The organism is Aurantimonas sp. NFXS3, assembly GCF_049132005.1.
Classification (GTDB): Bacteria; Pseudomonadota; Alphaproteobacteria; order Rhizobiales; family Rhizobiaceae; genus Aurantimonas; species Aurantimonas coralicida.
This window is the reverse complement of record NZ_JAGDDZ010000003.1, coordinates 169584-284010: the sequence shown is the minus strand read 5'-3', so window position 1 is coordinate 284010 and position 114427 is coordinate 169584. Positions and strand designations below refer to the sequence as shown.

The window sequence follows — 114427 nt, the reverse complement described above, 5'->3', positions numbered from 1 at the left end:
ACGTCGCGATTATAGGTGATGATGCCGACGATCCGGCCCGTATGATCGCGGAACGGCGCCTTCAGCGTGTTGAGCCAGCCCTCGGAATCGTCCGGGAACACGGTCATCTGATCGGTCCGGATCGCCTTTCCGCTCTCCAGCATGGCGACCTCGTCGGCCCGAAAGCGCGTCGCCAGTTCGGGCGGGTAGAAATCGAAATCGGTCTTGCCGATCAGGTCGGCGGCACCGCGAACCCGCATCATCGTGGCGGTGGCCGGGTTTGCGGCGATGAACCGCCCGTCGACGTCCTTCACGTTGAGGCAGTCCGGAAGCTCCCGCACCATGGCGCGGTAGATGGCGTTGGTCGCCGACAATTCGCGGCGGCGTGCCTGCCATTGCAGGACGACGGCGATGAGCACGGCGCTGATGAAGGTCAGCACCAGCAAGGGTACGCCGGTGCGGGCGAGAAGCGACAGCCGCAGATCGGCCGGGATCGCCAGGAACGCCACCAGCCGGCCGAAGGCCACCGCCAGGCCGAAGACCAGGATGACGCTGATCGTGCGCGGACGCGTGCGTGTCCACCAATAGGCGGCCAGTCCGACGACGATGGTGATGACGATGTCCGCGACGCCGGCCATGGCGCCCGCGCCACCCAGATACACGCGGTAGAACAGGGCAGCGACGCCGGCGATGATGACCGCCGGCAGCCCGCCGAAGAAGCCGGCGGCGGCGACCAGCGGCGCCCGCAGATCGATCACGAAGCCGGCGATCAACGGCTGCGCCGAGGCCATGGAGACGACGGCGCCAATGCCGAGAATCAGCCCGAGCAGCAGGGACTGGATCTTCGGCGACAGCCGGGTCGTCCATTCGGTGACGAAATCCCACGCGAGCACGAGAATCGAAACAAGCGCCAGATTGGCGAAGAGGGATTGCCAGAGAGGGGTCATGCTGCTCGCAGTCTGCCGATCCGGGCCGAATGTGAAGCGCCCTCGATCTATCTGGCGCAGCGGTACCACAAGCACGGCGATTTCGGCAAAGACGGTTCACCAATCCCTTCACGCCGACCGGGCAGGACCTGTTGCCGCCCCGCCTCGTGCGACATTGCCGGTCGCAGAATGGCTGCGAGCGTTGCCTTTCCGTGACACACCCGACAAGGCGCGGCGCCGCGATATGCAGGTAAAAACCTGTCTGTCTTTACATGCAGGTAAAAAACTGCATATCATGGGCCGTCAGCATGGAAATGAGATCGATGGACGATGACAAGGTCTTCAAGGCGCTCGGCGATCCGACCCGCCGAAAGCTGCTGGACCGCCTTTGCGAAGAGAATGGCCAGACCCTCGGGCAGCTCTGCCTGAATCTCGAGATGGCTCGCCAGTCGGCCACGCAGCATCTGGGAATCCTGGAGGCGGCCAATCTCGTGAGCACCGTCAAACGCGGGCGGGAGAAGCGGCACTTCATCAATCCGGTGCCGCTGCACGACATCTACGAGCGCTGGGTGCGCAAGTTCGAAACGCACCGGCTCACCCTGTTGCACGACCTGAAGAACGAACTCGAAGGAGAACGGAAATGACGCAGGACAGGACCAGTTTTGTCTACATTACCTACATCGCTTCGACGCCGGAGAAGGTTTTCGAGGCGATCACCCGGCCGGATGTCGCGCGGCTCTACTGGGGCCACGAGAATGTCTCCGAATGGACCCCGGGTTCCACCTGGCGGCATGTCCGCGACAATGACGAGCGGCCGGTGGAGATCGTCGGCAAGGTGGTCGAGAGCGCGCCGCCGCACCGTCTGGTCATGACCTGGACCGGTGCGTCCCAGGCATCCGACCCGGACAGCTACAGCCGGGTGACATTCCAGATCGAGCCGAACGATCACGGCGTCCGGCTGAGCGTCAGCCATGACGACCTGCAGGTCGGCAGCGGCATGGCCGCCGGGGTCAGCAAGGGTTGGCCGCTCGTCCTGTCCAGCCTGAAATCCTATCTGGAAACGGGCCGGGGCTTCGATCTGTCCGGCAGGGCGAGGGCCGCCTGACGCGGCGCGGAGCGCTGCGCTTTTCGAGGATACGGAAGATGTCTGAAGCCTATACCGGCGGATGCGCCTGTGGCGCGATCCGCTACGAAAAGGCCGGCGTACCGATCGCCGCGCTTCATTGCCAGTGCCGCCAATGCCAGCAGCGCAGCGGCACCGGCCATGCGTCCTACGTGGTTCTTGACCGGCGCGAGGACCTGATCGTCCAGGGTGAGCTGAAGTCCTGGCCGGTCGCCGGTGACAGCGGCAACGTCAAGCACAACGCCTTCTGCCCGATCTGCGGCTCGCCTGTTTTCGTGACGTTCGAGGCGATGCCCGAAATGATCGCGATCCATGTCGGCAGTCTCGACGACCCGAGCTGCTTCCATCCGGGCATGGTGACCTATGCGGCCCGCGCCCAGCAATGGGACCGGGTCGGTCCGGGCCTGAAGAGCTTTGCCGAGATGCCGCCGGGCTAGACGGCAGACGAAGCGCGGGCAGCGTCGATCACAAACGAAACGGGCGCGTCCTGCGACGCGCCCGTTTCCTGTCAGGTCGATGAAGCGTCGTGCCTCAGGTGATGCGCTGGATGCTTGCGGCGATCTCGTCGCGGTCGAAGACGCGCTTCCAGTCGTCGCGCATCAGCATCGGCTTGCCGAATTCGATGGCCTTGTTGCAGGCGTCGGAGAACACGCCGTCGACCTCGTCGAAGATCACCGCGCCGAGGATGTTCATGTGGCCGAGCAGGAAGTCGCGGGCGCAATCATGCGGCACGCCCTTCTTGACCACTTCGTCCATGGCTTCGCGCATGACCACCAGCAGCGAGGCGCAGACCGTCTCCGACAGGCCCGGCTCCAGATAGGCCATCTGCTCGACGGTCACCTGGTAGGTGCGGGCCACCGGCGCGTAGATGGCGCGGGCGACCTTGTCGCCGATCTCGTAATGCTCCTGCGGGCCCTGCATCAGCGCGTTGACGACGCCCTGCTGGGCCGCGACGCCGCCGAAATGGTCCTTGCGGCCGGCCTCGGTCTCTTCGTTGTGGAAGATCGGCGGATGGCAGGGATGGGTGACGAAATAGGTGATGTCGGCCCGCTCCGGGAGATGGCCGGCGAAGGGCGCCGCGGCATCGAGCACGACGACGATGGTGCCCGGCGCGACCTTCGGAACCACCAGTGACGCGACCTTGCCGATCACCGTGTCCGGTACGGCGAGGATCACCACGTCGGCGCCGTCCAGTCCGGTCTCCTGGTCGACGCAATCGACGCCGATCGCATCCTTCAGGCGCTCCTGGCCCTTCGGGTCGACCTCGATATGGCGGACGTCGAAATCCGATTTCGCCAGATTGCGGGAAAGACGGACACCCATTTTGCCGCCTGCGCCGAACAGCGCCACAGTGGTCATTGCCTACACTCCTCCGAGGTCCGACGGGACCTTTCCTAAACTGGTATGATGAGATAATAATAGGACCGAAATGTCAACGCCCGCCACGGGCCTTCGAGGTAGCTTCATGCAAGAGACAGAGCCCGTCACGCCTTGGGTGACGTGGTACGGCGACGACTTCACCGGATCGGCCGCCGTGATGGAAGCGCTGGCCTTCGCGGGCGTGCCGACCGTTCTGTTCAGCGACGTGCCGGACGCCGAACTGCTTGCCCGCTTCAGCGCCTGCCGGGCGATCGGCATCGCGTCCACCGCGCGCAGCCACGGCCCGGAGTGGATGGCGGAGCACATGCCGGCGCCGCTGCAGTTCCTGCACGATCTCGGCGCGCCGCTGCTGCACTACAAGGTCTGCTCGACCTTCGATTCCTCGCCGCAGACCGGCAATATCGGCAAGGCGATCGATCTCGGCCTCGCCATTCGTCCGGCCGACGCGGTGCCGATCCTGACCGCCGCGCCGCAGATGCGCCGCTACCAGGCCTTCGGCCATCTCTTCGCCGGCACCTTCGACGGCGTCTACCGGCTCGACCGGCATCCGGTGATGTCGGACCATCCGGTCACGCCGATGCACGAGGCCGATCTCCTGAAGCATCTGGCCGAGCAGACGTCGCTGCCCTCGGCGCTGATCGACCTGGAGGCACTGTGGTCCGGCCCGCAGCCGCGGCTGGAGGCGGCCCTGCGCGACGGTGCGCGGCTCCTGTCGATCGATTCGATGGAGCCGGCGAGCGAGACGGCGGCAGGCCGGCTTCTGTGGGAAAACCGCGACCGGCTCGGCTTCGTGGTCGGCAGCCAGGGCATCGAATTCGCGCTGCTGCGCCACTGGCTGGAGATCGGCCTGATCGCCCCGGCCGAACCGGCCGGCAGCGCCGGGCGCGTCGACCGGATCGCCGTGATCTCGGGATCGGTGTCGCCGATGACCGGCGCGCAGCTCACCTGGGCCGCCGCCAACGGTTTTGCGCTGCTGCCCTTCGACGCGACGCGCGTCTGCGGTTCGCCGGCGGACCTTGCGGCGGAGGAAGACCGGCTCGTCGCGGCGGCCTGCGAGGCGGCCGCAGATGGCGCCAGCCCGCTGGTCCATTCGGCGCTCGGCAACCAGGACAAGGCGGTCGCGGCCTTCCGGTCGACGGTTTCGCAGAGCGGCCTGACCATCGAGATCGCCAACCGGCGCATCGGTGAGGCCCTCGGCCGGATCCTCGACCGGACGCTGAGCGAGACCGGGATCCGCCGCGCCGTCATCTCGGGCGGCGACACGTCGGGTCACGGCATGCGGCAACTGGGTCTCGACGCGCTGGTCGCCTGCGCGCCGACGATTCCGGGCGCGTCGCTGTCCACCGCCTATGGCAAGGGCGCCCATGACGGGCTGCAGATTGCCCTGAAGGGCGGCCAGATGGGCTCGGAGGATTTCTTCGGCTGGATCAGGGACGGCGGCGGCCCGCGCGGCTGAACCCCAGTCACCGGGCCCGGGCGATCAGCGCGGCGGCGTCCCGCCGTCGCCGAAGCTGTAGAAGTCGAGCGACCGGTTGAGATGGCCGCGCATGGTCTCCACCGCCTTGTCGGGATCGTGCGCGGCGATCACGTCGACGATGCAGTCGTGCTCGGTCAGGGTGATCTCCTCGTTGTTCGACCAGTGCAGCAGCGAGGTGTGGTACTGGAACAGCCAGCGCAGCATGGCGACCGAGACGGCCGAGATGATCGGGTTGGCGACGATGTCGGCGATGCGCGTGTGGAACGCCATGTCGACCTCGATGAACGGCACCGGGTCGCCACCGAGGAGCGAGCGCTGGCGCTGCACCAGTTCGCGCAGTTCTGCGACATCGGCGTCGGTGGCGTTCTCGGCGGCCACTCGGACGATGCCGAGCTCGAACATGCGCCGCGCCTGTTTCAGATGCTCCAGGTTCGACGGCACCGCGTTGAGCAGCAGGCGGGCAATCTCGTCGGTCTGGTCGAGAACCGTGCCGGCAGTGATCTCGTTGACCCGGCTGCGCTCGCCATGGCTGATGGTGATCAGACCGGCATTGTGCAGCGATTGCAGCGCTTCGCGCACCGCCGGTCGGCCGACGCCGAAGCGCTCCATCAGGGCGCGCTCGGAGGGCATGTAGTCGCCGGCGCGCAATTCGCGCGACCGGATCATGTGGCGCAATTTGTCCAGCACCTGATCCGAGAGCTTGCGCCGGACGATCTTTTCGCCCTCCTGGCCTGAATCGAGCTGGAACACCGCTTTACCTCTTCGATCTCGTCGCGCCGCCCTGCCGCAGCGTTGCGCCGACGTCGTCTCTTACCTTCCAACCAAAAGGTGGCAAGTCTTCGAAGGGTTCTAATGTGAGGTTTGCGTCGAACACGGCGCCCGACAGGGCAAGATGGGCGCGTTGTGTGTCCACTTCGCTCGCCACCACCGCCATCCCGGCGCATGCCGCCAGCGCCGCGATCGCTTCGGTCAGGGGCAGGCGGCTGCCGTCCGGCGCGAAGAGGCCGCGCGGTCCATAGAGTTCGGCTGGCGTCCAGACCGAGATCCCCGCCGGGGCCAGCGCGGTGGCGAGCCCCACCGCATAGGCGGCGGCAAATCGGCCGGCATGGCGCGGATCGTCGTCGGCCATGGCGACGCGGCGGCGATCCGGGTTCGGAATGGTGCGGGCGCCATAAGGGTTCTGCCGCATCGCGATGGTCGACGGGCCGATGCGGTAGTCGCGATCGCCGATGATCGCCCGCGCCGAGGCGGTGATGTGGGCGACGGCCTCGAGCGTCTCCATCACGGCGCGGTCGCCGGCGTCGTGGACGATCGGGCACAGCGAATGAACGACGAAGTCGAGCATCTCCACCGGCGGGCGCTTGCGGTTCAGCTCGGGAAAGAAGCTCGCCATGCCGCCGCCCATCAGGGGCACGTCGAACCGGCGGCGTGCGGCGGCATGGATCGCGTCGAGCGGCGGGCAGGGCGGCCAGGCCGATCCGGGCGGCGTCGATTGCCGGTCGACCGACGGGCAGACCATGACGCTGTCCGGCGCAAAGCCCGCAGCGCGCATGGCGTCGGCATAGCCGGCGAGGATCGGGTCCGGATCGACATCCGCATCGCCGCCGAAATCGGCGATCATCTCCAGGTCGAAACCATGGGAGGGCGCGGCGGCCTGAAGGGCGGCGTGGGCGACGAACTGCCCGGCGACATCGCCGAGGCTGGCGTCGACATGGCAGAGCAGGCGCTGCGGCCGGACCGCGTCGAGATCGCCGAGACTGGTAACGGCCCGACGGGCATGGTCGGCGGTAACAAGAATGGCCGTCTGCGGGAACGTCGTTCCGGCGGCCGGCGGTGCGGCGGTCTTCGGCGCGGCTGCCGGGACGCCCGACCATGTCAGGCGCACGGCCTGGCGCAGTTCCTCGCCATCGGCGATGTCGTAGGGCCAGGGCAGGGCGATCGGCCGGTTGTAGGTCTTGAAGGAGGCGTCGCCCCACTGGCGCTGATCCTCCATCTCGAAGGCATCGCCCTCGAAACGGCAGCGGCACTCCTTGCTCGCGACCCGATGGGTGATGCCGGCCATGTCCATGAAGGGCTGCCACGGCGCGATGCGCTGCGGGAAATGGCCCTCCTCGACCTGTCCGTCGGTATGGGTGACGGTGACGGGTGCCCCGGCCTGGCCGGTGATCGGGTGGAGGACCGTGAAGCCGGTGCGGTTGGTTTCGAACCGGCCGCTCGCCTTGCCGACCGCCTCGAAGTCCAGCCCGTCCGGCCGGACGCGGATGGTCAGGTTCACATCGAGCCGTCCCGGCGGGTTGGTGAAGGCGAGGGCGCAGCGGAGCACCAGCGCATCGCCCTCGCGGCTCTCGCGTACCGGACCCATCTCGGGAAACAGCGTGCCCCAGTCGCGGTCGCGGGCGAGGAACGCCACCTGCCGCAGGAGTTCGCGGCCTCCCACGGTCAGGTGGGAGATCGCGCCGTTGCGAAAGGCGAAGGCGACGGGGCCGAGCTCGACGGAACGCGCCGTTTCGAGCGGCTGGTCCGTGCCGTAGAGTTCGACCGGATCGCTCATATGTCGGACAGCCTCACCGTCTCGCCGGTCTCGGCCGAGCGGTAGGCGGCCTGGACCAGCGCCAGGGTCTTCAGATTGTCGGCGCCCGAGGTTTCCGGCTGGGTGCCGGCGTCGATGCAGGCGACGAAATGCTGCTGGATGATCCGCACGCTCTCCTGGATGTTATGCCAGGGACGCTCGGCCCAGGGCAGGACGGGCGGCGACACGTCGGTCACGGTCTCGTCGCCACCGGTCTGGACAACCAGGCTGTAGCCGGCGTCGAGCCGCAGCGTGCCCTCGGTGCCGTCGATCTCCAGCAGCGACTGCGGAAAGGTCTCCGGCGTGCGGCGGGTGGCATAGGAGCAGTCGACGACGGAGGTCACGCCGCCTTCGTGGGCGAGCAGCATGGTGGCCACGTCCTCGCCCTTGATCTTCGGATTGACCCGCTTCGTGGTCGCCGCGATACGCTCGACATCACCGAACAGCGCCCGCGAGATGTCGAGGATGTGGATGCCCAGATCCTCGATGATGAAGCGCTCGCCTTCGGCCAGATAGGGCTGGCCGGAATAGACGTCGTAGCCCGAACGGAAGGCGACGCGGCCGAAGAAGGGCGTGCCGATCGCGCCGCTGCGTACGGTCTCGATGGCCTTGCGCACGGCCGACTGCCAGCGGAAGTTCTCGTGCACCATCAGCGTGCGGCCGGCGGCCTCGACGGCGGCCACCATGGCGCGGGCGTCGTCCATCGTCTCGGCGAAGGGCTTCTGGCAGATGACGTGGCAGCCGGCGCCGGCAGCCATCTCGACCAGCGGCCGGTGGCTCTGGACGGTCGTCGCGATGTCGACGAAGTCCAACTCCTCGGCCGCGAACATTGCCGCCGCGTCGGTATAGGTGCGGGCGATGCCGAAGGTCTCGGCGGTGGCGGCGAGCCGCTCGGGATCGCGGTCGCAGAGCGCCACGATCTCCGCGCCGTCGATGTCGCGCCAGGCATGCAGCTGGTTCTGTGCAAAGAAGCCGCAGCCGATCAATGCGCCTTTCATGGGGTACTCTCCTTACTTGCCGAGGGCCGCCTGGGCCTGCAGGGCGACGCGGCTCTGGACGCGCTGCTGGGCCTGGTCGATGACCACGGCGGCGATGATGACGAGACCCTTGATCACGGTCTGCCAGAAGGCCGAGACGCCCATCATCACGAGGCCGTCCGACAGGACGCCGATGACGAAGGCGCCGATGATGGTGCCGCCGATCTTGCCGCGCCCGCCCGACATGGACGTGCCGCCGAGCACCGCCGCGGCGATGGCGTTGAGCTCGAAGGTGTCACCGGTGGCCGGATGGGCGGCGACGAGCTGCGAGGCGATGATGATGCCCACCAGCGCGGCGCAGAAGCCCGAGAACATGTAGACGAAATACTTGACCCGGTTGACCTTCACGCCGGACAGGGCCGCGGCCTTCTCGTTGCCGCCGACGGCATAGATGTAGCGGCCGAGCGGCGTGCGCTTGGCGATATAGGCGGCGACGCAGCCCACCGCGATCAGCATCCAGATGGAGATCGGAATGCCGAGGAAGTCGCCGGCGCCGATCATCCGGAAGGTGTCCGAGCCGTATTCGGCGTTGCCGTTGAGGTTGGGGAAGGTCCGGCCGTCCGAGGACAGCATGGCGGCACCGCGGGCGACATAGAGCGTGCCCAGCGTCGCGATGAAGGGCGCGACGTTGAGCTTGGTTATGAGGAACCCGTTGATCGCCCCGACGGCCACGCCGACGACGATGACCAGGAGGCAGATCTCGATCGTGTTGAACTGGATCGACCAGCCAAGCCCCAGATCGATGCCGTTGAGGATCAGCCAGCCGGCGACCATGCCGCACAGGCCGACGATCGAGCCCACCGACAGGTCGATGCCGCCGGAGACGATGACGAAGGTCATGCCGATGGCGAGGAAGGCGTTGAGCGCGACGTGCTTCGACATGATGACCATGTTCGCCGTCGACAGGAAGTTCGGCGCGGCGAAGGCGAAGAAGACGAAGACGAGGATCAGCGCGATGAAGGTGCGCGCCTTCAGGATGACGAGCAGCATCGAGGTGCTGTCCATCTCCCGGCGGGGAACGGCGGTGGCGGTCTGGGCGGTCATCACGAGGCCTCCTTGAAGGCGGAACTGGGTGCGTGGTCGGGGGCGTGCCCCATTGCCGAAGCCTCGACGAGCGCCGTTTCGGTCGCCTCGTCCTTGCTGAACTCGCCGGTCACCCGGCCGTTCGACATCACCAGGATCCGGTCGGACAGCGACATCACCTCTTCGAGGTCCGAGGTGACGAAGACGATGCCGAGGCCGTCGGCGGCCAGCTTGCGCATGACGCGGAACACCTCGGCCTTGGCGCCGATGTCGATGCCGCGGGACGGCTCGTCCATGAGCAGGATCTTCGGGTCGGTCATCAGCGCCTTGGAGATGACGACCTTCTGCTGGTTGCCGCCCGACAGCGAGGAGACCTCGTGCTCGGGGGAGGCGATCTTGATGGTCATGCGGCGGATGAAGTCGGCGACGGTCTCGGCCTCGCGCTTCAGCGACATGTGGATGCCGCGGGTGAAGGCGCCGAGGCTGGACAGCGTCATGTTCTCGCGGATCGACAGGATCTGCACGAGCCCGTCCTGCTTGCGGTCCTCGGGAATGAGGGCGAGGCCGCGGGCAATCCGGTCGGAGACGCCGCGCTTGGCCAGGTGCTCGCCGCGCATGAAGAAGGAGCCGGCATAGTCGCGCTGCTGCCCGATGATGCATTCGAGCAGTTCCGAGCGCCCGGCGCCCATCAGGCCGTAGACGCCGAGGATCTCGCCCTCGCGCAGCGAGAAGGAGACGTCGTCCACGGCCAGTCCGCCGCTCTTGTTGGGCAGCGAGATATGCTCGGCCCGGAAGATCTCGGCGCCGTAATCGTGCTCGACCTCCTTGGCGAAATCCTTCGAGGCCTCGCCGATCATGTTGCGCACGATCCAGGGCACGTCGACGCCGTCCATCGAGCGGGCGCCGGTGATGGCGCCGTCGCGAAGGACCGTGATGTAGTCGCCGACGCGGATCAGCTCTTCCAGCCGGTGCGAGATGTAGACGATACCGACGCCGTTGGCCTTCAGATCGGCGATGACCCGGAACAGGATCTCCACCTCGGAGGCCGACAGCGCCGAGGTCGGCTCGTCGAGGATCAGGATGCGGGCGTTCTGCGCCAGGCTCTTGGCGATCTCGACGATCTGCTGCTGGCCGACCTTGAGGTCGCCGACCAGCGTGTCGGGGTCGATGTCGTGCTCCAGCCGGCGCAGGAGGCGGCGGGTTTCCTCGCGCTGCGCGGCCATGTCGATGTCGACGCCGGCACGGGTCTTTTCGCGCGCGATGAAGATGTTGTCGCTGACCGACAGGTTGGGGAAGAGGTTGAGCTCCTGGAAGACGATGCCGATGCCGTGGCGAGCGGCCTCGTCGGTCGAGCGGAACACCCGTTCCTCGCCGTCCATCAGGATGGTGCCCTGGGTCAGCTGCTCGACGCCGGCGATGACCTTCATCATCGTCGACTTGCCGGCGCCGTTCTCGCCGACCAGCACGTTCACGGCGCCCATATAGAGGTCGAAATCGACGTCCTTGAGGGCGACCGTGCCCGGATAGACCTTCAGGCCGTTGCGGATCGACAGGCCGATCGGATGGGCAGCGTCGGCCATCTCACTCTCCGATCTGGAGCTGGGTCGGGACCAGCTCGACCGATTGCGCGTTGCCCTTCAGCGCGATGACGCCCTCGAAACGGGCGGTCTGGCCGACCACGTCGCCCTCGGGAAGCGTCAGCCGCGAATGGGCGACGGCGTTCAGCGCATTGGCGAGCTTGGCGAATTCGATCTGGTCGCGGAAATCGGTGAAGACGATGAACGGCATGGCGTCGCGCAGCGCCGTGCCGCGGATGATCGGTCCGAGCTGGACCGTGACGTCGCCCTTGCCGTCGCCGTCGGTGTCGACCTGCAGCTTGGCCGCGCGGCTCTTCAGCTTGGCTTCGACGATCTTGCCCTCGCCGGAGACGGCGAAGTTCCACGGGCTGGTCTCGCCGTCGCGGGGAAAGCCGTATTGTTCGCCGGCGGCGTCGGGATCGCTGGCCATGGCGGCGCGCAGATCGGTCAGCGGCACGACGTGGCTGGCGATCTCCGGCATGACCTTCGGCTCCCATGCCTCTTCGGCATAGGCCGCCATGCGGGTCTCGTCGGTCGCGGCGACCGCGGCGCCTTCACCGGCGGTCTTCTCGGATTCCCAGACGATGGTGAAGCCGCAGAGGCAGAGGACCGAGGCGGCGAGAATGGTGGTGCGGATGGTTCTGTTGCGCATGGCAGGCCTGCCCCTGAACGGTGATGTGCCTGGCACGATGGCCAGGCACGAGCGTGTCTTGGGAGACGAGTAGCGTCAGTCGGCGAGCGCGAAGGTCTCGAGCTTGTCGGCGTTGCTCTCGTCGATCAGCACGCAGTCCATGAGCTGCTTCTCCGGCTGGCCGGTGGAGCCCGTGGTCAGGTACTGGTCGGCCTGCTCGACGGCGAGCTGGGCCTGGCGATAGGCCGGCTGCAGCACGGTGGCCTTGATGCCGCCCTTCTTGATCGAGTCGCGCACGTCGTTGGAACCGTCGAAGCCGACGAGGATGACGTCGGTGCGGCCGGCCGCTTCCAGCGCAGCCCAGGCGCCCATCGCCATGGTGTCGTTGCCGGAGATGACGCCCTGGATGTCCGGATTGGCCTGGAGGATGGTCTCCATCTTCTCGTAGGCTTCGGTCTGCGACCAGTTGGCGGACTGCTGCGCCACCATCTTCATGTCCGGATACTGGTCGATGATGTCGTGATAGCCCGAGGACCGGATGCCGGCATTGGTGTCGGCTTCGCGGCCGAGCAGCTCGACGTAATTGCCTGCCTCGCCCATCAGCTCGACGAACTTCTCGGCACCGAGCTGCGCGCCCTGGTAATTGTTGGAGACGATCTGGCTGACGGCGATGCCGCTTTCCTTGATCTCGCGGTCGATCAGGAAGGACGGGATGCCGGCTTCCTTGGCACGGCGTACGGGCGCGACGGAGGCGTCGGCGCCGGCATTGTCGAGAATGATCGCCTTGGCGCCGCGCGCGATCGCCGTGTCGTACATTTCCGACTGCTTGTTCGGGTCGTCGTCATGGACGAGGACGAGGGTCTCGTAGCCGAGTTCCTGGGCGCGCTTTTCGGCGCCGACGGCCTCGGCCTTGAAGAACGGGTTGTCATGGCTCGGCGTGATGATGGCAATCAGGCCCTTGTCCTGGGCGAATGCCGGCATCGCGATCAGGCTGGCAGCGCCAGCCAGCGCGGAAATGAGAATACGACGGTTCAACAGCATGAAAGGCTCCTCCCGATCATTCGTGGCACCCGGTGCGGATGCCCTCCTCCCTAGATCGGCCCGAAGCTTGAGAGATCGTCATTACTATGTCAACAGGTATGATGAGTATTTGAGATGGCGTGCGACAAGAAGGATAATGCGATGGCGGACGACATGATCAGGGTGACCTATCGCATCGAATGCGCCGGCGACGTCGAGGCGATGGCCGCCAAGATCGCGTCGGACCAGTCGACCGGCACCTTCACCGAACTGCCGACAGAGACCGAGGCCGTGCGCGCCCGCTGCGCCGCCCGCGTCGAGCAGGTCACGCCGCTCGAGCCGCTGGCCGTCCCGTCGATTCCCGATCCGGCAGGGCAGGGCCCGTATCACCGCGCCGACGTCACCATTGCCTATCCGCTGGAGGCCGTCGGCACCGACATCGCCGCGCTGATGACGATCACCATCGGCGGCGTCTTCGCGGTCAAGGGCGTCACCGGCATCCGCGTGATGGACATCGACCTGCCGCAGGCCTGGGCGTGCCATCCCGGGCCGCAATTCGGCATCGCCGGCTCGCGCCGGCTGATGGGCGTGGAGGCGGGACCGATGATCGCCTCGATCATCAAGCCGTCGCTGGGGCTTCTGCCGGACGAGACCGCCGCGGTCGTCGCCGATCTCTGCGCCGCCGGCGTCGATTTCATCAAGGACGACGAGAAGCTGATGAGCCCGGCCTATTCGCCGCTCGAGCAGCGCATCGCGGCCATCATGCCGGTGATCCGGGATCACGAGCAGAAGACCGGCAAGCGGGTGATGTACGCCTTCGGCATTTCGTCGGCCGATCCCGACACGATGATGCGCAACCATGACCGCGTGGTCGAGGCCGGCGGCAACGCCGCCGTCGTCAACATCAACTCCATCGGCTATGGCGGCATGAGCTTCCTGCGCAAGCGCTCGGCGCTGTGCCTGCATGCCCACCGTAATGGCTGGGACATCCTGACCCGCCATCCGGGGCTGGGTCTGGAATTCCGGGCCTATCAGAAGATCTGGCGGCTGCTCGGCGTCGACCAGTTCCAGATCAACGGCATCCAGGCGAAATACTGGGAGCCGGACGAGAGCTTCGTGCGCTCCTTCGAAGACTGCATGACGCCGATCTTCTCCGAGGCCGACCGGCCGCTGCCCGTCGTCTGTTCGGGCCAGTGGGGCGGGCAGGCGGTCGAGACCTATGAGCGCACCGGCCGCACGCTCGACCTGATGTATCTCGGCGGTGGCGGCATCCATGGCCATCCGATGGGGCCGGCCGCCGGCGTGCGCGCCATCCGCCAGGCCTGGGACGCGGCGGCCGAGGGCCTGTCGCTGGCCAACAAGGCGCGGGACCATCCCGAACTGGCCGCTTCGCTGACCAAATGGGGCTGAGCGCCCCGTATCCGCGCTGACATGCGAAGGAGGCAGGGCCGGGCAGCAGGCTCCCGGCCCTCTTTCGTGACGTCCTACCGTTCGACGGCGGGTGCGTTCTCGCCGAGGTCCCAATAGAGACCGGCCATCATCGCCAGGCCCTCGCGCACGATGCCGGTGGGCACATGCTCGTTGGGCGCATGCTGGGAACAGCCCGGATAGGAATGCGGCACCCAGATGGTGCGCATGCCCAGGACTTCGGAGAAGGCGTCGTTGGGCAGCGAGCCGCCGAGATTGGGCAGGATCGCCGGCCTGGCGCCGGTCGTCTTGGCGATGGAATCCACTGCCCAGCCGACCCAGGCGTCGTCGGGATCGAGGCGCGTCGCCTTGAAGATGCCGTCGCTGGTCAGGCCGATCTGCACCATGCCGAGGCCCTGCCGGTCGAGATGGCGGCGGATCGCCGGCATCACCGCCTGCGGATCGATGCCGACGACGTAGCGCAGCTGCATCCGGGCCCAGGCTCGCGGCGGGATGGCATTGACCGGCGTCTTCGGATTGCCGGCCTCGAAAGCCAGGACTTCCAGGGCGCACCAGCCGAAGACCCGCTCCGACGGCGTCAGGCCCGGCTCGCCCCAGTCCCGCTCGATGATCTTGCCTTCCTCGCCGGCGGTGATGTCGCAATCGGCCAGCACCCGGCGTACCGCATCCGGCACATGGGTCGGCACCATCTCGCGAATGCGGATCTGGCCGGTCGGCCCCACCAGGCTGGCGATGGCGTGGGAGAGCTGCACCGCCGGGTTGGAGAGGAGGCCGCCCCAATTGCCCGAATGCCGGCCGCCCTCGCGGGCGTCGATCCAGATGTCGAAATTCACGCCGCCGCGTGAGCCGAGAAAGATTGTGGGCCGGTCGGCCGTCAGGCGCGGACCATCGGACGCGATCAGGACGTCGGCTTTCAGCCGGTCGCGATATGTGTCGCAAACCGCATGCAGGCCGGGCGAGCCGACTTCCTCGCCCATTTCGATCAGATATTTGGCGTTGAAGCCGAGGCGGCCGCGGGTTTCCAGCACCGCTTCCAGCGCGGCGAGATTGATGCCGTGCTGGCCCTTGTTGTCGACGACGCCGCGGCCGTACCAGCGATCGCCGCGATCGGTCACCGACCAGGGCGACAGGCCGTCTTCCCATTCGGCATCGAGACCGCGGATGACGTCGCCATGGCCGTAGCCAAAGACGGTCGGCAGCGCCGGGTCTTCAATCCGCTCGGCGATCAGGAACGGGCCCGGCGCGCTGTCGTCGGTGACGATCTCGGTGGTGAAGCCGAGCTTCTCCAGCGCCGGGGTCATCTCCTCTTCGAGATAGCGCAGCAGTTCCGCCCGCCGCTCGGGGTTCTGGCTCTCGGTCGGCATGGCCACGCGGCGTGCGAGTTCGGCGCGGAAACGACCGGAATCGAACGATTCCTGGGCAAGGGCGATGGCGGCGTCACGACTCACGGGCAGATCTCCTCCTCGACTTCGCGCGAAGCCTCGCCACCGGGCGCTCCCGCGTCAAATGCCAAAAACACAAGTGAGCTTGCGCCCCGCGCATGAACGTCAGGCCGGCTTATCTTCGGATTCGAGCCATTGCTGGTTGGCCAGCGCGGCTTCCTCGATCGCTGCGGACCGCACGAGCGAGGTCAGCCGGTTGATCGTCGGCGTGCGGGCCTGCCATTTCGGCAGGATGAACACGTAATGCAGTTCGATTGCCGGCTCGAACGGGCGGATCACCATGCCGGGCTTGAGGCTCGAGCGGGCGACGAAGCCGTCGGCGACGGCGACGCCGACGCCGAGACCGGCGAGTTCGCAGGCGACGATGCCGTTCGGTGTTTCCAGCCGGATCGTCGGCGTGGCGTCGATCTTGCGAAACGCGGCGTCCAGGGATTGCCGCATGACGGTACGCGGCGCGTTGGCGATCAGCGGCAGGTCGCGCAGATCCTCGGCGTGGATCCGGCGGCGCCCGGCCAGCGGGTGATCGTGGCGCATGACGGCGACGGCGCGGATCGAGGCGATCGGCTCGATGTCGATGGCGTCATTGTCCATCGGCAGGACGGTGATGCCCAGATCGAACTGCTCGCGGCCGAGCCATTTCTCGATGTCGAGACGCGAACGCGAATCGATGGCGGCGGTGAAGCCGGGGTCTTCCGCCGTCATCGTCGCGATGGCATCCCCCAGAAGCGCGCCGGTGATGTTCGGGGCGGTCAGGATGCGCACATGCCGGCGCTGGCGCGCCTTGACCCGCTGCGCCGCGTGCATGGCTTCGTCGAGGCTGTAGAGCGCGTGCTCCACATGGCTGTAGAATTCGCGCGCCTCGGTGGTTGGCACCAGCCGGCGCTTCGTGCGAGTGAACAGCGCGAAGCCGACCTCGTCCTCCAGCGCGGCCAGAAGCCGGCTGACCTGCGGCTGCGTGCGGTGCAGACGTTCGGCGGCCCCGTTCAGCGAACCGCCCTCCATGAAGGCGCGCAAGGCTTCCAGACCCTTCAGATTCACCGGTTCACTCCATTCGCTTTGCGCATGAGATCTTGCGAAGATCGAAATTGACGCATGGCACAGGCCCCGTACGCTGACCACCCTGAGAGGCGCGTACGGAGTTCCGATGTCTGATAGCGATACGAAAGGTGACGCCTGGCGAAAGCCGCCGTCGCGCTATCGGGACGAGCGCCCCGCGCAGTTCGCGCTGCCGGCCCGGCCGGCCTCCTGCTACATCGAGATGCGCGATGGCTGCCGGATCGCCGCCGACATCTACCTGCCGGAAGGGCCGGAACGGCCGGACCGCATTCCCACCATCCTGATCCTGACGCCCTATTACCGCCGGTTCGCGCTGCGGGACGGGGCCTCCGCCGACACCGAGCCCAGCCCCAACGCGGCGCGCTACCGCGATGCCTTCGTGCCGCGCGGCTATGCGGTGGTGGTGGTCGACGTGCGCGGCACCGGCGCCAGCTTCGGCACCCGCGACAGTTTCCGCTCCCCAGCCGAGCGCGAGGATTTCCGCGAGATCGCCGACTGGATCGTCGCCCAGCCCTGGTCGGACGGCACCATCGGCTCGACCGGTATTTCCTATCTCGGCGCGGCCGCCTGTTTCCTCGCCAGTACCGGCCATCCGGCGGTGAAGGCGATCGCGCCGCTCTTCGCGGTCTGGAACACCTGGGTCGATCACCTCTATCCGGGTGGCGTGCTCTTGAACAAACTGGCGGCGAGCTACGACGACATCATGGTCGGGCTCGACCATGACCGCCGCGACGTGCTGGCGAACCAGCCCTATTTCGACAATCCGGACTTTGCCGGTCCGCAGCCGGTGGACGAGGACGGCGACGGCACGCTCTGCCGTGCAGCGGTGCGCGAACATCTCGGCAATTTCCACATGCCGGACTTCATCGGCGAGTTTCCCTTCGCCGACGACCGGCTGCCCTACGATCCGTCCTTCGGGGCGCACTGCTTCAGCCCCTACCATTACGCCGCCGACATCGCGCCGGACGTGGCGATCTACTCGATTTCGGGCTGGATGGACGGGGCCGGCTTCGCCAATGGCGCCATCGCCCGCTATCGGTCGCTCCCCAATCGCCGGCAGCATCTGCTATTGGGTCCGTGGGACCATGGCGCCCGCACCAATGTGTCGCCCTGGCGGGATCACACCGCTCCGGACTTCGACGTCCTGGCCGGAGTGCTGCGGTTCTTCGACGAATATCTGATGGGCCTCGACACCGGGCTGAAGGACGAGGCGCCGATCCACTATTTCTCCATGCACGAGGAAGTCTGGCAGGCCGCCGACGCATGGCCGCCGCATCAACAGCGGCAGGTCCTGCATCTGGACGAGGGCGGTCGTCTGGCCTCCGCAAGGGGCGTTGCCGGCGAGGACGCCTACCAGGTGGACTATACCGTCGGCACCGGCAACGACACGCGCCATGAGCGCCTCGCCGCCCTCAACACCACCGATTATTACGCCGACTGGCAGGGCCGCGACGCGGCGATGCAGTCCTATACCAGCGCGCCGCTCGAAGCCGCCGCGCGCATGTCCGGCCATCCGGTGGTCGACCTGTCCATCGCGTCCAGCGAGGGCGACGCGGTGATTCACGTCTATCTGTCGGAGGTCGAGGCCGACGGCACCGTTCGCTACGTCACCGAGGGGGTGCTGCGGGCCCTGCACCGGCACGAGATGCCGGCGCCGGCCGATCAGGACTGGTCGTGGCCCTATCGCGATTTCAGCCGGGCCAGCGCCGTACCGATGGTGCCCGGCAAGCCGGCGCGGATGCGCTTCGCGCTGCTGCCGACGTCGTGGACGTTCGGCGCCGGAAGCTGCATCCGCCTTTCGATCGCCGGTGCGGACTGCGATCATTACGTGCAGCTGCCGCACGGGCGACCGCCCCTTTTGACGATCGTTCGAGGCGGAACCGGCGGGTCGCTGGTCGAACTGCCGATGACGGCGAGCCAGCCGCGATGAGGAAACCAGGAGAGGGAAGCACGATGAAGACGCTGAGAAATACCCTGATGGCCGCCTGCGCGATGACGCTCGCGGCCTCGCCGGCCTTGGCCGGCAAAGACAACGACACCTTCGTCTGGGCGACATCCACCGAGATGGATACCCCCGACCTCTATTACGGCAACCAGCGCGAGGCGCTGATCACCGCCTACGCCCAGTGCGACAGCCTGATCCACCGCGACCCGGAGACCAACGAGTACCAGCCGCTGCTGGCGACGAGCTGGGAATGGGTCGACGACAAGACGCTGGAGATGGACCTGCGCGAAGGCGTCAAGTTCCACGACGGCACCGATTTCGACGCCCAGGACGTGGCCGACACGCTGAACCATGTCGCGGCGCCCGACAGCGACATGAAGATCCGCGTGATCGTCGACTGGATCGACAATGTCGAGGTGGTGGACGACCACAAGGTCCGCATCCATGCCAAGGCGCCGACGCCGGCGGCCTTCGAATATCTGTCCGGCACCTCGCCGATCTATCCGGCCGGCCATTACGACAGCGCGCCGGAAGTGCCGGGTGCCGACGGCACGACGCGCCGCGACTGGGGCGCCGTCAACCCGGTCTGCACCGGGCCCTACAAGCTGACCGACTACCAGGCCGGCCAGTCGCTGACCCTGGAGCTCAACCCGGATTATTTCGAGGGCAGCCCGAAGGGCAAGCCGTCCATCGGCAAGATCATCTACCGGACCATCAAGGACCCCGAGACCCAGATCGCCGAGGTCGTCACCGGCGGCGTCGACTGGATCTGGGGCGTGCCGCCCGAGAATGCCGGCATGCTCAATGACATGGACAACCTCACCGTCGTCTCGGCGCCGACCATGCGCATGTCGTTCCTGGCGCTGGACGCCGCCGGCCGCACCGGCGAGACGCCGATGACCGACATCCGCGTGCGTCAGGCCATCGCCCATGCCATCGACCGCGAGGCGATCACCGAGAACCTCGTCGGCGAAGGCTCGACGGTGCAGAAATCCATGTGCGTGTCGGTGCAGTTCGGCTGCGAGACCGATGTCACCCAGTACCCCTACGATCCGGAGAAGGCCAAGGCGCTGCTGGCCGAGGCGGGCTACCCCGATGGCTTCGAGGTTCCGTTCCACGCCTATCGCGACCGGCCCTATTCGGAAGCGGTGCTGAACTATCTGCGCGCCGTCGGCATCAAGGGTGACCTGCAGTTCCTGCAGTGGCGGGCCCTGCGTCCGCTGATCGCCGGCGACGAGACCCAGATCGCGCATCTGACCTTCGGCTCCAACGGCATGCTCGATGCCTCGGCCTCGACCGGCTACTACTTCCAGTTCGGGCCGGACGACTACGCCCGCGACGAGGAAGTGCGCGACTGGCTGACGGAAGCCGAGACGACCACGGATACCGAGGCCCGCAAGGCGCTCTACTCCAAGGCGCTCAAGAAGATCGCGGATGAAGCCTATTACATCCCGCTCTTCATCTATGGCCGGACCTACGCCTTCAACAAGGACCTGGACTATCCGGTGACCCCCGACGAGATGGCGCATTTCTATCTCGCCAAGTGGAAATAACCAGCGTCCGCCGGGGAGCGTCAGGCTCCCCGGCCACCGACCCGAGGCTCAATGCTCTTCTTCATTCTCAAACGCCTGCTGGTGACGTTTCTCGTGGTGGCTGTCACCTCGGTGATCGCCTTCCTGCTCGTCCACATGTCCGGCGATCCCGCGGCGGCGATGGCCGGCGAGGGGGCTTCGGCCAGCGACATCGCGGCGGTGCGTGAACTCTTCGGCTTCGACCGCCCGCTGATCCTGCAATATCTCGACTGGATCGGCCGTCTCCTGCAGGGCGATTTCGGCCGCTCCTATTACCTGCGCATGGACGTTGTGGATGTCCTGGCCGAGCACGTGCCGGTCACTGCAACACTGGGCGTCCTGGCGCTGACCTTCGCGCTGGCGCTCTCCATTCCGCTCGGCGTCCTGGCGGCGCTGCGCCCCAACACAATGATCGACCGCATCTCGCTGTGGCTGGCGGTCGCTGGCCAGGCGCTGCCGTCCTTCCTCTTCGCGCTCGGCCTGATGTATCTCTTCGGCGTCTATCTGCGCTGGCTGCCGATCTCCGGCGATTCCACCTGGGCGCATTTCATCATGCCCTCGGTGGCGCTCGGCTATTACGCCACCCCGGCGATCATGCGCCTGACCCGCTCCGGCATGCTCGACGTCATGCAGGCCGACCATGTGCGCACGGCCCGCGCCTATGGCCTGACGCCCTGGCGGGTCGTGGTGCGCCATGGCCTGCGCCACGCCATTGTGCCGGTGGTCTCGCTCGCCGCGGTCCAGCTCGGCTTCATGCTGGGCGGCTCGATCGTCATCGAGACGATCTTTTCCCTCAAGGGCATCGGCCATCTCGCCTGGGAGTCCATCCAGCGCGCCGACATCGAGGTGATCCAGGCGATCCTGCTGCTGATCGCCGTCGCCTACGCGATCCTGACCCTCGTCGCCGACCTCCTCAACGCGGCCCTCGATCCGCGGATCCGCATCTCGTGAGTTCCATGCCCCCAGTCACCCACGCTCCGCCTCTCCAGATCGCGGTCTCGCCGACCCGCGTGGCCGTCGGCCGCGCCCTCCGGCATGGCAGCTTCTGGGTCGGCGGGCTGATCATCCTCGTCATCTTCCTGGCCGCCATGTTCGCGCCGTGGCTGACGCCCTACGATCCGTCGATCCAGGATCTCGGCCAACGCTTCGTCGCGCCGGTCTGGGCCGAGGGCGGCAGCTGGGCGCATCCGCTGGGCACCGACGGGCTCGGCCGCGACTACCTCACGCGGCTCCTCTTCGGCGCCCGCATCTCGCTGATGATCGGCTTCCTGACCATTCTCATCTCCGGCACCATCGGCACCGCCATGGGCGTCGCCGCCGGCTACTGGGGCGGCTGGGTCGATCTGGTGGTCAATTTCATCATCACCATCCGCCTGACGCTGCCGGTCGTCCTCGTCGCGCTGGTCGTCGTGGCGCTGGTCGGCAGCTCTTTGTCGCTGCTGGTCATGGTGATCGGGCTTCTGCTCTGGGATCGCTTCGCTATCGTCATGCGCAGCGCCACCCAGCAGCTGGCCTCGCGCGAATACATCACCTCGGCACGCACCATCGGCAGCTCCACCAGCCGCATCCTGATCCGGGAGATCCTGCCCAACATCATGGGGCCGCTGATCGTCGTCGCCTCGATCGAGCTGGCCCACGCCATCCTCCTGGAGGCAGCGCTGTCCTTCCTCGGCCTCGGCGTCCAGCCGCCGAACGTGTCCTGGGGGCTGATGGTGGCCGAAGCCAAGAGCCAGCTCCTGTTCCGCCCCTGGATGATCGCCGTGCCGGGTGCCGCGCTGGTGCTGCTGATCTTCGCGATCAATCTCGTCGGGGATGCCCTGCGCGATGTCACCACGCCGGAGGGCAAGGCATGAGCATGACCGCCCCCATCCTCGAAGTGACCGGCCTCAAAGTCGAGATCCCCGTCCGCGACACCGTGCTGCGCCCTGTCCGCGGCATCGACATCAGCGTCGCCAAGGGCGAGACCGTTGCCATCGTCGGGGAATCCGGCTGCGGCAAGAGCCTGACGGCGCTGGCCATCATGGGCCTCCTGCCGCGCCAGGCGAAGCTGACCTCCGAGCGCATCGACCTCAACGGCGAATCCCTGAGCGAGGCCTCGCCGCGGCGCTGGCGCAAGCTGCGCGGCGACCGCATCGCCATGATCTTCCAGGATCCGATGACGGCCCTCGATCCCTGCTACCGGATCGGCGACCAGATGGCCGAGATCCTGAGGCAGCACCGCAAGGTCTCGCGCAGCGCCGCCCGCGAGCGCTCGCTGGAGCTCCTGCGCAAGGTCGGCATTCCGTCGCCCGAGGAGCGGCTGACCCAGTATCCGCACCAGCTTTCCGGCGGCCTGCGCCAGCGCGTGATGATCGCCATGGCGCTGCTGTGCGAGCCCGAACTGATCATCGCGGACGAGCCCACCACGGCTCTCGACGTGACCATCCAGGCCCAAATCCTGCGGCTGTTGCGCGACATCCAGCGCGAGACCGGCATCGGCCTGATCCTGATCACCCACGATCTCGGCGTGGTTGCCGGCATGGCCGACCGCATCGTCGTGATGTATGGCGGCGAGGTCGTCGAGGCGGGGACCTGCGACGAGGTGCTTGCCCGCCCGCTGCACCCCTATACCGAGGGCCTGATGCGCTCGATCCCGGTGCCGGGCGAGACCCGGCGCGGCGAGACGCTGGGTTTCATTCCGGGCGTCGTGCCGCGCCAGACCGGCGACCTGACGCGCTGCGGCTTCCTGGAGCGCTGTCCCTATGCCCATGCGCCCTGCGCCGAAGGGCCGATCGCGCTGCGCGATGCCGGCGGCGGCCATCTGATGCGCTGCGTCCTGCCGGCCGACGGCAGCGGACGCGATCCCGAAGCCTGGACACGGCAGTCGGAGGCAAGCTCATGACCGAGACCGTTCTCAGCATGCGCGGCGTCACGCGCGACTATGCCGTCGGCGGCGCCTTCCGCAAGAAGGCAACCCTGCGGGCCCTGCGCGGCATCGATCTCAGCGTCGACCGCGGCCGCACGCTCGGCCTCGTCGGGGAATCGGGCTGCGGCAAGAGCACGCTCGCCCGCATCCTCCTCGGCATCGAGGACCCGACCGCGGGGACCGTGCTGGTCTCCGGCCGGCCGATCCAGGACTATGAGCGTCTGGCTCGGGCCCGGCTGATCCAGCCGGTGTTCCAGGATCCCTATTCCTCGCTCAATCCGCGCATGTCCGTCGAGGCGATCATCGGCGCGCCGCTGAAGGTGCGCGGCGAGGGGACGGCTGCCTCGCGGCGCGCGCGCGTCCACGAAATGGCGGGCGAGGTGGGACTGCCGCGGCATCTGGTCGAGGCCTATCCCAGCCAGCTCTCCGGCGGCCAGCGCCAGCGCGTCGCGATCGCCCGGGCGCTGATCGGCGAGCCTGAAATCCTGATCTGCGACGAGCCGACCTCGGCCCTCGACGTCTCGGTGCAGAGCCAGATCCTCAATCTGCTGCACCGGCTGAAGCAGGAACTGAACCTGACGATGATCCTGATCAGCCACAACCTGGCCGTGGTGCACCACCTCGCCGACGAGGTGGCGGTGATGTATCTCGGCCAGATCGTCGAGCGCGGCGACGCCGACGCCATCTTCGAGCGGCCCTGCCATCCCTATAGCGATGCCCTCTTGAAGGCGGTGCTGCCGCCGCGCGCCGGCGCCCGACTGCCCGAACTCGGGCTCGAGGCCGAGTTCCCCAGCCCGGTCAATCCGCCCTCCGGCTGCGCCTTCCATCCGCGCTGCCCCAAGGCCGACGCGCTGTGCGCCGAGGTCGATCCGAACCCTGCCGGCATCGACCCGGTCTTTCGCTGTCACCACCCGAACAATTTCGGCGCCGCGGCGCATCCCGCGCGCGCGGCAGGCTGAAGGGACCGCATATGGATTCCGAGATCGATTACCGGCTGGACGAGCGCTGCCTGTTCGCCGAGGGCGAGAGCTTCGGCGCCGCAGGTCCCTACGAGCGGCTGTCCGGCCGGGTGATCTTCCGGGTCGATCCCGCGGCCGAGGCCCAGCGCGTCGTGACAGATATCGGCCTTGCCCCCGTCGATGCCGAGGGCCGCGTCGTCTTCGCGGCCGATTTCTGCATCCTCAAGCCGGTCGATCTGTCGCGCGGCAATCGTCGGCTGTTCTTCGACTACGGCAATCGCGGCAACAAGCGCGCGCTGCAGTTCTTCAATGACGCGCCGTCCACCAACGACCCGCGCAGCCGCGCCGATGCCGGCAACGGCTTCCTGATGCGGCGCGGCTATTCGGTCGGCTGGCTCGCCTGGCAAGGCGATTTGTTGCCGGGCAATGGCCGCATGCTGCTCGACGCACCGGTGGCGAGCGAGAACGGCCGTTCGATCACCGGCCGGACCCGCTCGGAATTCATCGCGGTGGAGCCCGGCACGCGGGTATTCCCGCTGAGTTCGCTGGTCTCGACGCGCAGCTATCCCACCGTCTCGCTCGACACCCGCACCCCGCGGCTGACCCGCCGGCGCTACGCCCACAGCGTGCGCGAGGAGATCCCGGCCGATGCCTGGGCGTTTGCCCGCACCGAGCGCGGTGGTGGTGTCGACAATCAGGGCATGGAGGAGGCGATCATCGCCTCCGACAGCCATGTCTTCCTGCCGGATGGCTTCGAGACCGGCTGGATCTACGAGATCGTCTACGAGGCCCGCGACCCGCTGGTTCTCGGCGTCGGCCATGTTGCCGTGCGGGACTTCGTCAGCTTCCTGAAGCACGGGGAGACGACCGCCAGCGGGCAGGCCAATCCGCTGCGCGACAACGGTGTCGGCGTCGAGAAGGCCTATGCCTGGGGCCGCTCCCAGACCGGGCGCTGCATCCGCGACTTCCTGTATCTCGGCTTCAATGCCGACGCGAGGAACCGCAAGGTCTTCGACGGCGTGATGCCGCACGTCGCCGGTGCCGGCAAGATGTGGATGAACCACCGCTTCGCCAATCTGGTGCTGCTGCCGGGCCAGGAACACGAGAACCATTTCTCGCCGGCCGATCGCTTTCCCTTCTCCTATGCGATGTCCACCGATCACTATTCGGGCTGCGAGGACGCCATCCTCAAGCGGCCGGACACCGATCCGCTGGTCATCCATACGGATACCGCCTGCGAATACTGGCACCGCCGGGCCTCGCTGGTGCACACCGACACCAAGGGCCGCGACCTGGCCCAGCCCGACAATGTCCGGGTGTATCTGTGGGCAAGCTCCCAGCACTACGCCTCGCCGCTCGTTACCGCGCCCGCCAAGGGGCTGGCGCAGGAATGCTTTAACGTCGTCGCCACCTCGATGCTGTTTCGCGCCGGGCTCGACAATCTCGACGCATGGGCAAGCGAGGGCACGCCGCCCCCGGCAAGCCGCATTCCGGCGCGCGCCGACGGCACGCTGGTCGCCGAGGACATGTGGCGGGCGGCGTTCCCGCATATCCCCGGCGTCGCCCTGCCGCGTGGCCCGAGCAAGCTGGAGCGGCTCGACTTCGGTCCCGACATCGATGCCGGGATGATCGCCAACGAGCCGCCGGAGATCCTGGCCGGCGAGTGCTACCCGGTGCAGGTGCCGGCCGTCGACGGCGACGGCAACGATCTCGCCGGCATCCGCGCGCCGATGGTCCAGGCGCCGCTCGGCACCTATACCGGCTGGAGCGTGCGCCGCCGCGACGTCGGCCATGGTGCCATGGTCGGCATCACCGGCAGCTACATTCCGTTTCCCGACAGCGAGGACGAACGCGGCCAGACCGGCGACCCCCGGCGCTCGGTCCTCGCCCGCTACGGCACCGCCGACGGCTATGTGGCGGCGATCCGCCAGGCCGCGGAGGCGCTGGTCGCCGACGGGCTGATGCTGCGCGAGGACGTCTCCCGCGCGGTCGCCGATGCCGGCGAATGGGGCCGGCCGCGCCACCTCGTGCGTCTCTGACCTTTCCGATCCCCGACAGGAGCGACAGCATGCAGTCTCAGGCGATGGTCGTCTGTCCGCAGCCCGAAGCGGCCGAATCCGGCATCGAGATGCTGGAGAAGGGCGGCAATGCCGTCGACGCGGCGATCGCCTGCGCGCTGGCCCAGACGGTCGTCGATCCGCTGATGTGCGGCATCGCCGGCTTCGGCAGTCTCGGCCTCTACATGCCGGGGAAGGGGCTGCACGAATATCTCGACTTCCATGCCCCGGCGCCGAAGGCTGCCCGCCCGGACATGTGGGAAGACCGCGTCGAGGGCGAGACGCGCGACGGCTTCGGCTTCGTCCTGAAGGACCGGGTCAACGATCTCGGCTATGGCGCGATCTGCGTTCCGGCGGCCCTGCGCGCCTATGAGGAGGTGCACCGGGCCCATGGCCGCCTGTCTTGGGAAACCATCCTGCAGCCGGCGATCGAGTGGGCTGAGAACGGCTATTTCGTGCGCCCGGCCATGTACACCTTCTTCATGGAGGGCTCCAAGATGGGCCGCGCGGCGACGGCCGAGCGCCTCGCCTTCAGCGCCACCGGGCGCGCGCTCTACTGCCGCCCCGACGGCACGCCGCTGACGGTCGGCGAGCCGATCCGCAATCCCGACTACGCCGCGACCCTGCGGCGGATCGCCGAACACGGCGCCGAGGATTTCTATACCGGCGAGATCGGCGCCCGCATCGCCGCCGACATGGCCGCCAACGGCGCGCTGCTGTCGGGCGACGATCTCAGCGACTATGCCCCGCAGCGCAACGCACCGCTGACCGCCAGCTATCGCGGCCGCCGCATCACCACCAATCAGCCGCCGGGCGGCGGCGTGATGCTGGTCGAGATGTTGAACATCCTGGAGAATTTCGACCTCGCCGGGCTCGGGCACAACTCGCCGGACTACATCCGCACCGTCTGCGAGGCGATGAAGCGCGCCACCATCGACAAGGACCGCCATGTCGGCGATCCGCGCTTCCTCGACGTGCCGCTGGCGCATCTGACCGACAAGGCCTATGCGCGCGAACTGGCGGGCGAGATCCGCGCCGGCGTGCGCGCAGAGGTGCCGCGGCTTCAGGCGCCGAACGCGGTGCCGGTCAATACGACCCATCTGTCGGTGGTCGACGGCGACGGCAATTGCGTCTCCATGACCCATTCGCTGGGCATGCCCTCGGGCGTCATCACCGACGGGCTGGGCTTCCTCTACAATGGCTGCATGGGCGTCTTCGACCCGCGCCCCGGCCGCGCCGGCAGCATCGCACCCGGCAAGTCGCGCTTCAGTGCCATGTGCCCGACCATCGTCTTCGATGGGGACCGGCCCGAACTGGTGCTCGGGGCGCCGGGTGGCACCCAGATCGTCATGGGCGTCCTGCAGGCCATCCTCAACGTCGTCGATTTCGGCATGTCCGTCGGCGAAGCGGTGGCCGCGCCGCGCTTTTCCTCGACCGGCAACCCCATCGACGTCTCCAATCGCATCCGGCGCTCGGTCGCCCGGGAACTGGAGAGCGAGGGCTATGAGGTGATCCGCAATCCCTACGGACATACGATCGGCTGGGTTCATGCCGTGGGAATCCGCCCCGACGGCACGCTGGAGGGCGCCGCCGATCCGGGCCGCGACGGGGTGGCCTACGGCCTTGGCTGAAGCCTTCGCCCGTCAGTGCCGGAACCGGGGCCGGCCGCGGCCGGATGCCGCAGCGGCACACGACATGACCGAACGGAGCATTTCTTCGGAACCGGCCGGCATGTGCCGCGTTGGCACACGAGTAACAAACGAAAGATCGTGACATGCTGGCATCCGAGATCGTGAGCGCTTTGGAGCGCGGCCACATCACCGAAGCAGAAGCGATCGAGCAGTCGCTCGTCGAGAGCATCGACAGTCTCTACGCCAAGGCCGGGCTCGAACACGAGGACGCCGGCTGGGGCTGCGATCGCGTCGAATGGCCCAAGCAGATGGCCCAGGGCCGCTAGGCGGCCTCTCCCCACCCCAACATTCCTGACCGCTGACGCCGCAAACCGCGCGGCGGCGTGCGGGCTTCGGCCGGGCGGCGTCGTCGACCCTCGCCATGGACGCGCCGCAACGGTATGTCTGCCTTGGAAATTCCATCCGGGGAGGGCAGAGCGTTGGAGCATCAGGACAAGGTCGCGTTGATCACGGGCGCGGGACGCGGCATCGGGCTGGCGACCGCCAGGCGGTTCCTGGCCGAAGGCTGGCAGGTCGCACTGCTCGACATCGACGACGAGACGCTCGCGGCTGCGGTCGCGGAGATCGGCCAGCTGGACCGCACGCTCGCCGTGACCTGCGATGTCGCCGATCCCGATGCGGTCGCCGCCGCGCTCGACGCGGTGATCCAGCGCTTCGGCCGGCTCGATTCCCTCGTCAACAATGCCGGCATCGCCGTCTTCAAGCCGATGCTCGAGACGTCCTTCGAGGACTGGCAGCGTTCGCTGGCGGTCAATCTCGGCGGCCCGTTCCTGTGCACCCAGAAGGCCGCGCCGATTATGGCGAATACCGGCGGCGGCAGCGTCGTCAACATCACGTCGATCTCCGGCATGCGCGCCTCGACGTTGCGCGTTGCCTACGGCACCAGCAAGGCCGGTCTCGCCCATCTGACCAAGCAGCAGGCGGTGGAACTGGCGGGGCTCGGCATCCGCGTCAATGCGGTGGCGCCCGGGCCGGTCGACACGGCCATGGCCAAGGCCGTGCACAGCCCCGCCATCCGCGCCGACTACCACGACACGGTCCCGCTCAACCGCTACGGCCTCGAAGAGGAAATCGCCGAGGCGATCTTCTTCCTCTGCAGCGAACGGGCGAGCTACATCACCGGCCAGATCCTCGGCGTCGACGGTGGCTTCGGGGCGACGGGCATCGGCCTGCCGACCCTGCGCGGCAACGCCCGCAACGGCTGAGGGACGGGTGATGGAGAACGCCGCCGAGCGGCTCCTGTCCGCCGCCGATCTCGGCGTGCTGCGCGACCTGCGCCACGCGCTGCACCGGGCGCCGGAGGTTTCCGGCGAGGAAGCCGAGACGGCGCGCCGGGTGGCCGCCTTCCTTGGCGAAACCCAGCCCGACAGGCTGGTGACGAGCCTTGGCGGTCACGGCGTTGCCGCGGTCTATGACAGTGGCGAGCCGGGCCCCACGCTGATGGTGCGTGCCGAGCTGGACGCCCTGCCGATTGAGCAGATGTCGGACCGTGCCTGGCGCTCGACGCGGCCGGGAACCTCGCATCTCTGCGGCCATGACGGCCATATGGCAACGCTGGCCGGCGTCGCGCTGGCGCTCGGCCGGCAACGTCCCGGCCAAGGGCGCGCGGTCCTGCTGTTCCAGCCGGCCGAGGAAGACGGCAGCGGCGCGGCGGCAGTGCTGGCCGACCCGGCCTTCGACGCCATCGCGCCGGACATCGCCATCGCCCTGCACAACATGCCGGGCATCGCCCGCGGCCGGGGGGCGCTGATCGAGGGGCCGGCGAACTGTGCCTCGCGCAGCCTGCAGGTCGCGCTGTCGGGCACCACGGCCCATGCCTCCTCGCCCGATCAGGGGCGCTCGCCGATGACCGCGCTATGCGAGCTCATGCCCGGCCTGACGGCGCTCAGCCGCGGCGGCGACCTCGACGCGGATTTCTCGCTGGTGACGATCACCCATGCGTCGATGGGCGAACGCGAAGCCGGCATCGCGCCGGGGTCGGCCGAGCTCTGGGCGACGCTGCGGACCCTCACCGACGCCCGCATGGGCGAGCTGGTCGCCCGCGCCGAGGCGCTGGTGCGGGACGCCGCAAGCCGGTCCGGCCTCGGCGTCGCGATCCGCTATGACGACATCTTCGCCCATTGCGTCAACGACAGGGAGGCGACCGCCATCCTGCGCCGGGCGCTCGACGAGGAAGGCGTGCCCCACGACACCAGCCTTCTGCCCATGCGCGCCTCGGAGGATTTCGGACGGTTCGGCACGACGGCCCGTTCGGCGATGTTCCTGCTGGGATCGGGCGAAGGCCATCCCGGCCTGCACACGCCGCAATACGACTTCCCGGACGAACTGATCGGGCTCGGCGCGCGCATCTTCCTGCGCGCCATCCGCAACGTTCTCGACTGAAGACGCGGCGACCGGCCGGAACGAACCGATCGCCGCGACGAATTCAGCGGTCGCCGACGATGGCCTCGACCTCTTCGGCCACGTCGAGCACATGCCAGTCGCGGCCGCCGGGTGCGAAGATCATCAGGCCGGTCGGCAACTCGCCGGAGCGGTGCATCGACACCGTCGCGGCACAGCCGTCGAGGAAGTTGATGGTCGACGGATTGCGCAGGACCAGCGCGTTGAGCCGGTCGAAATCGTCCTCGACCTCCTCGATCAGCGGCGGCACGATGGGAACGGTCGGCGCGATGATCGCGTCGAAGCCGTCGGCGAGATCGGCAAAGGCGACGATCGCCTCGGCGCGGGTCTGCCGGGCCGCTGCAGCCTCGCCGGAGCCGAAGCTCTCGGCGGCCCGGATGCGCTTGAGAACGCGGGGATCGCCGGCCGTCTCCAGCGCGTCGAGATAGCCGCGATGGATGGCGTGGGCTTCGCTGGCGACGAGGATGCGGTTCACCGCGCCCGCCTGGGCGATCTCGGCCAGCTCCACATCGACCAGTTCGATGCCTTCGTCGCGCAGCGCCTTGAGCGCGGCCTCGAAATCGGCCTTGACCTGCTTGTCCATGTTGTCGGTCAGGAGCGTGCGCATCACGCCGAGCCGCAGCGGCTTGTCGCCTGTGGACGGTGCCGGCCGATCTTCGCCGGACAACACCGCGTGGACCGCCGCGCAGGTGGCGATGTCAAGCGCCAGCGGCCCGACGCTGTCATAGGTGCCAGACAGCGGCGAGGCGCCGTCGAGCGGGACGGCCGCCTGGGTCGGCTTGAAGCCGGCCAGCGCATTGAAGGCGGCGGGGATGCGCACCGAACCGCCGGTGTCGGAACCCAGCGCGAAATCGGCAATGCCGAAGGCAACCGCGATCGCGCCGCCCGAGGTCGAGCCGCCGGGAATGCGCTCGGCATCGTGGCTGTTGCCCGGCGTGCCGTAATGCGGGTTCAGCCCGACGCCGGAATAGGCGAATTCCGACATGTTGGTGCGGCCGCAGCCGATGGCGCCGGCCGCCCGCAGCCGCGCCACGGCGACGGCATCGCGCGTTGCCGGGGTGTTGCCGGCGAAGTGGACGGAGCCGGCGGTCGTGACCTCGCCTTCCTCGTCGAAGAGATCCTTGATCGCCACGAGAAGGCCGGCCAGCGGCCCGGCGAGGCGCGCCGGGTCCCGGTCCAGCGCCTCGGCCTCGGCGACGACGCGCCCGGCATCGAAGCGGGTGAAGATCCGGCCGGCGACATCCTCGTCGAGATCGAGAACCCGGCCGATGGCCTGGGACGCGCGATCGGCGGCACGGAAGGTCAGGCGCCCGGAGGCGCGGCGCAGGGGCGAAAACTGGTTCACGGGCATTTCCTCGTCTGACGGCCGAAGGCCGTTCCATGGCACCGGAGACTGCCTGTCGCCGACAGGGGGGGCGGGGCGTTCCGGCAGATAGGGCGGCGGGCGACGGGGTGTCGCCGCGCCGGTTGCGTCGAAAGACCTATTCGGCCGCGGCGAGCAGGCTGGCATTGCCGCCGGCCGCCGTCGTGTCGATGCACAGATGCCGTTCGACGACATAGCGGCTCGGCCCAATGATCGCGGTCTCCAGCGGAATGATCGCGCCCTTGCGGGCGGCCAGCGCGTTGCGCAGCGCGCGGGTCCAGTCCGACCGGCCCGCGGCGGCGACCACGTCGATGCCGTCGCGATGTTCGATGTCTCCCGGTGCCAGCGTTCCGTCGAACACGGCGAGGGGCGCACCCGCGGCGATCACCGGCCCGGCGAGTGCCGCGGCGCCGGGCGCCACGATGATGGCCGCACAGCCGGCGGACAGCGCCTGGACGGCCTGCGCCAGGCCGATCTCCGCCGTCGGGCCGAGACAGAGGACGGTGCCCCTCGGATAGAGGCTCAGCCGGTTGCTCTCGCCCGTCGGGCCCGGCAGGGTGAAGGGACCCGGATCGAAGGCGCCGACCGCCGAACAGGCGCGTCGGATGATGCCGCCCTTGCCGGACAGCGCGCGGCGCAGCACCGACACGCGGTCGCCGCGGGCCGCCCAGTTGCGGGCGTCGAGCCCGGCGATGGCCTCGGCGATCTTCGCGGCGGGAATCTCCGGTGCTGCGGGTGCGGGCAGGTCCTCGGCGGGCTCGGTGCGGCGGAAGCGGGCGACGTAGAACGGCCCGCCGGCTTTCGGCCCGGTGCCCGACAGGCCTTCACCGCCGAAGGGCTGCGAGCCGACGATGGCGCCGATCTGGTTGCGGTTCACATAGGTGTTGCCGACTTGGATGCGCTCGACGATCTGCTGCACCCGGTCGTCGATTCGGGTGTGCAGGCCGAAGGTCAGGCCGTAGCCGCGCGCATTGATGGCGTCGACGACGTTGTCGATCTCGCGGGCCTTGAAGGTCGCCACATGCAGCACCGGCCCGAACACCTCGCGTTTCAGGTCGTCTATGCCGCCGACGCTGACCACCGAGGGCGCGGCATAGAGGCCGTCCTGCGGTACCGGCAGGGTCTTCAGCACCTGGCCGGCGGCTTTGCGGCTTGCGACATAGCGGGTGATGTCGTCGCGGGCGTCGGCATCGATGACGGGCGAGACGTCGGTGTCGATCCGCCACGGATCGCCCACGACGAGGGCGTCCATCGCCCCCTCCAGCATGTGCAGCAGCCGGTCGCGCGCGTCCTCCTGCACATAGAGCATGCGCAGCGCCGAGCAGCGCTGGCCGGCGCTCTGGAAGGAGGCGATCAGGATGTCGCGCACCGCCTGTTCGGTCAGCGCGGTGGAATCGACGATCATGGCGTTCAGTCCACCGGTCTCGGCGATCAGCACCGCATCGGGGCCGGCATTGGCGGCCAGTGCCTTGTGGATGATCTGCGCCACTTCGGTGGAGCCGGTGAAGCAGACGCCGGCGATCCGCTTGTCGGAGGTCAGCGGGCCGCCGACATTCGGACCGTCGCCGGGCAGCAATTGCAGCGCTGCGGCGGGAAGGCCGGCCTCGCGCATCAGCTCGACCGCGCGGGTGGCGATCAGCGGCGTCTGCTCGGCCGGCTTGGCGAGGACCGCGTTGCCGGCGGCCAGCGCCGCGGCGATCTGGCCGGTGAAGATCGCCAGCGGGAAGTTCCACGGGCTGATGCAGACGAAGATGCCGCGCGGCGTGCCGGGCTCCTCGATCTCCAGCCGCTCGGCCTCGTCGGCATAGTAGCGCAGGAAATCGACCGCCTCGCGGATCTCGGCGATGCCGTCGGACAGCGTCTTGCCGGCCTCGCGGGTGGCGATCACGGTCAGCTCGGCGATGTTGGCTTCGTAGAGATCGGCGATGGCGCGCAGGATCGCCGCGCGCTCGGCCACGGGAACGGCCGACCAGGCGGCAAAGCCCGCCTCGGCGGCGGCGAGCGCCCGGTGGACGTCCTCGGCGCTCGCCTCATGCACCGTGCCGACAATACGGCCCGGATCGGCCGGCGAAGTGGCCGTGCGCCCTTCGCCGGAGACCGGGAGATCGTCGGCCAGCATCGGCCGGGCGGTCCAGACCGCGTCGGCAAAGGCCTGCCGGGCCTCGATCAGCGGGGTGATCGAGGCGGGCTCGTTGACCCGGAAGCCCTTCGAGTTCCTCCGTTCGGGCGCGAAGAGTTCGGCGGGTGTGCGGATGGTCGGGTTGGCGATGGCCTCGCCCAGCGCCTCGACCTCGGACAGCGGGTCGCGGGCGATGTCTTCCGGCGCGATGGCCTCGTTGACGATCTGGTTGACGAAGGAGCTGTTGGCGCCGTTCTCCAGGAGCCGGCGCACCAGATAGGCGAGGAGATCGCGATGTGCCCCGACCGGCGCATAGATGCGGCAGCGCGTGTCGTTCTGGCGGTGGACGATGTCGTGCAGCGATTCGCCCATGCCGTGCAGGCGCTGGAATTCGAAGCTGTCGCGATCATTGCCGGCCATCTTCAGGATGGCGGCGCAGGTGTGGGCGTTGTGGGTGGCGAATTGCGGGTAGATGCGGTCGCGCCGGTCGAGCAGCATCTGGGCGCAGGCCATGTAGCTGAGATCGGTGTTCACCTTGCGGGTGAAGACCGGGAAGGTGTGCGTGCCCATCTCCTGGGCGAGCTTGATCTCAGTGTCCCAGTAGGCGCCCTTGACCAGCCGCACCATGATCCGCCGGTCGAGCCGGCGCGCCAGCGTGTCGAGATATTCGATGACCGGCACGGCGCGACGGCCATAGGCCTGGACGACGACGCCGAAGCCATCCCAGCCCCTCAGGCTCTCATCCGACAGCACCGCCTCGATGATGTCGAGCGACAGGTCCAGCCGGTCCTGCTCCTCCGCGTCGATGTTGAAGCCGATATTGGCCTTCGCCGCCTGCCGGGCGAGTTCCAGCGCTCGCGGCACCAGCGTCGCCATCACCGTGTCGCGATGGGTGGTCTCGTAGCGCGGATGCAGCGCCGACAGCTTGACCGAGATGCCGGGATTGGAGCGCACGTCGCCCTTGGCGGCCTTCGCGATGGAGGCGATCGCGTCGGAATAGGATTTGAGGTAGCGCAGCGCATCGGCCTCGGTCCGGGCCGCCTCGCCGAGCATGTCGTAGGAATAGGTATAGCCCTGGCGCTCGCGCTCGCGGGCATTGCGCATGCCTTCCTCGATGGTCTGGCCGAGCACGAACTGCCGTCCCAGAAGCCGCATGGACTGGGCGACAGCGCGGCGCACGACCGGCTCGCCGACCCGTCGCACGAGACCGCGCAGGGCCGCGGCGGGGCGGCTCGGATCGTCGTCGAGGATCCGCCCGGTCAGCATCAGGGCCCAGGTCGAGGCATTGACCAGCGAGGAGGACGAGTGGCCGAGATGCGCGCCCCAGTCGGAGGGCTCGATCTTGTCCTGGATCAGTTCGTCGACGGTCTCGGCATCGGGCACGCGCAGGAGCGCCTCGGCGAGACACATCAGCCCGACGCCTTCCTCGGTGGACAGGCCGTATTCGGCGAGGAAGCTCTCCATCATGCTGGGCGATGTCTCGCGGCGCACCCGCCGGACGATGTCGGCGCCGGCGGCGCTGATGGCTGCGCGGTCGGCCTCGCTCAGGCTGATCCGGGCGGCCAGATCCTTCACCACGATGGCCTCGTCCTCGCCGTAGCGCTGCCGCACGGCCTGACGGTCACCGGTGCCACGAAGGGCGGCGGTCGTTTCTGGAGTCATGCGTCACCTGGCTTGGCTGACAGACGCGCGCGCAACGAATGCTGGGCAGCGGCGTGAATGGGTTTTGGACGAGACTGCACGACCGCCATAGCGGAAACAAGGGAGGGGCGCACCGCCTGTTGTGCAGTGCGAGATGCAAGGCCTCTATTGGTTCACGGGTTTGCCCGACCCGGCAAAGACGGTAATCTCGTCGCAGGCGGCTGCCGCCGCGACATGACAACGACGTGCCATATCCGATGATCTCCCTCCACACCCCGACGCCGGCGCGCGCCTGCGCTCGCTTGTCTGACGGCCAGCCGACAGGCCGTCGCGATCCGGCAGGCCTGCGCGCAGCCTCCTGCGGTCACGGCGCATGACGGTTCATGGACCGGGCGGATCGCTGGCCGATGTCGAGACCGTCACGGCATGGCTGCTGGATGGCGTGGAGGCCGTTGCCCCCCTCGACACGGCGCTGGCCGATGCTTGCGGCCTGATCGCGGCCAACGCGGTGTCGGCTGCGCACGCCGTGCCGGACCGCGACGAGGCCGCGCTGGATGGCTGGGCGCTGGCCTCCGCCGATCTCGTCGGGGCGTCGTCCTATGCGCCGGCGATGCTGGCCGTGCCGCCGAGCCGGATTGCAGTCGGCGCGCCGATGCCGGAGGGCTGCGACTGCGTCGTGGACGCCGAATGGGTCGAGGCGGACGGCCCCTTCACGCAGGTGACCTGCGAAGCCATTCCCGGCGAGGGTGTGCGGCGGGCCGGCGACGATATCGCCGCGGGTGCCGGCCTGTTGCAGCCGGGGCAGCGCATTTCGGCGTTCGATATCGCCTGCGCGCGGGCCCTCGGCCTTGCGACCCTGCCCGTCCGTCGGCCGCGCCTGCGGCTCGTTGATCTCTCCTGCGAGGGCATCGGATTGACCGCCGATCTGATCGCCGCACGGGCGGTAGCGGCCGGAGCCGAGACAATACGGATAACGAGCGAGCGCGACGCGGCCTCCATCGCCGCCGCCATGACGGGAGCGGCGGATCTGGTGGTCGTTATCGGCGGTACCGGCGCCGGGCCCGACGACGCAACGCCTGCGGCGCTTGCCCGCGCAGGCGCGCTTCACGCCCACGGGCTCGCGCTTCGCCCCGGCCGGACCGCAGCCGTTGGTCGGATCGGCCCGGTGCCGGTCGTGGCGCTGCCGAAACAGCCGGATCAGGCCATGGCCGTGTGGCTTGCGCTCGGGGAGACGCTGCTGGCGCGCCTTGCCGGTGCCCGTCCGCGGCCGATGGTTGCGCGCCGGCTGACCCACAAGATATCCTCGGCCATCGGCATGATGGAACTCGCTCTCCTGAAACGCTCGGACGATGACTGGACGCCGCTCGCTTGCGGCGCCCTGCCGCTCGCCGAGATGGCCGCCGCCGATGCCTGGTGCCTTGTGCCGGCCTCCAGCGAAGGCCATGCCGCCGGCACCATGCTGTCCGGCTCACTCCTCAACGAGGCGCCATGACCACCGATCCCCGCGACGCGCCTACCGAGACGGCAACGACGGGCCTCGACCAGCAGCAATTCCTGTCGATCCTGTCGCGGGAAGAGGCGTTGCAGCGCTTCGAGGCGGCGCTGTTTCCGCGGCCGCTGCCGCGCGAGACCGTCGCGCTCGCGGACGCGCTGGGGCGCGTCTCGGCGATCGACATCCTGTCGCCCATCGACGTGCCGCCCTTCGACCGCGCGAATGTCGACGGCTTTGCCCTGCGTGCCGCGGATGTCGCGGCGAGCGGGCAGGGCCGGCCGGTGCGGCTGTCCCTGAATGCCGAAACGCTGGCCTGCGGCGTCGCGCCGACCCTGCCGGTCGCACCGGGGACGGCGACGCCGATCGCCACCGGCGGCGTGGTGCCGCGCGGCGCCGACGCGGTCGTGATGGTCGAGCATACCGAACCGGCCGGCGACGGCGGTGTGGAGATCAGGCGTCCGGCGGCGCCGGGCCAGTTCGTCTCCCATGCCGGTTCGGACATGGCCGCCGGCGAATTGCTGCTGCGCGCCGGCACCGTCATGGGCTCGCGCGAGATCGGCATGCTGGCCGCCTGCGGCATCGCCGAAATCCCGGTGACACGCCGGGTCCGCGTCGCGGTGCTGTCGACCGGCGACGAACTGGTGCAGCCGGGCGAACCGCTCAAGCCGGCCTCGGTCTACGACACCAATGGTGCGATCGTCGCGGCGGCGATCAGCGAGAATGGCGGCGACGTGGCGCGTCTTGGCGCCTTTCCCGACGACGAGGCGGGGCTCGAGGCCGTGCTGCGGGCAGCGCTGGCGGACAGTGACATGGTGGTCCTGTCGGGCGGCACCTCCAAGGGGGCCGGCGATGTCAGCCACCGCATCATCGACCGCCTCGGCGCGCCGGGCATCGTCGCCCACGGCGTGGCGCTGAAGCCGGGCAAGCCCTTGTGCCTCGCCGTCTGCGACGGCAAGCCGGTGGTCATCCTGCCGGGTTTTCCGACCTCCGCGATGTTCACCTTCCACGACATGGTCGCGCCGGTCCTGCGCCGCATGGGCGGCCTGCCGCCGCGGACGGAGACGCAGGTGACGGCGCGCGTCCCGCTGCGCATAGCCTCCGAACTCGGCCGCACCGAATTCGCCATGGTCTCGCTGGTCCAGGGCGAGGGCGAGCTGATCGCCTATCCGACCGGCAAGGGCTCGGGTGCGATCACCTCCTTCACCCAGGCCGATGGCTTCCTGCGCATCGAGGCGCTGGCCGATCATCTGCCGGCCGGGACCGAGGCGTCCGTCACCCTGTTCACGCCGTCGCTGCGCATTCCCGATCTCGTCATCATCGGCAGCCATTGCACCGGGCTCGACCGGGTGCTGGCGCCGCTGGCAGACGAGGGGCGGGCCGTGCGCACGCTCGCCGTCGGCAGTCTGGGCGGGCTCGCGGCGGCCAAGCGCGGCGAATGCGATCTGGCGCCGATCCATCTCTTCGACCCGCGCAGCGACAGCTACAATGAGCCCTTCCTGACCGAGGGGCTGGAGCTCGTGCCCGGCTGGCGGCGCATGCAGGGCATCGTCTTCCGGGAGAGCGATCCGCGCTTTGCCGGCCGCTCGGCGGACGACGCGGTTGCGGCGGCGCTGGCTGATCCGGACTGCCTGATGGTCAACCGCAACCAGGGCGCCGGCACGCGCATCCTAATCGACCGGCTGCTGGGCACGGCACGGCCGGACGGCTACTGGAACCAGCCGAAATCCCACAATGCGGTCGCTGCGGCCGTCGTGCAGGGCCGGGCGGACTGGGGCGTGACCATCGCGCCTGTGGCGAAGGCGGCCGGTCTCGGCTTCCTGCCGTTGGCCGAGGAAGCCTACGATTTCGCGCTGGTGACGGCGCGGCGGGACCGGCCCGCGGTGCAGGCGTTTCTCGCCGCGCTCGCCTCGCCGGCGGCGCGGGACGCGCTGGAGGAAGCCGGCTTCCGGCCGGCCTGACCCTCAGTCGGCGGTCTGCCGCGCCAACGCCTCGGCGTCGGCGAGATCCTCGACCGTATTGGCATTGAAGAACGGATCGACCGGTTCGGCCGGCCAAGAGACGGTCGCCAGCCTGTAGCGCGCGGTCCAGCGGTCGATCTTGCGCAGTTCCTCGCCGACCAGCGCCTCGCGAAGGGCGCCGCGCAGGGCGACCTTCCACAGGCCGATGGGCGGATGGGTGCGCTCGCCCGACGCGGCGACGGCAAGGTCGGCGGCTTCGGCATCGCGTGCGGCACCGAGCCGTGCCACCAGATCGCGCGGCAGGAACGGGCAGTCGCCGGCGACGCTGACAACCCACTCCGCGTCCGGCCGGTGTTCCGCCGTCCAGTCGAGCGCCGCGAGAATGCCGGCGAGGGGGCCGGGATGGCCCTCGACATTGTCCGGCACCACCGGCAGGGCGAAGCCGGAAAACCGGTCCGGATCGCCATTGGCGTTGAGGATCACCCCGTCGCATTGCGGCGCGAAGCGTTCGATCACATGGGCGAGGATCGGTCGGCCGGCGATGGTCCGCATCGGCTTGTCGCCGCCGCCCATGCGCCGGGCAAGGCCACCTGCGAGGATCACGCCGACCGGCGCCGCATTGTCAGTTGTCATGGTCTGCGCCCTTGCGTCTGCTGCGCTTCGGTTCGTCGTCCACCGTCGCGAGATCCTGGTCGAAGACGATGCGCTCGGCACCCGACAGCGCCACGAAGCGCTTGCCCTTGGCCCGGCCGATCAGTGTCAGCCCGACCTGCCGCGCCAGCGCAACGCCCCAGGCGGTGAAGCCCGACCGCGACACCAGGATGGGAATGCCCATCCGCACGGTCTTGATGGTCATTTCCGAGGTCAGGCGGCCGGTCGTGTAGAGGATCTTGTCGGCCGGATCGACCCCGTGGCGGAACATCCAGCCGGCGATCTTGTCGACTGCGTTGTGGCGGCCGACATCCTCCATGTAGCAGAGCGGCCGGCCCTTCACGCAGAGGACGCAGCCATGGATGGCGCCGGCTTCCAGATAGAGCGACGGGGTGGTGTTGATCGTCTTCGCCAGTTCGTAGAGCCACGACGTGTGCAGGCTGGCGGCCGGCAGTTCGATCTCGTCCAGCGCTTCCATCAGGTCGCCGAAGGCCGTGCCCTGCGCGCAGCCCGAGGTCAGGGTCCGCTTCTTCAGCTTCTCCTCGTAATTGGTGCCGCGCTCGGTGCGCACCACCACGACCTCAAGATCGTCGTCATAGTCGACGCCGGTGACGACATCGTCGGGCTTCAGCATATTCTGGTTGAGGAGATAGCCGAGCGCCAGATATTCCGGATAGTCGTTGATCGTCATCATCGTGACGATCTCCTGGGCGTTGAGATAGAGCGTCAGCGCCCGCTCGACCGGCACCGAGACCGCCACCTGCGCCCCGGTCTGGTCGAGGCCGGTAACGCGCTCGGTCAGGCGCGGATTGCCGGGCTCCGGCATGATGGTCGCAACGGTCGGCCGATCGTCGGTGTCTGACATGGGGGTCCTGTCGATAGGCTGGTGCATGGGCGGCGCATCCGATGGTGTGCGGGCGTCCGGCGTGTCGTGCAAGGGTAGAATGTGATCCGGCGCTCATATAGGGACCGGACCGGTCGCGCGGTCACCGCGGCGGCCGATGCGATGAACGGGTGCGGGGATGGCGCAACTTTCGGACGATTGCTTCGCATTCGGCGGGCCGATGATGACCGTCGACGAGACCGTGTCGCTGATCGCCGCCCGGTTGCAGCCGCTGGCCGGCATCGAGGCCGTGCCGCTGGCCGAGGCCGATGGCCGCATCCTTGCCGCCGATCTCGTCGCGCCGATGCCGCTGCCGCCTTTCGCCAACTCCGCCGTCGACGGCTACGCCATCCGCAGCGCCGATCTGCCGCAGGAGGCTGAGCTCCGCTTCGCCATTGGCGGCCGCGTCCAGGCGGGCTCGCGTTCCGCCGAGGCCGTCCAGCCGGGCGAAGCCGCGCGCATCTTTACCGGCGCGCCGATGCCGGGCGGCGCCGATACCGTCTTCATGCAGGAGGATGTGCGCGTCGAGCCCGACGGGGCGGTGCTGCTGCCTGCCGGCCTGAAGCCGGGGGCCAATATGCGGCCGGCCGGCGAGGATGTGACAACGGGCGCCATTGTGCTGTGCTCGGGGCGCCGGCTGCGGCCGCAGGACATCGCCATGGCTGCGGCGCTGGGGCAGGTGGAGCTGACGGTTCGCCGCCCCGTGCGGGTGGCGATCTTTTCCACAGGCAACGAGATCGTCGCGCCGGGCGCCGAACGCGCCGCGTCGCAGCTCTTCGATTCCAACCGCTTCATGCTGATGGCGATGCTGCGGCGCCTCGGCTGCGCGGTCTCGGACCTCAACATCCTGCCGGACGACCGCGAAGTGATCTCTGCGACCTTGCGCGCGGCGGCAAGGGACCACGATCTGGTCCTGACCTCGGGCGGCGTCTCGACGGGCGAGGCGGATTTCGTCAAGGACGCGGTCGAGGGCACGGGCCGGATGGTGTTCTGGCGTATCGCCATCAAGCCGGGGCGTCCGGTGGCGATGGGGGTGATCGACGGCACGCCGCTGATCGGCCTGCCGGGCAATCCGGTGGCCAGCTTCGTGACCTTTGCCCATGTTGCCCGCCCGGCGATCCTGGCGCTGGCCGGGGCGGAGCCCGAAGCGACGGTGGCAACGCCGGTGCGCGCGGCCTTTGCGTACAGGAAGAAGCTCGGCCGGCGCGAATATGTCCGCGCGAGCCTCCGCCGCGCCGCCGACGGCACGCTGGAGGTGCAGAAGTTCCCGCGCGAGGGGGCGGGCCTCCTGTCCTCGCTGGTCGACACCGACGGCCTGGTCGAACTGGGCGAGGATGTCGTCGCCGTCGCGCCGGGCGAGACGGTCGGTTTCATCCCCTATGCCAGCCTGTTCTGAACCGGCAGGGATTGGGCAATCGGCGGCGGCCCGGAGCGCTGATCACCGGGCTGCCGCTTGCTGAACCGGCCGCCTATTCGAAGACGATCGACGGCGCGCTGACCATCCGGCGTTCCTCGCCGACCCGCTCCCAGGCGGTCCGGGCGATCTCCCGATAGGTCTTCGCGTGCACGCTGTCCGGCTCGGACATGACGATGGGCGTGCCGCCATCCGAGGTCGAGCGGATCTGCATGTCCAGCGGCACTTCGCCGAGGAAGGGCACGCCGATGCGCTCGGCTTCCTTGCGGGCGCCGCCATGGCCGAAGATGTCGTGCCGGCCGCCGCAATCGGGGCAGACGAAATAGCTCATGTTCTCGACGATGCCGAGGATCGGCACGTCCACCTTGCGGAACATGGCGAGGCCCTTGCGGGCGTCGATCAGCGCCAGGTCCTGCGGCGTCGAGACGATGACCGCACCGGCCAGCGGCACGTTCTGCGCCATGGTGAGCTGGGCGTCGCCGGTGCCCGGCGGCATGTCGACGACGAGCACGTCGAGTTCGCCCCATTCGACCTCGCGCAGCATCTGCGTTAGCGCCGAGATGACCATTGGCCCGCGCCAGATCATCGGGGTTTCCTCGTCGACGAGGAAGCCCATCGACATGACCTTCAGGCCGTAGCCTTCCATCGGCCGGATGATCCGGCCCGAGACGTTCTGCGGACGGCCGGAGATGTGCAGGAGCCGCGGCATGGACGGGCCGTAGATGTCGGCGTCCATGATGCCGACCTTCAGGCCGTTCGCCTGCAGGCCGAGGGCGAGATTGACGGAGGTGGTCGACTTGCCGACGCCGCCCTTGCCCGAGGCGACCGCGATGATCGCGCCGATGCCCGGAACGCCGGCCTTCTCGGGCGCTTTGGGAGGCTGCGGTGCGCGTGCAGCCATCGGCGGCGGCACCGAAGCGGCCTGCGCCGGGCTCGGGGCCGGACGGACCGGACGGGCCGAGGATTTGGTCGCTTCAGCGGTCAGCGCGACGGTTGCCTTCTCGACGCCCGGAACGCCGGACGCGGCCTTCTCGGCGGCGGCGCGCAGCGGCTCCAGCTCTTCCGCGCGGTCGGCCGGAATGGTGAGAGAGAAGAACACCTTGCCGTCGGCGACGAAGATGTCGGAGACCAGCCCGAGATCGACGATGTTGCCGGTGAGATCCGGTCCCTTCACCCGCTTGAGCTGCTCCAGGATGTCTGCCTTGTCGATTGCCAAAGGGTCTCTCGCTGCTATGAATTGGGTCCCGCGTCTCTTACGGCAAATGCCGCTCCTGGCCAATCGCGATCCCGGGGCGGATCGGCGCGGACCTCACAGCGCGAACGGAGGCCCGAAGACTTGGAATCCCAGGGAAACCGCAAGCAGCGCCGCGCCGCAGGCACGCCGCCGACGCTCGATCCGGACGCCTTCCTGAAGCTGGCGGACCGCTTCATCGACGTGGCCAACCGCGCCAACCAGAAGGTTCTGGCGACTGACATCCACATGGCGTTTCTCTACGCCGCGGCCCGCTACAACGCCTTTGTCGGCAACAAGGTGCGGGAAGTGGAGGATCACGAGGTCTACATCGAAGAGATGGCGGCCACCTACAAGGAGATGCTCCGCAACCATCTGGCCGATCCGAACCTCTGATTCGCCGCCGGCCTAACCCTGCAGGCGCTGGCGGATCGACACGCGCCGCGCTTGCGGCTGTGGCTGTGCCCGGCTCTCGATTCGCTCGACCGGTTCGGGCTCCGGCACGGCGGCGATCGACACGCCCGTCTCCTCCGTGATCAGCCGCCCGTCGTTGCCGGCAGCCTGCGGGCCCGCTTCGGCGACGGCGGTCTGCGGCTCGGCCCCCAAGTCTTCGTCGACGGCGGCGTCTACGGGCGCATCTGCCGCACTGTCTGCGACCGCGTCCGCGTCGCCCTGATCCTCCGCCTCCGCCGCCACGGAATCCGCTTCGGGCTCGGGCCGGGTCAGGCGGCCGGTCGCCTGTTGGGTGCTCTGCTCCTCGGTGCTCAGGAAGCCGCGTCCGAGCTGCCACAGCGAGGTGTAGCGATTGTGCGCGGGATTGCGGAAATCCTCGTCGTAATCGTTCAGACCGTCGAGATTGGCGAAGACCGGATTGGAGCGCCACAGCTTGCGCAAAGCCTTGCGGCGCAGAAGCTCCGGCACGCCGCGCTTCATGAACAGGCCGAAATCGTCGCCGGCCTTCATGGAATCGATGTCGACCGCTTCCGCCGCGAGCCGGTTCTGCTCCAGCTCCTCGGCCTCGCGGGCAACGGCCTCGGGATCGACGACATCGGGCGTCTGAGCGTCCGCCGCCTCGGCGGCTTCGGCCGCCTCGACCTCGCGCTTGCGGCGCGACCAGCGCGACAGGAAGCTGTCGTTTTCGCCCGTGCCATCAGCCATCGAGATTGCCTCCGGCCGGCTTCTCGCGCTGCAGGAAGATCGGGTCCTTGCCGAATTTGTGGTCCTCGAGATCCAGCTTGTCGCGCTGGCGCTTCTTGAACTCCTCTTCCTGGTGATAGCGGTTCACGAAGTCCTTGAGCGTCTCGGTGATGTCCGGCGGCATCGGGACGCGCTCGACGATGTCCTCGCCGCTGTCGTCGTAATCCTGCGCGAGATAGGGTGAGGCGGTGACGCTGTGGACGAACCACGGCAGCGGGTGGCCATCTTCCGACGGGGAGCGGCGCAGCACGATGAACAGCGCCGGCACCTGGCTGTTGAAATTGTGCACATACGCCTCGGTATCGGCCGCATGGCAGGTGAGCGCATGCACGCCCATGAAATAGCGCGTCCGCTCGTCGTCGCTGAGCATCACGTCGCCGGTGGTCAGGCCGCCGGATGCCGGGGCGATTCCCACCGGGATCCAGTACTCCTTCGCCCAGCGCGAGACGGATCGGCGCCGCTCGGCCAGAACACCCAGCATGATCGTCAGTTCACGGGCCAAATTGGCGCACCTTTCGCAGTCCGCGAGCTCGTTTTTCACCCGCCATAAACAGCGTAACGTGTTATTCCTCATCGACAAAGGGAGAAGTCATGAGAGCGACGAGCCAACGGATTCTGGTCTGCAACTGCGAGAAGACCATGCAGGTGGACGGCAGGGCGATCGGCCGTGCCCTCGGTGGCGTGGACCTGCCGGTTCACACGCATCTGTGCCGCAGCCAGATCGGCACCTTCGAGGGCGCCATGGAGGGCGATGCGCCCGTGGTCGTCGCCTGTACCCAGGAGAGCCCGCTCTTCGCCGAGATCGCCGAGGAGAAGGGGCGCGAGGTTTCCGCCTTCGTCAACATTCGCGAAATGGCCGGATGGACCGCCGACAAGGCGTCGATCGCGCCGAAGATGGCGGCGCTGATCGGCGCGGCCTCGCTGCCGGTGGCGCCGGCGCGCCTGCGGGCCATCGAAAGTGACGGGTTGTGCCTGGTGACCGGCCGGGGGCAGGCGGCCCTGGACGCCGCGACGCTGCTCAACCGCACGCTGTCGGTCACGCTGCTCTTGACCGATGCCGACGACATCCTGCTGCCCGAAGTGCTCGACTTCCCGGTCTTCCGCGGCCGGGTGGTTTCGGCCACCGGCACGCTCGGCGGTTTCGACATCGTCGTCGACGATTACGCCGCCATGCTGCCGTCGTCGCGCGGCGAGCCGCAATTCGCCCTGCCGCGCAACGGCGCCAAATCGTCCTGCAGCGTCCTCTTCGACATGAGCGGCAACGCGCCGCTCTTTGCCCGCCCGACCGGTCGCGACGGCTATTTCCGCGCCGATCCCGCCGATCCGGCGGCGGTCATGCGGAGCGTCTTCGACGCCAGCGGCTACGAGGGCGAGTTCGAGAAGCCGATCTATGTCAGCTACGACGCGTCGATCTGCGCCCATGAGCGGTCGAAGAAGACCGGCTGCACGAAGTGCATCGACAATTGCCCGCCCAGCGCGATCTCGCCCGACGGCGACAACATCCTGATCGACACGGCGATCTGCGGTGGCTGCGGCAATTGCGCCGCCCATTGCCCGACCGGCGCGGTCTCCTACGACTATCCGGCGCGTGCCCAGTCGATCGAACGGGTGCAGACGCTGGCCCGCACCTATCTGGCCGCCGGCGGCGAGGCGCCCGTGCTGATGGTGCATGAGCGCGAGCATGGCGCATCGCTGATCAACGCCATGGCGCGTTTCGGTCGCGGCCTGCCGGCCAACGTCATTCCGCTGGAGATGCATTCGACGACGGCGCTGGGCCACGACCTGATCGTCGCGGCGCTGGCCGCCGGCTTCCGCTCGCTGGCGGTCCTGGTCGATCCGCGCAAATCGGGCGAACTGCACGCGCTGCACGAGGAAATCGCGCTGACCGAGGCGCTGCTCGCCGGGCTCGGCCATGCGCCCGACCGGGTGCGGATCGTCGCCGAGCGCGATCCGGAAATCGTCGAGGCGCTGCTGTATGACCGGCAGGAGGCTGCCGAGATCGCCCGCACGGCGTTCGCGCCGGTCGGCGGCAAGCGCGAGGTGGCGCGCGCCGGCATCGCGATCGCCGCAGCCGCCGGTTCAGGCCCGGCCGACGATCTGATCCGCCTGCCGTCATCGGCGCCCTACGGCAATATTCTCGTCGACAAGGAACGCTGCACGCTCTGCATGGCCTGCGTCTCGGCCTGTCCGGCCGACGCCCTGCGCGACACGCCGGGCAAGCCGGAACTGCGCTTCGTGGAGGCGGCCTGCGTCCAGTGCGGCATCTGTGCCGCGACCTGTCCGGAAATCGCGATCACGCTCGATCCGCGCTACAATCTGGCGCCGACGGTGATGCAGCCGGTGACGCTGAACGAGGACGAACCGGCCGAATGCACCTGTTGCGGCAAGCCCTTCGCCGCGCGCGGCATGCTCGACCGGGTCAGGGAAACGCTCGGCGGCAAGCACTGGATGTTCCAGACCGAGGAGCGGGTGGCGCTTCTGAGCATGTGCGAGAGCTGCCGGCTGGAAGCCCTGGCGGCCGACGGCGGCGACCCCTTCGCCATCGCCCAGCGGCCCAAGGTCCGCACCACCGATGATTATCTGGAAGCCGGCCGACGCGGCCTGACGGTCGACGACTTCCTCACCACCGACTGAGGATCAGTTGCGCTGGTAGCAGAGGGAGCGCGCATCGGCGCGCGACTTCTCGGCGGCTTCGGCGGTGATCAGATCCTGCTGGACCATGACGTCGATGTCGGCGAAGCGCTTGTCCACGCAGGCCGCGACGTCGGGATCGACCCGCAGCGTGCCGAGCTCCTCGCCCCGCTCCTCGACACCGGCCACCCATTCTTCGGTCTGGATGTAGACGAGGAAGGCGAGGGCGGCGAGGGCGATCGCGAAGACCAGCGCCACGAGGCGCATCCAGGGCGAGTTCGCGACGCTGTGTGATGAAGTCGTCATGTCGATTCCTTGATCATTGGACGCCGGAGGTGAGGGGCAGATTGGTCAGAAGGTTCTGGGGCTTCAGCCGGATGAGACCGGTGGGGTTCACCGCCACGCCGAGATAGGCCGGCTTGCCCCGCATGGTCGGCAGGATCCGGTCGTCGTCCTTGAATTCCATGCGGAACAGCGCGGCGATCCGGCCGATGCGGTCCTCGTCGACCGTTTCGCCCTCGTAGAGCCCGTTCAGGGTCTGCGTTGCCTCGGCATCAAGCCCGACATGCCAGGACCAGTGCTGGTCGGTGATCGACTGCATCGCCTGGACCCGCACCGGCAGGTGCAGGAAATGCGCAACCCAGCGCTCGATCACCCGCGCCAGCGCATCCTGCCCCGGCTGGGTGAAGCGGAAATCGAGGGCGAAATTGAACTGGTCGGCCCGGCCCCAATAGGTCTCGCAATTCTCCTCGCTCAGCACGTCGAGCGAGACTTCGCGCATCGGCGTGCCGGCTTCGGCCAGAAGCGAGCCCAGCCCGCCAAGGCCACCGGATTCGGAATACATCTCGACCACTTCGGCGTCGGCGAGCGTCAGCTGGCCGTCGCCCGTCGTCGCCATCTGGTCGCGGAAGAACAGTTCGGCGGCGCGCAGAACGAAGGGGTCGGTTTCCTCGGCCAGAAGCCCGCCGAGGATCAGGTGCACCAGCTGTTCGATGAAGACCGGCGGCACGCGCGGTGCCTCCGGACGGAACAGGGCGAGATAGCCGGCCTCGATGGAACCGTGCCGCAGGAGATGGTCGCGATAGGCCAGCAGCATGCGGTAATTGTCGGCCGTGTCGGCATCGGCGAGCGCCGCCAGATCGGCCTCGGTGACCGTCGCGTCGGGCGTCTCCATCAGCCGCTCGAACAGGCGATGCTCGTTGTCGCAGCTTTCCTCGATCGGGTGGATTTCCGGCCGGGTGTAGTAGGCGCGCAGGAAATCCGGTGTGACCGCGAGCCAGCCATTGTCCAGCTTGTGGGTCAGATGCAGGCCGGCGGATTTCCAGACGACACGGCCCTGTGGCGCGAGGGGTTTCGCAGGCATCTGCATCAGGAATCGGCTCCGCTTGCGGCATCGGTCAGGGGCAGCAGCACCGTGCGCCCATCGGTCTTCAACAGGGCCCCGCCGGCGTCGTCGAGGCCGATCATGGTGCCGGAATGCCGGACGCCGCCGAGGACGATGTCCACGGTCTCGCCCATCGCATCGGCGCGGGACGTCCAGCTCTGATGCGCGGCACGGAACCCGTCATGGGTCCATCCGTCGATCCACGACAGGAAATGCCGCGCCACCGCCTCGACGATGAGGGTGCGGTCGAGTTCGCCGCAGCCTTCTTCCATCAGGGCGGTCGCGGCCAGATCGTGGCCCGGCTCGGCAGGGCCGTTCCGCGACGCCTCGATGGTCAGCGCGTAGCCGACGACCATGTGGTCGGGGATCCCGTCTGGATCGCGCGGTTCTGGAACATGCAGGCGCGCGGCGCCGACGGTCGCGCCATTGGCCAGGATCGTGCCGGGCCAGCGGAAGGTCAGCGCCAGATTCGGCGGTCCGATGCCGCCCAGCGCGTCGCCGATCGCCACCATCAGGAGCGGCAGCATCTGCGCGGCCTTGGCGAGCGCGACGTCCGGCTCCAGGATCAGCGCGGCCGCCGCACAGTCCGTGTCGCGGCTCCAGAACAGATCGCCCGCGCCATGGGATTGCGCGCGCGCGGCATCGATCGCCGCCGCGAAGGGGTCGACGCCCGCAGCCACCGGGTGGCCGGTGAAGGCGGGGGGGAATTCAGGGTCCGCCAGGGGCGCGATGTCGATCTGGCTGAGCGTCACGGCAGCTGGATTTCACCCTCGACGACATGGTCCAACGGCTCACCCTCGGCGGTCAGATGCATGCGCACCTTCAAGGGGCCCGAGCCGGCCTTGCCGGAGCGCACCAGTTCCTCGATCTCGCGCTGCGAGGTCACGCCGACCTGCTTGAGAAACTTGCGCAGTGACATGTTGAAGGCTTCTTCGCTCATCGGTCCTGTTCCTTGCTGTCGCGGTGCCGCCGGCGGCGCTCCGCGTGATGATCGGTCTCTCACCGGGCGTGTGAAGGCACCGTGCCGCCGCGTCCCGCGACGCGTGCGTGCGCGGTCGATCGGGCCTATTGCAGCCGGACGTTCTCGGTCGAATAGGCTTCGCTGGCCGATTGTTCCAGCTCGGTGTTGAGCAGGAGGCCGACGCCCAGCCCGATGAGCAGCACGATGGCCACGCTTAGCAGGAATGCCTTCATTGTGGTGTGGTCTCCCCCGGTTCTGGTGCCGGTCGCCCGCTCGGCGGCGGCGTTTCGGCGTCGGTTGCGGTCGCCCGCTTCAGATAGGCGATCAGCGCATCGCGCCGTTCGACGCTCTTCAGGCGCTGCACCGGCATCTTGGTGCCCGGCGTGACGACGTCGGGTCCATGGTCGAACAGCTGTGATACCGTGTCCTCGGTCCAGACGATATCCGATTCCGTCAACGCCTCCGAATAGGCATAGCCTTCGACGGTGCCGGCCTTGCGTCCGAACAGGCCGAACAGCGTCGGCCCGGCGCGGTTGCCGTCATCCGGCGTCAGCGTATGGCAGACCGAGCATTTGCGCAGGAACTCGCTTTCGCCGGGATCGTCCGTGCCATGCGCCTGGAACCGCCGCGGATAGACCGACTGGATCGCCTCCATGCGCTGGCGCGGCGAGACCTGCCAGCGGATGGCGAAATCGTCGAGCCCGACCCGGTAGAGCTCCTTGCCGTCCGGCGTGAAGGACAGGCCCCAGACCGGGCCGTAGACGTCGCCATATTCCTCGACCAGCGTGCCGGTGTCGATGTCGAAGACCCGGATGCGCCCGTCGGCGCTGCCGGTGGCGAACCATCCGGCCCGTGGTGACGCGGCGATCGACAGCACCGGATTCTCTTTCGCGGCGAGTTCCACGGTTTCCAGCGTCGGCAGGTCGACGAGACCGGTCACACCGTTCTGGCTGCCGAAGGCGAGCAGGGTGCCGCCGGGCAGGGGGGTGATGACGTTGACGCCCCAGCCATGGGTGTAGAGCACACGCGACGAACCGGCGATGCGGCCGTCGTCGAGCGGCCACGCACGGATCGCGCCGTCATAGCCGGCGGTTAACAATTGCCGTCCGTCCAGCGCGAAGGTGACCGCGTTGACATTGCCCTGATGGCCCTCGGCGCGCGCGATCTCGCGACCCTCCGCAATGTCAAATATCCGCGCCGTTCCGTCCCAGCGCGCGGCGGCGGCAAAGCGGCCGTCCGGGCTGACGGCGACGTCGAGCACCTTGACCGGCGTATCGGTGATCCGCTGTTCGAGCTCGCCGGTCGCAAGATCCCAGATGGCGAAGGAGCCGTCGTCGGAGACCGAGACGGCCTTGTCCGTGCCGGGGACGAAGGCGACGTCGTTGACCGCCGCGTCGTGGCCGGCGAGCCGGGCGGCGACGGTGCCGTCCGGGCCGGTCATGTCCCAGAGGATGATCGAATAATCGAAGGAGGCGGTCAGCGCGCGCGTGCCGTCGTCGGACAGCGCGACCGCCTTCACCGGTCCGCCGTGGCCGACCAGCCGCTCCGGCAGCGCCTCTGCGCCGGCCGGGTTCGACAGCATCGCGAGGATGGCGGCGGCGGCGAGCGCCGCCAGTCTCAAAGCGGGGCGCATGGTCGCGTCACGCCGGCCGCTATTCCGCAGGTGCGGGATGCGCCCCGGCCTCGGGGCGGCCGTCCTTCTTCAGGACCTCATCCACCCAGAGCGCATGATGCTCGCGCGCCCAGTTCAGGTCGACGTCGCCGCTGCCCATCGCATCGAAGGCGCCTTCCATGCCGATCGTGCCGATATAGATGTGGCCGAAGATCACGCAGACCATGAACACCGCCATGACGGCGTGCCAGATGGTGTTGAACTGCTGCTCCTGGATCACCGAATAGGGCGGCTGCGGCAGGCCGAGCCAGGCCGGCACGTCGAGGCCGATGCCGGCAAGGGCGGTAAAGGTGTCGCCGAAGAAGCCGTGCTCGAACGGGAACAGCAGGGCCCAGCCCGAAACGCTGAGCGACAGGCCGCCGATCATCACCAGCCAGAAGATGACCTTCTGTCCGGCGTTGAACTTCCAGGCCGGCGGATGCGCGCCCTTGGAAAAGAAGCCGCCGCCCTTCATCAGCCAGACGAAGTCGGCGCGCGAGGGGAGGTTGTGGACGATCCAGAGGACAAAGGCGACCACCAGCCCGGCCATGAAGGCGAAGGCCACGTAGTTGTGCGACATCTTCAGGAAGCCGGACATCGGGCCGAAGAGCTCCTTGCCGATCAGCGGCATGATCAGCTCGCGGCCATAGGAGATGTTCAGCCCGCTGATGGCGAGGATGATGAAGGACAGCGCCATCACCCAATGGGCGGTGCGCTCGACCAGGCCGAAGCGCTTGATGGTCACGCCGGCAAGACCGTGCTGGACGCGGATGCGGCCGCGAACGGCGAAGAAGACGGCGAGCAGGACCAGCATGCCGATCATCGCCAGTCCGAGATAGTCGAACATCGGACCGTTGCGCAGCAGGCGCCAGGACTCGCCCTCGGACTGCACCAGCACCGAGGCCTTCTTGTCGGGGATCGAGACGCCGCCGGAAATGCCCTGGCGCACCGACCGCCAGATTTCGGCGTCAGAGGTGGTGCCGAGCGCGTCGCCGGGGACGGCGCCGCCGGTCGGCGAGGCGTTGTCCGGCGGCCGGACCGAGCTCTGAGCCTGGCCGGTGCCGGCTGCGGCGAACAGCATCAAGACGGCGATGGCGAGGACCGGCACGAGAGCTGCAAGACGCCGTAGCGGGGCGGAGCGTGACAAGACAGCGAGAGACGCTCTGAGGCTAGGCATGTCCTCTATCCCCGTTCGGGTGAAAGATGCGGCGGGAATGGGCAACGCGGTGCGCCACCGGTCATGGTCGGGCGGCGGACGGCCGGAGCCGTCCGCCGGAAGTGCATGCGCGGCTGTATCAGCCGCCCAGCTTCTGGTCGTAGGCGGTGCCCCAGCCCCAGGCGCCGGCGCCGAAGCCGCGGGCCACGACACGCTCGCGGTAGATCGACGACACCGTGTCGCCGTCGCCGGCGAGAAGCGCCTTGGTCGAGCACATCTCGGCGCACAGCGGCAGCTTGCCCTCGGCCAGACGGTTGCGACCGTATTTCTGGAACTCCACCGCCGAATTGTCCTCTTCCGGACCGCCGGCGCAGAAGGTGCACTTGTCCATCTTGCCGCGCGAACCGAAATTCGAGGCCTGCGGATATTGCGGTGCGCCGAAGGGGCAGGCGTAGAAGCAATAGCCGCAGCCGATGCACAGGTCCTTGGAGTGGAGAACCACGCCGTCGGAGGTCTGGTAGAAGCAGTCCACCGGGCAGACCGCCATGCAGGGTGCGTCGGAGCAGTGCATGCAGGCGACCGAGATCGACCGCTCGCCTGGCTTGCCGTCATTGATGGTGACGACGCGCCGGCGGTTCACGCCCCACGGAACCTCGTGCTCGTTCTTGCAGGCGGTCACGCAGGCGTTGCATTCGATGCAGCGCTCGGCGTCGCAGAGGAACTTCATTCGTGCCATTGGTCTGATCCTCCCTTACGCCCGTTCGATCCGGCAGAGCGTGGTCTTGGTTTCCTGCATCTGCGTCACCGAATCGTAGCCGTATGTCTGTGCCGTGTTGCAGGCTTCGCCGAGCACGTAAGGGTCGGCGCCATCGGGATATTTCCCGCGCAGGTCGTTGCCCTGGAAGTAGCCGCCGAAGTGGAAGGGCGTGAACACCACGCCGCGACCGACGCGTTCGGTGACCATCGCCATGATGCGGATCTTGCCGCCTTCCGGGCTGTGCAGCCACACCGTGTCGCGGTCGCGAAGACCGAGATCGTTGGCGTCCGACGGGTTGATCTCGACGAACATGTCCTGCTGCAGCTCGGCGAGCCACGGATTGGAGCGGGTCTCGTCGCCGCCGCCCTCGTATTCCACCAGACGCCCGGACGTCATGATCATCGGGAAGTCCTTGGAATAGTCGTTCTTCTGGATCGAGGCGTAGGCCGTCGGCACGCGCCAGAAGGTCTTGTCCTCATAGGTCGGATAATCCGTCACCAGATCGCGGCGCGGCGTGTAGAGCGGCTCGCGATGGATCGGCACCGGATCGGGGAAGGTCCAGACCACGGCGCGGGCCTTGGCGTTGCCGTAGGGGGCGCAGCCATGGGCGATCGCCACGCGCTGGATGCCGCCCGACAGGTCGGTCTTCCAGTTCACGCCGCCGACCTTCTCGTCGTAGTCGGAATCGATCTCGCCGGTCTGCGACTGCTCGCCGACATCGTCGCCCTGGCTCGGACGCTGGTCGGCGAAGCCGGCCACATAATCGATGTAGCGACGCTCGTAGGGCGTCAGGTCCTTGTCCCAGCCGAGCTCCTTGAGCATGGCGAAGGTGAACTCGGGATAGCCGTCCTCGATCTCCGAGCCGACCGGCCAGGAGCCCTCGGCGAGAAGGTTGTCGCCGTCACGCTCGACGCCGAAGCGGGCGCGGAAGCCCATGCCGCCCTGCGCCACCGGGATCGAGGTGTCGTAGAGATTGGCCGAGCCGCTGTGCTTCATCTCGGCGGTGCCCCAGCACGGCCAGGGCATGCCGTAGAACTCGCCGTCATGCGCGCCGCCGACGCCGCGAAGCGTGGTGCGGTCGAAGGTGTGCTGGTTCTGCATGTGCGACTTGAGGCGCTCCGGCGACTGGCCGGTATAGCCGATGGTCCACATGCCGCGGTTGAACTCGCGGGTGATGTCCTCGACGACCGGCTCGCCGTCCTTGACCTCGATGTTGCGGAACATGCGGTCCGCGAAGCCGAACTTCTCGGCGAATTTGTGCATGATCGTGTGGTCGGGCAGGGATTCGAACAGCGGCTCGACCACCTTCTCGCGCCACTGCAGCGACCGGTTTGACGCGGTCACCGAGCCGGAGGTCTCGAACTGCGTGGAGGCCGGCAGCAGATAGACCCCGTCGGTGCGGTCCTGCAGGACGGCGGTCATGGTCGGATACGGGTCGATGACGACCAGCATCTCCAGCATGCCCATCGCCTTCTGCATTTCCGGCAGGCGGGTCTGCGAGTTCGGCGCATGGCCCCAGAACACCATGACCTTGGTGTTGTCGGGCTGCTCCAGGTTTTCCCTGGCCTCGAGAACGCCGTCGATCCAGCGCGAGACCGGGATGCCGGTCTCGTTCATCATCAGGCGGTCCTTGCCCTCGTCGCCGGCGCCCGGCATCACGGCAAAGCGGCCCTTGAGCCAGTCGAGTTCCTCTTCCCAGACCCGGGCCCAGTGCGCCCAGGAGCCGGCGGTCAGGCCGTAATAGCCCGGCAGCGTGTCGGCGAGGACGCCCAGATCGGTCGCGCCCTGCACATTGTCATGGCCGCGGAAGATGTTGGTGCCGCCGCCGGCTTTGCCCATGTTGCCGAGGGCGAGCTGCAGGATGCAGTAGGCGCGGGTGTTGTTGTTGCCGTTGGTGTGCTGGGTGCCGCCCATGCACCAGATCAGCGTCGCCGGACGGCTCTCGGCCATGGTCCGCGCGACGCGCTGGAGCTGCGAGCCCGGAACGCCCGTGACCCGCTCGACCTCCTCGGGCGTCCAGCGGGCGACCTCGGTGCGGATCTGGTCCATGCCCCAGACGCGGCTGTTGATGAATTCCTTGTCTTCCCAGCCATTCTCGAAGATGTGGTAGAGAATGCCCCAGATCAGCGCGACGTCGGTGCCCGGCCGGAACCGCACATACTCGTCGGCATGGGCCGCGGTGCGCGTGAAGCGCGGGTCGCAGACGATCAGCGGGGCGTTGTTCTCTTCCTTGGCCTTCAACAGATGCAGCAGCGAGACCGGATGCGCCTCGGCCGGGTTGCCGCCGATCAGGAAGATCGCCCGGGAATTGTGGATGTCGTTGTAGGAATTGGTCATCGCGCCGTAGCCCCAGGTGTTGGCAACACCTGCGACCGTGGTGGAGTGACAGATCCGGGCCTGATGGTCGATGTTGTTCGTGCCCCAATAGGCGGCGAACTTGCGGATCAGGTAGGACTGTTCGTTGGAATGCTTGGCCGAGCCGAGCCAGTAGACGGAATCGGGGCCGGCGGCCTCGCGGACCTCCAGCATCTTGTCGCCGATCTCGTTGATCGCCTCGTCCCAGCTGATGCGCTGCCATTTTCCGCCGACGAGCTTCATCGGGTATTTCAGGCGGCGTTCGCCATGGGCGTGCTCGCGCACCGAGGCGCCCTTGGCGCAGTGGGCACCGAGATTGAACGGGGAATCGAAGCCCGGCTCCTGGCCGACCCAGACGCCGTTCGACACTTCCGCCAGCACCGTGCAGCCGACCGAGCAATGAGTGCAGACCGACTTGCGGATCTCCATCTCGCCGGTCGCGGTCTCGCCCGCGGCCTCGGCGCGGCGCACCATGCCGCCGGACAGCGTCGCCACGGCGGCGGCGCCACCGATGGTCAGGCCCGAGCGCTTCAGGAAGGTCCGGCGATCAACCGCGGCCGTCCCCAGCTCCGACAGCGCCGACGCCATTCGGTTGCTCCGCGCCGCGCCGTTTGCCTTTTTCCTGAGCATATCTGCCTCCGATCCTTGATGTGCGGCCGCCCGCGATCCGTTTGACTGGCGGGTGGGTTAGAACCGTGCCGACTTGTAGAATGTCCTGACATGATCGGTTTCGCGGTAGCCCGCGCCCGTCGTGTCGTCCTCGGTGATCGCCGCTTCGGCGGGCGCGCCGGTGACCAGCGCGGCGCCGCCGGCCACGCCGCCCAGCCCTGCGAACTTCAGGAAAGCCCGGCGATCGGCCTGGGTGCCGCCCTTCGTTCCCGTGCTCTTGTCGCTCATCTCGTTTCTCCGTGGTCGAAGGGCCGTGCCCTGGTCTCGTTCCTTTTGCGGGGTGCCGCCGTCCCCGCGGGTTGGGCGGCTACATGTCGAAGCCCGATTCCTCGATGGCCATGAACTGCCGGCCGATCGTGCCGACCGGGCGGTAGAGCCGCGCCGTGCGGTTGGTCTCCAGATCCGCAAAGAAATGCCCGGCCCAGGAGCCGACATGCTTGCGGAAGAAATCCTTCTGGACGGCAAGCGGCTGGATCTGCCCGAAGCTGCCCTCGATCAGCCCGGCCATCATCTCCATCAGAGCGCCGGCGTGATCCTCGGGATCGCGGCTGTCCTCGGAGCGGGCGATGCCCAGCGGCACCATGTCGGAGCGCAGCCGCGCCAGCGGCTTTTCGTTGAGAAATCCGGTCAGGTAGTAGGAGCCGTAGGGCACGAGCTCGCCGCGCCCGACACCGATGAACAGCTCCTGATATTCCTCGCGGGCTGCGGCGAGCGAAATCGCGCGCGCCTCGCCGGCGAGATCGCCGATGCCCCGGCCGAGCGGGCTGTCATCGCCGGACAGGCCCTGCAGCATCGCCAGCAACGCCTCGTCGGCCGGACGCGCCAGAAGGCGCGCAAGCAACCTGTAGAGGTTGGCGCGCAAGGCCTCGGCCTCGGCCGGTTCCGTCGTTACAGCGAGATTGTGGTTCTGCAAGGCTGTTCTCCCACTCCAGTAGAGCAACAAATCGTCCGATTCACAACGGTTTTCTGGCCCTGCGGCAATGTCGCCGAGCGGCTTGCTTAAACATGACTGTTTCACTCATATTTATATACTCTGCGTTGCGTACGACTTCCCGGGGCACGTCTCGCAACTGCGTTCGAATACAACGCAGATGCGGTAACGATTGCTTAAGCTGGACGAAAAGGGCGTTCCCGGGCATAATCTCCCACGACGACGCAAGCAGGCGGACGAAACAGGAGAAAATGCAGGATTTCGCGAACTCATTTGCACTGGCAGGTCATCTGATCCTGTCCGGTGATCCGGAATTGCTGGCCATCGTCCTGCTCTCGCTCAGGGTGTCCCTGACCGCTGTTCTGATCGCCGCGGCGGTCGGAATGCCGCTCGGTGCGCTCCTCGCCGTCGGCCGTTTCCCGCTCCGACGCGTCGCCATCGTGCTGTTGAACGCCCTGATGGGGCTGCCGCCGGTCGTGGTCGGCCTGCTGGTCTATCTGATGCTGTCCAATGCCGGACCGCTGGGCGTGCTGCAGCTGCTCTACACGCCCACCGCGATGATCATCGCGCAGGTTGTCCTGGTGGTGCCGATCATCGCCGCTTTGACCCGCCAGGTGGTTGAGGATCTCGACGCCGAATATTCCGAGCAGCTCCGCTCCTTCGGCGTCTCGCGTCTCGCGGCGGTGCCGACGCTGCTCTGGGACGGGCGGCACAGCCTCGTCACCGCGCTGCTGGCCGGTTTCGGCCGGGCCATCGCGGAAGTCGGCGCGGTGATCATCGTCGGCGGCAACATCAACCACGTGACCCGGGTGATGACGACGGCGGTGGCGCTGGAAACCTCGAAGGGCAATCTCTCGCTGGCCCTCGCCCTCGGCGCGATCCTGCTGATCATCGCCATCGCCATCAACGCGTCGGTCGGGCTCATCGGCGCCGGCCGCCCGCAGGCCGCCCATGCGTGACGATATCGCCCTTGAGCGGAGCGACGCCGACCTGTCACCGGTCCAAGCGCTCCCGGCCGCCGGCACGACCCAGGCCTCGGTCCTGCCGCTGCAGGCCGAGAACCTTGTGTTCCGGGCCGGCGGGCGGACACTCTTGGACGTTGCCGGACTGACCATTGCTGCCGGCGGTCCGACCCTGATTCTCGGGCCGAACGGCGCCGGCAAGAGCCTGCTCCTGCGGTTGCTGCACGGGCTGATCACGCCGGCCTCCGGGCAGTTGCGCTACAATGGCCAGGGTCTCGACAAGGCCGTGCGCCGGCGTCAGGCCATGGTGTTCCAGCGGCCGGTGCTGCTGCGCCGCTCCGTCGCCGCCAATGTCGACTACGCGCTGAAGGTCCATGGCATGCCACGCATCGCGCGCCTCGAACGCGTCGCCGCGCTCCTGGCCATGGGCGATCTGGCGGCCCGCGCAAACCAGCCGGCGCGCACCCTTTCGGGCGGCGAGCAGCAGCGTCTGGCGGTGGTCCGTGCGATCTCGACCGCGCCCGACATCCTGTTCATGGACGAGCCGACATCGAGCCTCGATCCGGGGGCGACCCAGGCGATCGAGAGCCTGCTGCGCCGCGTCGCGGCGGCCGGCACCAAGATCGTCATGGTCACCCACGACATCGGCCAGGCGCGGCGTCTGGCCGCCGAGATCGTGTTCGTTCACGGCGGCCGCATCGTCGAGCAGACGCCGGTCGACCGGTTTTTCGATGAGCCTGTTTCACAGCCGGCGCGGCAGTTTCTCGCCGGTGGGCTGGTTCTGTAACGCCGTTCGCGGCGAAGGAGGGGAAAGCATGAAGACGCAACTGATCGGGGCCATCGCCGCCGCCACGCTGGCGCTGGGCGCCATGGTCGCTCCGGCGACGGCCGAGGAGAACTTCATCGTCGTCCAGTCGACGACCTCCACCCAGAATTCCGGACTGCTGGACGCCATCCTGCCGGCCTTCATCGAAAAATCCGGCATCGAGGTTCGCGTTGTCGCGGTAGGCACCGGCCAGGCGATCAAGAACGCCGAGAATGGCGACGGCGACGTGCTGCTCGTTCACGCCAGGCCCGCCGAGGAGAAGTTCGTCGCGGCCGGCGGCGGTGTCGAGCGCTTCGACGTCATGTACAACGATTTCGTCGTCGTCGGCCCCGCCGCCGATCCCGCCGGTGTCGCGGGCATGAAGGACGCCGAGGCCGCGCTCGGGAAGATCGCGGCCGCCAAGGCGCCCTTCGCCTCGCGCGGCGACGACAGCGGCACCCACAAGGCCGAATTGCGCCTCTGGAAGGACGCCGGGATCGACCTCGCCGCCGCCTCCGGCAGCTGGTACCGCGAAACCGGATCGGGCATGGGCGCCACCCTTAACACCGGAATCGGCATGGGCGCCTACGTCCTGACCGACCGGGCGACCTGGATTTCCTTCGGCAACAAGGGCGATCACACGGTCGTCGTCGAGGGCGACCCGGAACTGTTCAACCAGTATGGCGTGATCCTGGTGAACCCGGACAGGCATCCGGCGGTGAAGGCCGAAGCAGGGCAGGCCTTCATCGACTGGCTGACCGGAGACGAGGGGCAGGCGGCCATCGCGAACTACAGGGTCGATGGCCAGCAGCTGTTCTTTCCGAATGCCGACATGACCGGCGATCGAAGCTGACACCGGCGCGCTTTCACGGCTGCCGGTCAGGGGCCGGGCGCGTTGTAATGTACCGTGCCTGCCGCGCGGACATCGTAGCCGCTCATCTCGGCCGCCCTGTCGTGGAATTCGGGCGTGTGCAGGAACCGCATCAGCGCCTGCAGCGGCGGCTCGAAGAAGGCCTGCCGCCAGACCAGCAGATCGGTGCGGTCCTCGGCCAGCGGCACGAAACCGAGTCGGTACTGGGCCGCCATCGCCGCCAGCCCGAAGCCCGCATCCGCCTTGCCGTCCAGCACCAGCCGGGCGACGTCGTCCTCGGTCTTGGCGACGCCCGGCGGGCCGGCGAGCGCCGCCGGGTCGAGCCCGGCTTCCATCGCCAGCGCCTCGAATAGCTTCTGGCCGCCGGCGCCGGGCTGCCGCCGCGCAAAGCGCAGCGGCGCCAGATCGGTGACCGCCTCGATCGCATGCGGATTGCCGGGGGCGACGATCAGGCCGCATTGGCGGCGGGCGAATTCGATCAGCACCACCGGGGCGTCGCCCAGCATGTCGCGCACCGTGGCGACATTCCAGTCGCCACCGGCTTCGCGAATATGGGTGGCACAGGCCGCCGCCTCGCGCCGCGCGACCCGGCCGATGCCGTCGGAGCTGCCGTCGAAGAAGGCGGCCAGTCCGCTGCCCGACTGGCGCAGCGCCCATTCCAGCAGCGGATCGTGACTGCCGGCGAGGATCATCGGCAGTCGGGTTTCGGTCGCCACCGGCCCGGAGCGCGCGGCGGCCATCCAGGCGGCGACCTCCTCGCGCGGAAACAGCAGCTTGCCGACCACGCGGATGCAGGGCACCTCGCCGCTGGCCGCCAGGTCGTAGACCTTGCGCTCCTTGATGCGCATGAGATCGGCGAGTTCGCGGGTGGTCAGATAGGTGGGCGCGGTATCGGACATCGCTCCATCTATCGCCAAGCGTCCAGCGGCGGCAACGTCTCTTCGCCGTCGCACGCGCTGCGAACCGGCAGGACGCATGGCATCTCGACCGGGCTTTCCTTCCTCGCATAGAAGGGCAGGGACCCCGCCGGGCGGGCAGGATGCAGCGAAGGGACGGGTGCCAGGTGGAACAGCGCATATTCGGCATCACCGGCTGGAAGAACTCCGGCAAGACGACCCTGACGGAGCGGCTGGTGACCGAGATCACCGCCCGCGGCTACCGGGTCGCGACGGTCAAGCACGCCCACCATGCCTTCGAGATCGATCGGGAGGGCACCGATTCCTTCCGCCATCGCAGCGCCGGCGCTGGCGAGGTGGCGATCGTCTCGGGAACACGCTGGGCGCTGATGCACGAATTGCGCGGCGCGCAAGAGCCGAGCCTTGCCGACATCGTCGCCCGGCTGTCGCCCTGTGACCTGGTTCTCGTGGAGGGCTACAAGCGCGAGCCGCACCCCAAGATCGAGTGCCGGCGACAGGAGGCACGCGATCGCCGGCCGATGCAGGACTACGCACCAGGCATCGCGGCGATCGCCGCCGATCATCCGGTGACCGACAGCGCGCTGCCGGTCTTCGGCCTCGATGACATCGCGGCCATGGCGGATTTTGTCCTGGCCGAGACCGGTCTCGCCGGAGCGTCGGGGCCGGACTGACGCCGGCCGGGCGAAAGGCTACCAGCGCTTGCGGCGTTCCTCGAAGCGCTCGCGCCGTTCGCGAAAGCGGCTGTCGCCGCGCTGGTCGTCGCGGGTCCGGTCATTGTCGAAGCCGCGGCCATAGTCCCAGTCGCCGTCCGAGCCCCAATCCCGCCGATCCTCGTCCCGGTCGCGATGGTCCGCACGATGCCGGTCGTCGCGATCGCGATGATCGCGATCATGCCGGTCGCCATCCCGGCGCCTGTCGTCGCGCCGGCCATCGCGTCCGCGGCCGTCGTGGCGTGCGCGCTCCTCGGCGCGCCAGCGCGGCGCGTCGCGGAAATCGTAGAGATACCGGTCGGCGTCGAGACTGCCGCGGTCGATCCCGTCACGGCCGCCTCGGTCGCCACCGCGCCGGTGACGACGCCCGTCGCCGCGATGCTGCACGAGGCGGAATGCTCCGGCCGGTTCGCCCGCCGGGGCCGCGCTGGCGGGGGCGACGCTGGTCGCGATGCCGGACGCGAGCGGAACCGGTCCGGGCGCGACAACCGGCTGGGCGAGCCCGAAGCTCAGGAGGACGAGGGACGTTGCGAGCATGTGCCGATGCCTCCGGGGCGAGGAACGATGAGGTCCGCGATCATGGCGCGGGCCGGATGAGGTGCCGATCCGCGCGGCGCTGGATCAGCTGGAACGCGGATCGTCCGACTGCCGGACGGCCGGGCCACGGCATCCATGTGGTGCCCGCGCGTCAGCGGGCGATGCGCAGGCTGGAAATCTGTTCGGTGATCGACTGGAAGGCGGCGGCCAGCTCTTCCTGGCTCTGGGCGTCGTAATAGAGCTTCTCGCTGGCATCGATCAGGCCGTTCGAGGCGCAGTCCTCCATCAGCTTCTTCACCGGTTCGCCGTCGCGCAGGTCGAAGGCGATGGTGAAGATCAGGATGCCGTCCGTGCCGCCGGGCTTGCGGCCATCGGCCTTCACGTTCTCGCAGACCTTGGCGACGTTCTGGTCCATGGCGGCGACATAGCTGTCGACGCTGTAGTCCTTCGCGTTGCCGGTGGTGCCGTCGTAGATGCGGCCGGGCTTGCGGGTGCTGCTGCCATGGGAATAGGCCGCGCCATAGCCGTAGGAGCCATAGGTGGAGCGGTTGTAGTCGCGGATCTCCAGCGGCCGTCCGCCGGAGTTCAGATTGTAGGTGTTGTTGCCGTCGGTCATCAGCACCAGCACCTTCAGATTGTCGGGCTCGTCGTGGCTGCGGCCCTCGGTGAAGGGCGGCCGCGCCGTCAGCAGCCGCCAGCCCCAAGCCAGGCCGTGCGGAATGTTGGTGGCGCCCTGGGCGTCCATCACGTCGATGGCGTCGGTCACTGTCTTGAGCGTCTTGGTCAGCGGCGTGATCGGCGTCGTCGCGCAGGTGGAGTTCGGGCCCCAGTCGCTGCGATTGCTGCTCGGCGTCGTGATCGAGTAGCCGCTGTCGAAATACTTGGCGACCTTGGCCTGCTCGGCCATCGCCTCCTTGGCCGAGTCGGGCGATCCGCTGCCGCTGTCGAGATAGTCGTTCCAGCCATAGGCGGAATCGTCGTATTCGTCCGGCGCGAAGGTCGGCACGAACAGCGTCTCCGGCTTGGAACTGACCGGCTCGGTGTCGGTGGCGGCGAGCCCGTTCGGCCGCGCCTCGACGCAGCCCCGCCATGTGCCGAACTGGCTCTTGTAGCGCGCATTGTCGTAGACATAGAACCGGGTCAGCGGCTCGCCGGTGGTGATCCGCGTCCAGTAGGACCCGTTGTACCGCGCCAGGGGCGTGCCACTGGAGGGCGAGGTGTAGACCCAGCCCCTGTCCCGTATCCACTCCCAGCCGCCGCTGGTCGCGCCGGACAGCCAGCCGCCCCAGTCGAGATTCTCGTGATGGATCGGCGAGCGGCCCTGCGTGTCCATCCAGTCGGCATTCTTGTATTGCGGGCCGACATTCACCGAACTGGAGAACGGGACGACCGCGAACTGGACGGGAAACTCTTCGGTCAAGCCCTTGTCGGCCGACAGGAACTGCTCGGCGAGGTCCTCGGCGGCGTCCTTGATGATGTCGATCTTGCTCTTGGTGCCGCCCGAGCGTGGCCGGTCCTGCATCGAGCCGGAATTGTCGAGCACCAGCGCCAGCTCGATCGAGCGGTTCTGCACGACGATCTCGCTCTTGGCGTAGAGCGGGAACTGCCGCCAGTCGAGCGTGCCGCCGGTGACCCACATCAGCGCATCGCCGAAGAAGGTCGGCAATTGCCGCCGGGCGGTGACCTTGAGGATCGTCAGGCCGTCCTCGCGAAACACGCCGTCATAGCTGAACTGGGTGGTGCCGCGCGTCTCCTCGCCGGCATTGTGGAAGAAGAAGGCTTCCGAGACGCTCTTGAGATAATCCGCGTCCTGGGTTCGGCCGTACTCCCGGCCGGCGGCGAGGGCGGCGACGTCGGCCGCCTGCTGCAGGCTGCGATTGGCGCCGTAGATGCCCGACAGGTCCACCGCGGTCGCAAAGCAGAGCGCGAGGACCGGCAGCGTCAGTCCGAAGACCACGGCGACATTGCCGGTCTCCTCGCGACGAAACCGCATGATCCTCGTAAATATCTGCACCGGGTCTCCCATGTGTCGCCACGACGAAAACACCCAGCATAGGGACATACAGTTGCGATAAGGTTGCCGGTATCGTTCGCATATGCAGCGTCCGGGATTGCCGTGCTGCGATGGGGTTTCGCCGCGTGCCGGCGCCCGGCCTTCGCGGTGCGCCGGGTGGCTGGCATCGGGCCGCGGGCGATGCCATGGTGCGTTCGGCGCGGGGCACCGGACGATCCTGCGAGGAGGAGACGACCATGGACATCAAGCGCGGGGGATCGGTCCCGACACGGCGCGGGCCGGCCAGCTATTTCACCGGCACGGTCTGGCAGGACCCCATCATCGAGGCGCCGGAGCCGGCACGCGTGCGCTCCAACCTGGTGACCTTCGAGCCCGGCGCGCGCACCGCCTGGCACACCCATCCGCTAGGCCAGACGCTCTATGTGACGGCGGGGGCCGGGCGGTTCCAAACCGAGGGTGGGCCGGTCGAGACGATCCGCGCCGGCGACGTGATCTGGATCCCGCCGGGCGAGAAGCACTGGCACGGCGCCGGTCCCGACACGATGATGACCCATGTCTCGATCCAGGAGGCGCTCGACGGCGTCGCCATCGACTGGCTGGAGCATGTCAGCGACCTGGATTATGCCGCCGCGTGAGGGCGGCGCCGGTGCCGCGCGCCGGCCCTGAAACGCAAGACGGCGCCCCGGTTGCGGCGCCGTCTGCGATGATCGGTTCTGGCCGGCTCAGGCGGCGACGGCGGACGGGGCTTCTTCCATCGCCCGCATGTAGAGCTCGAGCAGCGTCTCGTGCTCGTCCCGCTCATCCTTGTCCTGCTTGCGCAGCTTGATGATCTCGCGGATCACCTTGACGTCGAAACCCTCACCCTTGGCCTCGGCGAAGACTTCCTTCTTGCCGTCGTTGAGGTCCTGGATCTCGCTCTCGATCTGCTCGATGCGCTCGACGAACGAACGGATCTGTCCGCCCGCAATCATGGCCGTGTCACTCATGGTTTCTCCTTTGCGAATCCGGAGCCGCAATATCGACGGGGTCGGTAACCGGATCCTTAACTCTGGCGATCCCGCGCGACTGACCTGTGGACGAGGGGCGAAGCGATATGTCCGCAAGGGCCGCCGGATGGGCCGCGCCGTCACGGCGGTCCACGCTTCCCGGGGAGGTGGGCGATGACCCTGCACCTCACCGACCATGACCGCGCACTGCTGAACGGCGAGGCGGACGCCGCCGCGGCCTTCGCCATGCAGATCCTCACCGGCTTCGCCCGGTCTGTGGGCGCCGAGGCACTGCTCGACATTGCCGGCGCCCATGTCGATGGCTGCCTCTATCACGGCGCCGTCAGCCTCGATTTCGTCGAAAGGCTGCTGGCCGGGGGCGGCCGCGTGAGAGTGCCGACCACCCTCAATGTCGGCTCGCTCGATCTCATCCATCCCGAGCTCGTGCGCCTCGATGCCGGCGAGCGGCAGCCCCGGCGCCGGCTCATGCAGGCCCATGAGGCGCTGGGCTGCCAGGCCTCCTTCACCTGCGCGCCCTATCAGACCCTGTTCCGGCCGCGCTTCGGCGAGCAGGTGGCCTGGGGCGAATCCAATGCCATCGTCTTCGCCAATTCGGTGATCGGCGCGCGCACCAACCGCTATGGCGACTTCATCGATTTGTGCTGCGCGATCACTGGCCGGGCCCCGGCCTATGGCCTGCATCTGGAAGAGCAACGCCGCGGACGGGTGCTGTTTCGCCTCAAGGGGTTCGCTCCGTCGCAGGTGCCCGACGATGCCCTCTATGTTGCGGTCGGGCTGATCATCGGTGCGGCCTCCGGCGAGCTTGTGCCGGTGATCGAGGGCCTGCCGCCGCCGCGCGACGAGGACCAGCTGAAGGCGCTCGGCGCCGCCGCCGCCTCCGCCGGTGCGGTCGGCATGTTCCACGCGGTCGCCATCACGCCGGAAGCCCCGACGCTGGCGGACGCCTTCGGTGGCCACGAGCCGGACCGCATCGTTGCGATCACCCCAGCCTCCGTCGATGCCGTTCTCGCCCGCCTGTCCACCGTGCCGGAAGGCGCGCCGATCGACGCGATCTGCCTCGGCACGCCGCATTTCTCGCGCGGCGAATGGGACCGGCTGCTGCCGCTCTTGCGCGGAATCCGGCCGGACCGCGGCCTGCCGATCTACGTCAACACCAGCCGCGCGACCCTGGACGGGCTGCGCCGCGACGCGGCGCTGGCGGGACTGGAGGGCACCGGCCTCGTTCCGGTCGTCGACACCTGCACCTATGTCACCGCGATCCTGCGCGACATGGACGGGGCGGTGATGACCAATTCCGGCAAATGGGCGCATTACGCACCCGGCAATATCGGCGTCTCGGTCGGCTTCGGCTCGCTGGAGGACTGCATCCTCTCCGCCGCCAGCGGCAGGGTCGTGAGGACGCGGACATGACGCGCACGGGAACGATCGTCGTCGCGGGCCGCGCGGAAGGGACGGCACTGGTTCTTGCCGAACCGCTCAGCTTCTGGGGCGGGATCGACGTGGAGACTGGCGCCATCATCGATCATTCGCATCCCTCGCTCGGTGCCAGCGTCACCGGGCGCATCCTGGTCATGCACAGCGGTCGCGGCTCATCGTCCTCCGCCTCCGTCTTCGCCGAATCCATCCGGCGTGGCACCGGGCCGCTTGGCGTGCTTCTGGCGCGCGCCGATCCGATCCTCACCGTCGGCGCGATGGTCGCCGCCTCCCTTTACGGGCGGGACTGCCCCATCGTCGTCTGCGACATCGCCGGCATCGCTGACGGTGCTGGCGTGGCGATCGACGCCAGCGCCGATGCCGGTGATGGCACCGTCGCGATCCGCCCGGCGTGACACGCTTCGCAACAGGCGCATGCCTTGACCGCGGCCGTCCATCCCGCCGAAGAAGAGCCGGGGATTTGCGAGGGGATTCGCAAAGGGGGAACCTGCCGGCATGAAGATCACCGCCATCGAGACGCTGCGGACCGAGGAATTCGCCAATGTCCTCTGGGTGCGCGTCCACACCGATGCGGGGATCATCGGGCTCGGCGAGACCTTCTACGGCGCCGGCGCCGTCGCGGCCCACATCCACGACACGCTGGCCGGGCGCCTGATCGGCCGCAATCCGCTGCATATCGAGGCGCTGTCGAAGGAGATGGTCAATCTGCCGATGGCGCAATCCTCGACCGGCGTCGAGTATCGCGCCGCCTCGGCGATCGACATCGCGCTGTGGGACATCTTCGGCAAGCTCTGCGACCAGCCGGTGCACCAGATGCTGGGCGGCCTGTGCCGCGAACGTCTGCGCATCTACAATACCTGCGCCGGCACCCGCTATGTCAGCTCGAGCAACATCCGACCCGTCTCGAACTGGAATCTCGGCGAGACGTCCGGTCCCTACGAGGACCTCGACGCCTTCATGACCGATGCCGGGGCGCTGGCTGAGGACCTCCTCGACAACGGCATCGACGCCATGAAGATCTGGCCCTTCGACCCGATCGCCAACGAGACCGGCGGCCTCTATTTGACCGCCGAGCAGATGCGGCGCGGGCTCGAACCCTTCGAGAAGATCCGCAAGGCCGTTGGCGACAGGATCGACATCATGGTGGAGTTCCACTCGCTGTGGAACCTACCGGCCGCCAAGATGATCGCGAGGGAACTCGAGCCCTACAAGCCGATGTGGTTCGAGGATCCGATCCGCATGAACTCGCCGCAGGCGCTCGCCGAATATGCCCGCTCGACCGACGTCTGGGTCTGCGCCTCCGAGACCCTCGGCTCGCGCTGGCCCTACAAGGACATGCTCGACCGCGATGCGCTGTCGGTGGCAATGGTCGATCTGTGCTGGTCCGGCGGCCTCACCGAGGGCCGCAAGATCGCGGCGCTCGCCGAAACCTGGCACCGGCCTTTCGCGCCGCATGACTGCATCGGCCCGGTCGGCTTCGCCGCCGCCGTCCACATGTCATTCAGCCAGCCCAACACGCTGATCCAGGAATCCGTTAGGGCGTTCTATCGCGGCTGGTATACGCAACTCGTGACCGCGGTGCCGAGAATCGAGGGTGGCTACGTCTACCCAATGGAGGGGCCGGGCCTCGGCGTCGAGCTGAAATCCGACGTGTTCGAGCGCACCGATCTCCTGCGCCGCATCAGTGAAATCTAGAGGGGAAGACACCATGACCGAAACCGCATCCTTCGACCTGACAGGCCGCACGGCGCTGATCACCGGCTCCTCGCGGGGCCTCGGCAAGGCGATGGCGCAGGGACTGGCCGAGGCCGGCGCGGTCGTGATCCTGAACGGGCGCAACGCGGAGACGGTCGCTGCCGCCGCCAAGGAACTGCGCGACGCCGGCCACACCGTCCATGAAGCGATCTTCGACGTCACTGGCGAAGCCGCCGTGGTCGCCGCCTTCGAGAAGTTCGACGCCGAGGGCCTGGAGATCGACATCGTCATCAACAATGCCGGCATCCAGCATCGCCAGCCGATGCTCGAACTGGCCCTGGCCGACTGGCAGCGGGTGATCGACACCAATCTCACCAGCGCCTTCCTGATCGGCCGCGAGGCCGCCCGCCGCATGGTCCCGCGCGGCCGCGGCAAGATCATCAATATCGGTTCGCTGACCAGCGCGCTCGCCCGTGCGACGGTGATCCCGTATACGGTCGCCAAGGGCGGCATCAAGCTCCTGACCCAGGGCATGGCCGCCGAATGGGCCGCGTCCGGCATCCAGGCCAATGCCATCGGACCCGGCTACATGCTGACCGACATGAACGAGGCGCTGGTCGCCAACAAGGATTTCGACAACTGGGTGAAGAGCCGCACGCCGGCCGGGCGCTGGGGCCAGCCTGAGGAACTCGTCGGAACGGCGATCTTCCTGGCGTCTTCGGCCTCCGACTACGTCAACGGCCAGATCATCTATGTCGACGGCGGCATGCTGTCGGTCCTCTAAGACCGCGAAAGCTGGAGACACCATGAAAGCGATCGTTGCACACGGCCCCCACGACCTCCGCATCGAGGAGCGCCCCGATCCGGGCGCGCCGGGGGCGGGCGAGGTGCGGCTGCGCGTCCAGTCGGGCGGCATCTGCGGTTCCGACCTGCATTACTACCACCATGGCGGCTTCGGCACGATCCGCATCAAGGAGCCGATGATCCTCGGGCACGAGGCCTCGGGCATCGTCGAGGAACTGGGCGCCGGCGTCTCCGGCCTCGCCATCGGCGACCGGATCGCGATCAATCCGTCGCGGCCCTGCGAGAACTGCGAATACTGCCGCCGGGACATGCGCAATCACTGTCTCGACATGGTGTTCAGCGGCAGCGCCATGCGCTTCCCGCATGTCGAGGGCATGTTCCGCGAAGTGCTGGTGGTGCCGGCGGCGCAGGCCGTGCCGGTGGGCGCGGCGACCGATACGGGCCTGGCCGCCCTGGCCGAGCCCTTCGCCGTCTGCCTGCACGCCGCGCGTCAGGCCGGTCCGCTGCTCGGCGCCAGCGTGCTCGTCTCCGGCTGCGGGCCGATCGGCTGCCTCGCGGTGGCCGCGGCCCGCCGCGCCGGGGCGGCGCACATCACCGCATGCGACGTCGTCGGCGAACCGCTGGAGACCGCCCGCAAGCTCGGTGCCGACACGGTGATCGATCTCGGCAGCGACCGCAGCGGGCTCGACGCGCTGAAGGCGGACAAGGGCCGCATCGACGTGGTCTTCGAATGTTCGGGCAACCCGGCGGCCGTCACCACCGCCGTCGAATGCGTCCGGCCGCGCGGCCGGCTGGTCGCCGTCGGCAATGGCGGCCCGGTCGAGTTCCCGCTCGCCTCGCTGGTCGCCAAGGAGATCGAGATGGTCGGCTCCTTCCGCTTCGACACGGAATTCGCGCTGGCCGCAGATCTCGTCTCGCGCCAGCTCGTCGATCTGGCGCCGCTGATCACCCACCGGATGCCGGCGGGCCGGGCGGTGGAAGCCTTCGATCTGGCCAGCGACCGCAGCCGGGCGATGAAGGTGCAGCTCGACCTGACGGACTGGACCGCCGCGACCTGAGCGTCGACAATACCGGAAAGGCACGCCGGCCTTTCCGGCGTCTGACGATGACAGGAACGGACCGCCGCGCATGCTGCAGAATCCGCCGGCCGAGCCGGGCATGGCCGAGGAGGATGTCGACACCCCGGCGCTCCTCGTCGACCTCGACGCGCTGGAACACAATCTCGACCGCATGGCGGCCTTCGCGGCCAGGGCCGGCATCCGCCTGCGGCCCCACGCCAAGACCCACAAGTCACCGGTCATCGCCCATTGGCAGGCCCAGCGCGGGGCCGTCGGGCAATGCGTGCAGAAGGTCGGCGAGGCCGAGATCCTCGCCTGGGCAGGCGTTCCCGACATCCTCATTACCAACGAGATCGTCGCGCCGCGCAAGCTGGCGCGCGTCGCGGCGCTGTCGAAGATGACGAACATCGCGCTCTGCGCCGACGACGCGGGCGTGGTGGACCTCATCGAGGCCGCCGCCGAAGCGGCCAGTTGCCGGCTGACCGTGCTGGTCGAGATCCATGTCGGCGCCAACCGCGCCGGGGTCGGCTCGCCGGCCGCCGCTATCGCCCTGGCCGAACGTATCGCAAGCAGTCACGCGCTGATCTTCGGCGGCCTGCAGGCCTATCACGGCGGCGCCCAGCATCTGCGCGACCTCGATGCGCGCCGCGCCGCCATCGCTTCGGTGGCCGATACCGCCCGGGCGGTCGTCGACGGTCTTGCGGCGAAGGGGATCGCCTGCCCGGCGGTGACCGGCGCGGGCACCGGCACCTTCGAGCTGGAGGCGGCAAGCGGCGTCTTCACCGAATTGCAGGCCGGCTCCTATGCCTTCATGGATGCCGATTACGGCCGCAATCGCCCGGCGCCGGACTTTCGCCAGTCGCTGTTCGTCGCGGCGACCGTGATGAGCTCGGCGCGCGAGGGTGTCGCGGTGGTGGATTGCGGCCACAAGGGCATCGCCATCGAGAGCGGGCTGCCGCTGGTCCACGAACGGCCCGGTGTGACCTATGCCGGCGCGTCCGACGAGCACGGCCAGCTGGCCTGTTCCGCGGGCACCAAGCTGTCGGTGGGCGAGCGCCTGCGGCTGGTGCCGGGGCATTGCGACCCGACGGTCGATCGCTACGACTGGTATGTCGGGGTGCGGGACGGCTGGGTCGAGGCCGTCTGGCCGGTCGCCGCGCGTGGCATGATGGCCTGAGCGGCGACAGCTCGAAGACCGCCGCCGCTCAGGCATTTCGGGCTCAGACGTGGTGGATCACGTCCGAGCGGGGCGGTGGGCCCTGCAGGGTATTGATCAGGAACTGCAGGCCGAGCGCGCCGAAGCCGATCGGCAGCATGCCGTAGGGCAGCCACATCGGCGTGCCGAAGCCGCTCGAGACGCGTTCGCCATAGGCCCAGGCGTCGTAGGCCATGAGGCCGCCGCGCCAGGTGATGATCGCGCAGAACACGCAGCCGACGATGCCGACGATGGCGGACAGCACGCGCCGTCCGTTGTCGCCCATGCTGTCGGGCAGGAGCGTGATGCCGATATGCTCGCCGCGCCGCTGCACGTCCGCCGCCGTCATGACCGCCAGATAGACGACCAGGAAGGCGTTGATCTCCAGGCTCCAGGAGGTCGGCGCCGCGAAGATGTAGCGCATCGTCGCGTCATAGGTGATCGTCAGCGCCATGAAGGCGAGCACGACCTGGCCCAGGACCTGCAGAAGCCTGGCGAAATGTTCGAACAGCCTGACCGGAACGGCGAGCATCATGGTTCCCCTTACGCGTCTTCGCCGTGGGCGAGCGCAATGGCGCGGCGGCCGACCTCTTCACCGACCTCGGAGACCCAGCTCTCGCGGACATTGGCGCTGATCTCGTTGAAGCGCTCCACGGCGGCCTCGTCGGGCTCGATTTCCTCGATGCCGAGCTCACGGAAGGCCGGCCAGTACTTCTGCTCGAAATAGTCGGTGTTGGCGACCTGGGCACTGTGGGTGTCGAACCATTCGACGCCGTCCATGAAGGCGTCGCGCACCGCCTGGTCCATCGCTTCCCAGCGATCGGTCTGGACGAACACGCCGATGGCGAAGCCGGTGAGCGGCATGCGGTAGACGTGGCCGACCTGCTCCTGGATGCTGCGGCCGTTGATCGTCGAGATGTTGGCGACCGCTGCGTCGACCGTGCCGCGCTGCAGGGCGAGATAGAGCTCGGAAGAGGGGATGCGCACCGAAGCGCCGCCCAGATCCTCGATCGCCTTGGTCGCCTCGAAGGAGACGACGCGGATCTTCTTGCCCTCAATGTCGTCGAGATTGCGGATCGGCGCGTCCTTGGTGCTCCAGATGTATTCCGGCTCCATGATGCCGCCGCCCAGGCTGAGGACGGTGAGGCCGTTCTTCTTCAGCTCGTCCTGGATGAGCTGGAACAGCGGCGAGCCGCGCTTCAGCCGGTCGGGATTGCGGGCGAGGTCGCCGACGACGCCCGGCAGCCCGGTGATGCCGAGGATCGGCAGCGAACGGGTGACGTAGGACGTGGTGTGGAACATGAAGTCGATGGTGCCCGACCGCAGCGCCGGCAGCTGCTCGTCGGCCGACAGCAGGCGACCGGAATCGTAGAAGTCGATGGCGACGGTCTCGCCGGCCTTCTCGTTGATCCGGTCGACCAGGCCCTGCGAGCCATAGGCCAGATCGGCGTAGGACGGTGGCAGGTAGGTGACGCCGGTCAGCTTCTGGGCCGCGGCGGCCTGCCTTGTGGTGCCAAGGCCCAGTGCCGAAGCCAGCGCGACGGCGCCCGTGGTGGTGATGAGCCTGCGTCTGTCGATGGTCATGTCTTTTCCTCCCTTGATGAAACTCAACGCATGAGATTGGGCAGCCAGAGGCTGATGGCGGGGAACAGCACGAAGATGATGAGCATCACGAACTGCACCATGACGAAGGGCACCACGCTGCGGACGATCTCCTCGATCTTCAGCATCGGGGCCACCGCCTTGAGCGTGTAGAGGTTGAGGCCGACCGGCGGCGTGACGACCGCGATCTCCAGGTTCATCACCAGGATGATGCCGAACCACAGCGGGTCGTAGCCGAGCGTGGTGATCAGCGGCAGCAGGATCGGCGTGGTGACGACGATCAGCGACACCGCATCGACCAGCATGCCGAGGCCGACAAGCGCCAGCATGATCAGGACGAGGATGACCTCCGGCGGCAGCTCGGTGCCGATCAGAAGGCCGGTGATCGCGTCGGGCACCCGCACGAGATTGAGATAGTCGCCGAAGATCCGGGCGCAGCCCATGATCAGCAGGATCGCGCCGGAGATGCGGGCGCTGGAGCCAAGCACTTTCATCGTGCCGCGGACATCGACACTGCGGAAGATGACGGCGGCGATCAGGAAGGCGCCGACGGCACCGAAGGCCGCGGCCTCCGAGGGAGTGGCGACGCCCGTGTAGATCGTGCCGAGGACGACGGCGATCAGCAGGATGGCGTGCCAGATGCCGCCGATGGCACGCAGGCGGTCGCCCCAGCTGTATTCGACATGAGCCTGGCGCGGTGCTTCGGCCGGATTGAGCAGCACCCGGAAGTAGAGATAGACCGACAGCGCCAGGGCGAGGGCCACGCCCGGCACGATGCCGCCGATGAACAGGTCGGCCACCGAGACGCCGGAGACCGCGCCGTAGATGATCAGCGGCACGCTGGGCGGGATCAGCATGGCCAGCGCCCCGGCGCTGACGACGCTGCCGGCGGCGATCGAGCGGCTGTAGCCGCGCGCCAGCATTTCCGGCACGGCGATGGAGCCGACCGCCGCGACGCCGGCGATGGAGACGCCGGAGACCGCGCCGAAGACCGCCGAGGCGCCGACGGTGGCGATGGCCAGTCCGCCGCGCAGCCATTGCAGCCAGACGACGGCGGCGTGGAAGAGGTTCTTGCCGACGGGCGTCGCCGCAAGGAAATTGCCCATCAGCACGAAGAGCGGCAGCGCCAGCAATTCGAAGCTGTTGAGCTGGCCGAACAGCGAGGTGGGGCCGAAGAAGAAGGCCATCGACCCGCGCGCCATGTAGAGGCCGGTGAGGCCGGCAGCGCCCAGCGCGAGAAAGATCGGCGCCCCGATGGCGATCATCGCCAGAAGGATGACGACGACGATGATGGGCTCGATCATCGCGGCGCCACCATGCCATGCGCGGCGGGCCGCCGCGTGCGCTCTGCACCAGGGGCCGACCGGCGGCCGGCATCAGCCTTCGTCGCGCGCATCCGCAATTCGAGTGGCAATGACATTCCTCCCACTGGCCGGTTCGCGCGACGCCCGGCTCCCTGCCGCGTCGCGCGTCCGGTCGCGTCCCTAGATGATTTCGGCAGCTTCCAGCGCGTCGATCCGCGCGTCGTCGTAGTCCAGCCATTCGCGCAGCACGGGCCGGGTGTGTTCGCCGAGCTTCGGCCCGGTCCGCTCGACGGCGCCGGGCGAGGCGGAAAGGCGCGGGAAGACATTCTGCATGGCGGTCGCTCCCAGCGTCTCGTCCTCGACCCGCACGATCGATTCCCGCGCGATGAAGTGCGGGTCCTCCAGCATGTCGTGGGCGCGATAGGTCAGGCCGGCCGGGACGCCGGCCTCGGCGAGGAGCTCGACCAGCGGATGCGCCTCCTGCGTCTGCGTCCATTCGCCGATGATCGCGTCGATTTCCGCCTGGTTGCGGCCGCGCGCCTGGTGATTTGCGAAACGCGCGTCGTCGGCGAGCTCCGGCTGGCCCATCAGGGCCGTCAGCCGGCGGAACAGGCTGTCCTGATTGGCGCCGATGATGATCGTGTCGCCGTCCTTGGTGGGATAGGCGTTGGACGGCGCGATGCCCGGCAGGAAGCTGCCGGAGCGCTCGCGCACATGGCCGCCGCGGTCGTATTCGGTGACGACGCTCTCCATCACCGACAGGACGGCCTCGTAGATCGAGGCGTCGACCATCTGGCCTTCGCCGGTGACATGGCGGTGCTGCAGCGCCAGGAGCGCGCCCTGGAAGCCGCTCTGGCCGGCCAGCGTGTCGCCGATCGACAGGCCGATGCGCACCGGCGGGCGGTCGGGATAGCCGCCGATGTAGCGCATGCCGCCCATCGCCTCGCAGACGGCGGCGAAGCCGGCGCGGTTGCTGTAGGGGCCGGTCTGGCCGAAGCCGGTGATGCGGACCATGATCAGGCGCGGATTGATCGCCTTCAGCGTCTCGTAGTCGAGGCCCCAGGCCTCCATGCGTCCGGCGCGGAAATTCTCGACGATGATGTCGGTCGACGCGACGAGTTCGCGGACCAGCTCCTGCGCTTCCGGCTTGCGCAGGTCCAGCGTCAACGACTTCTTGTTGCGCGCGATCACCGGCCACCACAGCGGATGACCCTCGGCATCGGTGCGGCCCCACTGGCGCATGGCGTCGCCGACGCGCGGCGGCTCGATCTTCACGACCTCGGCGCCGAAATCCGCCAGCAGCTGCCCGCAGAAGGGACCGGCGATGAGCTGGCCCATTTCGAGCACACGGATTCCGTCTAGCGCTTTCATCGATCCTCCCGGGCATGTCCTCCACGGCCGCGTCCCACCGCGGCCGTCGCCAGCCCGAACCGAGCTTGCGCCGGCACGCTATCGCCATTGTATCCAATGCGTCAATCTTGCACTGCACCCAAGGGGCGGCCGGCGAAGCCCGACGAACCGGAAAGCGGCACGTTCGGCCGGGATCGGCTAGCGCGCCGGTGGCGATGTCTCGGAGGCTTCCGGGGCCGGATCACGCGCCGTCGTCAGGGCCGTCCGGGTCGCCAGCATGTGCGAGCGCATCACCGCGGTGGCCCAGTCGCTGTCGCCGGCGGTCAATGCGTCGATAAGGACGCGATGCTCGGCGAGGGAACGCCGGATGTCCGGGCTGCGGAAACTGCCATAGGTGTGGATCAGGAGGCCGATCCCCATCAGGCGGAGGGCCGCTTCCTCCAACGTGCTGTTGCCGCTTGCCGCAGCGATCACCTGGTGGAACTCCTGGTTGAGCCGGGACAGCCGCTCGATCTGGCCGCGATCGGCGACGATCCGCTCCATTTCCTCGGCCAGATGCGTCAGCCGGGCAAGGTCGGCCTCGCTGCGCCGGGTCGCCGCAAGGCCGGCGGCCGTGCCTTCGAGCAGAGCGCGGACGCCGTAGATCTCGGCGAGTTCGGCCTGCGAGCGGGTTTTGATCAGCGCCCCGATCCGCGGGATCATGTCGACGAAGCCGTCGCTGGCGAGCTTGTGCAGGGCGGCCCGGACCGGGGTGCGGCTCACCTCGTAGCGCTCGGCCAGCATTTCCTCCGTCAGCCGCGATCCGGGCGGGTGCTGGCCGCGGATGATGTCGGCCCGCACGTCCTCGTAGACGCGGTCGACGGTCCGCTGCTTGGCATTGCGATGGCGACTTCCGGTCATGGCCGGTCCCGAGGCTCCATGGGCATGATTGGATACAATCGAAACGGGTTGCGAAAAGCAACTGCCGATCGCGCGCGACACTGGCGGGCGTCGGAACCGTGCCGGTTCAGCGGTTTTCGCGCCACCAGATGTAGAGACCGCTGGCGACTAGGATCACGGTGCCGAGGATCATCGGCGGTTGCAACGGGTCGCCGAACAGAACCACGCTGAGAATGCTGGCGACCAGAACCTGCGAATAGAGAAAGGGCGACAGCAGCGAGGCCGGCGCGTGGGAGAAGGCCGTGACGAGGGTGAAATGGCCGATCGATCCGGCAACGCCGCTGAGGACGAGCAGCGCCAGCGTTGCCGGGGTCGGCGTCTCCCAGAAGGGGATGATGACGAGGGTCAGGATGACCGCACCGGCCGCCGTCGTGTTGAACTGCGTCGAGGCGGCGTCCTCGGTGCCGGCGAGGCGGCGGGTCATCAACAGGTAGCAGGCGTTGAAGCCCGATGCCGCCAGGGCGAAGCCCAGCGCCGGTTCGATGCCGGCAAAGCCCGGCCGCAGGATCAGCAGCATGCCGCAGAAGCCGGCGATGATCGCGCCGATCCGGTGGATGCCGATGCTCTCCTTCAGGACGATGACCGACAGGATGGTCACGACGATCGGGGTGAAGAACAGGACGGCCGTCGCATCGGCCAGCGGCACGCGGGCAAGGGCGTTGTACATGCAGATCGTCGCCGCCAGGAGGAGCATGCCGCGCACGAGCTGCAGATAGGGGTGGCGGGCCTTCAGGAAGCCGGTGCCGGTGGTGGCGCCGAGATAGCTGCCGAGGATCAGCGTCTGGAAGAAATAGCGGCCCCAGATCACCTGCAGCACCGGCACCAGCGTCGTCAGATGCTTGCCGAGGGAATCCATGCCCGCGAAGACGCTGCCGGCAAGGACCGTCAACAGGATGCCGGTCAGGAGAGAACTGAAGGATTTCACGGGATCGACGCCTTTGCTAAGCGTTGCTTACTGGAAAGCCGCGGCGCTGAAAAGCCGAACGGCTCGGCTGGAAGGTCGACATCCGGGATAAACGGTCCAGCCCTGCGCCACCCTCGTGGCAGCCATGTCGCCGGAGGCCGGCGAGCGGCCACGGCGTCGCTGGACTTCCCCGTCCCACCCTTCTAGGCCACCGGCATCAGGCGGTGATGTCATGCAGACGAATGTTTCAGAACGGTCCGGCGCGCAAAGGCTGCCACTGCCCGGGGCCGATGGGCGTGGGCCGGTGCAGTCATGGCTGAAGCACGCGGTCGCGACGGTCGTTCTGGCGGTGCCGCTGATCGGCGCGCAGCTGGCGCAGATGACTATGAACGTCACCGACACGGTGATGATCGGCTGGCTCGGCGCCACCGAATTGGCGGCCGGCGTCCTGGCCACCCAGACCTTCTTCATCGTCTTCATCTTCGGGGCCGGCTTCGCCCAGGCCGTGCTGCCGCTGGCGGCCGGCGCCGAGGGCCGCGGCGACGTGCGCGACGTGCGCCGCTCGATCCGCATGGGGCTGTGGGTGCTGATGCTCTACAGCGCGCTCGTCATGCTGCCGCTCTGGTACACCGAGGCGATCCTGGTGGCGCTCGGCCAGGACCCGGAGATCTCGGCCCTCGCCGGGGCCTATATGCGCGTTGCCCAATGGTCAATGTTCCCGGCGCTGCTGGTCCTGGGGCTCCGCTCCTACCTGACCGTCGTCAACCGCGCCTATCTCGTCCTGGCGGTGATCCTCGTCGGCGCCGTGGTCAATGCCGGGCTGAACTATCTCCTGATCTTCGGCCATTTCGGCGCGCCGGCGCTCGGCATCGTCGGGGCGGCGGTGGCGACGCTCGGCAGCAATCTCCTGATGACCGGCCTGCTGGTCGCCTATACGGCGCTGGCGCCGAGCCTGCGGCGCTACGAGCTCTACGCCCGCTTCTGGCGGGCGGACTGGCCGGACTTCTTCGAGGTGCTGCGGCTTGGCTGGCCGATCGGCGCGACGATCATTGCCGAGGTCGGGCTGTTCGTCGCCTCCTCGATCATGATGGGCTGGCTCGGCACCATTCCGCTGGCCGCCCATGGCATTGCGCTGCAGATCGCCTCCATCGCCTTCATGGTGCCGCTTGGCCTGTCGAGCGCCGCGACGGTGCGGGTCGGGCTCGCCTTCGGGCGCGGCGACCGCCGCGATCTCGACCGGGCGTCGGCGGTGGCGCTGGGCATCGGCACGCTGATCTCGATCGGCGGCGCATGCCTGTTCTGGTTCTGGCCGCAGGAACTGATCGGGCTCTATCTCGATCGGGGCAACACCAATGCCGAGGCGGTGCTGGCCTATGGCGTGCCCCTGCTGGTGGTCGCCGCGCTCTTCCAGATCGCCGATGCGCTGCAGGTCGTGGCTGCCGGCATCCTGCGCGGCGTTAAGGATACCCGCACGCCGATGCTGATCGCGCTGTTCAGCTATTGGCTGGTCGGCATGCCGGTGGCCTATGTCCTCGCCTTCATGGTGGGGTGGGGCGGCGTCGGCCTGTGGTGGGGGCTGGCCTTCGGCCTGTCCACCGCGGCGCTGTTGCTCAACGCCCGCTTCCTGCTGCGCGAGCGTCACGGTCTGCTCGACGCCTGACCGGACCCGTCAACGGCGGCTCAGTCGCCGTTCTGGCGCCGCAGCAAGGTGGAGGAGACGGTCGAGCGCGGCCCGTGCAGGAACACCCAGGCCGGCGGCCGACGCAGGGGCAGGGCCCTGGCCGCCGTCTCCGGCAGGCGGAAGCGGGACAGCACCTGCGGCGTGACCGCCGAGAGGACGGAGAGGGTCGAGCCGGGCCGGTCGACCACGGCGATCGGCAGGCTGGTCGCGATCTCCCGCCAGTCCTGCCAGCGATGGAAGCTGGCGAGGCTGTCGGCGCCCATGATCCAGACGAAATGCACGCCCGGATGGCGCCGCCGCAGCAAGGCGACCGTATCGGCCGAATAGCGGATGCGATGGCGCGCCTCGAAGGCGGTGGGCACCGAATGCGGACCCGGTGCCAGCTCCCGGACCGCCGCGAGGCGTTCGCCGATCGGCCGCAGCTTGCCGTGATCCTTCAGCGGATTGCCCGGCGTCACCATCCACCAGACCTTATCGAGGCCGAGCCGCCGGCGGGCCGTCTCGGCGACCAGCAGATGGCCTTCATGCGGCGGGTTGAACGAGCCGCCGAACAGGCCGATCCGCATGCCGGGCTGCGCCGGTGGCATGGCCAGCGCCGCCGCATCGACGCCCTTGAGAGCGTCGGCGGCGGTATCGCCCAGCCTCACGGACGCGTCTGGCCGTTGCCGCGGACGCGATAGTTGAAGCTGGTCAACTGCTCGACGCCGACCGGACCGCGCGCATGCATCTTGCCGGTGGCGATGCCGATCTCCGCGCCCATGCCGAACTCGCCGCCGTCGGCGAACTGGGTCGAGGCGTTGTGGAGGAGGATGGCCGAATCGATGCCGGCGAAGAAGGTCTCCGCCGTGGCCGCGTCGTCGGTCACGATTGCTTCGGTGTGATGCGAGGAATGGCTCTCAATATGGTCGATCGCGCCAGCGACGCCGTCGACCAGTGCGACGGAGATGATCGCGTCGAGATATTCGGTGACGAAGTCCGCGTCGCTGGCCGGCTCGGCGGTCGGGTAACGCTCGCGCACCTCGTCGGTCGCGCGAATCTCGCAGCCGGCCTCGCGCAGCGCTTCCATCAGCGGCAGCAGATGCGTGTCGGCGGCGGCGCGGTCGATCAGCAGGGTTTCGGCGGACCCGCAGATGCCGGTGCGGCGCATCTTGGAATTGACGACGATGTCCCGCGCCATGTCGAGATTGGCCGCCCGGTCGACATAGACGTGGCAGAGCCCTTCGAGATGGGCGAAGACCGGCACCCGCGCCTCGTCCTGGACGCGGCCGACCAGCGAACGGCCGCCGCGCGGCACGATGACGTCGATCGCGCCGTCGAGGCCGCGCAGCATCGCGCCGACAGCCGCGCGGTCGGTGGACGGCACGATCTGGATCGCATCCTCGGGCAGGCCGGCGGCGGTGAGCCCCGCGACCATCGCGGCGTGGATCGCGGCCGAGGAGCGGACCGAATCCGAGCCGCCGCGCAGGATCACCGCATTGCCGGATTTCAGGCAGAGCGCCCCGGCATCGGCGGTCACGTTCGGCCGGCTCTCATAGATGACGCCGATGACGCCGAGCGGCGTGCGCACGCGCTCGATCGAGAGGCCGTTCGGCCGGTCCCAGGCGGCGACCGTCGCGCCGACCGGGTCGGGCAGGGCGGCGATGGCGCGCAGGCCGTCGGCCATTGCGGTGATGCGGTCGGGCGTCAGCGTCAGCCGGTCGACGAAGGAGACGGCCATGCCGGCCTCCGCCGCGCGGTCGAGATCGGCGGCATTCTCGGCGAGGATGGTGTCGGTGGATGCGACCAGCGCGTCGGCCATCGCCTGAAGCGCCGTGTTCTTCGTCTCCGCCGGCGCCAGGGCGAGGCGGCGCGCCGCTGCGCGGGCCCGCTTGCCAATGGCATCCATCAGCGTGTCGATCGATCCGGTCTCGGTGCTGTCACGCATGGGTGTGGTCTCCGAAATCTGTACTGCGTCGCAGCAACGGGCAGGCGCTCTCGCCGTGCCTTCGCGCCGTCTGTCTCAGGCCGAGGTAAGCTGCTGGCCCGGTGTCTCCGCCGCGCCCGGATCGACGGCGAGGTCGTCACGATGGATCATCGCCGCGCGGCCCTCATAGCCCAGCGCAGCGCCGATTTCGGAGGAGCGCAGGCCGGCGACCAGCCGCGCTTCGTCGGAATCGTAGGCGATCAGACCACGGGCGATCTCACGGCGGGCGTTGTCGTACACCGCCACCGTGTCGCCCCTGCGAAACTCGCCCTCGACTTTGCTGACGCCCGCCGGCAGCAGGCTGCGGCCTGCGACCAGCGCCTTGACGGCGCCGGCATCGACAAACAGACGGCCGGTGGCGTGGAGCTGCCCGGCGATCCAGCGCTTGCGTGCGCCGACCGGCGTATCGACCGCGCGAAACAGCGTGGCGCGCTCGCCGGTCTCGATGGCCGACAGGGGATAGAGCCGGTTGCCCGCCGTGATGATCATGGCGGTGCCGGAACCGGTCGCGATCCGCGCCGCGTCGATCTTGGTCTTCATGCCACCGCGCGACAGTTCCGAACCGGCGGAGCCCGCCATTGCCTCGATCTGCGGCGTGATCTGATCGACGAGGGGAATGTGCTCGGCGTTCGGGTCGAGATGCGGCGGCGCCGTGTAGAGCCCGTCGACATCCGACAACAGGACCAGCATGTCGGCGTCGATCATCGTGGCGACCCGGGCGGCCAGCCGGTCATTGTCGCCGTAGCGGATCTCGGAGGTGGCGACGGTGTCGTTCTCGTTGATGACCGGCACGGCCTTGAGGGCCAGCAGCGTCGCGATGGTGGCGCGTGCGTTGAGATAGCGCCGCCGCTCTTCGGTGTCGCCGAGGGTCAAGAGGATCTGCCCGGTCTCGATGCCGTGGCGGCCGAGGATCTCCAGATAGGTGCGCGACAGGGCGATCTGGCCCACCGAGGCGGCGGCCTGGCTCTCCTCCAGCCGCAGCGGACCGCGCGGCATCTTCAGGATCTTGCGGCCGAGCGCGATGGCGCCCGACGACACGACGAGAATTTCCCGGCCCTCGCCGACGAGGCGCGCAATGTCCTCGCCCAGCGATTCCAGCCAGGTCCGCTTCAGTCCGCGTTCGCGGTCCACGAGCAGCGACGAACCGATCTTGATGACGATCCGCCGGTAGCCGTGGAGGGGATTGCTCATCACTCCGCGTCCTTCTTCTCGGCCTCTTCCGCCTCGGCGCGTTCGGCCGCGGCCACGGCAAAGCGGTCGGGCTCTTCCTCTTCCGTGGGGGCGAGGCGGCTGATGCGGCTCTTCAGCTCGCGCAGCGCCTCGGTCATGCCCTCGCGGCTGACCGCCGACAGGGCGAGCGGCGCGTAGCCAATAGCCTCCTGCAGCTCCGCCAGCTTCTCCTCGCGCGCCTCCGGCGTCAGCGTGTCGACCTTCGACAGGGCGACGAGCTCGGGCTTGTCCGCAAGGCCGTGCTCATAGGCTTCGAGCTCGCGCCGCACCGTGCGGTAGGCGCCGGCGACGTCGTCCTCGCTGGACGAGACGAGATGCAGCAGCACGCTGGTGCGCTCGACATGGCCGAGGAAGCGGTCGCCGATGCCGACGCCCTCATGGGCGCCCTCGATCAGGCCCGGAATGTCGGCGATGACGAATTCCGCCTCGTCGACCTTGGCGACACCGAGACCGGGATGCAGCGTGGTGAAGGGGTAGTCGGCGATCTTCGGCCGGGCGCGCGTCACCGAAGCGAGGAAGGTCGACTTGCCGGCATTGGGCAGGCCGACGAGGCCGACATCGGCGATCAGCTTCAGCCGCAGCCAGATCGTCAGCTCCTCGCCCTCCTGGCCGGGATTGGCGCGCCGCGGCGCCTGGTTCACCGAGGTCTTGAAATAGGCGTTGCCGAAGCCGCCATTGCCGCCGGCGGCGATGCAGTGACGCTCGCCGATATCGGTCAGGTCGAACAGCAGCGTCTCGTTGTCCTCGGCGAAGATCTGGGTGCCGGCCGGCACCTTCAGCGTGATGTCCGAGCCCTTGCCGCCATTGCGGTTGCGGCCCATGCCGTGGCCGCCGGTCTTGGCCTTGAAATGCTGCTGGTAGCGATAGTCGATCAGCGTGTTGAGGCCGGCGACGGCCTCCACCCAGACGTCGCCGCCGCGGCCGCCATCGCCGCCGTCCGGCCCGCCGAATTCGATGTATTTCTCGCGGCGGAACGACACCGAGCCGGCACCGCCGTCGCCGGATCGGACATAGACCTTGGCCTGGTCGAGGAATTTCATCTCTGTGCTCTCCTGAGCATGCGGTCGGTATGGCGGACGGCCCCTTCTAGCGGGCCGGTCGGGACTTGTGAACGGATCGCCGGCCAAAGCGGGCGATCCGGAGGATCATGTTGACGGACTCGGTCGGCCCGGGCCGTCAGTGGGCGTCGAGCGCAGCCTTGTCCTTGGCGAAGACCACGTCGGACGTGGCCAGCGGTACGCCGAATTTCGACACGCTGACTTGGTTGGCGACCGTTCCGTCCGACTGTCGCGTCATGCGGTGGCGAAAGTGCAGCAGCGTGTCGCCGCCGCCCGGCGCGTAGCCGTCATAGTCGAGAACGACACCGTTCGGCGCGAGCCTGCCGGAGACGGCCACGGGCGGCGACATTTCGCCGTCGCCGCCCTCGGTCCGCACCGTGCCTGTGTAGAGGCCAGGGCCGGTCATGCCGAGGTCCCAGCGCTGCAGCCGGTCGCCGTCGGGAAAGCTGAACTGCTCGTCGAGCTGCAGCCGCCCGTCCTGGCGCGTGCCGGAAAAGTTCGCGGTGAAGTCCTCGGTAAAGAACAGCGCCGTGGTCACCGACCCCTTCGAATAGGACGCCCCCGCGAAGAACTCCTCCAGCGCCAGGCCGTCGGCGACGGAGGCGGGCGGCACGTCGGCAGGATCGTCGCCGCAGGCCGCAAGTCCGGCCAGCAGCAGCGCCCCGGTGAGGGCGCCGCCGATCCTGCGCGCAACGATCAACCGGCGGCTCATGCCCGACCCCATGCCTTGAGCGACGTCCAGCACCGCCGGTCCATGACGAAATGCTCGCTGGCCACGCGCCCGGAACTGATCGTGTCGATGAGGCCGCTGCCGGTGAAGTGGAAGCCGCATTTGCGGATCACCCGGCGCGACGCCTCGTTGACGACGCGGCAATCGACGGCGATGGCGTCGGCCTTCAGCGCGACGAATCCGAAATCGATCACGGCCTGCGCTGCCTCGGTGGCAAGACCCTTGCCCCAGAACCGCCTGCCGACCCAGTAGCCGATGTCGAACCGGCCCGGCACCTTCTCCGGCTTCAGGCTGCAGCAGCCGACAAGGTCGCCGCCATCCTTCAGGCAGAGCGCGAAGACCGTTTCCGGTGCATGGTCGCTGATGAAGGCGCGGGCGTCGGCGAGACCGTAGGGATGCGGCACACGGGCCAGCATCCGGGCGATCTCGCGGTCGTTGATCAGCTTCGCCAGCGCGCCGGCATCGTCCATCGTCAGCGGCCGCAACAGCAGCCTGCGGGTCTCGATCGTCTCGCCGTCCCGTTCGACGGTCGTGTCCTCAAGCATCGCATCGTTCCTTCCAGACGCGAAAAGGGGAGATGGCGGTCCATCTCCCCTGTCGTGCTCTGAAGGTCCGATCGTTCGGAGGGTTCAGAGTGCCGGGTCGGTGGAACGCCGGCGCTCTGAAGCTCCGGTCACTCGGCGGCTTCGGCTTTCGGCATGACGGCCACGTAGGTGCGACCGTTCGCCTTGTGCTGGAACGCCACGTTGCCTTCGGCCTTCGCGAAGAGGGTATGGTCCTTGCCCATGCCGACATTGGCACCCGGATGCCAGCGCGTGCCGCGCTGACGGATCAGGATGTTGCCCGGAATGACGGACTCGCCACCGAACTTCTTCACGCCAAGGCGCTTGGACTCCGAATCGCGACCGTTGCGCGAAGAGCCGCCTGCTTTCTTATGTGCCATCGTAGGTCTCCTTGCCTGTCAGGGCTCGCGGGGGATATGGCCCCGGAATTACTGCTTCGCCAGTTCGCCGGCCTGGGCGCGCCAGTCTTCGATCTGCGCGGCGCTGAACGGCATGTTCGCGTCGATGCGGGCAACGTCCTCGTCGGACAGGGCCGCGATCTGGGCATAGGTGGTGATGCCCTGCTCGTTGAGCTGCTTCTCGGCGACCGGGCCGATGCCCTTGATCTTGGTCAGCTTGTCCTGCTCGCCGCCGGTCGGGGCGGTGAACATCGGCACGTCCGGCGTGGCGTCGGTCGTCTCGGCGGACGGCTTGGGCGCAGCGACCTTGGCCGGCTTCGGCGCGGCGGCGGTCTGCGACGGGGCCTTGCCGTCGGTCAGGATCTCGGCGATGCGGATCATCGTCAGGTCCTGACGGTGGCCACGGGTACGCTTGGAGTTCTGGCGACGACGCTTCTTGAAGGAGATCACCTTCTTGCCGCGGGTCTGCTCGACGATCTCGGCCGTGACGGCAGCGCCCTGAACGAACGGCGCACCGATGGTCGAACCGACCATCAGGACCTCGTTGAAGGTCACGAGATCACCGGCGGCGCCCGGGAGACGCTCGATGGTGAACTTGTCGTTGGGGACAACGCGGTACTGCTTGCCACCGGTCTTAATGACTGCGAACATTTTAGCTCCGTTCGTTCGATCGGTTCTCGTGTCCCGCAGGACCCGGACCGTCTTCTTGTCAGTCGGTTACTGAATGGGCGAAAACAAACAGGCGCGGCAGTGCCACGCCCAGAATTGCGATTGTGACTAGCGGCAAGGCCACGCAAGGTCAAGCCTTCCGGCCGTCAAACCGGGTCCGGAGCCCTGGAGGTTTCCCCAGCGTCGAGTGCAAGCGCTGCGGGGCGGGCCCCGGCGGGCTAGAGCTTGCCGGCCTGCCGGCGCAGCAGTTCCAGCGCCTGCCGGTCGGTGCGGTCGCGGTGCAGCTGGTGTAGGCGCCCGGCTTCCTCGCTGTCGCGGTCGAGAATCGCCTGGACGATCTGCCGGTGTTCCTGGTCGGACTGGACCGGCTTGATGCGCAGCGGAATGATCGCCATGCGGGCCCGGTACTGCTGCTCCCAATATTGCCGCAGGGTCGCCTGCAGGCGGGAATTGCCGCACAGCGAGACGATATCCGAATGGAAGGCGTCGTCGAACTGCGACCAGCGCTCAATGTCGTCGCTGCGCGTCGCCTTCTCCATCTGGTCCATCAGCGATTTCAGCCGCTCGCTCTCGCTCGGCTCGAGCCCGCGCACGGCGGCAAGGCGCGCGGCCTGCACCTCCAGCGCCGAGAAGACCTCGTAGATTTCCGCCAGATCGTCGAGCGACTGGGCACGGACGGTGACCCCGTGCCGGGGCTTCACCTCGACCAGCCCTTCCTCCTCGAGGCGGATCAGCGCTTCGCGGATCGGCGTGCGGCTGAGCGACAGAAGATTGGCAACCTCCGTCTCCAGGAGCGTCGTGCCGGGCGGCAGCCGACCCTCCAGGATCCGGTACTTCAGCTCGTGATAGGCCCGCTCGCGTGCCGCCATCTTGGCGACGCCCTGCATGCTCGGTCGGGGCCGCGAGCCGCTGGCGGGAGGACGGCGATGGGGTGCGTTCGTCGCATCCTGTTTCGTCAGTGCCGGCCTCCCTTGTTCATCTGCCGGGGATCCTTCTCCCGGTCGTCTTCGTCAGCTCTTCGAGCCGTCGGGCGTTGCGACCCCGTTCAGCTCGAAGACGATGTCGGACAGCATCGGCAGATAGTCGCTGCCGCGTCCGATCGCCTCGGCCGTGGCGAGGCCGTTCTTTACCGACGCCGAAACATGCGTGGCAATACCGCTCTGGTCGGCCATCGACACCACGTAGCGCATGTCCTTGTGGGCGTTGCGGATCGTGAACTTGTGGGCGTCGCGATCGCGGTCGACCACGTATTTCATGAAAGTCTGGTAGAAGCCCGAATCCATCCGGCCGCCGCTGATCACGCCGTGGAAGGTCTTGGCGTCGATGCCGTTCTTGGCGCCGATCGCCAGCGCTTCGGAATAGAGCGCCGCATAGCCGAGCGAGACGAAGTTGTTGAGCAGCTTCATCGTGTGCCCGGCGCCGATGTCGCCGACCCGCACGATCTTGCCGGCCCAGGTCTCCAGAAGCGGCTTCACCCGCTCGAAATCCGCCTCGGACGCGCCGACCATGGTGTCGAGCGTGCCCTCCCAGGCTTCCTTCGGCGTGCGCGACAGCGGCGCGTCGATCAGCGTCACGCCGGCCTCGCTGCAGCGTTCGGCCAGCGCCCGCGTCGAGACCGGATTGGCGGTCGAGCAATCGATGATCGTCCTGCAGGCGCCGTTCGCGGCGAGGATCTCGCCGACGACGGCTTCCACCTGCGGACTGCCCGGCAGGCAGAGGAAGATGATCTCGGCGGCCTTCGCAACGCCGACGACGCTGTCGGCCTCACTGGCGCCGCGGGACTTCAGATCCTCGATCGGCTCGCGGTTGCGATGGGCGAGGACGGTCAGCGTGTAGCCGGCCTCGACGATGTTCTTGGCCATGCCGTGGCCCATCAGGCCGACGCCGATGAAACCGATGCTGGGACGGTTCGTCATGTACACTCCTGCTCGAATGCCGGGGACGCTGCGCGGCGGTCAGGCTGCAGCTTTGCGTGCCGCTTCGTCGGCGATATGGGCGCGGATGATGTCCGCGAAATTGTCGTCGGCGACGAAGCCGACCTCGGACGCCCGCGAGGCGTCGAAATCACGCGGCCAGCCGGCGACGATCTTCTCGATGGTGGCGTCCGGCTCGCGGCGGATCAGGGCGACGGCCTCGTCGCCGGCGACCTCGCGCAGCGCCTCGATCATCTCGCCGATGGTGATCGACAGGCCCGGCATGGTCAGGCAGCGGCGGGCGCCCAGCGTCTCGGTGTCCATCGTCGCGGCATGCAGCAGGAAGCCGACCGCGGCGGCGGGGCTGGCAACCCAGTGGCGCACGCTGTCATCGACCGGCAGGATCGCCTCGTGGCCGGCCAGCGGCTCGCGGATGATGCCGGAGAAGAACCCAGACGCGGCCTTGTTCGGCTTGCCCGGGCGCACGACGATGGTCGGCAGGCGGATGCCGACGCCGTCGACGAAGCCCTTGCGGCTGTAATCCGACAGCAGCAGCTCGCCGATCGCCTTCTGGGCGCCGTAGCTGGTCAGCGGGGCCGACAGGAAGGTGTCGGTGATCGGGTCCTCGAACGGCGCGCCGAAGACGGCGATGGAGGAGGTGAAGACGAGACGCGGCCGGTAGACGCCGTCCTGCTGGCGGATCGCCTCGAGCAGATAGCGCGTGCCGTCGAGATTGATGGCGTAGCCCTTCTCGAACTCGGCCTCGGCCTCGCCGGAAACGATCGCGGCGAGATGGAAGATCATGTCCGGCCGCTTGTCGACCAGGGCGCGCACCGTCGCCTCGTCGGCGATGTTGCCGGCGCTGCACTCGATGGTGATGCCGCCGGCCTGGCTGTCGAAGGCCGGCTTGACGACGTCGAAGGCGTCGATCTCCGTGACCTTGTCGCCGAGGCGCGTGTCGTCGGCGATGATTGCCTCGATCAGCTGCCGGCCGACCATGCCGGCGGCGCCCAGTACCAGAATCCGCATCGTGTCCTCTTCCCTGTTGTCGTTCGGTGTCGTCGCGTGTGCTGCGCTCCTAGAGCGTCCAGCCGCCGTCGATCACCTGCATTGTTCCTGTCGTGAAGGTGCTCTCGTCCGAGGCGAGATAGACCGCCAGCATGGCGATCTCCGACGGCTTGCCGAGGCGGCCCATGGGCTGGCGCTCGATGAACATCGCCTTGGCCTTGTCGGTGCCGCCGATGGTCTTGCCGAGATCGGCGATCCGCTCCTCCAGCGAGGGGGATTCGATCGTGCCGGGGCAGATGGCGTTGCAGCGGATGCCCTTGCCGACGAAGTCGACCGCGACCGAGCGTGTGAGGCCCGCCACCGCGGCCTTGGTCGACATGTAGACATAGCGGTTCTGGGCGGCTTTGACCGGGCCGGCGGCCGAGCAGATGTTGACGATCGAACCGCCGCCCGCCTCGAGCATGCGCGGCAGCAGGCCGGCGATCATCCGGTGCATCGAGCGGACATTGAGATCGAAGGAGAAGTCCCAGGCCGCGTCGTCGCAGTCGAGAATGGTGCCGTGGTGAACGTAGCCGGCGCAGTTGAACAGGATGTCCGGGGTCGGCACGCCCGCGAGATACGCCTTCACCGCTTCGCCGTCGGTGACGTCCAGCGCGGCGGTATGGACCGGGCCGAAGGCGTCGAGGCCCTCCAGCTTCTCCGCGTCGCGATCGCTTGCATAGACGGTGGCGCCTTCCTTCAGGAAGGTCTCGACCACCTGGCGGCCGATCCCCTGGCCGGCCGCGGTGCAGACGGCGGTCTTGCCGTCCAGGCGTTTCGTCATGGCTCTGTCCCGTTCCTCTCGGTGCGCGAAGCGATGCGCGGCGATGGTGTGAAAAGGGCGGGCCGCGTCATGCGCGGTCCGCCCCGTCAGATCAGTGGTTGTCGCGCGGCACCGGGGCAGACTTGCCGTCGATGCCGCCCTGGGCGAGGCGCTGATACGAGATCGCCGGCTCCAGCACCGCACCGGTGGAGAGTTGCGAGACGATGCCGCGCTGGATCTCCTGCCACGGCGTCTGGTGCGCCGGGTAGGCGTAACCGCCGGCTTCCTCGAGCGCCTTGTGACGCGCGGCGAGTTCCTCGTCGGAGATCAGGATGTTGGCGGTGCCCCGGCCCAGATCGATGCGGACCATGTCGCCGGTCTTCAGGATGGCGAGACCGCCGCCGGCCGCCGCCTCGGGCGAGGCGTTGAGGATCGACGGGCTGCCCGACGTGCCGGACTGCCGGCCGTCGCCGATGCAGGGCAGGGAGTGGATGCCGCGCTTCAGGAGATAGTCGGGAGCCCGCATGTTCACGACTTCCGCCGCGCCCGGATAGCCGATCGGGCCGGCGCCGCGCATGAACAGGACCGAGCGCTCGTCCACCGCCGTCGCCGGATCGTCGATCCGGTGGTGGTAGTCCTCCGGGCCGTCGAAGACGATCGCCTTGCCCTCGAAGGCCATCGGGTCGTCGGCATTGGAGAGGTAGCGGTCGCGGAACTCCTTGGAGATCACCGACAGCTTCATGATGGCGGAGTCGAAGAGATTGCCCTTCAGGACGCGGAAGCCGGCATGGTCGATCAGCGGCCGGTCGATCGGCCGGATGACGTTCTCGTCCTCGATGATCGCGCCGCGGCAATTGTCGCCGATGGTCTTGCCGTTGGCGGTCGGGGCGTCCTCGTGGATCAGGCCCCGTTCCATCAGCTGGTTGACCACCGCCGGCACGCCGCCGGCATGGTAATAGTCTTCCGCCAGATATTCGCCGGCCGGCTGCAGATTGACCAGCAGCGGCACTTCCTCGCCATAGGTCTGCCAGTCGTCGATGGTCAGCTCGACGCCGAGGTGACGGGCGAGGCCGTTCAGATGGATCGGCGCGTTGGTCGAGCCGCCGATGGCCGAATTGACGCGGATCGCGTTGATAAACGCGTCCTTGGTCATGATGTCGGTCGGCTTCAGGTCCTCATGGACCATCTCGACGATGCGCTTGCCGGTCAGATAGGCGACCTCCTGGCGGTCGCGGTAGGGGGCGGGGATGGCCGCCGAGCCTGGCAGCTGCATGCCCAGCGCCTCGGCCAGCGAGTTCATCGTCGAGGCCGTGCCCATGGTGTTGCAATAGCCCGTCGACGGCGCCGAGGAGGCGACCAGCTTGACGAAGCCGGCATAGTCGATCTCGCCGGCGGCCATCATCTCGCGGGCCTTCCAGACGATCGTGCCCGAACCGGTGCGCTCGCCGCGGAACCAGCCGTTCAGCATCGGGCCGACCGACAGCGCGATCGACGGCAGGTTGACGGTGGCCGCGCCCATCAGCATGGCGGGTGTGGTCTTGTCGCAGCCGATGGTCAACACGACGCCGTCGAGCGGATAGCCGTAGAGCACCTCGACGAGGCCGAGATAGGCAAGGTTGCGGTCGAGGCCTGCGGTCGGGCGCTTGCCGGTCTCCTGGATCGGATGGACTGGGAACTCGAGCGCGATGCCGCCGGCCTCGCGAATGCCCTCGCGCACCCGCTTGGCGAGTTCGAGATGATGGCGGTTGCAGGGGCTGAGATCGGAGCCGGTCTGGGCGATGCCGATGATCGGCTTGCCCGACTGCAGCTCTTCCTGGCTGAGGCCGAAATTCAGATAGCGCTCGAGATACAGCGCGGTCATGTCCGGATTGGAAGGATTGTCGAACCACGCGCGCGAGCGCAGCGGGCCGGCTTTGATGTCGTTGGTCATGGGGTCTCCGGAACGTCGATCTCTGGTTGCATCCGCAGCGCGGGCAGCCTCTGACGCAATGTATACATTAACCCGGCGCCGGTTCCAACCCGTGACGCGGTATCACGCGGTGAATGAATCGGCAGCCGGGTGATTTGGGTTCTGGGTGTCAGCTGCGCGCCGGCGACTTGTAGGCGGTCATCCAGCCGAGACCGGCGTCGGTTGTCGTGCGCGGGCGGTATTCCGCGCCGACATGGCCGTCCCAGCCGAGGTCGGCCATGGCCGGCAGCAGGCGGTCATAGGCGATCTCGCCCTCGTCCGGCTCGCCGCGCGAGGGAACGGCGGCGATCTGCAGATGGCCGATCACCGGCAGATGCTGCTCGAAGCGCTTGAGGAGGTCACCCTCCATGATCTGCGCGTGATAGCAGTCGAACATGATCTTCAGATTGGGCTTGCCGACCCGCGCGATGATCTCGGCGGCCTGCGCCTGATAGGACAGGAAATAGCCCGGCGCATCGCGCTGGTTGATCGGCTCGATGAGGATCGTCATGTCGCCGGCGGCCTCGCAGGCATAGGCGAGATTGGCCTCGAACGTCGCCTGCGCGCCGTCCACACCGTGCGACTTGCCGGCCATCACGTGCACCGCGCCGGCGCCGATCGCCCTGGCATAATCGACGGCCTGGTCGATGGCGGCGCGGGCTTCCTCGACGCGGTCGGGCAGGGCGGCGAGGCCGAAATCACTCTCGCGGTCGCCGCGGCTGGTGTTGAGGCCGAGCATCTTCAGGCCGGTCTCGTCGAGGGCGGCCTTCACGGCAGCCGGATCGACCGCATAGGGGAAGTGGCACTCGACCGCGTCGAAGCCGGCGTCTCTGGCGCGCCGGATGGCGTCGGGCAGGGCAAGCTCTTGCCACAGGAATCCGAGATTGGCGGAAAAGCGGATCGTCGGCACGGCTGATCTCCAGAAGGCGCTGCGCATCCCCTGTGGATACGCAAGGCCCCGCTATGGCCCATGCGCGATCCGTACGCAAAGGGGCCGTCGCGGAAAAGGCGCGCCATGGTAAGGCGAGCGAGGCGGCGATCAGTAGCGGTCGGCGCGGATCAGATCGTCGATGCTGATCGGCTCCAGCGCGGCGCTGGTGGAACCCGCCGACCGGGACGCGGCCATGGTTGCCATGGCGGACGGCTGGGCAGCGGGGCGCCTGGGATCGTAGGGCTCGGGATTGCGGAACGGCGGGTCGCTCAGCCGGCGGGCATTCTTGCGTTTCTCGTAGAAGACGTTGCCGCCCGCTTCGACGAGGTAATGCATGTTGGTGTAGGGGAAGGTCATGCCGGCGGTGTGGAAGAACATCGCCTTCTCGACATTGCGGTGGCGGGCGCCGTTCAGCACCTTGGTGGCGGTCCGCGACGCGAGATCCTTGCCCTTTTCCATCGAGCGCGTGAGGACGCCCGGCGCGAACTGGTTCTTCTGGCCGACGACGCCGCAGACGGTCTTGGGGTAGCGGCCGCTCTCCAGACGGTTCATCACCACGGTGCCGACCGCGATCATGCCCTCTTCGCTGCTGCGGTTGGATTCGAAATACATCACCCGCGTCATGCATTCATGCTCCGTCATCGGACGCAGGCGCGGCCCGCCGGCGCAGGCGCCCAGCACCGTGACCAGGGCAAGAAGCGCCAGTGTCGCCCGGGTGCGCGTGATGGTGGGTCGAAATGCCATGCGGCAAGCCTCGGCAGGGTGTCGGGGCACAGCCAGCATCGCCTGCGCCCAAACCCGACAAATCGCCGAAATTTCTTAACCGGGCGTTCAGATGGCGCGGTGCCCGGCGGCCCATCGGCCGGCATCGTTAAAATTGTCTGAAACTCCGGCGGGATTCCGGGGAAACCGCCGCGATACCAGTCTTGCCGGCTCCGCGAGCGACAGTGCGGCACCATACTGGACGCCCCCCGGTCTGGAGATTCGCCTCCGGAGCGGCTATGCCGAAGGCGCGGTTCACTGGCAACGCAACGTCGGCTTTTCGATGCCGGCCGTCGGCCGCCGTGCCGCCGTGATGTTAAGCGAGGCGGATTGCCCGCCGGCCTGTCCCGTTCCGCGCCCATCGGAGGCTTCGATCCTGACCTGCAGCCTTCCTCGCCCCGGCCTGTCGTTCCTTGTCTGCCTGCTCATCGCATTGGCGGGCTGCGCGGGCCGGCCCCTGGGCACGATGGTGCCGATCGCCGGAACCGTCGCCGGCGCCAGCACGGTCGACATGCTGGTCGCCACCACGCGCGCGCCGTCGCCGGTCGCCGGCGTCGTCTATACAGGCAATCGCGGCAGCACCCTGTCGGTGGACAACATCGTCGTCTCGGTCCCGCCCTCCGCCAATCGCAATGCAGGCGAACTGACCTATCCCACCGCCAACGCGGCCAATCCGCAGACCGAATTCGCGGTGCTGAAGCTGGCGCCGATGGACGATGCGGCGGCGCAGCGCTGGTTCGACCGGGTGGCCGGCACCAAGCAGGGCGACGTCCTGATCTTCGTCCACGGCTTCAACACGACCTATGAGGAATCGGTCTTCCGCTTCGCCCAGATCGCCCATGACACGGCGGCCTCGGCGGCGCCGATCCTGTTTTCCTGGCCGTCCCACGGCAGCGTCTTCGACTATCTCTACGACCGCGAGAGCGCCAATTTCTCGCGCAACGCGCTGGAAGAGATCATCGAGAAGGCCGCCGACGATCCGCGCGTGCGCAATGTCACGGTGATGGCCCATTCGATGGGAAGCTGGCTGACCATGGAGGCGCTGCGGCAGCTGTCGATCCGCCGCGGCAAGCTGCCGGCCAAGGTCCGCAACGTGATCCTCGCCTCGCCCGATCTCGACGTCGATGTCTTCTCCCACCAGCTCGACGAGATCGACACCGAGCGCACGCAGCTGACCATCTTCGCCTCGACCGACGACCGCGCCCTGCAGGTGTCGCGGCGGCTGGCCGGCGGCGTCCAGCGCCTCGGCGCCATCGACGTGTCGCAGGAACCGTATCGCAGCGGCATCGAGGCCAAGGGCGTCGACGTGATCGACCTGTCCGCGCTGCAGTCGGGCTCGGCCCTCAATCATTCGAAATTCGCCGAGAGCCCGCAGATCGTGCGGCTCATCGGCCAGCGGCTGATCGCCGGGCAGGCGATCGGCGAAGAGGGCATCTCTCTTGGCGAGACCCTGGGCGCGGCGGCCCTCGGCACGGCCCAGACCGTCGGCTCGGCGGCCGGTGCGGTGGTCACCGCCCCCGGTGCGCTCATCAGCCAGCGCGGCCGCGAAGAGTTCGGCCGGCAGGTCGGCAATATGGGCCGCAATCTCGGCGGCACGCTGCAGACGGCCACCGGCCAGTAGGGCCTGGCCACAATCCTCTTCGGCTTTCCAGGCGCAGCGCTGACACGCGGTGGGACCGGCGTGTCGTTCGGTGCGCGCATCGGATCGCGGTTACCGCCTAGGCAGTGGCGGCAATAATCGCTGTTGCCCGAGAGGCAATCGGGTCAATTTTTGACCAGACGATAAAAAATTTGACCTTTTGAAAAACTGGCATCATTCTAATCTTCCACGAGCCGTCGAAGGCCGGAAGATCGCCGTCGCCGGCTCCCTGGAAGGTTTCGAGGGGGATGCGACGCATGAACGAAACCCGACCGTTCCGGCCCGATATCGGCGCAGGGCGCCTCGCTTCCGACAAGCTGGCGGGCAATTTCTCTGACATCCATCCGCCGCTCGAGCAGCACGAGGCGCTGGTCGAGGCCGATCGTTGCTATTTCTGCTACGACGCGCCGTGCATGACGGCCTGTCCGACGTCGATCGACATCCCGCTGTTCATCCGCGAGATCCAGGCCGGCAACCCGACCGGCGCGGCCAAGACCATCCTCTCGTCGAACATACTCGGTGGTATGTGCGCCCGGGTCTGCCCGACCGAGACCCTGTGCGAGGAGGTCTGCGTCCGCGAAGTGGGCGAGGGCAAGCCGGTGAAGATCGGTCTCCTGCAGCGTTATGCGACCGACCATCTGATGGAGACGGGCGAGCATCCCTTCACCCGCGCCGAACCGACCGGCAAGACAATCGCCGTAGTCGGCGCCGGTCCCGCGGGCCTCTCTTGCGCCCATCGGCTCGCCCTGCATGGGCACAACGTCACGCTCTATGACGCACGGCCCAAGCCCGGCGGCCTCAACGAATATGGCATCGCCGCCTACAAGGCGACGGAACAGTTCGCCCAGCGCGAGGTGGACTTCATCCTGTCCATCGGCGGCATCACGCTGGAGACCAGCAAGGCGCTCGGTCGCGACATCCATCTTGCCGATCTGCGCCGCGACTATGATGCGGTCTTCCTCGGGCTGGGGCTGGCCGGCGTCAATGCGCTCGGGGCCGAGGGCGAGACGAGCAGCGGTTCGGCCGACGCCGTCGCCTGGATCGCGGATCTCCGCCAGACCACCGATCTCACCAACCTGCCGGTCGGCCGCCGCGTCGTTGTCATCGGCGGCGGCATGACCGCCGTCGACGCGGCGGTGCAGGCCAAGGCGCTCGGCGCGGAGGAGGTGACCATCGCCTATCGCCGGGGCCAGGACGCCATGAACGCCTCGGCCTACGAGCAGGAGATCGCCCAGACCCGCGGCGTGCAGATCCGCTGCCATCTGCAGCCAAAGCGCATTCTCGCCGAGGGCGGCCATGTCCGCGGCATTGAACTGGAGCGCACGACCATCGAGGACGGCCGGCTGACGGGCACCGGCGAGACGGTGACCATCGAGGCCGACCAGATCTTCAAGGCGATCGGCCAGAGCTTCCTGCCCGACGGTCTCGACGACGAGAGCGACGGCATCGCGCTGGAGCGCGGCCGCATCCGCGTCGATGCCGAGCGGCGCACTTCGATCAAGGGCGTCTGGGCTGGCGGCGACTGCATCTTCGAGGGCGAGGACCTCACCGTCGTGGCGGTCGAGGACGGCAAGGTCGCAGCCGAGAGCATCCATGCGGAGCTGGCGGCGGAGAAGGGGCTCGGCGCCCGGATCGCGGATGTCATGTCCGATGCGGTCGGAGCACTGACCCCCGGTCGGATCTAGGGAGAACGAGCCATGGCCAATCTCGCGACGAATTTCCTCGGCATCTCCTCGCCGAACCCGTTCTGGCTCGCCTCGGCGCCGCCGACCGACAAGGAATACAACGTCCAGCGCGCCTTCGAGCAGGGCTGGGGCGGGGTCGTCTGGAAGACCCTCGGCGAGGACCCGCCGGTGGTCAATGTCAACGGCCCGCGCTACGGCGCGATCTATGGTCCCGACCGGCGGCTGCTGGGTCTGAACAATATCGAGCTGATCACCGACCGGGCGCTCGATACGAACCTCGAGGAGATTGCCCGGGTCAAGCGCAACTGGCCCGACCGGGCGATGATCGTGTCGCTGATGGTGCCCTGCGAGGAGGCGCCTTGGCAGAAGATCCTCGGCCTCGTCGAGGAGACCGGCGCCGACGGCGTGGAGCTGAATTTCGGCTGCCCGCACGGCATGAGCGAGCGCGGCATGGGCGCGGCGGTCGGCCAGGTGCCCGAATATATCGAGATGGTCGCGCGCTGGTGCAAGCAGCACTCGAAGCTGCCGGTCATCGTCAAGCTGACCCCGAACATCACCGACATCCGCTTTCCGGCCCGGGCGGCCAGGAAGGGCGGCGCCGACGCCGTGTCGCTGATCAACACCGTCTCGTCGATCGTCTCCATCGACCTCGACAATTTCGCCCCGACCCCGACCATCGACGGCAAGGGCAGCCATGGCGGCTATTGCGGCCCGGCGGTCAAGCCGATCGCGCTCAACATGGTGGCGGAGATCGCCCGCGATCCCGAGACGGCCGGAATGCCCATGTCGGGCATCGGCGGCATCACCACCTGGCGCGACGCGGCGGAGTTCATCGCGCTCGGCTGCGGCACCGTGCAGGTCTGCACGGCGGCGATGACCTACGGCTTCAAGGTGGTGAAGGAGATGAGCTCGGGCCTGTCCGACTGGATGGACGAGAAGGGCTATGCCTCGATCGAGGATTTCCGCGGCCGTGCCGCACCCAACGTCACCGACTGGCAGTATCTCAACCTCAACTACGTCACCAAGGCGCGGATCGACCAGGACAAGTGCATCTCCTGCGGGCGCTGCCACATCGCCTGCGAGGACACCTCGCATCAGGCGATCACCAGCATGGTCGACGGCATCCGCAAGTTCGAGGTGATCGACGAGGAATGCGTCGGCTGCAATCTGTGCGTCGACGTCTGCCCGGTCGAGGACTGCATCACCATGGAGCGGATCACCGGCTTCGATCCGCGCACCAAGCGGCCGATCCCCGACATCTACGGCAACTGGACGAGCCATCCGAACAATCCGATGGCGAAGGAGCGCCAGCAGCACGCCGCCGAGCCGGTGGTGCTGCCCGACGCCGCCGAGTGACGCAACACGGCGTCGCCGGGAGGCGACGGCCGTAGGCACCTCCTGGCTGACGGAGGGCGGCATCGGGAGAAGCATCGGGAGGAGGGACCGATTTGAGCGAACGCACCGATGCGGTCGTCGTCGGTGCCGGTCTGGCCGGACTGGTGGCGGCGGGCGAACTGGCCGACGCCGGACGCCGCGTCGTCGTCGTCGATCAGGAGAGCGCCGATCATCTCGGCGGGCAGGCCTTCTGGTCGCTCGGTGGCCTGTTCATGGTGGACACCCCCGAGCAGCGCCGCCTTGGCATTCGCGACAGCCGCGAACTGGCGCTGCAGGACTGGCTGGGCTCGGCCGGCTTCGACCGCGAAGAGGACCACTGGCCGCGCATCGTCGCCGAGGCCTATGTGGAGTTCGCCGCCGGCGAGATGCGGCCCTGGCTGCACGCGATGGGCCTGCGCTGGTTTCCGGTCGTCGGCTGGGCCGAGCGTGGCGGCAGCCTGGCCACCGGCCATGGCAATTCCGTGCCGCGCTTTCACATCACCTGGGGTACCGGTCCCGGTGTGCTCGCGCCCTTCGAGCGGCGCGTGCGCGCGCACATGGCGGCCGGGCGCATCATCCTGAAAGGCCGCCACCGGGTCAGCGAATTGCGGATCGTCGATGGCACGGCGACGGGCGTTGCGGGCGAAATCCTCGCCCCGGCCACGACGGCCCGCGGAGAAACCTCGTCCCGCGCGGTGATCGGCGATTTCGAGATCGAGGCCGGCGCGATCCTGCTGACGGCCGGCGGGGTCGGCGGCAATCACGAGATGGTACGGCGCAACTGGCCGGTCGCGCGGCTCGGACCGGCGCCGCAGAAGATGATCTCGGGCGTTCCAGCCCATGTCGACGGTCGCATGCTGGAGATCGCCGAGGCGGCCGGCGGCCGCGTCATCAACCGCGACCGCATGTGGCACTATACCGAGGGTGTCACCAATCACGACCCGATCTGGCCGATGCACGGCATCCGCATCCTGCCCGGCCCGTCGTCCCTGTGGTTCGATGCGCTCGGCAATCGCATGGAGCCGCCGGCACTGCCGGGTTTCGACACGCTGGCGACCCTCAAGCGGATCCTGTCGACCGGCCATTGCCATTCCTGGTTCGTGCTAACCCAGTCGATCATCAAGAAGGAATTCGCGCTGTCCGGGTCCGAACAGAACCCGGACATGACCGGCAAGGACTGGCGCGCCGTGCTGCGCAACCGGCGCGGCCGCAATGCACCGCCACCGGTCGAGGCGTTCAAGCGGCATGGCGAGGATTTCGTCGTTGCCGACACATTGGGCGAACTGGTCGACGGCATGAACGCGATTGCCGGCGAGCCGAGGCTCGACCGGGCGCATCTGGAAGCGCAGATCGTCGCGCGCGATCGCGAGATCGCCAACCCCTTCTCCAAGGATGCGCAGATTATCGCGCTGCGCGGCGCCCGCCGGTATCTGGGCGACCGGCTGATCCGGACCGCCAGGCCCCATGCGATCCTCGATCCCGCCCATGGACCGCTGATCGCTGTCCGCCTGAACGTCCTGACGCGCAAGACTCTCGGCGGTCTTCATGCGGATCTGGACGGCCGGGTGCTCGCGGCGGACGATCGGCCCATCCCGGGATTGTATGCCGCTGGCGAGATCGCCGGCTTCGGCGGCGGCGGCTACCACGGATACAATGCGCTCGAAGGCGGCTTTCTTGGCGGCTGCCTGTTCTCCGGACGCCGCGCCGGCCGGTATGCAGCCAAAGCCACAGGTTGAAAAACCGGCGAAAATAATTCGCGCGACCCGTCGTCACGTAACCGTGAAGTAACCTAGCCGAAGCATTCTTCTGTCAGAACTGCTGCGTGCGCGTCGAGAATGCGGTTGCCTGAAATGGCAGCCGATTGGGAAATGAGCTGTATGTCGATCCATTTGCGTCTCATTATCGGCAGTTCGATCTTCGCGGTGCTGGCGCTCCTGTTCGCGGCCTTTTCCTATCATTCCCAGTCCGTGTCCCTCGGTTTCGCGCAGAATTTCTACGACGGCGGGATCGATCCGCTCGGGCGGCTCCAGGTCGCCAAGGGCAAGACGGTCGCATTGGCCGAGAGCCTCGGCACGCAGGAGACAGCCAGCGGCGACGACGCGCAGGTCCGGCTGGAACCGGCGATGCGCACCATCTCCTCGATCAAGGCCGACGTGCAGACAGCCCTCGCCCAGTCCGGCTCCGCCGAGGTTCAGGCCATCCTGTCCGAGCTCCTGTATCCGTTGAGCCGGCTGGAAGCCTCCGGCGGCAACATGTCAGCCCGCATGGCGGCTCGCGAGATCGCCAGCACTGCGCTGGTTCTCGACCGCGCGGTCACGGCGATGAACGCCGACCTGGTGCAGACCAAGGCCGAAGCGGTCGGCGCCATCGAGAGCGCGCGGTTGCGCAATTTCGCCGGCCTGGCCGCGATCCTCATCGGCATGGCGGGCTTTGCCGTCTTCCTGTCGCGCTCCGTCGGCGCCTCGCTGCGCCGGGTGTCGGGTCTTGCCCGCAACCTGGCCAGCGGTATCGAGTGCGACATGATCGAGGCCCGCGGCCCGAGCGAGGTGCGCGACGTTCTGAATGCCCTGCGGCAGATGCAGGAGCATTGCGAGAAGCTCGAGACGATGATGCTCGACAAGGTCGACCTGATGGCCGGCCGGCTCAACACCCAGCAGGACCAGCTGACCGCGGCCCTCAACAACATGACCCAGGCGCTCTGCATGCTGGACGGCCAGAAGCGCATGATCCTGTGCAACGAGACCTTCACCGAACTCTTCGGCGACCACCCGGCCGGCACCAACGCCCGCGACTTCTTCACCGATGCGCGGCTGACCGGCCGTGTCGCGCCCAACGACACGGCGTCGCATGTCCAGGAAGTCGGCGAGGGGCAGATCATGGAAGTGAAGCGTCGCGGCATGTCCGGCGACGGCCTTCTGATCACCTTCGAGGACATCACCGAGCGCGAGGCCATCGCCCGGCGCCTGCAGCACCTCTCCGGCCACGACGCCCTGACCGAACTGCCCAATCGCGGCGTCTTCGCCGAAATCCTCGACGAGGCGCTCGGCAAGGGCCGCAAGGCGCTGACCATCGCGGTCATCGACATTCGCGGCTTCAAGACCATCAACGACACCTATGGCCATCCCGTCGGTGACGCCATCCTGCGCCAGTGCGGTGCGCGGCTGATCGAGAAGGCCGGCGCGAAGGCGACGGTCGCGCGCCTCGGCGGCAACGAATTCGCCGTCATCCTCCTCGGTGGCCGATCCGCTGCCGATGCCGAGGAACTGGCTCGTTCGATGGTCGCCAGCTTCGACGAGCCCTTCGAGGTCGAAGGTCGCCACATCAGCGCCTCTGGCAGCGTCGGCGCCCTTTATGTTGCAGGCGGCAAGCGTCCCGTGGATCTCGACGCCGCGATCGCGCTGCAAAATTGCGACCTCGCGCTCTACCAGGCCAAGCAGTCGGCCGGCAGCAGCTACCGGATGTTCCAGCCGAGCATGCGCCAGAAGCTGCAGCAGCGCCGCGAACTGGAGATCGACCTGCAGAAGGCGATCGAAGAGGGCCAGTTCGAGCTGTTCTACCAGCCCTTCGTCGATACCGGGCGCCGCGCGATCAGCGGCTTCGAGGCTCTGCTGCGCTGGAACCACCCGGAACGCGGCCGTGTCAGCCCCTCCACCTTCATCCCGCTGGCCGAGGAAACCGGCCTGATCACCCAGATCGGCCTGTGGGCGCTGGAAACCGCCTGCGAGCAGGCGTCGAGCTGGGTCAGCGATCTCGCCATCTCGGTCAACCTTTCGGCGGTGCAGTTCAAGAGCCCGACCCTCGTCGCCGATGTGCGGCGCGTTCTGGCCAAGTCCGGGCTGCAGCCGTCGCGACTGCAGATCGAGGTCACCGAATCCCTGTTCCTCGACGAGGGCGACAAGGTGCTCTCGATCCTGACGGAATTCCGCCGGATGGGCCTGACCATCTCGATGGACGATTTCGGCACCGGCTATTCCTCGCTCGGCTATCTGAACCGCTTCCCCTTCGACAAGATCAAGATCGACCAGTCCTTCGTGCGCGACATGTCGCGGCCGGAGAACATCGCCATCGTGCGTTCGGTCATCGGCCTGTCCAACGCCCTCGACATGCGGGTCATCGCCGAGGGTATCGAGACGCCGGAGCAGATGCGCATTCTCTACGCCGAGGGATGCCGCGAGATGCAGGGCTATTATTTCTCGCGGCCGCGCCCGGCTTCGGACCTGCCGAAGATGCTGGTCGAGATCGCCGACCGCTGGCCGCATGAATTCGAGGCGCTGACCCAGGACGCGATCGAGCCGCGCAGCACCGCGGCCACCGCCGCCTGAGCGGTGGGCGAGCGCAATCCGTCCGACCGCGAGTGAACGTCAATCCCGTGGCCGGATGCCGTTGAGGACGACCGACAGCACGGCCTGCGCGGTCTGCTCGCGGAAGCCGGGCGCATCGACCTGACGGCCGACGATCGCGCGGATCTGCACGTCGAAATCGGCATAGTGCTGGGTCGTCGCCCAGATCATGAAGATCAGATGGTACGGATCGACCGGTGCGAGCTGGCCACGATCGACCCAGTCCCGAATGACCCGCGCCTTCACGTCGACGAGCTGCTTGAGCCGGGTGGCGAGAAAGTCGCCGACCACCGGGGCCCCGGCCAGGACCTCGTTGGCGAACAGGCGCGAGGCGGCCGGATTGTCTTCCGACATGGCGAGCTTGGCGGTGATGTAGCGGCGCAGCTCCTCGATCGGGTCGCCGTCGGCGTTCATCGCTTCCAGCGGCGCCAGCCAGTCGTCCAGCGTGTGCTCCAGCACCGCCCGGTAGATGTCCTGCTTGCGGCGGAAATAATAGAGGAGATTCGGCTTCGACATCTTCGCCCGCACGGCGATCTGGTCGACGGTCGATCCCCGGAAGCCGTTGACCGAAAACACTTCGAGCGCGGCGTCCAGGATGATCTCGCGGTTGATCGCCTGGATGCGGGTCGGCTGGCGGTCGCCATGCGGCAACTCTGTGCCGGAATGCTCGACTGTCTGGTCCACGCGTTCCGCCCTCTCCAAACCGGAGTCTGCCCGCCTATTTTGCACTGCGATATTCTGCGCAGATCTTCAGCAGGACGCTTGACCGGTTCCTGACGACCTTCTAGCCTCGCTTTTGACCAATTAGTCAAGATTTCGGACGATCCGGGCTTCGGAACCGTCCCATTGAGGCGGCAGCCGATGAACGAGAACGCACCGATCGCGCCCAACAATCTCGAAGCCTTCTGGATGCCGTTCACCGCGAACCGGCAGTTCAAGCAGACGCCGCGCATGTTCGTCGCGGCCAAGGACATGCACTACACCACGTCCGACGGGCGCCAGGTACTGGATGGCACCGCCGGCCTGTGGTGCGTCAATGCCGGCCATTGCCGGCCGCGGATCGTCGAGGCGATCCAGAAGCAGGCGGCCGAGCTCGACTACGCGCCGGCCTTCCAGATGGGACATCCGAAGGCCTTCGAACTGGCCTCGCGCCTTGCCGCGATCGCGCCGTCCGGCCTCGACCACGTGTTCTTCACCAATTCCGGCTCCGAGTCGGTCGAGACCGCGCTGAAGATCGCGCTCGCCTATCACCGGGCGAAGGGCGATGGAGCCCGCTTCCGCCTGATCGGGCGTGAGCGCGGCTATCACGGGGTCAATTTCGGCGGCATCTCGGTCGGCGGCATTGTCGGCAACCGCAAGATGTTCGGCACGCTCCTGACCGGCGTCGACCACATGCGCCACACCCACGATCCGGTCCGCAACGGCTATTCCAGCGGCGAGACCGAGCATGGCGCCGAACTGGCCGGCGACCTCCTGCGCATCGCCACCCTGCACGATCCCTCCACCATCGCGGCGGTGATCGTTGAGCCGGTGGCCGGTTCGACCGGCGTCCTGCCGCCGCCGAAGGGCTATCTGAAGCGGCTGCGCGAGATCTGCGACCAGCACGGTATCCTGCTCATCTTCGACGAGGTGATCACCGGCTACGGGCGCATGGGCACGGCCTTCGCCGCCGATTATTTCGGCGTGACACCGGACATCATGGTCACCGCCAAGGGCCTGACCAACGGCGTCATCCCGATGGGCGCAGTCTATGTGAAGGACGAGATCTACGACGCCTTCATGGGCGGCGCCGAGCATCTGATCGAGTTCGCTCACGGCTATACCTATTCCGGCAACCCGATCGCCGCGGCGGCGGGTCTCGCAACGCTGGAGACCTACAAGGAAGACGGGCTGTTCGAGCGGGCGAAGGCGCTGGAGCCGGTCTGGGCCGAGGCGATCCATTCGCTGAAGGGCGAGCCCCATGTGATCGACATCCGCACCATCGGCCTGATCGGCGCCATCGAGCTGGAGCCGATCGCCGGGGAGCCGACCAAGCGGGCCTTCTCGGCCTTCCTGGAAGCCTACGAAAAGGGGCTGCTGATCCGCACGACCGGCGATATCATCGCCCTGTCGCCGCCGCTGATGATCTCCGAGGACCAGATCGGCGAGATCGTCGAGACGCTGCGCGGCATTCTGAAGACCCTCGCCTGACGGCACCGCAACAGATCGAGAGAGTGACCCCATGAGCCCAGCCACCAATCTCCAGATCGACGGCGACCGCCTCTGGGATTCGCTGATGGAGATGGCGAAGATCGGCCCGGGCATCGCCGGCGGAAACAACCGCCAGACCCTGACCGACGAGGACGCCGAGGGGCGGTCGCTCTTTAAGGCATGGTGCGAGGCGGCCGGACTGACCATGGGCCTCGACACGATGGGCAACATGTTCGCCCGCCGCGAAGGCACCGATCCCGAGGCGCTGCCGGTCTATGTCGGCAGTCATCTCGATACCCAGCCGACCGGCGGCAAGTACGACGGCGTCCTCGGCGTGCTGGCCGGCCTCGAACTGGTGCGCACCCTCAACGACCTCAATATCCGCACTCGGCATCCGATCGTCGTCACCAACTGGACGAACGAGGAGGGCACCCGCTTTGCCCCGGCCATGCTGGCCTCGGGTGTCTTCGCCGGCGTTCTGGAAGAGAGCTGGGCCAAGGACCGCAAGGACGCCGCCGGCAAGAGCTTCGGCGCCGAACTCGAGCGGATCGGGTGGCAGGGCGACGAGCCGGTCGGCAGCCGCAAGATGAAGGCGTTCTTCGAGTTGCACATCGAGCAGGGGCCGATTCTGGAGGACGAGGGGATCGACATTGGCGTCGTCACCCACGGACAGGGGCTCTACTGGCTGGAGGTCACCCTGACCGGCAAGGAGAGCCACACCGGCTCGACGCCGATGTACAAGCGGCGCAATGCCGGCCTCGGCATGGCGCGGGTCATCGAGCTCGTCCATGAGGTGGCGATGGATTACCAGCCGAACGCCGTCGGCACGATCGGCCAGATCGACGTCCATCCGAACTCCCGCAACATCATTCCCGGCCGCTGCGTCTTCACCGTCGACATCCGCTCGCCGTCCAAGGACACCCTCGACACGATGCGCGAGCGCATCGAGGACGGCATCGACCTGATCGCCGACGCGCTCGACATCGACGTGTCCGTCGACGAGGTCGGCCATTTCGATCCGGTGACCTTCGACGAAACCTGCGTGACGGCCATCCGCGACGCCGCCGAGGCGCTCGGCTATTCCCACCGTAACATCGTCTCGGGGGCCGGCCACGACGCCTGCTGGATCAACCGCGTTGCGCCGACCGCCATGGTCATGTGCCCCTGTGTCGACGGCCTGTCCCACAACGAGGCGGAAGAGATTTCCAAGGAATGGGCGACGGCCGGCGCCAACGTCCTGATGCGCGCGGTCGTGGAGACTGCGGGCATCGTGGAGTAGGCTGGACCGGGATCGCGCAACGCCAGGAGGTCGTCATGGGCAGGCCGAAGGAACTGACCGAAGCGGAACGGGCCGATCTTCTGGCTCGCGGATTTCAGCCTGTCGAAATGTGGGTGCCGAACTGGAACGATCTGGCCTTTCAGGCGCAGTTGGACAAGGACTGCCGGGCGATCAATGCGGCGGATCGCCGGTCGGGAGAGATCGATCGCCTGTCGGACGAGGTCGCCGATCTGTGGGACGATCTTCCTCAATGAGGAGAGGGGATGTCGTGCTCGTCTCGGGGAACGGAGACTACGGCAAGGCCAGGCCGGCCGTTGTCGTGCACGCCGACCATTTCGCCGAGCGTCTTGGCAGCGTCACGGTCGTTCCCTTCACCACCGATCTTGGCAAGGACATCTCTATCCGCATTCCCGTAGAGCCGGCGCCGTCGAACGGATTGCGGGAGCGTTCGCAGCTGATGGTCGACAAGCTCCAGACCTATCCGCGCGAAAAGGTCTATGCGCCGATCGGCAGTGTCGACCCGGACCGCATGCTTGAGGTCGACCGGGCCCTGATGATCTTCCTGCAACTGGCAGGCGTCGTCGGCGCGGCGCCTTCCAATCTTCCATCGTCCAGCCAGGAGTCACCATGACCATCGTCATCAAGGGCGGCACGATCGTAACCGCCGATCTCACCTACAAGGCCGACATCCTGATCGATGGCGACACCATCGCGGCGATCGGTCCCGACCTGTCGGGCGACGAGGTGATCGACGCCTCCGGCACCTATGTCATGCCCGGCGGCATCGACCCCCACACCCATATGGAAATGCCCTTCATGGGCACCCATTCGGCGGACGATTTCGATTCCGGCTCGGCGGCGGCGCTGGCCGGCGGCACCACCATGACCGTCGATTTCTGCCTGCCTGCCCCCGACCAGGGGCCGCTGGACGCGCTGCAGACCTGGTTCCAGAAGGCCGGTCCGGCCCGCACCGACTATTCCTTCCACATGGGCGTGACCTGGTGGGGCCAGAAATATTTCGACGAGATGCCCAAGGTGGTCGAGGCCGGCATCAACACCTTCAAGCACTTCATGGCCTACAAGGGCGCGCTGATGGTGAATGACGACGAGATGTTCGCGTCCTTCACCCGCTGCGCCGAGCTCGGCGCCATGCCGCTGGTCCATGCCGAGAACGGCGACGTCGTCGCCTTCCTGCAGCAGAAATTGCTCGCCGAGGGCAATAACGGGCCGGAGGGCCACGCCTATTCGCGCCCGCCCGAGGTCGAGGGCGAGGCGGTCAACCGCGCCATCATGATCGCCGATCAGGCGGGCGTCCCGCTCTACGTGGTCCACACCTCCTGCGAACAGGCCCATGAAGCGATCCGCCGGGCCCGCCAGAAGGGCATGCGGGTCTATGGCGAGCCGCTGATCCAGCATCTGGTGCTGGACGAGAGCGAGTATTTCCATCCCGACTGGCAGCACGCCGCCCGCCGGGTGATGTCGCCGCCCTTCCGCGACAAGAAGAACCAGGATTCGCTTTGGGCGGGCCTCGCGGCCGGCTCCTTGCAGGTCGTCGCCACCGACCATTGCGCCTTCACCGACGAGCAGAAGCGCATGGGGCTCGGCGACTTCACCAAGATCCCCAACGGCACCGGGGGCCTCGAAGACCGGCTGGCGGTCCTGTGGACAAAGGGCGTCGGCACCGGCCGGCTAACGATGAACGAGTTCGTCGCCGTCACGTCCACCAACATCGCCAAGATCCTCAACATCTATCCGAAGAAGGGCGCGATTCTCGTCGGGGCCGACGCCGATCTGGTGATCTTCGACCCGGCCGCCACCAAGACCATCTCGGCCAAGACCCAGAAATCGGTGATCGAATACAACGTCTTCGAGGGCATCGAACTGACCGGCCTGCCGGTGATGACGCTCTCGCGCGGCCGCCTCGCCTTCAAGGAGGGCGACGTGCGGGCCGAAAAGGGCAATGGCCGCTTCGTCGAGCGTCCGGCCAGCGCGCCCGCCGCCAAGGCGCTGTCGACCTGGAAGGAACTCACCGCGCCGCGCAAGATCGAGCGCACCGGCATTCCGGCGAGCGGGGTCTGACAGTTTGAGCCAGACCACGTCCCGATCGACCGAGCCGTCTGCCGCGGCCGCCGCGCCGGTCATCGAAGCCCGCAATCTCGACCTCGTCTTCGAGACCGCCGACACGCCGGTCCATGCGCTGAAGGGCATCGACCTCACCGTGAACAGCGGCGAGTTCGTCTCCTTCATCGGGCCGTCCGGCTGCGGCAAGACCACGCTGCTCAGGGTCATCGCCGACCTGGAGCAGCCGACCGGCGGATCGATCTCGGTCAACGGCATGACGCCCGACCAGGCGCGCCAGGCGCGGGCCTATGGCTATGTCTTCCAGGCCGCGGCGCTCTATCCCTGGCGCACCATCGAGAAGAACGTCGCACTGCCGCTGGAAATCATGGGCTTCGACCGGGCCGAGCGGAAACGCCGGATCGACGCCAATCTCGAACTGGTCGGCCTTGCCGGCTTCGGCCGCAAATATCCCTGGCAATTGTCCGGCGGCATGCAGCAGCGGGCCTCGATCGCCCGCGCCCTGTGCTTCGACCCGGACCTCCTCCTGATGGACGAACCCTTCGGCGCGCTCGACGAGATCGTCCGCGACCATCTCAACGAGGAACTGCTGAAGCTTTGGGCCAAGACCCGGAAGACTGTCGTCTTCGTGACGCACTCGATCCCCGAGGCAGTGTTCCTGTCGACACGGATCGTGGTGATGAGCCCGCGGCCGGGTCGCATTCACGAGATCATCGACTGCGATCTCGGGCCGGACCGTCCCCTCGACATCCGCGACACGCCGGAATTCCTCGCCATCGCCCACCAGGTGCGCGAGGGACTGCGGGCAGGGCACGGCTATGACTGAGCGGTGCCGATGACGCCGCCGTCGACCCCCATCGCCGAGCCGGGCGCGGCCATCGGCTATGCTGGTCCGCTGCGGCGGCTGGGCCGGCGCATGCGCGACGGGCGGACCGTGCCGGTTCTCACCGTCGTCCTGGCGATCCTCGCCATCTGGTATCTCGCCGCCATCGGGATGAACTGGGCGACCGAGACGGTGAAGCTGGAGCGCGCCGGCGAGGCCTATGGCGCCCTCGACACGGTCGCCGCCACCTGGTCGGCGGAGCGGCCGGTGTTGCCGGCGCCGCACCAGATCGTCGTGGAAATCTGGAACTCGACGGTGGGGGTGAAACCGTCCTCGCCGCGTTCGCTGCTCTACCACGCCTGGGTGACGCTCTCCTCGACGCTGCTCGGCTTCCTCATCGGCACCGCGCTGGGCGTGCTCCTGGCCGTCGGCATCCTCAATTCGCGCACGCTCGACAAGAGCCTGATGCCCTGGATCATCGCCTCGCAGACCATCCCGATCCTCGCCATCGCGCCGATGGTGATCGTCGTCCTCAATTCGGTCGGCGTGACCGGCCTTCTGCCCAAGGCGATCATTTCAACCTACCTGTCCTTCTTCCCGGTCGCGGTCGGCATGGTGAAGGGGCTGCGCTCGCCCGACGCGATGCTGATCGATCTGATGCACACCTATTCGGCGACCCGCCGCCAGACGCTGGTCAAGCTGCGCTGGCCGGCGTCCATGCCGTTCCTGTTCACCTCCATGAAGGTGGCCGTGGCAGCGGCTCTCGTCGGGGCCATTGTCGGCGAACTGCCGACCGGCGCGGTCGCCGGTCTCGGCGCGCGGCTTCTGGCCGGCTCCTATTATGGCCAGACCATCCAGATCTGGTCGGCGCTCGTCGCCGCTGCGATCATGGCGGGCGTCCTCGTCTGGCTGATCGGGCTCGGCGAAAAGGCGTCGCTCAAGCGCATGGGGGCCCGGCCATGAGCGCCGCGCGGAACGGCGCCGGCCCCGGTCCCGGCGCGATCGCCCTGACCGGCGGCCTTGCGGCAATGGCGGCGATCGCCGCCCTGACGCTGCTCGGCGTGAACCAGCGTGGCCCGCTTCTGATCCTGGCGATCCTCGCCTTCTGGGCCGCCTCCTGGCGGCTGACCGTCAGTCTCGCCGCGATCGAGCCGCGGGGGCGGGCGGGGCACGTCGCGCTCCAGGTACTCATCCCGGTCGTCTTCGGCGTCTCGCTGCTGTTCCTCTGGGAGTTCGTGGTGCGGGCGCTGCAGGTGCCGATCGTGCTCCTGCCGGCCCCGTCCGACATCGGTGTCAGGATCGCCAACTCGCTGCCGATCCTGTGGGTCGACTTCGTCCAGACGTTCCTGAAAGCGGTGGTGGCGGGCTACGTCATCGGCTGTGCAAGCGGTTTCGCCGTCGCGGTGCTGGTCGATCGCTCGTCCTTCTTGAAGCGCGGGCTTCTGCCGGTCGGCAATCTCGTCTCGGCGCTGCCCATCGTCGGCGTCGCGCCGATCATGGTGATGTGGTTCGGCTTCGACTGGCCGTCCAAGGCCGCCGTGGTCGTGGTGATGACCTTCTTCCCCATGCTGGTGAACACCGTCGCCGGCCTGTCGGCGGCCGGGGCGATGGAGCGCGACCTGATGCGCACCTATGCCGCCGGCCCCTGGCAGAGCCTTCTGAAGCTGCGGCTGCCGGCGGCCATGCCCTTCATCTTCAACGCGCTGAAGATCAACTCGACCCTCGCCCTGATCGGTGCAATCGTGGCGGAGTTCTTCGGCACGCCGATCGTCGGCATGGGCTTTCGCATCTCGGCCGAGATCGGCCGGATGAACACCGACATGGTCTGGGCCGAGATCGCGGTCGCCGCGCTCGCGGGTTCGCTGACCTATGGCATTCTGTCCGTTATCGAGCGGATCACGACTTTCTGGCATCCGTCCTACCGCAAGGGCTAGGCGGCGACGCAACGCAGCAGCAAAGGAGAATGCGCATGAGGAAGCTACTGGCAGGCGCCACGGTGGCGTTGGCAGGTCTTGGTCTGGCGATGCCCGCGATGGCGCAGGATGCGCTGACGCTGCAGCTCAAATGGGTCACCCAGGCGCAGTTCGCCGGCTATTACGTCGCCAAGGAGAAAGGCTTCTACGAGGAGGCCGATCTCGACGTCACCATCAAGCCGGGCGGACCCGACATCGCTCCGGTCCAGGTGCTGGCCGGTGGCGGCGCCGACATCGTCGTCGACTGGATGCCGTCGGCGCTGGCCGCCCGCGAAAAGGGCGTCGCGCTGGTCAACATCGCCCAGCCCTTCGAGCGCTCGGGCATGATGCTGACCTGTCGCAAGGAGACCGGCATCGAGAAGCCCGCCGACTTCAAGGGCAAGACCCTCGGCGTCTGGTTCTCGGGCAACGAATATCCGTTCCTGTCCTGGATGTCGCAGCTCGGCCTGTCGACCGAAGGCGGCGACGAGGGCGTCACCGTCATCAAGCAGGGCTTCAATGTCGATCCGCTGATCCAGAAGCAGGCCGACTGCATCTCAACCATGACCTACAACGAATACGGCCAGGTTCTGGACGCCGGCATCCCGGCCGAGGAACTGGTGGTGTTCAACTACACCGACCAGGGCGTCGCGACGCTCGAGGACGGCCTCTATGTCCTCGAGGAGGATCTGCAGAAGCCGGAGATGGTGGACGCCTATGCCCGCTTCGTGAAGGCGTCGATGAAGGGCTGGTCCTATGCGGCCGAAAACCCGGAAGAGGCGGCCGAGATCGTTCTCGACAACGACATGACCGGTGCCCAGACCATGGCGCACCAGACCTTCATGATGGGCGAGATCGCCAAGCTCCTCGGTGACGACGGCGCGCTCGACACGGCGGCGGCTGACAACACCGTCGGCGTCCTGATGTCGGGCGGCTCCGACCCGGTGATCACAAAGGAGCCCGAGGGCGCCTGGACCAGCGTCGTCACCGACAAGGCTGCCGAGATGGACTGACCGCCTGCCGGTCAGTACGGACAAGCGAAAGGCCGGGGCATGTCCCCGGCCTTTCTGCATGCTGGGAGCCGCGTCGATCGACCGCGCGCGGCGACGCTACCGGTGCGGTTCCGTCAGGCGGGGGCGGGCGCGGCGCTTGCCGGCGCCGGCGCGTGCTTTGCCAGCGGATCGCCGATGAGCGGGCTTGGCACGTCCTCGCCGCGCCTGCGCTTGAACCAGGCGACCAGGCATTCGCCCAGCATCAGCATGGCCGGGGTCAGCACCAGCGTCAGCACCGTCGCGAAGGTCAGCCCGCCGGCGATGGCGCTCGACAGCTCTGTCCACCACTGGGTCGAGGGCGCGCCGAACGCCATGGTGCGGTGGACGAAGTCGATATTGACGCCGATCACCATCGGCATCAGCCCGAGAACGGTGGTGATCGAGGTCAGGAACACCGGCCGCAGGCGCTGGGCGCCGGTGCGCAACAGCGCTTCCAGCGGCGGCTGACCCGAGCGCCGCAGATCGTTGTAGGTGTCGATCAGGACGATGTTGTTGTTGACCACGATGCCGGCCAGCGCGATCACGCCGATGCCCCCCATCACCACCCCGAACGGGCGGCCGGTGAGGAGCAGGCCGTAGAACACTCCGGCCGTCGAGAACACGATGGCACTCATCACCAGGATCGCCTGGTAGATCGAGTTGAACTGGGTCACCAGCACCAGGAACATCAGGAAGATCGCCGCGCCGAAGGCGCCGGCGAGGAAGCTCATCGCTTCCGCCTGGTCCTCCGCCTCGCCGCCGAAGCGGAAATCGACGCCGGGCGGCAGGCTGGCCTGTTCCAGCGCCTGCCGCAGGGCGACGATCTGGTCGTTGACCAGCAGCCCCTCGGCGACGTCCGCCTCCACTGCCATGACCCGGCGCTGGTCGATGCGGATGATCGTGCCGACCTTGGGCGCCGGCTTGAAGGAGACAAAGTTGCGGATCGGCACGAGCCCCTGCGCGGTGGGGATCCGCAGATCCTGCAGCCGCTCCAGCGTGCGGTCGCCGGCCGGGAAGCGCACGCGGATCGGCACCTCGCCGTCGCCGCCGGCATCCTCGGGCCGATAGTTGGAAACCTCGATCCCGGCGGTCAGCAGCCGGACGGCCTGGCCGAGCAGCGAGACGTCGGCGCCGTAGCGCGCGGCCTCCTCGCGGTTGACCTGCAGCTGCCATTCGACGCCGGGCAGGGGGCGCGTGTCGGTGACGTTGGTGAAGCCGCCGATCTCCTCCATCAGCCCGCGGGCCGTGGCGATGCCATCGGCCAGCGTGTCCAGCGACGGGCCGAGCAGCTTGAGATTGACCGGCTTGCCGCTGGCCGGGCCGTTCTGCTCCTGCTGCACCTGGACCGTGATGCCGGGAATGTCGGCGACCCTTGCGCGGATGTCGTCGAAGATCGCCGTCGCCTTGCGCCGCTCGTCCCATTCGTCGAGCTCGAGCTGGACGGTGCCGATGACGTCGGCCCCGACCTGGCGGGCGCCGCCCTCGCTCAGCGTGCGGGCATAGACGGTCTGCACCTCCTCCATGCCGAGCAGCCGGTTCTCGACCCGGCGCACCAGCGCGTCGCGCTCGAAGATCGAGAAATTGTCGCGGGCGCGGATCTGCACCTGGGCGAATTCCGGTTCGATCGACGGGAAGAACTCGACGCCCTTGCCGTGCTGCGAATAGCCGTAGAAGGCGCCGACGAGCAGGACGGTGGCGATGACGAACGTGGCGAAGGGCGCCTTCACGGCGCTGCGCAGGACCCGCAGATAGGTGCCGGTCCAGCCGCCGATCTGCGACATGTCGCCGGTCTCGGCGGCCTCGATGGCCGCGCGCTGGCGCGCCGGCATCGGCTGGGCCTTGCCGATCATGCCGCCGAGCACGGGAATGAAGACCAGCGCCATGAACAAAGATGCGGCGAGGGTGATCATCACCGTGATCGGCAGGAATTTCATGAACTCGCCGACGATCCCGCTCCAGAACAGAAGCGGCAGGAACACAGCGAGCGTCGTGACCGTCGAGGCGATGATCGGCCAGGCCATGCGCTTGGCGGCCTGGCGATAGGCCTCGCGCGGGGAGGCGCCTTCCAGAAGCCGCCGGTCGGCGAGCTCGGTGGTGACGATGGCCCCGTCGACCAGCATGCCGACCACCAGGATCAGCGAGAACAGGACGATGATGTTCATCGTGTAGCCGGCGAGCCAGAGGATCGCGATGCCGGCGAGGAAGGAGCCCGGGATCGACAGGCCGACCAGCACCGAGGTGCGGAAGCCGAGCGCCGCGACGATGACGATCATCACCAGGACGATGGCCGAGATGACGTTGTTTTCCAGGTCGCCGAGCATGGTCTTCACCTGCTCGGACTCGTCCTGCAGGTAGCGCACGCTCACCGTCTCGGGCCAGGCTTCCTTCTGGCGCGCGACCACCTCGCGCACGGCGTCCACCGTCTCGATGATGTTGGCGCCGGAGCGCTTCTTCACTTCCAGCGCCAGCGACGGTTCGCCGTCGATGCGGGCAAAGCCCTCCGGGTCCTCGAAGGTGCGCCGCGCGATGGCGACGTCCTTGAAGGTCAGAACCGTCGAGCCGTCGACCTTGATCGGCAGGTCGAGCACGTCCTGCGCGTCCTCGATCAGGCCGGGCACCTTGAGGACGATGCGTCCGGCCCCGGTGTCGAGCGCGCCGGCGGCGATCAGCCGGTTGTTGCGGCTGATCTGGCTGACCAGTTCGTCGAAGGACAGATTGTAGGTCTCGAAGACCGTGGGGTCGATCAGGACCTCCATCAGCTCTTCGCGCTCGCCGCCGATGTCGATCTCCAGAACGCCCGACAGGGCTTCCAGATCGTCCTTGAGGTCGCCGGCGATATTGACCAGCGAGCGTTCGGGGATCGGCCCCGACAGGACGACGGTCAGGATCGGGAACAGCGAGGTGTTCACCTCGGTGACCACCGGCTCGTCGACCTCGGCCGGCATGTTCGGCTTGGCGCGGTCGACGGCGTCCTTGACGTCAGTCAGTGCCTCGTCGGCGTCGAAGCCCGCCTCGAATTTCAGCTGCACCGAGGCGAAGCCCTCGGAGGCGTGCGCCTCCATCTCGTCGAGCCCGGAGAGGGACGACAGTTCGGTCTCCAGCGGCCGCACCAGCAGGCGCTCGCTGTCCTCCGGCGAGATGCCTTCCAGCACCGCGCTGACATACATCACCGGGATCGGGATGTCGGGCGAGGATTCCTTCGGGATTGCCTGATAGCCGGCGATACCGGCGATCAGCACCAGGATGAGGAACAGGAGGACCGTGCGTGACCGGTCGAAGGCGGCGTCGATAAGGGCTCTCACTGGCCCCTCTCCGCGGCATCGTCGAAAAGCAAGGCGCCCGCCAGCGCCGGCGTCACCTCGCCGGTCACCTCCATGCCGTTGTCGCGCTGATAGGCTCGGATCGCCGAACGCGTCGATGCGCCAAGAACGCCATCGACGGTGCCGGGCGAATAGCCGAGCGTTTCCAGCCGCTGCTGCAGCGCCCGCACCGGCAGGGCCTCCAGCGACGCTTCGATCTCGGCGGCGGTCTCCGTGCTCTCTTCGGTGGTCGCGGCCTCCGGCATGTCGGCGTCGGCATCGCCCTGCGCCACGATCCCGCCGTCGCCCTCTCCCTGTTCGCTGGCGGTTTC

At 67.9% G+C, this 114427-nt stretch carries 106 protein-coding genes (2 of these 106 only partly in view); 48 read left to right on the top strand and 58 right to left on the bottom strand.

The window, feature by feature from the left end; translation table 11 throughout:
* On the bottom strand, positions 1 to 926 hold the 5' portion of the coding sequence (locus tag J3367_RS11605; RefSeq protein WP_024350201.1) for an ATP-binding protein. 1480 nt of this gene lie to the left of the window's left edge; the window shows 926 of its 2406 coding nt (coding positions 1-926); it begins with the start codon at positions 924 to 926; the stop codon falls past the left edge of the window.
* Between J3367_RS11605 and J3367_RS11600 the strand changes: the two genes are divergently transcribed.
* Genes J3367_RS11600 through J3367_RS11585 form a run of 4 tightly spaced genes read left to right on the top strand, consistent with a single transcriptional unit; the run spans position 925 to position 2465 of the window.
* Positions 925 to 1239 carry a hypothetical protein gene (locus tag J3367_RS11600; protein ID WP_155898443.1) on the top strand — a complete coding sequence of 105 codons (315 nt, stop codon included), beginning with the start codon at positions 925 to 927 and terminating at the stop codon, positions 1237 to 1239. The genes J3367_RS11605 and J3367_RS11600 overlap by 2 nt on opposite strands.
* A complete protein-coding gene (locus tag J3367_RS11595) occupies positions 1229 to 1549 on the top strand; it encodes an ArsR/SmtB family transcription factor (RefSeq protein ID WP_024350202.1) in 321 nt (106 codons plus the stop codon). Before J3367_RS11600 ends, J3367_RS11595 begins: the two co-directional genes overlap by 11 nt.
* Complete coding sequence (locus J3367_RS11590) at positions 1546 to 2010, top strand: SRPBCC family protein (protein WP_024350203.1); 465 nt, start codon at positions 1546 to 1548, stop codon at positions 2008 to 2010. Before J3367_RS11595 ends, J3367_RS11590 begins: the two co-directional genes overlap by 4 nt.
* A gap of 38 nt (positions 2011 to 2048) precedes the next feature.
* Positions 2049 to 2465 (top strand): GFA family protein, encoded by a 417-nt coding sequence (locus J3367_RS11585; RefSeq protein WP_024350204.1) that lies wholly within the window; start codon positions 2049 to 2051, stop codon positions 2463 to 2465.
* A 94-nt stretch (positions 2466 to 2559) separates the two neighbouring features.
* On the opposite strand, the gene J3367_RS11580 is transcribed toward J3367_RS11585, so the two are convergent.
* Positions 2560 to 3387: a phosphogluconate dehydrogenase C-terminal domain-containing protein gene (locus J3367_RS11580; RefSeq protein WP_024350205.1), complete on the bottom strand. Its 828-nt coding sequence runs from the start codon at positions 3385 to 3387 to the stop codon at positions 2560 to 2562.
* Positions 3388 to 3493: 106 nt separating this feature from the next.
* Here J3367_RS11580 and J3367_RS11575 point away from each other — a divergent pair, with 106 nt between their 5' ends.
* Positions 3494 to 4864, top strand: coding sequence for a four-carbon acid sugar kinase family protein (locus tag J3367_RS11575; RefSeq protein WP_024350206.1), 1371 nt, complete (start codon positions 3494 to 3496; stop codon positions 4862 to 4864).
* A gap of 24 nt (positions 4865 to 4888) precedes the next feature.
* Here the strand turns inward: J3367_RS11575 and nanR are convergent, their stop codons facing one another.
* The 7 genes from nanR to J3367_RS11540 all read right to left on the bottom strand — a co-directional run bounded on the left by nanR (position 4889) and on the right by J3367_RS11540 (position 12763).
* On the bottom strand, positions 4889 to 5635 hold the full coding sequence (gene nanR, locus J3367_RS11570) for a transcriptional regulator NanR (protein ID WP_421461128.1): 747 nt from the start codon (positions 5633 to 5635) through the stop codon (positions 4889 to 4891).
* Between the two features lie 4 nt (positions 5636 to 5639).
* Entirely contained in the window at positions 5640 to 7436 is a 1797-nt protein-coding gene (locus J3367_RS11565) for a hypothetical protein (RefSeq protein ID WP_024350208.1), read from the bottom strand.
* A complete protein-coding gene (locus J3367_RS11560) occupies positions 7433 to 8452 on the bottom strand; it encodes a Gfo/Idh/MocA family protein (RefSeq protein ID WP_421461125.1) in 1020 nt (339 codons plus the stop codon). Before J3367_RS11560 ends, J3367_RS11565 begins: the two co-directional genes overlap by 4 nt.
* 12 nt (positions 8453 to 8464) lie before the next feature.
* Complete coding sequence (locus tag J3367_RS11555; RefSeq protein WP_024350210.1) at positions 8465 to 9535, bottom strand: ABC transporter permease; 1071 nt, start codon at positions 9533 to 9535, stop codon at positions 8465 to 8467.
* Entirely contained in the window at positions 9535 to 11094 is a 1560-nt protein-coding gene (locus tag J3367_RS11550) for a sugar ABC transporter ATP-binding protein (RefSeq protein ID WP_024350211.1), read from the bottom strand. Before J3367_RS11550 ends, J3367_RS11555 begins: the two co-directional genes overlap by 1 nt.
* Before the next feature lies 1 nt (position 11095).
* Positions 11096 to 11743, bottom strand: a complete 648-nt coding sequence (locus J3367_RS11545) for a DUF2291 family protein (protein ID WP_024350212.1) — start codon at positions 11741 to 11743, stop codon at positions 11096 to 11098.
* A 75-nt stretch (positions 11744 to 11818) separates the two neighbouring features.
* Positions 11819 to 12763 carry a D-ribose ABC transporter substrate-binding protein gene (locus J3367_RS11540; protein ID WP_024350213.1) on the bottom strand — a complete coding sequence of 315 codons (945 nt, stop codon included), beginning with the start codon at positions 12761 to 12763 and terminating at the stop codon, positions 11819 to 11821.
* A 141-nt stretch (positions 12764 to 12904) separates the two neighbouring features.
* Between J3367_RS11540 and oiaX the strand changes: the two genes are divergently transcribed.
* A complete protein-coding gene (gene oiaX / locus J3367_RS11535; protein ID WP_029702964.1) occupies positions 12905 to 14152 on the top strand; it encodes a 3-oxo-isoapionate-4-phosphate decarboxylase OiaX in 1248 nt (415 codons plus the stop codon).
* A 74-nt stretch (positions 14153 to 14226) separates the two neighbouring features.
* Here the strand turns inward: oiaX and J3367_RS11530 are convergent, their stop codons facing one another.
* On the bottom strand, positions 14227 to 15618 hold the full coding sequence (locus tag J3367_RS11530) for a M20 family metallopeptidase (RefSeq protein ID WP_024350215.1): 1392 nt from the start codon (positions 15616 to 15618) through the stop codon (positions 14227 to 14229).
* A 99-nt stretch (positions 15619 to 15717) separates the two neighbouring features.
* Positions 15718 to 16650 (bottom strand): LysR family transcriptional regulator, encoded by a 933-nt coding sequence (locus J3367_RS11525; protein WP_024350216.1) that lies wholly within the window; start codon positions 16648 to 16650, stop codon positions 15718 to 15720.
* Between the two features lie 106 nt (positions 16651 to 16756).
* Here J3367_RS11525 and J3367_RS11520 point away from each other — a divergent pair, with 106 nt between their 5' ends.
* From J3367_RS11520 to J3367_RS11470, 11 genes are all read left to right on the top strand, one after another.
* Positions 16757 to 18598 (top strand): CocE/NonD family hydrolase, encoded by a 1842-nt coding sequence (locus J3367_RS11520; protein WP_024350217.1) that lies wholly within the window; start codon positions 16757 to 16759, stop codon positions 18596 to 18598.
* 23 nt (positions 18599 to 18621) lie between these two features.
* Positions 18622 to 20166, top strand: a complete 1545-nt coding sequence (locus tag J3367_RS11515) for an ABC transporter substrate-binding protein (protein WP_024350218.1) — start codon at positions 18622 to 18624, stop codon at positions 20164 to 20166.
* Positions 20167 to 20217: 51 nt separating this feature from the next.
* Complete coding sequence (locus tag J3367_RS11510) at positions 20218 to 21135, top strand: ABC transporter permease (protein WP_024350219.1); 918 nt, start codon at positions 20218 to 20220, stop codon at positions 21133 to 21135.
* Positions 21136 to 21140: 5 nt separating this feature from the next.
* Positions 21141 to 22037 carry an ABC transporter permease gene (locus tag J3367_RS11505; RefSeq protein ID WP_024350220.1) on the top strand — a complete coding sequence of 299 codons (897 nt, stop codon included), beginning with the start codon at positions 21141 to 21143 and terminating at the stop codon, positions 22035 to 22037.
* Positions 22034 to 23065: an ABC transporter ATP-binding protein gene (locus J3367_RS11500; RefSeq protein WP_421461118.1), complete on the top strand. Its 1032-nt coding sequence runs from the start codon at positions 22034 to 22036 to the stop codon at positions 23063 to 23065. Before J3367_RS11505 ends, J3367_RS11500 begins: the two co-directional genes overlap by 4 nt.
* Positions 23062 to 24048 carry an ABC transporter ATP-binding protein gene (locus J3367_RS11495; RefSeq protein ID WP_035694797.1) on the top strand — a complete coding sequence of 329 codons (987 nt, stop codon included), beginning with the start codon at positions 23062 to 23064 and terminating at the stop codon, positions 24046 to 24048. The genes J3367_RS11500 and J3367_RS11495 overlap by 4 nt, the downstream gene beginning before the upstream one ends.
* Before the next feature lie 11 nt (positions 24049 to 24059).
* The gene (locus J3367_RS11490) at positions 24060 to 26087 is read left to right on the top strand and encodes an alpha/beta hydrolase domain-containing protein (RefSeq protein ID WP_421461115.1); all 2028 of its coding nucleotides are present in this window, start codon (positions 24060 to 24062) and stop codon (positions 26085 to 26087) included.
* Between the two features lie 29 nt (positions 26088 to 26116).
* A complete protein-coding gene (gene ggt / locus J3367_RS11485) occupies positions 26117 to 27736 on the top strand; it encodes a gamma-glutamyltransferase (RefSeq protein WP_024350224.1) in 1620 nt (539 codons plus the stop codon).
* 143 nt (positions 27737 to 27879) lie between these two features.
* The gene (locus J3367_RS11480) at positions 27880 to 28062 is read left to right on the top strand and encodes a hypothetical protein (RefSeq protein WP_024350225.1); all 183 of its coding nucleotides are present in this window, start codon (positions 27880 to 27882) and stop codon (positions 28060 to 28062) included.
* Positions 28063 to 28176: 114 nt separating this feature from the next.
* Positions 28177 to 29001, top strand: a complete 825-nt coding sequence (locus J3367_RS11475) for an SDR family NAD(P)-dependent oxidoreductase (RefSeq protein WP_024350226.1) — start codon at positions 28177 to 28179, stop codon at positions 28999 to 29001.
* Positions 29002 to 29011: 10 nt separating this feature from the next.
* Positions 29012 to 30178, top strand: a complete 1167-nt coding sequence (locus J3367_RS11470; protein ID WP_029702973.1) for an amidohydrolase — start codon at positions 29012 to 29014, stop codon at positions 30176 to 30178.
* A gap of 43 nt (positions 30179 to 30221) precedes the next feature.
* Here J3367_RS11470 and J3367_RS11465 read toward each other — a convergent pair whose 3' ends face one another.
* Positions 30222 to 31547 (bottom strand): amidase, encoded by a 1326-nt coding sequence (locus J3367_RS11465; RefSeq protein ID WP_024350228.1) that lies wholly within the window; start codon positions 31545 to 31547, stop codon positions 30222 to 30224.
* A gap of 130 nt (positions 31548 to 31677) precedes the next feature.
* Positions 31678 to 35340 (bottom strand): bifunctional proline dehydrogenase/L-glutamate gamma-semialdehyde dehydrogenase PutA, encoded by a 3663-nt coding sequence (gene putA, locus J3367_RS11460; RefSeq protein ID WP_421461109.1) that lies wholly within the window; start codon positions 35338 to 35340, stop codon positions 31678 to 31680.
* Positions 35341 to 35692: 352 nt separating this feature from the next.
* Between putA and J3367_RS11455 the strand changes: the two genes are divergently transcribed.
* Both J3367_RS11455 and J3367_RS11450 read left to right on the top strand, forming a co-directional pair.
* Positions 35693 to 36811, top strand: a complete 1119-nt coding sequence (locus J3367_RS11455; RefSeq protein WP_421461106.1) for a molybdopterin-binding protein — start codon at positions 35693 to 35695, stop codon at positions 36809 to 36811.
* The gene (locus J3367_RS11450) at positions 36808 to 38769 is read left to right on the top strand and encodes a molybdopterin biosynthesis protein (RefSeq protein ID WP_421461103.1); all 1962 of its coding nucleotides are present in this window, start codon (positions 36808 to 36810) and stop codon (positions 38767 to 38769) included. Before J3367_RS11455 ends, J3367_RS11450 begins: the two co-directional genes overlap by 4 nt.
* A 3-nt stretch (positions 38770 to 38772) precedes the next feature.
* On the opposite strand, the gene mobA is transcribed toward J3367_RS11450, so the two are convergent.
* Positions 38773 to 39402, bottom strand: a complete 630-nt coding sequence (gene mobA, locus J3367_RS11445; protein ID WP_187390797.1) for a molybdenum cofactor guanylyltransferase MobA — start codon at positions 39400 to 39402, stop codon at positions 38773 to 38775.
* Positions 39392 to 40285, bottom strand: coding sequence for a formate dehydrogenase accessory sulfurtransferase FdhD (locus J3367_RS11440; protein ID WP_421461100.1), 894 nt, complete (start codon positions 40283 to 40285; stop codon positions 39392 to 39394). Before J3367_RS11440 ends, mobA begins: the two co-directional genes overlap by 11 nt.
* Before the next feature lie 157 nt (positions 40286 to 40442).
* Between J3367_RS11440 and glp the strand changes: the two genes are divergently transcribed.
* The gene (gene glp, locus J3367_RS11435) at positions 40443 to 41699 is read left to right on the top strand and encodes a gephyrin-like molybdotransferase Glp (RefSeq protein ID WP_024350234.1); all 1257 of its coding nucleotides are present in this window, start codon (positions 40443 to 40445) and stop codon (positions 41697 to 41699) included.
* A gap of 73 nt (positions 41700 to 41772) precedes the next feature.
* Here the strand turns inward: glp and J3367_RS11430 are convergent, their stop codons facing one another.
* Positions 41773 to 42933, bottom strand: coding sequence for an Mrp/NBP35 family ATP-binding protein (locus tag J3367_RS11430; protein WP_024350235.1), 1161 nt, complete (start codon positions 42931 to 42933; stop codon positions 41773 to 41775).
* 120 nt (positions 42934 to 43053) lie between these two features.
* Here J3367_RS11430 and J3367_RS11425 point away from each other — a divergent pair, with 120 nt between their 5' ends.
* Positions 43054 to 43344, top strand: coding sequence for a DUF3144 domain-containing protein (locus J3367_RS11425; protein WP_024350236.1), 291 nt, complete (start codon positions 43054 to 43056; stop codon positions 43342 to 43344).
* A 12-nt stretch (positions 43345 to 43356) separates the two neighbouring features.
* On the opposite strand, the gene J3367_RS11420 is transcribed toward J3367_RS11425, so the two are convergent.
* Entirely contained in the window at positions 43357 to 44106 is a 750-nt protein-coding gene (locus J3367_RS11420) for a DUF3306 domain-containing protein (RefSeq protein ID WP_051141561.1), read from the bottom strand.
* Positions 44099 to 44647, bottom strand: a complete 549-nt coding sequence (locus J3367_RS11415; RefSeq protein WP_024350238.1) for a DUF3305 domain-containing protein — start codon at positions 44645 to 44647, stop codon at positions 44099 to 44101. Before J3367_RS11415 ends, J3367_RS11420 begins: the two co-directional genes overlap by 8 nt.
* 89 nt (positions 44648 to 44736) lie before the next feature.
* Between J3367_RS11415 and J3367_RS11410 the strand changes: the two genes are divergently transcribed.
* Positions 44737 to 46779: a 4Fe-4S binding protein gene (locus tag J3367_RS11410; protein ID WP_024350239.1), complete on the top strand. Its 2043-nt coding sequence runs from the start codon at positions 44737 to 44739 to the stop codon at positions 46777 to 46779.
* Positions 46780 to 46782: 3 nt separating this feature from the next.
* On the opposite strand, the gene J3367_RS11405 is transcribed toward J3367_RS11410, so the two are convergent.
* From J3367_RS11405 to J3367_RS11355, 11 genes are all read right to left on the bottom strand, one after another.
* Positions 46783 to 47082 carry a hypothetical protein gene (locus J3367_RS11405; protein WP_155898444.1) on the bottom strand — a complete coding sequence of 100 codons (300 nt, stop codon included), beginning with the start codon at positions 47080 to 47082 and terminating at the stop codon, positions 46783 to 46785.
* Positions 47083 to 47095: 13 nt separating this feature from the next.
* The gene (locus J3367_RS11400) at positions 47096 to 48145 is read right to left on the bottom strand and encodes a DUF6352 family protein (RefSeq protein ID WP_187390800.1); all 1050 of its coding nucleotides are present in this window, start codon (positions 48143 to 48145) and stop codon (positions 47096 to 47098) included.
* On the bottom strand, positions 48145 to 48912 hold the full coding sequence (locus J3367_RS11395) for a biotin/lipoate--protein ligase family protein (protein WP_024350242.1): 768 nt from the start codon (positions 48910 to 48912) through the stop codon (positions 48145 to 48147). Before J3367_RS11395 ends, J3367_RS11400 begins: the two co-directional genes overlap by 1 nt.
* Positions 48909 to 49100: a DUF6494 family protein gene (locus J3367_RS11390; protein WP_009210420.1), complete on the bottom strand. Its 192-nt coding sequence runs from the start codon at positions 49098 to 49100 to the stop codon at positions 48909 to 48911. Before J3367_RS11390 ends, J3367_RS11395 begins: the two co-directional genes overlap by 4 nt.
* A 125-nt stretch (positions 49101 to 49225) precedes the next feature.
* The gene (locus J3367_RS11385) at positions 49226 to 49354 is read right to left on the bottom strand and encodes a hypothetical protein (RefSeq protein WP_280137472.1); all 129 of its coding nucleotides are present in this window, start codon (positions 49352 to 49354) and stop codon (positions 49226 to 49228) included.
* Positions 49351 to 50754: a c-type cytochrome gene (locus J3367_RS11380; RefSeq protein ID WP_421461094.1), complete on the bottom strand. Its 1404-nt coding sequence runs from the start codon at positions 50752 to 50754 to the stop codon at positions 49351 to 49353. Before J3367_RS11380 ends, J3367_RS11385 begins: the two co-directional genes overlap by 4 nt.
* 19 nt (positions 50755 to 50773) lie before the next feature.
* Positions 50774 to 51880, bottom strand: coding sequence for a formate dehydrogenase subunit gamma (locus tag J3367_RS11375; RefSeq protein ID WP_024350244.1), 1107 nt, complete (start codon positions 51878 to 51880; stop codon positions 50774 to 50776).
* A 187-nt stretch (positions 51881 to 52067) separates the two neighbouring features.
* The gene (gene fdh3B, locus J3367_RS11370; RefSeq protein WP_009210417.1) at positions 52068 to 52664 is read right to left on the bottom strand and encodes a formate dehydrogenase FDH3 subunit beta; all 597 of its coding nucleotides are present in this window, start codon (positions 52662 to 52664) and stop codon (positions 52068 to 52070) included.
* A gap of 15 nt (positions 52665 to 52679) precedes the next feature.
* Positions 52680 to 55670, bottom strand: a complete 2991-nt coding sequence (locus J3367_RS11365; RefSeq protein WP_024350245.1) for a formate dehydrogenase subunit alpha — start codon at positions 55668 to 55670, stop codon at positions 52680 to 52682.
* A 57-nt stretch (positions 55671 to 55727) separates the two neighbouring features.
* Positions 55728 to 55937 carry a twin-arginine translocation signal domain-containing protein gene (locus tag J3367_RS11360; protein ID WP_024350246.1) on the bottom strand — a complete coding sequence of 70 codons (210 nt, stop codon included), beginning with the start codon at positions 55935 to 55937 and terminating at the stop codon, positions 55728 to 55730.
* Positions 55938 to 56016: 79 nt separating this feature from the next.
* The gene (locus tag J3367_RS11355) at positions 56017 to 56622 is read right to left on the bottom strand and encodes a TorD/DmsD family molecular chaperone (protein ID WP_029702982.1); all 606 of its coding nucleotides are present in this window, start codon (positions 56620 to 56622) and stop codon (positions 56017 to 56019) included.
* A gap of 269 nt (positions 56623 to 56891) precedes the next feature.
* Between J3367_RS11355 and J3367_RS11350 the strand changes: the two genes are divergently transcribed.
* Genes J3367_RS11350 through J3367_RS11340 form a run of 3 tightly spaced genes read left to right on the top strand, consistent with a single transcriptional unit; the run spans position 56892 to position 59260 of the window.
* Complete coding sequence (locus J3367_RS11350) at positions 56892 to 57599, top strand: ABC transporter permease (protein ID WP_024350248.1); 708 nt, start codon at positions 56892 to 56894, stop codon at positions 57597 to 57599.
* Positions 57592 to 58389, top strand: a complete 798-nt coding sequence (locus tag J3367_RS11345; protein ID WP_210315285.1) for an ATP-binding cassette domain-containing protein — start codon at positions 57592 to 57594, stop codon at positions 58387 to 58389. Before J3367_RS11350 ends, J3367_RS11345 begins: the two co-directional genes overlap by 8 nt.
* A gap of 28 nt (positions 58390 to 58417) precedes the next feature.
* Entirely contained in the window at positions 58418 to 59260 is an 843-nt protein-coding gene (locus tag J3367_RS11340) for a substrate-binding domain-containing protein (RefSeq protein WP_024350250.1), read from the top strand.
* A 26-nt stretch (positions 59261 to 59286) separates the two neighbouring features.
* Here the strand turns inward: J3367_RS11340 and J3367_RS11335 are convergent, their stop codons facing one another.
* Positions 59287 to 60177 (bottom strand): helix-turn-helix transcriptional regulator, encoded by an 891-nt coding sequence (locus J3367_RS11335; protein ID WP_024350251.1) that lies wholly within the window; start codon positions 60175 to 60177, stop codon positions 59287 to 59289.
* Between the two features lie 164 nt (positions 60178 to 60341).
* Between J3367_RS11335 and mobB the strand changes: the two genes are divergently transcribed.
* Positions 60342 to 60866 (top strand): molybdopterin-guanine dinucleotide biosynthesis protein B, encoded by a 525-nt coding sequence (gene mobB / locus J3367_RS11330; RefSeq protein WP_421461086.1) that lies wholly within the window; start codon positions 60342 to 60344, stop codon positions 60864 to 60866.
* 18 nt (positions 60867 to 60884) lie between these two features.
* Here mobB and J3367_RS11325 read toward each other — a convergent pair whose 3' ends face one another.
* Entirely contained in the window at positions 60885 to 61442 is a 558-nt protein-coding gene (locus J3367_RS11325) for a hypothetical protein (RefSeq protein ID WP_024350253.1), read from the bottom strand.
* Between the two features lie 151 nt (positions 61443 to 61593).
* On the bottom strand, positions 61594 to 63435 hold the full coding sequence (locus J3367_RS11320) for a pilus assembly protein TadG-related protein (protein ID WP_421461083.1): 1842 nt from the start codon (positions 63433 to 63435) through the stop codon (positions 61594 to 61596).
* Positions 63436 to 63692: 257 nt separating this feature from the next.
* Here J3367_RS11320 and J3367_RS11315 point away from each other — a divergent pair, with 257 nt between their 5' ends.
* The gene (locus J3367_RS11315) at positions 63693 to 64091 is read left to right on the top strand and encodes a (R)-mandelonitrile lyase (protein ID WP_024350255.1); all 399 of its coding nucleotides are present in this window, start codon (positions 63693 to 63695) and stop codon (positions 64089 to 64091) included.
* 87 nt (positions 64092 to 64178) lie between these two features.
* On the opposite strand, the gene J3367_RS11310 is transcribed toward J3367_RS11315, so the two are convergent.
* Positions 64179 to 64442, bottom strand: coding sequence for a DUF2312 domain-containing protein (locus J3367_RS11310; RefSeq protein WP_421461080.1), 264 nt, complete (start codon positions 64440 to 64442; stop codon positions 64179 to 64181).
* 174 nt (positions 64443 to 64616) lie between these two features.
* Here J3367_RS11310 and J3367_RS11305 point away from each other — a divergent pair, with 174 nt between their 5' ends.
* From J3367_RS11305 to J3367_RS11280, 6 genes are all read left to right on the top strand, one after another.
* On the top strand, positions 64617 to 65873 hold the full coding sequence (locus J3367_RS11305) for an aconitase X (protein ID WP_187390805.1): 1257 nt from the start codon (positions 64617 to 64619) through the stop codon (positions 65871 to 65873).
* Positions 65870 to 66292: an aconitase X swivel domain-containing protein gene (locus J3367_RS11300; protein ID WP_421461076.1), complete on the top strand. Its 423-nt coding sequence runs from the start codon at positions 65870 to 65872 to the stop codon at positions 66290 to 66292. Before J3367_RS11305 ends, J3367_RS11300 begins: the two co-directional genes overlap by 4 nt.
* Before the next feature lie 100 nt (positions 66293 to 66392).
* Positions 66393 to 67592 (top strand): mandelate racemase/muconate lactonizing enzyme family protein, encoded by a 1200-nt coding sequence (locus J3367_RS11295; protein ID WP_187390807.1) that lies wholly within the window; start codon positions 66393 to 66395, stop codon positions 67590 to 67592.
* A 13-nt stretch (positions 67593 to 67605) separates the two neighbouring features.
* Entirely contained in the window at positions 67606 to 68376 is a 771-nt protein-coding gene (locus J3367_RS11290; RefSeq protein ID WP_024350260.1) for an SDR family oxidoreductase, read from the top strand.
* Between the two features lie 22 nt (positions 68377 to 68398).
* Complete coding sequence (locus J3367_RS11285) at positions 68399 to 69454, top strand: L-idonate 5-dehydrogenase (protein WP_421461072.1); 1056 nt, start codon at positions 68399 to 68401, stop codon at positions 69452 to 69454.
* A 70-nt stretch (positions 69455 to 69524) separates the two neighbouring features.
* Complete coding sequence (locus tag J3367_RS11280) at positions 69525 to 70631, top strand: DSD1 family PLP-dependent enzyme (RefSeq protein WP_187390809.1); 1107 nt, start codon at positions 69525 to 69527, stop codon at positions 70629 to 70631.
* A gap of 43 nt (positions 70632 to 70674) precedes the next feature.
* On the opposite strand, the gene J3367_RS11275 is transcribed toward J3367_RS11280, so the two are convergent.
* From J3367_RS11275 to J3367_RS11250, 6 genes are all read right to left on the bottom strand, one after another.
* Positions 70675 to 71181: a TRAP transporter small permease gene (locus tag J3367_RS11275; protein ID WP_187390876.1), complete on the bottom strand. Its 507-nt coding sequence runs from the start codon at positions 71179 to 71181 to the stop codon at positions 70675 to 70677.
* Between the two features lie 11 nt (positions 71182 to 71192).
* The gene (locus J3367_RS11270; protein ID WP_024350264.1) at positions 71193 to 72233 is read right to left on the bottom strand and encodes a TRAP transporter substrate-binding protein; all 1041 of its coding nucleotides are present in this window, start codon (positions 72231 to 72233) and stop codon (positions 71193 to 71195) included.
* 23 nt (positions 72234 to 72256) lie between these two features.
* On the bottom strand, positions 72257 to 73555 hold the full coding sequence (locus J3367_RS11265; protein WP_188075652.1) for a TRAP transporter large permease: 1299 nt from the start codon (positions 73553 to 73555) through the stop codon (positions 72257 to 72259).
* A gap of 180 nt (positions 73556 to 73735) precedes the next feature.
* Positions 73736 to 74926, bottom strand: coding sequence for a CaiB/BaiF CoA transferase family protein (locus J3367_RS11260; RefSeq protein ID WP_188075651.1), 1191 nt, complete (start codon positions 74924 to 74926; stop codon positions 73736 to 73738).
* Between the two features lie 177 nt (positions 74927 to 75103).
* Positions 75104 to 75805, bottom strand: a complete 702-nt coding sequence (locus J3367_RS11255; RefSeq protein ID WP_421461066.1) for a GntR family transcriptional regulator — start codon at positions 75803 to 75805, stop codon at positions 75104 to 75106.
* 106 nt (positions 75806 to 75911) lie between these two features.
* A complete protein-coding gene (locus tag J3367_RS11250; protein ID WP_024350268.1) occupies positions 75912 to 76769 on the bottom strand; it encodes a DMT family transporter in 858 nt (285 codons plus the stop codon).
* 211 nt (positions 76770 to 76980) lie between these two features.
* Between J3367_RS11250 and J3367_RS11245 the strand changes: the two genes are divergently transcribed.
* On the top strand, positions 76981 to 78408 hold the full coding sequence (locus tag J3367_RS11245; protein ID WP_421461063.1) for an MATE family efflux transporter: 1428 nt from the start codon (positions 76981 to 76983) through the stop codon (positions 78406 to 78408).
* A 20-nt stretch (positions 78409 to 78428) separates the two neighbouring features.
* On the opposite strand, the gene J3367_RS11240 is transcribed toward J3367_RS11245, so the two are convergent.
* The 15 genes from J3367_RS11240 to J3367_RS11170 form a co-directional block, all read right to left on the bottom strand.
* Entirely contained in the window at positions 78429 to 79016 is a 588-nt protein-coding gene (locus J3367_RS11240; RefSeq protein ID WP_421461228.1) for a nicotinate-nucleotide adenylyltransferase, read from the bottom strand.
* Positions 79017 to 79072: 56 nt separating this feature from the next.
* The gene (locus J3367_RS11235) at positions 79073 to 80353 is read right to left on the bottom strand and encodes a glutamate-5-semialdehyde dehydrogenase (RefSeq protein WP_421461060.1); all 1281 of its coding nucleotides are present in this window, start codon (positions 80351 to 80353) and stop codon (positions 79073 to 79075) included.
* Between the two features lie 75 nt (positions 80354 to 80428).
* Positions 80429 to 81583 carry a glutamate 5-kinase gene (proB, locus tag J3367_RS11230; protein ID WP_024350272.1) on the bottom strand — a complete coding sequence of 385 codons (1155 nt, stop codon included), beginning with the start codon at positions 81581 to 81583 and terminating at the stop codon, positions 80429 to 80431.
* A complete protein-coding gene (gene obgE / locus J3367_RS11225) occupies positions 81583 to 82662 on the bottom strand; it encodes a GTPase ObgE (protein ID WP_421461057.1) in 1080 nt (359 codons plus the stop codon). The genes proB and obgE overlap by 1 nt, the downstream gene beginning before the upstream one ends.
* 136 nt (positions 82663 to 82798) lie before the next feature.
* Positions 82799 to 83392: a DUF3833 family protein gene (locus J3367_RS11220; protein WP_421461055.1), complete on the bottom strand. Its 594-nt coding sequence runs from the start codon at positions 83390 to 83392 to the stop codon at positions 82799 to 82801.
* Positions 83389 to 83955, bottom strand: a complete 567-nt coding sequence (locus J3367_RS11215; RefSeq protein ID WP_421461052.1) for a GNAT family N-acetyltransferase — start codon at positions 83953 to 83955, stop codon at positions 83389 to 83391. Before J3367_RS11215 ends, J3367_RS11220 begins: the two co-directional genes overlap by 4 nt.
* A gap of 128 nt (positions 83956 to 84083) precedes the next feature.
* Positions 84084 to 84353, bottom strand: coding sequence for a 50S ribosomal protein L27 (gene rpmA / locus J3367_RS11210; protein ID WP_024350276.1), 270 nt, complete (start codon positions 84351 to 84353; stop codon positions 84084 to 84086).
* Positions 84354 to 84401: 48 nt separating this feature from the next.
* Positions 84402 to 85022: a 50S ribosomal protein L21 gene (locus J3367_RS11205; protein ID WP_009210386.1), complete on the bottom strand. Its 621-nt coding sequence runs from the start codon at positions 85020 to 85022 to the stop codon at positions 84402 to 84404.
* 236 nt (positions 85023 to 85258) lie between these two features.
* Positions 85259 to 85927: a GntR family transcriptional regulator gene (locus tag J3367_RS11200; protein ID WP_009210385.1), complete on the bottom strand. Its 669-nt coding sequence runs from the start codon at positions 85925 to 85927 to the stop codon at positions 85259 to 85261.
* Between the two features lie 123 nt (positions 85928 to 86050).
* Positions 86051 to 86956, bottom strand: coding sequence for an NAD(P)-dependent oxidoreductase (locus tag J3367_RS11195; RefSeq protein ID WP_187390822.1), 906 nt, complete (start codon positions 86954 to 86956; stop codon positions 86051 to 86053).
* A gap of 39 nt (positions 86957 to 86995) precedes the next feature.
* Entirely contained in the window at positions 86996 to 87982 is a 987-nt protein-coding gene (gene denD / locus J3367_RS11190; protein WP_187390823.1) for a D-erythronate dehydrogenase, read from the bottom strand.
* A 49-nt stretch (positions 87983 to 88031) separates the two neighbouring features.
* Positions 88032 to 88784, bottom strand: a complete 753-nt coding sequence (locus tag J3367_RS11185; protein WP_024350280.1) for an SDR family oxidoreductase — start codon at positions 88782 to 88784, stop codon at positions 88032 to 88034.
* A gap of 91 nt (positions 88785 to 88875) precedes the next feature.
* Positions 88876 to 90693, bottom strand: a complete 1818-nt coding sequence (locus J3367_RS11180; RefSeq protein ID WP_024350281.1) for an IlvD/Edd family dehydratase — start codon at positions 90691 to 90693, stop codon at positions 88876 to 88878.
* 148 nt (positions 90694 to 90841) lie between these two features.
* Positions 90842 to 91648 carry a hydroxypyruvate isomerase family protein gene (locus J3367_RS11175; RefSeq protein WP_029702995.1) on the bottom strand — a complete coding sequence of 269 codons (807 nt, stop codon included), beginning with the start codon at positions 91646 to 91648 and terminating at the stop codon, positions 90842 to 90844.
* Between the two features lie 102 nt (positions 91649 to 91750).
* Positions 91751 to 92386 carry a cell wall hydrolase gene (locus J3367_RS11170; protein ID WP_421461046.1) on the bottom strand — a complete coding sequence of 212 codons (636 nt, stop codon included), beginning with the start codon at positions 92384 to 92386 and terminating at the stop codon, positions 91751 to 91753.
* Between the two features lie 484 nt (positions 92387 to 92870).
* Between J3367_RS11170 and J3367_RS11165 the strand changes: the two genes are divergently transcribed.
* Positions 92871 to 94025 carry an alpha/beta hydrolase gene (locus tag J3367_RS11165; protein ID WP_244495406.1) on the top strand — a complete coding sequence of 385 codons (1155 nt, stop codon included), beginning with the start codon at positions 92871 to 92873 and terminating at the stop codon, positions 94023 to 94025.
* A 97-nt stretch (positions 94026 to 94122) separates the two neighbouring features.
* Here J3367_RS11165 and J3367_RS11160 read toward each other — a convergent pair whose 3' ends face one another.
* Entirely contained in the window at positions 94123 to 94302 is a 180-nt protein-coding gene (locus tag J3367_RS11160; RefSeq protein ID WP_024350285.1) for a hypothetical protein, read from the bottom strand.
* On the opposite strand from J3367_RS11160, the gene J3367_RS11155 reads away from it, so the two are divergent.
* From J3367_RS11155 to J3367_RS11140, 4 genes are all read left to right on the top strand, one after another.
* The gene (locus J3367_RS11155; protein WP_421461042.1) at positions 94292 to 95728 is read left to right on the top strand and encodes an NAD(P)-dependent oxidoreductase; all 1437 of its coding nucleotides are present in this window, start codon (positions 94292 to 94294) and stop codon (positions 95726 to 95728) included. The genes J3367_RS11160 and J3367_RS11155 overlap by 11 nt on opposite strands.
* A gap of 12 nt (positions 95729 to 95740) precedes the next feature.
* The gene (gene preA / locus J3367_RS11150; protein ID WP_421461040.1) at positions 95741 to 97084 is read left to right on the top strand and encodes an NAD-dependent dihydropyrimidine dehydrogenase subunit PreA; all 1344 of its coding nucleotides are present in this window, start codon (positions 95741 to 95743) and stop codon (positions 97082 to 97084) included.
* 92 nt (positions 97085 to 97176) lie between these two features.
* Positions 97177 to 98838: an FAD-binding dehydrogenase gene (locus J3367_RS11145; protein WP_421461037.1), complete on the top strand. Its 1662-nt coding sequence runs from the start codon at positions 97177 to 97179 to the stop codon at positions 98836 to 98838.
* A 141-nt stretch (positions 98839 to 98979) separates the two neighbouring features.
* Entirely contained in the window at positions 98980 to 101424 is a 2445-nt protein-coding gene (locus J3367_RS11140) for a putative bifunctional diguanylate cyclase/phosphodiesterase (protein WP_421461035.1), read from the top strand.
* A 39-nt stretch (positions 101425 to 101463) separates the two neighbouring features.
* Here the strand turns inward: J3367_RS11140 and J3367_RS11135 are convergent, their stop codons facing one another.
* Entirely contained in the window at positions 101464 to 102126 is a 663-nt protein-coding gene (locus J3367_RS11135; RefSeq protein ID WP_024350290.1) for a TetR family transcriptional regulator C-terminal domain-containing protein, read from the bottom strand.
* 177 nt (positions 102127 to 102303) lie between these two features.
* Here J3367_RS11135 and J3367_RS11130 point away from each other — a divergent pair, with 177 nt between their 5' ends.
* The 9 genes from J3367_RS11130 to J3367_RS11090 all read left to right on the top strand — a co-directional run bounded on the left by J3367_RS11130 (position 102304) and on the right by J3367_RS11090 (position 110778).
* On the top strand, positions 102304 to 103632 hold the full coding sequence (locus J3367_RS11130) for an aspartate aminotransferase family protein (RefSeq protein ID WP_421461032.1): 1329 nt from the start codon (positions 102304 to 102306) through the stop codon (positions 103630 to 103632).
* A gap of 31 nt (positions 103633 to 103663) precedes the next feature.
* A complete protein-coding gene (locus J3367_RS11125) occupies positions 103664 to 104911 on the top strand; it encodes a Zn-dependent hydrolase (RefSeq protein ID WP_421461029.1) in 1248 nt (415 codons plus the stop codon).
* A gap of 35 nt (positions 104912 to 104946) precedes the next feature.
* Entirely contained in the window at positions 104947 to 105165 is a 219-nt protein-coding gene (locus tag J3367_RS11120; RefSeq protein WP_421461026.1) for an antitoxin MazE-like protein, read from the top strand.
* Positions 105162 to 105542: a type II toxin-antitoxin system PemK/MazF family toxin gene (locus J3367_RS11115; RefSeq protein WP_421461226.1), complete on the top strand. Its 381-nt coding sequence runs from the start codon at positions 105162 to 105164 to the stop codon at positions 105540 to 105542. The genes J3367_RS11120 and J3367_RS11115 overlap by 4 nt, the downstream gene beginning before the upstream one ends.
* A complete protein-coding gene (gene hydA, locus J3367_RS11110) occupies positions 105539 to 106990 on the top strand; it encodes a dihydropyrimidinase (RefSeq protein WP_187390829.1) in 1452 nt (483 codons plus the stop codon). Before J3367_RS11115 ends, hydA begins: the two co-directional genes overlap by 4 nt.
* A gap of 4 nt (positions 106991 to 106994) precedes the next feature.
* Complete coding sequence (locus J3367_RS11105) at positions 106995 to 107816, top strand: ABC transporter ATP-binding protein (RefSeq protein WP_187390830.1); 822 nt, start codon at positions 106995 to 106997, stop codon at positions 107814 to 107816.
* A gap of 9 nt (positions 107817 to 107825) precedes the next feature.
* Positions 107826 to 108776: an ABC transporter permease gene (locus J3367_RS11100; RefSeq protein WP_187390831.1), complete on the top strand. Its 951-nt coding sequence runs from the start codon at positions 107826 to 107828 to the stop codon at positions 108774 to 108776.
* Positions 108777 to 108841: 65 nt separating this feature from the next.
* Positions 108842 to 109747, top strand: a complete 906-nt coding sequence (locus J3367_RS11095; protein WP_421461223.1) for an ABC transporter permease — start codon at positions 108842 to 108844, stop codon at positions 109745 to 109747.
* 35 nt (positions 109748 to 109782) lie between these two features.
* Entirely contained in the window at positions 109783 to 110778 is a 996-nt protein-coding gene (locus tag J3367_RS11090; protein ID WP_024350298.1) for an ABC transporter substrate-binding protein, read from the top strand.
* A 113-nt stretch (positions 110779 to 110891) separates the two neighbouring features.
* Here J3367_RS11090 and J3367_RS11085 read toward each other — a convergent pair whose 3' ends face one another.
* Both J3367_RS11085 and J3367_RS11080 read right to left on the bottom strand, forming a co-directional pair.
* The gene (locus J3367_RS11085) at positions 110892 to 114098 is read right to left on the bottom strand and encodes an efflux RND transporter permease subunit (RefSeq protein ID WP_421461020.1); all 3207 of its coding nucleotides are present in this window, start codon (positions 114096 to 114098) and stop codon (positions 110892 to 110894) included.
* Positions 114095 to 114427, bottom strand: the 3' end of a protein-coding gene (locus J3367_RS11080; protein WP_421461017.1) for an efflux RND transporter periplasmic adaptor subunit. Its footprint extends 1200 nt past the window's final position; 333 of the gene's 1533 nt are visible here — the last part of the coding sequence; its start codon lies off the right edge, out of view; the stop codon is at positions 114095 to 114097. Before J3367_RS11080 ends, J3367_RS11085 begins: the two co-directional genes overlap by 4 nt.

Coding starts and splice junctions, on each gene's coding strand:
- J3367_RS11125 (WP_421461029.1), top strand. CDS start 103,664: ATGAGCCCAGCCACCAATCTCCAGATCGACGGCGACCGCCTCTGGGAT.
- J3367_RS11365 (WP_024350245.1), bottom strand. CDS start 55,670: ATGCTCAGGAAAAAGGCAAACGGCGCGGCGCGGAGCAACCGAATGGCG.
- J3367_RS11115 (WP_421461226.1), top strand. CDS start 105,162: ATGAGGAGAGGGGATGTCGTGCTCGTCTCGGGGAACGGAGACTACGGC.
- J3367_RS11175 (WP_029702995.1), bottom strand. CDS start 91,648: ATGCGCAGCGCCTTCTGGAGATCAGCCGTGCCGACGATCCGCTTTTCC.
- J3367_RS11510 (WP_024350219.1), top strand. CDS start 20,218: ATGCTCTTCTTCATTCTCAAACGCCTGCTGGTGACGTTTCTCGTGGTG.
- J3367_RS11200 (WP_009210385.1), bottom strand. CDS start 85,927: ATGCAGGGCGTCGCCAAGATGGCGGCACGCGAGCGGGCCTATCACGAG.
- J3367_RS11550 (WP_024350211.1), bottom strand. CDS start 11,094: ATGGCCGACGCTGCCCATCCGATCGGCCTGTCGATCCGCAACGGCCTG.
- J3367_RS11130 (WP_421461032.1), top strand. CDS start 102,304: ATGAACGAGAACGCACCGATCGCGCCCAACAATCTCGAAGCCTTCTGG.
- J3367_RS11400 (WP_187390800.1), bottom strand. CDS start 48,145: ATGCAGATGCCTGCGAAACCCCTCGCGCCACAGGGCCGTGTCGTCTGG.
- J3367_RS11580 (WP_024350205.1), bottom strand. CDS start 3,387: ATGACCACTGTGGCGCTGTTCGGCGCAGGCGGCAAAATGGGTGTCCGT.
- J3367_RS11095 (WP_421461223.1), top strand. CDS start 108,842: ATGGCGGCGATCGCCGCCCTGACGCTGCTCGGCGTGAACCAGCGTGGC.
- J3367_RS11205 (WP_009210386.1), bottom strand. CDS start 85,022: ATGTTCGCAGTCATTAAGACCGGTGGCAAGCAGTACCGCGTTGTCCCC.
- J3367_RS11565 (WP_024350208.1), bottom strand. CDS start 7,436: ATGAGCGATCCGGTCGAACTCTACGGCACGGACCAGCCGCTCGAAACG.
- J3367_RS11585 (WP_024350204.1), top strand. CDS start 2,049: ATGTCTGAAGCCTATACCGGCGGATGCGCCTGTGGCGCGATCCGCTAC.
- putA (WP_421461109.1), bottom strand. CDS start 35,340: ATGACTCCAGAAACGACCGCCGCCCTTCGTGGCACCGGTGACCGTCAG.
- J3367_RS11270 (WP_024350264.1), bottom strand. CDS start 72,233: ATGACCATCGACAGACGCAGGCTCATCACCACCACGGGCGCCGTCGCG.
- J3367_RS11490 (WP_421461115.1), top strand. CDS start 24,060: ATGGATTCCGAGATCGATTACCGGCTGGACGAGCGCTGCCTGTTCGCC.
- J3367_RS11305 (WP_187390805.1), top strand. CDS start 64,617: ATGACCCTGCACCTCACCGACCATGACCGCGCACTGCTGAACGGCGAG.
- ggt (WP_024350224.1), top strand. CDS start 26,117: ATGCAGTCTCAGGCGATGGTCGTCTGTCCGCAGCCCGAAGCGGCCGAA.
- J3367_RS11245 (WP_421461063.1), top strand. CDS start 76,981: ATGCAGACGAATGTTTCAGAACGGTCCGGCGCGCAAAGGCTGCCACTG.
- J3367_RS11320 (WP_421461083.1), bottom strand. CDS start 63,435: ATGCGGTTTCGTCGCGAGGAGACCGGCAATGTCGCCGTGGTCTTCGGA.
- J3367_RS11450 (WP_421461103.1), top strand. CDS start 36,808: ATGACCACCGATCCCCGCGACGCGCCTACCGAGACGGCAACGACGGGC.
- denD (WP_187390823.1), bottom strand. CDS start 87,982: ATGCGGATTCTGGTACTGGGCGCCGCCGGCATGGTCGGCCGGCAGCTG.
- J3367_RS11515 (WP_024350218.1), top strand. CDS start 18,622: ATGAAGACGCTGAGAAATACCCTGATGGCCGCCTGCGCGATGACGCTC.
- obgE (WP_421461057.1), bottom strand. CDS start 82,662: ATGAAATTCCTCGACCAGGCCAAGGTCTATGTCCGATCCGGCGACGGC.
- J3367_RS11405 (WP_155898444.1), bottom strand. CDS start 47,082: ATGACGACTTCATCACACAGCGTCGCGAACTCGCCCTGGATGCGCCTC.
- J3367_RS11340 (WP_024350250.1), top strand. CDS start 58,418: ATGAAGACGCAACTGATCGGGGCCATCGCCGCCGCCACGCTGGCGCTG.
- J3367_RS11475 (WP_024350226.1), top strand. CDS start 28,177: ATGTCTGCCTTGGAAATTCCATCCGGGGAGGGCAGAGCGTTGGAGCAT.
- mobA (WP_187390797.1), bottom strand. CDS start 39,402: ATGACAACTGACAATGCGGCGCCGGTCGGCGTGATCCTCGCAGGTGGC.
- J3367_RS11385 (WP_280137472.1), bottom strand. CDS start 49,354: ATGAAGGCATTCCTGCTAAGCGTGGCCATCGTGCTGCTCATCGGGCTG.
- J3367_RS11495 (WP_035694797.1), top strand. CDS start 23,062: ATGACCGAGACCGTTCTCAGCATGCGCGGCGTCACGCGCGACTATGCC.
- J3367_RS11360 (WP_024350246.1), bottom strand. CDS start 55,937: ATGAGCGACAAGAGCACGGGAACGAAGGGCGGCACCCAGGCCGATCGC.
- J3367_RS11560 (WP_421461125.1), bottom strand. CDS start 8,452: ATGAAAGGCGCATTGATCGGCTGCGGCTTCTTTGCACAGAACCAGCTG.
- J3367_RS11390 (WP_009210420.1), bottom strand. CDS start 49,100: ATGAGCGAAGAAGCCTTCAACATGTCACTGCGCAAGTTTCTCAAGCAG.
- J3367_RS11345 (WP_210315285.1), top strand. CDS start 57,592: ATGCGTGACGATATCGCCCTTGAGCGGAGCGACGCCGACCTGTCACCG.
- J3367_RS11455 (WP_421461106.1), top strand. CDS start 35,693: ATGACGGTTCATGGACCGGGCGGATCGCTGGCCGATGTCGAGACCGTC.
- J3367_RS11140 (WP_421461035.1), top strand. CDS start 98,980: ATGTCGATCCATTTGCGTCTCATTATCGGCAGTTCGATCTTCGCGGTG.
- J3367_RS11350 (WP_024350248.1), top strand. CDS start 56,892: ATGCAGGATTTCGCGAACTCATTTGCACTGGCAGGTCATCTGATCCTG.
- J3367_RS11290 (WP_024350260.1), top strand. CDS start 67,606: ATGACCGAAACCGCATCCTTCGACCTGACAGGCCGCACGGCGCTGATC.
- J3367_RS11185 (WP_024350280.1), bottom strand. CDS start 88,784: ATGACGAAACGCCTGGACGGCAAGACCGCCGTCTGCACCGCGGCCGGC.
- J3367_RS11500 (WP_421461118.1), top strand. CDS start 22,034: ATGAGCATGACCGCCCCCATCCTCGAAGTGACCGGCCTCAAAGTCGAG.
- J3367_RS11335 (WP_024350251.1), bottom strand. CDS start 60,177: ATGTCCGATACCGCGCCCACCTATCTGACCACCCGCGAACTCGCCGAT.
- J3367_RS11555 (WP_024350210.1), bottom strand. CDS start 9,535: ATGACCGCCCAGACCGCCACCGCCGTTCCCCGCCGGGAGATGGACAGC.
- J3367_RS11220 (WP_421461055.1), bottom strand. CDS start 83,392: ATGAGCCGCCGGTTGATCGTTGCGCGCAGGATCGGCGGCGCCCTCACC.
- hydA (WP_187390829.1), top strand. CDS start 105,539: ATGACCATCGTCATCAAGGGCGGCACGATCGTAACCGCCGATCTCACC.
- J3367_RS11595 (WP_024350202.1), top strand. CDS start 1,229: ATGGACGATGACAAGGTCTTCAAGGCGCTCGGCGATCCGACCCGCCGA.
- J3367_RS11590 (WP_024350203.1), top strand. CDS start 1,546: ATGACGCAGGACAGGACCAGTTTTGTCTACATTACCTACATCGCTTCG.
- proB (WP_024350272.1), bottom strand. CDS start 81,583: ATGAGCAATCCCCTCCACGGCTACCGGCGGATCGTCATCAAGATCGGT.
- J3367_RS11440 (WP_421461100.1), bottom strand. CDS start 40,285: ATGTCAGACACCGACGATCGGCCGACCGTTGCGACCATCATGCCGGAG.
- J3367_RS11325 (WP_024350253.1), bottom strand. CDS start 61,442: ATGCTCGCAACGTCCCTCGTCCTCCTGAGCTTCGGGCTCGCCCAGCCG.
- J3367_RS11280 (WP_187390809.1), top strand. CDS start 69,525: ATGCTGCAGAATCCGCCGGCCGAGCCGGGCATGGCCGAGGAGGATGTC.
- J3367_RS11165 (WP_244495406.1), top strand. CDS start 92,871: ATGGTGCCGATCGCCGGAACCGTCGCCGGCGCCAGCACGGTCGACATG.
- J3367_RS11100 (WP_187390831.1), top strand. CDS start 107,826: ATGACGCCGCCGTCGACCCCCATCGCCGAGCCGGGCGCGGCCATCGGC.
- J3367_RS11380 (WP_421461094.1), bottom strand. CDS start 50,754: ATGCGCCCCGCTTTGAGACTGGCGGCGCTCGCCGCCGCCGCCATCCTC.
- J3367_RS11300 (WP_421461076.1), top strand. CDS start 65,870: ATGACGCGCACGGGAACGATCGTCGTCGCGGGCCGCGCGGAAGGGACG.
- oiaX (WP_029702964.1), top strand. CDS start 12,905: ATGGCGGACGACATGATCAGGGTGACCTATCGCATCGAATGCGCCGGC.
- J3367_RS11310 (WP_421461080.1), bottom strand. CDS start 64,442: ATGAGTGACACGGCCATGATTGCGGGCGGACAGATCCGTTCGTTCGTC.
- J3367_RS11260 (WP_188075651.1), bottom strand. CDS start 74,926: ATGAAAGCGCTAGACGGAATCCGTGTGCTCGAAATGGGCCAGCTCATC.
- J3367_RS11295 (WP_187390807.1), top strand. CDS start 66,393: ATGAAGATCACCGCCATCGAGACGCTGCGGACCGAGGAATTCGCCAAT.
- J3367_RS11090 (WP_024350298.1), top strand. CDS start 109,783: ATGAGGAAGCTACTGGCAGGCGCCACGGTGGCGTTGGCAGGTCTTGGT.
- J3367_RS11575 (WP_024350206.1), top strand. CDS start 3,494: ATGCAAGAGACAGAGCCCGTCACGCCTTGGGTGACGTGGTACGGCGAC.
- glp (WP_024350234.1), top strand. CDS start 40,443: ATGGCGCAACTTTCGGACGATTGCTTCGCATTCGGCGGGCCGATGATG.
- J3367_RS11480 (WP_024350225.1), top strand. CDS start 27,880: ATGCTGGCATCCGAGATCGTGAGCGCTTTGGAGCGCGGCCACATCACC.
- J3367_RS11315 (WP_024350255.1), top strand. CDS start 63,693: ATGGACATCAAGCGCGGGGGATCGGTCCCGACACGGCGCGGGCCGGCC.
- J3367_RS11520 (WP_024350217.1), top strand. CDS start 16,757: ATGTCTGATAGCGATACGAAAGGTGACGCCTGGCGAAAGCCGCCGTCG.
- J3367_RS11505 (WP_024350220.1), top strand. CDS start 21,141: ATGCCCCCAGTCACCCACGCTCCGCCTCTCCAGATCGCGGTCTCGCCG.
- J3367_RS11160 (WP_024350285.1), bottom strand. CDS start 94,302: ATGCGTCGCATCCCCCTCGAAACCTTCCAGGGAGCCGGCGACGGCGAT.
- J3367_RS11120 (WP_421461026.1), top strand. CDS start 104,947: ATGGGCAGGCCGAAGGAACTGACCGAAGCGGAACGGGCCGATCTTCTG.
- J3367_RS11545 (WP_024350212.1), bottom strand. CDS start 11,743: ATGCGCAACAGAACCATCCGCACCACCATTCTCGCCGCCTCGGTCCTC.
- J3367_RS11275 (WP_187390876.1), bottom strand. CDS start 71,181: ATGCTCGCCGTTCCGGTCAGGCTGTTCGAACATTTCGCCAGGCTTCTG.
- J3367_RS11235 (WP_421461060.1), bottom strand. CDS start 80,353: ATGCGTGACAGCACCGAGACCGGATCGATCGACACGCTGATGGATGCC.
- rpmA (WP_024350276.1), bottom strand. CDS start 84,353: ATGGCACATAAGAAAGCAGGCGGCTCTTCGCGCAACGGTCGCGATTCG.
- J3367_RS11600 (WP_155898443.1), top strand. CDS start 925: ATGCTGCTCGCAGTCTGCCGATCCGGGCCGAATGTGAAGCGCCCTCGA.
- J3367_RS11240 (WP_421461228.1), bottom strand. CDS start 79,016: ATGCCACCGGCGCAGCCCGGCATGCGGATCGGCCTGTTCGGCGGCTCG.
- J3367_RS11170 (WP_421461046.1), bottom strand. CDS start 92,386: ATGGCATTTCGACCCACCATCACGCGCACCCGGGCGACACTGGCGCTT.
- J3367_RS11180 (WP_024350281.1), bottom strand. CDS start 90,693: ATGACCAACGACATCAAAGCCGGCCCGCTGCGCTCGCGCGCGTGGTTC.
- J3367_RS11540 (WP_024350213.1), bottom strand. CDS start 12,763: ATGCTGTTGAACCGTCGTATTCTCATTTCCGCGCTGGCTGGCGCTGCC.
- preA (WP_421461040.1), top strand. CDS start 95,741: ATGGCCAATCTCGCGACGAATTTCCTCGGCATCTCCTCGCCGAACCCG.
- J3367_RS11410 (WP_024350239.1), top strand. CDS start 44,737: ATGAGAGCGACGAGCCAACGGATTCTGGTCTGCAACTGCGAGAAGACC.
- J3367_RS11285 (WP_421461072.1), top strand. CDS start 68,399: ATGAAAGCGATCGTTGCACACGGCCCCCACGACCTCCGCATCGAGGAG.
- J3367_RS11470 (WP_029702973.1), top strand. CDS start 29,012: ATGGAGAACGCCGCCGAGCGGCTCCTGTCCGCCGCCGATCTCGGCGTG.
- J3367_RS11420 (WP_051141561.1), bottom strand. CDS start 44,106: ATGGCTGATGGCACGGGCGAAAACGACAGCTTCCTGTCGCGCTGGTCG.
- J3367_RS11195 (WP_187390822.1), bottom strand. CDS start 86,956: ATGACGAACCGTCCCAGCATCGGTTTCATCGGCGTCGGCCTGATGGGC.
- J3367_RS11215 (WP_421461052.1), bottom strand. CDS start 83,955: ATGCTTGAGGACACGACCGTCGAACGGGACGGCGAGACGATCGAGACC.
- J3367_RS11155 (WP_421461042.1), top strand. CDS start 94,292: ATGCGACGCATGAACGAAACCCGACCGTTCCGGCCCGATATCGGCGCA.
- fdh3B (WP_009210417.1), bottom strand. CDS start 52,664: ATGGCACGAATGAAGTTCCTCTGCGACGCCGAGCGCTGCATCGAATGC.
- J3367_RS11265 (WP_188075652.1), bottom strand. CDS start 73,555: ATGATCGAGCCCATCATCGTCGTCGTCATCCTTCTGGCGATGATCGCC.
- J3367_RS11255 (WP_421461066.1), bottom strand. CDS start 75,805: ATGACCGGAAGTCGCCATCGCAATGCCAAGCAGCGGACCGTCGACCGC.
- J3367_RS11465 (WP_024350228.1), bottom strand. CDS start 31,547: ATGCCCGTGAACCAGTTTTCGCCCCTGCGCCGCGCCTCCGGGCGCCTG.